The 93,310-nt window shown below is 64.0% G+C and carries 78 protein-coding genes and 3 tRNA genes; 27 read left to right on the top strand and 54 right to left on the bottom strand.

Annotated elements, in window-relative coordinates:
- Positions 1–139: 139 nt before the first annotated feature.
- The 3 genes from AWB74_RS27100 to AWB74_RS27090 all read right to left on the bottom strand — a co-directional run bounded on the left by AWB74_RS27100 (position 140) and on the right by AWB74_RS27090 (position 2,256).
- Entirely contained in the window at positions 140–1,441 is a 1,302-nt protein-coding gene (locus AWB74_RS27100) for an RNA polymerase sigma factor (RefSeq protein WP_061149742.1), read from the bottom strand.
- Complete coding sequence (locus AWB74_RS27095; protein WP_061149741.1) at positions 1,438–1,836, bottom strand: VOC family protein; 399 nt, start codon at positions 1,834–1,836, stop codon at positions 1,438–1,440. The genes AWB74_RS27100 and AWB74_RS27095 overlap by 4 nt, the downstream gene beginning before the upstream one ends.
- Before the next feature lie 66 nt (positions 1,837–1,902).
- Positions 1,903–2,256: a YciI family protein gene (locus AWB74_RS27090; RefSeq protein WP_061149740.1), complete on the bottom strand. Its 354-nt coding sequence runs from the start codon at positions 2,254–2,256 to the stop codon at positions 1,903–1,905.
- A gap of 279 nt (positions 2,257–2,535) precedes the next feature.
- Here AWB74_RS27090 and AWB74_RS27085 point away from each other — a divergent pair, with 279 nt between their 5' ends.
- A complete protein-coding gene (locus AWB74_RS27085; RefSeq protein WP_061149739.1) occupies positions 2,536–2,934 on the top strand; it encodes a DUF2917 domain-containing protein in 399 nt (132 codons plus the stop codon).
- A gap of 11 nt (positions 2,935–2,945) precedes the next feature.
- On the opposite strand, the gene AWB74_RS27080 is transcribed toward AWB74_RS27085, so the two are convergent.
- Together AWB74_RS27080 and AWB74_RS27075 are read right to left on the bottom strand one after the other, a co-directional pair.
- The gene (locus AWB74_RS27080) at positions 2,946–4,604 is read right to left on the bottom strand and encodes a tannase/feruloyl esterase family alpha/beta hydrolase (RefSeq protein WP_061149738.1); all 1,659 of its coding nucleotides are present in this window, start codon (positions 4,602–4,604) and stop codon (positions 2,946–2,948) included.
- Between the two features lie 116 nt (positions 4,605–4,720).
- A complete protein-coding gene (locus tag AWB74_RS27075; RefSeq protein WP_061149737.1) occupies positions 4,721–5,581 on the bottom strand; it encodes a LysR family transcriptional regulator in 861 nt (286 codons plus the stop codon).
- A 118-nt stretch (positions 5,582–5,699) separates the two neighbouring features.
- Between AWB74_RS27075 and AWB74_RS27070 the strand changes: the two genes are divergently transcribed.
- Positions 5,700–7,124: a DHA2 family efflux MFS transporter permease subunit gene (locus tag AWB74_RS27070; protein ID WP_268811206.1), complete on the top strand. Its 1,425-nt coding sequence runs from the start codon at positions 5,700–5,702 to the stop codon at positions 7,122–7,124.
- Between the two features lie 40 nt (positions 7,125–7,164).
- Complete coding sequence (locus tag AWB74_RS27065; RefSeq protein ID WP_061149735.1) at positions 7,165–8,160, top strand: aldo/keto reductase; 996 nt, start codon at positions 7,165–7,167, stop codon at positions 8,158–8,160.
- 31 nt (positions 8,161–8,191) lie between these two features.
- Here the strand turns inward: AWB74_RS27065 and rarD are convergent, their stop codons facing one another.
- A complete protein-coding gene (rarD, locus tag AWB74_RS27060) occupies positions 8,192–9,067 on the bottom strand; it encodes an EamA family transporter RarD (protein WP_061149734.1) in 876 nt (291 codons plus the stop codon).
- A gap of 285 nt (positions 9,068–9,352) precedes the next feature.
- On the opposite strand from rarD, the gene AWB74_RS27055 reads away from it, so the two are divergent.
- Positions 9,353–10,414 (top strand): AI-2E family transporter, encoded by a 1,062-nt coding sequence (locus tag AWB74_RS27055; RefSeq protein WP_061149733.1) that lies wholly within the window; start codon positions 9,353–9,355, stop codon positions 10,412–10,414.
- Positions 10,415–10,478: 64 nt separating this feature from the next.
- Here AWB74_RS27055 and AWB74_RS27050 read toward each other — a convergent pair whose 3' ends face one another.
- From AWB74_RS27050 to AWB74_RS27000, 11 genes are all read right to left on the bottom strand, one after another.
- A complete protein-coding gene (locus AWB74_RS27050) occupies positions 10,479–12,155 on the bottom strand; it encodes a SpoVR family protein (protein WP_061149732.1) in 1,677 nt (558 codons plus the stop codon).
- Positions 12,152–13,417, bottom strand: a complete 1,266-nt coding sequence (locus AWB74_RS27045; protein WP_061149731.1) for a YeaH/YhbH family protein — start codon at positions 13,415–13,417, stop codon at positions 12,152–12,154. The genes AWB74_RS27050 and AWB74_RS27045 overlap by 4 nt, the downstream gene beginning before the upstream one ends.
- A gap of 195 nt (positions 13,418–13,612) precedes the next feature.
- Positions 13,613–15,535 carry a PrkA family serine protein kinase gene (locus AWB74_RS27040; RefSeq protein WP_014191328.1) on the bottom strand — a complete coding sequence of 641 codons (1,923 nt, stop codon included), beginning with the start codon at positions 15,533–15,535 and terminating at the stop codon, positions 13,613–13,615.
- A gap of 379 nt (positions 15,536–15,914) precedes the next feature.
- Complete coding sequence (locus AWB74_RS27035) at positions 15,915–16,676, bottom strand: hydratase (protein WP_061149730.1); 762 nt, start codon at positions 16,674–16,676, stop codon at positions 15,915–15,917.
- 131 nt (positions 16,677–16,807) lie between these two features.
- A complete protein-coding gene (locus AWB74_RS27030) occupies positions 16,808–18,535 on the bottom strand; it encodes a methyl-accepting chemotaxis protein (protein ID WP_061149729.1) in 1,728 nt (575 codons plus the stop codon).
- A 250-nt stretch (positions 18,536–18,785) separates the two neighbouring features.
- Complete coding sequence (gene rbsK, locus AWB74_RS27025) at positions 18,786–19,718, bottom strand: ribokinase (RefSeq protein ID WP_061149728.1); 933 nt, start codon at positions 19,716–19,718, stop codon at positions 18,786–18,788.
- A gap of 51 nt (positions 19,719–19,769) precedes the next feature.
- Entirely contained in the window at positions 19,770–20,795 is a 1,026-nt protein-coding gene (locus AWB74_RS27020) for a LacI family DNA-binding transcriptional regulator (protein WP_061149727.1), read from the bottom strand.
- A gap of 166 nt (positions 20,796–20,961) precedes the next feature.
- The gene (locus AWB74_RS27015) at positions 20,962–21,951 is read right to left on the bottom strand and encodes an ABC transporter permease (RefSeq protein WP_061149726.1); all 990 of its coding nucleotides are present in this window, start codon (positions 21,949–21,951) and stop codon (positions 20,962–20,964) included.
- Entirely contained in the window at positions 21,952–23,541 is a 1,590-nt protein-coding gene (locus AWB74_RS27010) for a sugar ABC transporter ATP-binding protein (RefSeq protein WP_061149749.1), read from the bottom strand.
- Positions 23,542–23,751: 210 nt separating this feature from the next.
- Entirely contained in the window at positions 23,752–24,714 is a 963-nt protein-coding gene (locus AWB74_RS27005) for a sugar ABC transporter substrate-binding protein (RefSeq protein ID WP_061149725.1), read from the bottom strand.
- A gap of 289 nt (positions 24,715–25,003) precedes the next feature.
- The gene (locus tag AWB74_RS27000) at positions 25,004–25,285 is read right to left on the bottom strand and encodes a hypothetical protein (RefSeq protein WP_061149724.1); all 282 of its coding nucleotides are present in this window, start codon (positions 25,283–25,285) and stop codon (positions 25,004–25,006) included.
- Positions 25,286–25,515: 230 nt separating this feature from the next.
- Between AWB74_RS27000 and AWB74_RS26995 the strand changes: the two genes are divergently transcribed.
- The 3 genes from AWB74_RS26995 to AWB74_RS26985 all read left to right on the top strand — a co-directional run bounded on the left by AWB74_RS26995 (position 25,516) and on the right by AWB74_RS26985 (position 27,529).
- Positions 25,516–25,812, top strand: coding sequence for a PsiF family protein (locus AWB74_RS26995; protein WP_061149723.1), 297 nt, complete (start codon positions 25,516–25,518; stop codon positions 25,810–25,812).
- A gap of 233 nt (positions 25,813–26,045) precedes the next feature.
- Entirely contained in the window at positions 26,046–26,540 is a 495-nt protein-coding gene (locus AWB74_RS26990) for a hypothetical protein (RefSeq protein ID WP_061149722.1), read from the top strand.
- A 398-nt stretch (positions 26,541–26,938) separates the two neighbouring features.
- The gene (locus AWB74_RS26985) at positions 26,939–27,529 is read left to right on the top strand and encodes a BPSL1445 family SYLF domain-containing lipoprotein (RefSeq protein WP_061149748.1); all 591 of its coding nucleotides are present in this window, start codon (positions 26,939–26,941) and stop codon (positions 27,527–27,529) included.
- 107 nt (positions 27,530–27,636) lie between these two features.
- On the opposite strand, the gene AWB74_RS26980 is transcribed toward AWB74_RS26985, so the two are convergent.
- From AWB74_RS26980 to mltG, 9 genes are all read right to left on the bottom strand, one after another.
- Positions 27,637–28,707: a glycosyltransferase family 4 protein gene (locus AWB74_RS26980; protein WP_061149747.1), complete on the bottom strand. Its 1,071-nt coding sequence runs from the start codon at positions 28,705–28,707 to the stop codon at positions 27,637–27,639.
- A 271-nt stretch (positions 28,708–28,978) separates the two neighbouring features.
- Positions 28,979–30,364, bottom strand: a complete 1,386-nt coding sequence (gene otsA, locus AWB74_RS26975; RefSeq protein WP_061149721.1) for an alpha,alpha-trehalose-phosphate synthase (UDP-forming) — start codon at positions 30,362–30,364, stop codon at positions 28,979–28,981.
- 78 nt (positions 30,365–30,442) lie between these two features.
- The gene (locus AWB74_RS26970) at positions 30,443–31,666 is read right to left on the bottom strand and encodes a mechanosensitive ion channel family protein (RefSeq protein ID WP_061149720.1); all 1,224 of its coding nucleotides are present in this window, start codon (positions 31,664–31,666) and stop codon (positions 30,443–30,445) included.
- A gap of 191 nt (positions 31,667–31,857) precedes the next feature.
- Positions 31,858–32,214 (bottom strand): Rap1a/Tai family immunity protein, encoded by a 357-nt coding sequence (locus AWB74_RS26965; RefSeq protein WP_061149719.1) that lies wholly within the window; start codon positions 32,212–32,214, stop codon positions 31,858–31,860.
- Between the two features lie 106 nt (positions 32,215–32,320).
- A complete protein-coding gene (locus AWB74_RS26960) occupies positions 32,321–33,079 on the bottom strand; it encodes an ankyrin repeat domain-containing protein (RefSeq protein WP_061149718.1) in 759 nt (252 codons plus the stop codon).
- A gap of 79 nt (positions 33,080–33,158) precedes the next feature.
- Positions 33,159–33,944 carry a TatD family hydrolase gene (locus AWB74_RS26955; RefSeq protein WP_061149717.1) on the bottom strand — a complete coding sequence of 262 codons (786 nt, stop codon included), beginning with the start codon at positions 33,942–33,944 and terminating at the stop codon, positions 33,159–33,161.
- 43 nt (positions 33,945–33,987) lie between these two features.
- Positions 33,988–35,025, bottom strand: a complete 1,038-nt coding sequence (locus AWB74_RS26950) for a DNA polymerase III subunit delta' (protein WP_061149716.1) — start codon at positions 35,023–35,025, stop codon at positions 33,988–33,990.
- Between the two features lie 20 nt (positions 35,026–35,045).
- Positions 35,046–35,666 carry a dTMP kinase gene (gene tmk / locus AWB74_RS26945; protein ID WP_061149715.1) on the bottom strand — a complete coding sequence of 207 codons (621 nt, stop codon included), beginning with the start codon at positions 35,664–35,666 and terminating at the stop codon, positions 35,046–35,048.
- Entirely contained in the window at positions 35,667–36,677 is a 1,011-nt protein-coding gene (mltG, locus tag AWB74_RS26940) for an endolytic transglycosylase MltG (RefSeq protein ID WP_061149714.1), read from the bottom strand.
- Between the two features lie 127 nt (positions 36,678–36,804).
- Between mltG and ygfZ the strand changes: the two genes are divergently transcribed.
- Positions 36,805–37,791 carry a CAF17-like 4Fe-4S cluster assembly/insertion protein YgfZ gene (gene ygfZ, locus AWB74_RS26935; RefSeq protein WP_061149713.1) on the top strand — a complete coding sequence of 329 codons (987 nt, stop codon included), beginning with the start codon at positions 36,805–36,807 and terminating at the stop codon, positions 37,789–37,791.
- Positions 37,792–37,803: 12 nt separating this feature from the next.
- Positions 37,804–38,622, top strand: a complete 819-nt coding sequence (locus tag AWB74_RS26930) for an NRDE family protein (RefSeq protein ID WP_061149712.1) — start codon at positions 37,804–37,806, stop codon at positions 38,620–38,622.
- A 4-nt stretch (positions 38,623–38,626) separates the two neighbouring features.
- On the opposite strand, the gene AWB74_RS26925 is transcribed toward AWB74_RS26930, so the two are convergent.
- The 9 genes from AWB74_RS26925 to AWB74_RS26885 all read right to left on the bottom strand — a co-directional run bounded on the left by AWB74_RS26925 (position 38,627) and on the right by AWB74_RS26885 (position 48,143).
- Positions 38,627–39,586, bottom strand: coding sequence for an alpha/beta hydrolase (locus AWB74_RS26925; RefSeq protein ID WP_061149746.1), 960 nt, complete (start codon positions 39,584–39,586; stop codon positions 38,627–38,629).
- 59 nt (positions 39,587–39,645) lie between these two features.
- The gene (locus tag AWB74_RS26920) at positions 39,646–40,506 is read right to left on the bottom strand and encodes an SDR family oxidoreductase (RefSeq protein WP_061149711.1); all 861 of its coding nucleotides are present in this window, start codon (positions 40,504–40,506) and stop codon (positions 39,646–39,648) included.
- Between the two features lie 17 nt (positions 40,507–40,523).
- On the bottom strand, positions 40,524–41,528 hold the full coding sequence (locus AWB74_RS26915) for an NADP-dependent oxidoreductase (RefSeq protein WP_061149710.1): 1,005 nt from the start codon (positions 41,526–41,528) through the stop codon (positions 40,524–40,526).
- A 28-nt stretch (positions 41,529–41,556) separates the two neighbouring features.
- A complete protein-coding gene (locus AWB74_RS26910) occupies positions 41,557–42,036 on the bottom strand; it encodes a PaaI family thioesterase (protein WP_061149745.1) in 480 nt (159 codons plus the stop codon).
- 5 nt (positions 42,037–42,041) lie between these two features.
- Positions 42,042–42,344: a Dabb family protein gene (locus AWB74_RS26905; protein WP_061149709.1), complete on the bottom strand. Its 303-nt coding sequence runs from the start codon at positions 42,342–42,344 to the stop codon at positions 42,042–42,044.
- Positions 42,345–42,404: 60 nt separating this feature from the next.
- Positions 42,405–43,583 carry an acetyl-CoA C-acyltransferase gene (locus AWB74_RS26900; protein WP_061149708.1) on the bottom strand — a complete coding sequence of 393 codons (1,179 nt, stop codon included), beginning with the start codon at positions 43,581–43,583 and terminating at the stop codon, positions 42,405–42,407.
- A complete protein-coding gene (gene pncA / locus AWB74_RS26895; RefSeq protein ID WP_061149707.1) occupies positions 43,580–44,221 on the bottom strand; it encodes a bifunctional nicotinamidase/pyrazinamidase in 642 nt (213 codons plus the stop codon). The genes AWB74_RS26900 and pncA overlap by 4 nt, the downstream gene beginning before the upstream one ends.
- 1 nt (position 44,222) lies before the next feature.
- Complete coding sequence (locus AWB74_RS26890) at positions 44,223–46,307, bottom strand: 3-hydroxyacyl-CoA dehydrogenase NAD-binding domain-containing protein (RefSeq protein WP_061149706.1); 2,085 nt, start codon at positions 46,305–46,307, stop codon at positions 44,223–44,225.
- A gap of 174 nt (positions 46,308–46,481) precedes the next feature.
- The gene (locus AWB74_RS26885) at positions 46,482–48,143 is read right to left on the bottom strand and encodes a 3-(methylthio)propionyl-CoA ligase (RefSeq protein ID WP_061149705.1); all 1,662 of its coding nucleotides are present in this window, start codon (positions 48,141–48,143) and stop codon (positions 46,482–46,484) included.
- Positions 48,144–48,248: 105 nt separating this feature from the next.
- Between AWB74_RS26885 and AWB74_RS26880 the strand changes: the two genes are divergently transcribed.
- The 5 genes from AWB74_RS26880 (at position 48,249) to AWB74_RS26860 (ending at position 52,151) form a co-directional block, all read left to right on the top strand.
- Positions 48,249–49,841 carry a protein adenylyltransferase SelO gene (locus tag AWB74_RS26880; protein ID WP_061149704.1) on the top strand — a complete coding sequence of 531 codons (1,593 nt, stop codon included), beginning with the start codon at positions 48,249–48,251 and terminating at the stop codon, positions 49,839–49,841.
- 49 nt (positions 49,842–49,890) lie between these two features.
- Complete coding sequence (gene msrB, locus AWB74_RS26875; protein WP_061149703.1) at positions 49,891–50,307, top strand: peptide-methionine (R)-S-oxide reductase MsrB; 417 nt, start codon at positions 49,891–49,893, stop codon at positions 50,305–50,307.
- A gap of 102 nt (positions 50,308–50,409) precedes the next feature.
- The gene (locus AWB74_RS26870) at positions 50,410–50,946 is read left to right on the top strand and encodes a septation protein A (RefSeq protein WP_061126469.1); all 537 of its coding nucleotides are present in this window, start codon (positions 50,410–50,412) and stop codon (positions 50,944–50,946) included.
- Positions 50,943–51,260: a BolA family protein gene (locus AWB74_RS26865; RefSeq protein ID WP_061149702.1), complete on the top strand. Its 318-nt coding sequence runs from the start codon at positions 50,943–50,945 to the stop codon at positions 51,258–51,260. Before AWB74_RS26870 ends, AWB74_RS26865 begins: the two co-directional genes overlap by 4 nt.
- A gap of 108 nt (positions 51,261–51,368) precedes the next feature.
- Positions 51,369–52,151 (top strand): peptidylprolyl isomerase, encoded by a 783-nt coding sequence (locus AWB74_RS26860; RefSeq protein WP_061149701.1) that lies wholly within the window; start codon positions 51,369–51,371, stop codon positions 52,149–52,151.
- Positions 52,152–52,215: 64 nt separating this feature from the next.
- Here the strand turns inward: AWB74_RS26860 and AWB74_RS26855 are convergent, their stop codons facing one another.
- Both AWB74_RS26855 and purL read right to left on the bottom strand, forming a co-directional pair.
- Complete coding sequence (locus AWB74_RS26855) at positions 52,216–54,717, bottom strand: family 20 glycosylhydrolase (RefSeq protein WP_061149700.1); 2,502 nt, start codon at positions 54,715–54,717, stop codon at positions 52,216–52,218.
- 179 nt (positions 54,718–54,896) lie between these two features.
- Positions 54,897–58,928: a phosphoribosylformylglycinamidine synthase gene (gene purL, locus AWB74_RS26850; protein WP_061149699.1), complete on the bottom strand. Its 4,032-nt coding sequence runs from the start codon at positions 58,926–58,928 to the stop codon at positions 54,897–54,899.
- 466 nt (positions 58,929–59,394) lie between these two features.
- On the opposite strand from purL, the gene AWB74_RS26845 reads away from it, so the two are divergent.
- The 3 genes from AWB74_RS26845 (at position 59,395) to pgi (ending at position 64,169) form a co-directional block, all read left to right on the top strand.
- Entirely contained in the window at positions 59,395–60,687 is a 1,293-nt protein-coding gene (locus AWB74_RS26845) for an FAD-dependent oxidoreductase (protein WP_061149698.1), read from the top strand.
- A gap of 76 nt (positions 60,688–60,763) precedes the next feature.
- On the top strand, positions 60,764–62,326 hold the full coding sequence (locus tag AWB74_RS26840) for an NAD(P)H-hydrate dehydratase (protein WP_061149697.1): 1,563 nt from the start codon (positions 60,764–60,766) through the stop codon (positions 62,324–62,326).
- A 208-nt stretch (positions 62,327–62,534) separates the two neighbouring features.
- Positions 62,535–64,169 (top strand): glucose-6-phosphate isomerase, encoded by a 1,635-nt coding sequence (gene pgi, locus AWB74_RS26835; RefSeq protein ID WP_061149696.1) that lies wholly within the window; start codon positions 62,535–62,537, stop codon positions 64,167–64,169.
- Between the two features lie 49 nt (positions 64,170–64,218).
- Here the strand turns inward: pgi and AWB74_RS26830 are convergent, their stop codons facing one another.
- Positions 64,219–64,920 (bottom strand): ABC transporter ATP-binding protein, encoded by a 702-nt coding sequence (locus AWB74_RS26830; protein WP_061149695.1) that lies wholly within the window; start codon positions 64,918–64,920, stop codon positions 64,219–64,221.
- Here AWB74_RS26830 and AWB74_RS26825 point away from each other — a divergent pair.
- Together AWB74_RS26825 and AWB74_RS26820 are read left to right on the top strand one after the other, a co-directional pair.
- Complete coding sequence (locus tag AWB74_RS26825; RefSeq protein ID WP_061149694.1) at positions 64,919–65,590, top strand: arylesterase; 672 nt, start codon at positions 64,919–64,921, stop codon at positions 65,588–65,590. The genes AWB74_RS26830 and AWB74_RS26825 overlap by 2 nt on opposite strands.
- Positions 65,591–65,714: 124 nt before the next feature.
- Positions 65,715–66,056 carry a hypothetical protein gene (locus AWB74_RS26820; RefSeq protein WP_061149693.1) on the top strand — a complete coding sequence of 114 codons (342 nt, stop codon included), beginning with the start codon at positions 65,715–65,717 and terminating at the stop codon, positions 66,054–66,056.
- Between the two features lie 80 nt (positions 66,057–66,136).
- On the opposite strand, the gene AWB74_RS26815 is transcribed toward AWB74_RS26820, so the two are convergent.
- The 8 genes from AWB74_RS26815 to tig form a co-directional block, all read right to left on the bottom strand.
- Positions 66,137–68,059 carry a SurA N-terminal domain-containing protein gene (locus AWB74_RS26815; RefSeq protein WP_061149692.1) on the bottom strand — a complete coding sequence of 641 codons (1,923 nt, stop codon included), beginning with the start codon at positions 68,057–68,059 and terminating at the stop codon, positions 66,137–66,139.
- 295 nt (positions 68,060–68,354) lie between these two features.
- Positions 68,355–68,431, bottom strand: a tRNA-Asp gene (locus AWB74_RS26810).
- Between the two features lie 26 nt (positions 68,432–68,457).
- Positions 68,458–68,533, bottom strand: a tRNA-Val gene (locus tag AWB74_RS26805).
- Between the two features lie 76 nt (positions 68,534–68,609).
- Positions 68,610–69,134, bottom strand: a complete 525-nt coding sequence (locus AWB74_RS49040; protein WP_456061757.1) for an HU family DNA-binding protein — start codon at positions 69,132–69,134, stop codon at positions 68,610–68,612.
- Positions 69,135–69,176: 42 nt separating this feature from the next.
- Positions 69,177–71,600, bottom strand: coding sequence for an endopeptidase La (gene lon / locus AWB74_RS26795; RefSeq protein ID WP_061149690.1), 2,424 nt, complete (start codon positions 71,598–71,600; stop codon positions 69,177–69,179).
- 185 nt (positions 71,601–71,785) lie between these two features.
- Positions 71,786–73,057, bottom strand: coding sequence for an ATP-dependent Clp protease ATP-binding subunit ClpX (clpX, locus tag AWB74_RS26790; protein WP_061149689.1), 1,272 nt, complete (start codon positions 73,055–73,057; stop codon positions 71,786–71,788).
- Positions 73,058–73,228: 171 nt separating this feature from the next.
- The gene (clpP, locus tag AWB74_RS26785; RefSeq protein WP_035498698.1) at positions 73,229–73,882 is read right to left on the bottom strand and encodes an ATP-dependent Clp endopeptidase proteolytic subunit ClpP; all 654 of its coding nucleotides are present in this window, start codon (positions 73,880–73,882) and stop codon (positions 73,229–73,231) included.
- Between the two features lie 139 nt (positions 73,883–74,021).
- Positions 74,022–75,368: a trigger factor gene (gene tig, locus AWB74_RS26780; protein WP_061149688.1), complete on the bottom strand. Its 1,347-nt coding sequence runs from the start codon at positions 75,366–75,368 to the stop codon at positions 74,022–74,024.
- 528 nt (positions 75,369–75,896) lie between these two features.
- Between tig and AWB74_RS26775 the strand changes: the two genes are divergently transcribed.
- A complete protein-coding gene (locus tag AWB74_RS26775; protein WP_061149687.1) occupies positions 75,897–77,054 on the top strand; it encodes a glycerate kinase in 1,158 nt (385 codons plus the stop codon).
- Positions 77,055–77,065: 11 nt separating this feature from the next.
- Here AWB74_RS26775 and AWB74_RS26770 read toward each other — a convergent pair whose 3' ends face one another.
- The 3 genes from AWB74_RS26770 to AWB74_RS26760 form a co-directional block, all read right to left on the bottom strand.
- Positions 77,066–78,502: a PepSY-associated TM helix domain-containing protein gene (locus AWB74_RS26770; protein ID WP_061149686.1), complete on the bottom strand. Its 1,437-nt coding sequence runs from the start codon at positions 78,500–78,502 to the stop codon at positions 77,066–77,068.
- 37 nt (positions 78,503–78,539) lie between these two features.
- Positions 78,540–80,897 (bottom strand): TonB-dependent receptor, encoded by a 2,358-nt coding sequence (locus AWB74_RS26765; protein ID WP_061149685.1) that lies wholly within the window; start codon positions 80,895–80,897, stop codon positions 78,540–78,542.
- Positions 80,898–80,990: 93 nt separating this feature from the next.
- Complete coding sequence (locus tag AWB74_RS26760; RefSeq protein WP_061149684.1) at positions 80,991–81,410, bottom strand: DUF2946 domain-containing protein; 420 nt, start codon at positions 81,408–81,410, stop codon at positions 80,991–80,993.
- A 215-nt stretch (positions 81,411–81,625) separates the two neighbouring features.
- Between AWB74_RS26760 and AWB74_RS26755 the strand changes: the two genes are divergently transcribed.
- A tRNA-Leu gene (locus AWB74_RS26755) sits at positions 81,626–81,712 on the top strand.
- A 48-nt stretch (positions 81,713–81,760) separates the two neighbouring features.
- Here the strand turns inward: AWB74_RS26755 and AWB74_RS26750 are convergent.
- Positions 81,761–82,147 carry a DUF5594 family protein gene (locus tag AWB74_RS26750; protein ID WP_061149683.1) on the bottom strand — a complete coding sequence of 129 codons (387 nt, stop codon included), beginning with the start codon at positions 82,145–82,147 and terminating at the stop codon, positions 81,761–81,763.
- Positions 82,148–82,375: 228 nt separating this feature from the next.
- Between AWB74_RS26750 and AWB74_RS26745 the strand changes: the two genes are divergently transcribed.
- On the top strand, positions 82,376–83,218 hold the full coding sequence (locus AWB74_RS26745; protein WP_061149682.1) for a squalene/phytoene synthase family protein: 843 nt from the start codon (positions 82,376–82,378) through the stop codon (positions 83,216–83,218).
- Here the strand turns inward: AWB74_RS26745 and AWB74_RS26740 are convergent.
- The gene (locus AWB74_RS26740) at positions 83,215–84,078 is read right to left on the bottom strand and encodes a DUF1501 domain-containing protein (RefSeq protein ID WP_061149681.1); all 864 of its coding nucleotides are present in this window, start codon (positions 84,076–84,078) and stop codon (positions 83,215–83,217) included. The two genes, AWB74_RS26745 and AWB74_RS26740, sit on opposite strands and share 4 nt — an antisense overlap.
- Before the next feature lie 15 nt (positions 84,079–84,093).
- Positions 84,094–84,486 (bottom strand): hypothetical protein, encoded by a 393-nt coding sequence (locus tag AWB74_RS26735; RefSeq protein WP_087039210.1) that lies wholly within the window; start codon positions 84,484–84,486, stop codon positions 84,094–84,096.
- 245 nt (positions 84,487–84,731) lie between these two features.
- On the opposite strand from AWB74_RS26735, the gene ompR reads away from it, so the two are divergent.
- The 4 genes from ompR to AWB74_RS26715 all read left to right on the top strand — a co-directional run bounded on the left by ompR (position 84,732) and on the right by AWB74_RS26715 (position 88,192).
- Positions 84,732–85,457 carry an osmolarity response regulator transcription factor OmpR gene (gene ompR, locus AWB74_RS26730; RefSeq protein WP_008349770.1) on the top strand — a complete coding sequence of 242 codons (726 nt, stop codon included), beginning with the start codon at positions 84,732–84,734 and terminating at the stop codon, positions 85,455–85,457.
- Between the two features lie 60 nt (positions 85,458–85,517).
- Complete coding sequence (locus AWB74_RS26725) at positions 85,518–86,882, top strand: ATP-binding protein (protein WP_061149680.1); 1,365 nt, start codon at positions 85,518–85,520, stop codon at positions 86,880–86,882.
- A 148-nt stretch (positions 86,883–87,030) separates the two neighbouring features.
- Positions 87,031–87,579, top strand: coding sequence for a peroxiredoxin (locus tag AWB74_RS26720; RefSeq protein ID WP_014191267.1), 549 nt, complete (start codon positions 87,031–87,033; stop codon positions 87,577–87,579).
- 88 nt (positions 87,580–87,667) lie between these two features.
- Positions 87,668–88,192, top strand: a complete 525-nt coding sequence (locus AWB74_RS26715) for a carboxymuconolactone decarboxylase family protein (RefSeq protein WP_061149679.1) — start codon at positions 87,668–87,670, stop codon at positions 88,190–88,192.
- Between the two features lie 37 nt (positions 88,193–88,229).
- Here AWB74_RS26715 and ispF read toward each other — a convergent pair whose 3' ends face one another.
- On the bottom strand, positions 88,230–88,721 hold the full coding sequence (ispF, locus tag AWB74_RS26710; protein ID WP_061149678.1) for a 2-C-methyl-D-erythritol 2,4-cyclodiphosphate synthase: 492 nt from the start codon (positions 88,719–88,721) through the stop codon (positions 88,230–88,232).
- A 30-nt stretch (positions 88,722–88,751) separates the two neighbouring features.
- The gene (gene ispD, locus AWB74_RS26705; RefSeq protein ID WP_061149743.1) at positions 88,752–89,474 is read right to left on the bottom strand and encodes a 2-C-methyl-D-erythritol 4-phosphate cytidylyltransferase; all 723 of its coding nucleotides are present in this window, start codon (positions 89,472–89,474) and stop codon (positions 88,752–88,754) included.
- A 126-nt stretch (positions 89,475–89,600) separates the two neighbouring features.
- Here ispD and mfd point away from each other — a divergent pair, with 126 nt between their 5' ends.
- Positions 89,601–93,074 carry a transcription-repair coupling factor gene (gene mfd / locus AWB74_RS26700; RefSeq protein WP_061149677.1) on the top strand — a complete coding sequence of 1,158 codons (3,474 nt, stop codon included), beginning with the start codon at positions 89,601–89,603 and terminating at the stop codon, positions 93,072–93,074.
- Positions 93,075–93,310 lie beyond the last annotated feature (236 nt).

The raw sequence follows: 93,310 nt of genomic DNA, 5'->3' as shown, positions 1-93,310 counted from the left end.
TCGTCTGGCCACGAACCTACGTCAAAACACGACATTTCTATCTGGCAGAAACACGACATTTCTATCTGGGACCTACACACAGAAATGCGCTAATTTATCTTATGTAAAGTCAAGAATTCGACCGTACGACACCAACCCCTCACCCCATCTCCCCAGCCCGCCTCATCAAAAACTCCCGCTCCCGCGCATTCTTCGCCAGCGACGCCGCGCGCTCGAACTCTACACGCGCCTCATCCTTGCGCCCCAGCTTCGCAAGCAGATCCGCCCGCACGCTCGGCAGCCAGTGATAGTTCCTGAGCGCTGCCGCGTCGGCGAGCGCATCCACGATCGGCAGCGCCGTCTCCGCGCCATACGCCATGCTCACCGCGACCGCGCGGTTCAGCTCGACGACCGGCGTCGGCGCCGTCTGCATCAGCGCGTCGTAGAGCGCGACGATCATCGGCCAGTCGGTGTCGGCGGCACGCGCCGCGCGCGCGTGACATGCCGCGAGCGCCGCCTGCAGCGCGTACACGCCACGCGCACCGCCCAAGTCTTCAGAGCGCTTCAGCGCTGCCAGCCCGCGCCGGATCAGCAGCGGGTCCCATCGACTGCGATCCTGATCCGGCAACAGCACCGGCCGTCCTTCCCGGTCGACGCGCGCCTTCATCCGCGACGCCTGAATCTCCATCAGCGCGACGAGCCCGTGAACCTCGCTTTCATCCGGCGTCAGTTCGGCCAGGATGCGCCCGAGCCGCAGCGCGTCCTCGCACAGCGCCGGACGCATCCAGTCATCGCCGGCGGTCGCCGAATAGCCCTCGTTGAAAATCAGATAGAGCACTTCCAGCACCGAGCCGAGCCGCGCCGCGCGCGCGTCGGCCTTCGGCACCTCGAACGGCACGTGCGCCGCCGACAGCGTGCGCTTTGCCCGCACGATGCGCTGCGCGATCGTCGGCTCTGGCACGAGGAACGCGCGCGCGATCTCGTCGGTAGTGAGCCCGCCGATCAGGCGCAACGTCAGCGCGGCGCGCGCATCGACGGACAGCACCGGATGACACGCCGTGAAGATGAGACGCAGCAGATCGTCGCCGATGTCGTCCTCACGCGCGGCGTCGAGCGCATCGACGAAATCGGGCGTGATATGCGCCTCCTGCGCGTCGAGATCGCGTCCGTACTCCTCGTGCTTCCTCGCATGCAGCGCGTGCTGCCGCAGCCGGTCGAGCGCCTTGTTCTTCGCTGTCGTCATGAGCCACGCTCCCGGCTTGTCGGGCACGCCCACGCCCGGTTGGCTCCAGTGTTCCAGCGCCGCGACGAACGCATCCTGCGCCAGTTCCTCGGCGAGCGCGACATCGCGCACGACGCGCGCCACGCTCGCGATCACCTTCGCCGACTCGATGCGCCAGACCGCGTCGATGGCCCGCCGTGCCGCATCGTCAGCGTCACTCTGCTTCGATCGCCCGCTCACGCCGCTTCCGGATTCATGTGCACGAGTGCCCAGATATGACCGTCGAGATCCTCGAAACCGTGGCCATACATGAAGCCATGATCCTGCGGCTCGCGCGGCGCGCGTCCACCCGCGGCGACGGCCTTCGCGACCAGATCGTCCACTTCCGCCCTGCTCTCGCACGACAGGCACACGAGCGTTTCGGTGCTCGCGTGCGCATCGGCGATCGGCTTTTCGGTGAAGGTCTGGAAGAACCGCTCGACGAGCAGCATCGCGTAAATGTTTTCGCCGATGACGAGGCACGCGGCGTCATCGTTCGTGAACGCGGGGTCGAAGCTCAGTCCCAGTTCCTTGAAAAAGGTCATCGAGCGCTTGAGGTCGCGAACCGGCAGGTTCACGAAAATCTGTTTGTGCATGACGGTGGTCTCCTGGGTTTTCAATACCACGACGAACGACTCACAGAAAAATCGACACGCGCCCGTCTAGGCGTAACACGGCCCGACTTTGCGGACTTCGATCGTGCACCACTTCGCCGCCGGACATTGCGCCGCGATCTCGACCGCTTCCGCACGCGTTTCGCAATCGATGAGAAAAAAGCCGCCGATCATCTCCTTGGCCTCGGCAAACGGCCCGTCGATGATCCGCGCATCGCCATTGCTGGCCGTGACGCGCGACGCATCCTTCAGCGACGTCAGCGATTCGACCGCGCGCAAGATCCCGCGCGCGTTCAGTCCATCGGCGAATCGCACCATCTGGTCATACACCTCGCGCCCCTCTTCCTCCGTGCGCTGGCCACGTTGTTCAACCGGTTCCACGACGAGCAGCAGATAAGCCACGACAAGCCTCCGTACTTTTTTTTGATGCGCTCAAGTCTATCTCGATATTGACAAACACAGATGCGCCCATCGATACTGCGACACATGCACGCAGCCATCCTTTTCTCCATCGCCGCGATTAAAAACCGTATGAACGCCATGTGTGGCGGGTCATCGGAAGAGCGTGTGCGCTAGCGAAACAGGCAAGCAAATCGATTCCGAAGGCCCCGCCGCAAGACGGGGCCTTCTTGTTTTTGCGTGCAAGGTTTCCGTCTTCGGCTCACATCATGGAGAGCAGAGATGGAAGAGGTATCGCAAGTTTTCGTGCGTCATGGCGTCGGCCACGGCGTCGCATCGGGGCGTCTGCGCACGTCGGGAGCGCGCGTCGTGGTCTATGTCGATGTGCATCCGCATCAGATGGTGTCGTGGCGGCTCACGCGCGATGCCGAACTGCGCATCGGCGATGCGTCCGCAGGCTCGCTTTGGCTCACACGCCATCGCGATTCCTACGACTACTGGATGAAGCCCGGTGATGTCGTGCGTCTGTCGCGCGGCGAGCGCGTATGGCTCACGTCGGAAAGCGATGAGGCGATCGAGGTGTCGCTCACGTCTCATCGCGTCGAGCGGCGCGGCGTGATCGCGCGTTGGGTTGCGCGGTATTGGCCGCGCATCGCCGACGGGCATGCGAACGCGCTGTAGCGCTCGGCGTGTCACGGCTCCACGCAGCGAAAGCTCGCGGCAGCATTGACGCTGCCCTTGCCGACATAGCGCGGATAGTTCGGATAACGGCATATCGGTCGCGTGCGTCCGTTGGTGGCGGGCGCGATGTCGCTGCCGATGAGCGTCTCCGGCGCCATGCCGTTGCTCACCCAGTCGTCGAGCGCGCCGAGCTCGTCCCACGCGGGAATGAACACGCCGTTGCCGTGCTGGAAACCCGGCACCATGTAGAGCCGCATGAACGAATCGACGGTGTCCTGCCCGTATCGGTCGATGAGTCCGCGATAGAACGCGATCGTCTGGTTCGGGCTGATGACTTCGTCGGCGAGCCCGTGCATCGCAATGAGCTTGCCACCGCGCGCGATGAACGCGGAGAAATCCGGGTTCATCGCGCCGACGGTGTACGCGAGCGTCGTCAGCCGCTGTTTGAAGCGGCCGGGATTGTCGAGGTCGAACGTGAGCGAGCTGAAGCCGGGATCGCGCGCAACGAAGTGCCGCATATACGCGTCGCCTTGTGCGAAGAGATAGCCGTTCGCGGCGAAGGTCGGCGGGTTCAGGAGCGTCGGCGAGTCGCCGAGACCGAGCGCGCCGGAAAAGTCCACGCCCTGAAACACGTTGTAGCCGGGATACGTGTCGACGCCGTATGCAAGCGGATACGGCAGGCTCACGCCGTCGCGCAAGGTCTCGAGCGTGTCGATCTGCGCATCGGACAGACAACTGTCGCGCAAGGAAGGACGCTGGCCGTTCGCGCAACGCAGCGACGCGATGATCTGCGGCTCCAGTTTCCTGCACGCTTCCACATTGCCGACGATGCCATCCGCCACGCCGTCGAGCTTGTCGCATTCGTGCACGACGGTCTCGAACACGCGCCGCTGCTGCGCAATCCCGACGAAGCCGCCAGGCTTCGCATACGACGCCTGCCCGATCTTTACGCCCATCAGCCGGACGCCCGAGAAGTTGATCGCCGGCGCGTTGGCGATCACGCCGTCGTAGTCGTTCGGAAAACGCTCGATCACGGTGAAGCCTTCGCGCCCGCCCGTTGAGCCGCCCGCGAAATAGGTCTTGTCAGGCGCGCGCCCGTAGCCCATCTGGATCAGCGCGAGCGCGACATCGCGCGTTTTCTTGAGATGCCCGAAGCCGAAGTTGACGATGGCTTCATCGTTGCCCGCGAAATCCGCGCGCCCCGAATTGCCGACGTGGCCCGAATCCGAGCCGAACGTCGCATAGCCGCGCGCGAGCGGCGTCGAATCGGGCGCGAAAGGCATCGGATCGGTGCCGGAAACGATCGTGCCGTTGTAGCCGCCGCCGCCCATCTGCAGCGCGCGGCCGTTCCAGCGGCTCGGCAGATTCACTTCGAAGCGGATGTCGGGCGTCGTGTCCTGCAGCGCCTTGATGAACCCGGTGATGCGGCAATACTCGCCGTTGCGATTGCCCGGCGCGGCCGCTTTCACGACCCACGCCGAGACGATCGTCGCGCCGCGCGTCGGCAGGCCGATGATCGATGCGGGCACGATCTTGCCTTCGAGGTCGTCGCAATGCTTCGTCACGTAAGCGGCGGCCTGCGCGTGCGAACACGCCACGAGCGCCATCGCGACGAAAAACGCCGGAAAGCGGAACAGATCGGACGATAGATGGCGGAGGAAACGGGACACGTCTTGGAAGTGGCTACTTCAATCGCCGCACAATATATAAGAACAGTTTTGAGATAGCCATTCGGAACGCCCGGCCGTTGCAGCGGCACAACCGGCTTCCCTGCCCTCGCCCGCGCTCATTCGCCCGTCCATTCGCCGCGCAGGTCGCTATTCTCGAGAAGCTGTAGCAAGGTTTCGGCCGGACGGCTCAGATGTTTCGCGCCGAACGCGATGAACTCGACTTCCGGCAATTCCGGCAAATCCGCGCGATTCACGGGCGGCGCCAATCCGCGTGCGGCCAGGAAATGCGAGCGCACCGTCAGCCCGAGCCCGCCGCGCGCCGCGGCGATGCAGCCCGCGTGGCTGCTGCTGGTGCAGACCATCTGCCAGCTTGCGCCCGTCATCGCGAGCGAATCGAGCACGACGGCACGCGTGACGCTCGGCTCCGACACGAGGATGAGCGGCAGCGGCTCGCCCGTATCGACGACGGTGCCGGGCTTCGCGAGCCATTCGAGCCGGCCGGAAAATAGCCGCGTGCCGCGCGCATCGCCGAGACGCCGTTTGCCGACCGCGAGGTCGAGCTCGCCCGCATCGACCATCTGGTAAAGCCTTCCCGTCATGCCGATGGTGATTTCCAGCTCGACATCCGGATGCGTGTCGCGAAACGCGGCGAGCACGCTCGGCAGCGGCCCGAGCGCGATATCGTCCGACGAACCGAGCCGCACGCGCCCGCGCAGGCGCGGCGAACTGAACTGCGACTGCGCGTGCGCCATCGCTTCGAGAATCACGCGGGCGTGGACGAGCATGGCTTCGCCGTCGGCGGTGAGCGCGAGCGAATGCGTGTCGCGCACGAAAAGCCGCCGCCCGACGCTCTCCTCCAGCCGACGGATATGCTCGGAGACGCTCGACTGTCGCAGCCCGAGCTGGCGGCCGGCATCGGTGAAGCTGTGCGACGCGGCCACCGTCGCGAAGGTGTTCAGCCAGACTGGATTGAGCATAGGCCATTGTCATCGGCAATACCGATGACAGTCAATGCGGTTAGCGGGCTTCCCGATGACGCCGCAAGTCATTAATATTTCATGAATCGCGCAATGCGTTTGTTTTCAAACGGCTTTCCTGTCGGCGCGACCACCGCACCCCTCGTTCCCCATGACCAAAAGTTCTTCGCACACGGCATTGCTCTGGATCGTCGCCGTGGGCTTTTTCATGCAGGCGCTCGACACGACGATCGTCAACACGGCGCTGCCATCGATTGCGCGCAGCCTGAACGCCGCGCCGCTCGCGATGCAGTCGATCGTCGTCGCCTACACGCTCACGATGGCGCTCTTTACGCCCGCGTCCGGCTGGCTTGCCGACCGCTTCGGCACGCGCCGCGTCTATCTCGTTTCCATTTCGCTGTTCGTGATCGGCTCGCTCGCCTGCGCGGGCGCGCATTCGCTGAACCAGCTCGTGATCGCGCGCGTGCTGCAGGGCATCGGCGGCTCGATGCTGCTGCCGATCGGCCGGCTCGCCGTGCTGCGCGCCGTCTCGGGCGAAGCCTATGTCTCGGCGCTCGCGATGATTTCCGTCGCCGGTCAGGTCGGCCCGATTCTCGGCCCGACGCTCGGCGGCTGGTTCGTCGAATCGTTTTCGTGGCACTGGATCTTCCTGATCAACGTGCCGATCGGCGCGGTCGGGCTTTATGCGGTGCAGCGCTTCCTCCCGAACGACACGCTCCACGATGCGCCGCCCTTCGATTTCGTCGGCTGCGGATTGCTGTCGATGTGCATGGTGTCGTTCTCGCTCGCGCTCGATTCACCGGTCGAGACGCATCGCGGCGCGGTGTCGGCGGCGCTGTTCGCGCTGGCGGCGGTATCGGCGTTCGCGTATGTCCCGTACGCGCGGCGCAAGCGCAACCCCATCTTTCATCTCGCGCTGTTTCACGAGCCGAACTTCAGCGTCGGACTCGTCGGCAATCTGCTGTGCCGGATCGGATCGAGCGCGGTGCCGTTCCTGCTGCCGCTCATGATGCAGCTCGAACTCGGCTACAGCCCGCTGCATTCGGGGCTGATGATGCTGCCGATCGCCATCGCCGGGACCATCAGCAAGCGCTGGATCGCGCAACTTGTGAAGCGCTACGGCTACGACACGTTCCTGCTCGTGAACACGGCGCTCGTCGGCGCGTCGATCGTCGCGTTCGCGCTGTTTTCGCCGACGCTGCCGCTCGGCATCGAAATCGCGATCCTGGCCGTGTTCGGCGCGAGCAATTCGATGCAGTTCGCCGCCATGAACAGCGTCACGTTGAAAGGCTTGTCGAGCAAGGACGCGGGGAGCGGCAACAGCCTCTTTTCGATGGTGCAGATGCTCGCGATCGGCCTGGGCGTGTCGATCGGCGGCTCGCTCGTGCAGTTGTTCCAGGGACCGTTTTCGACATCGACGGGCTTCAGGTTGAGCTTCGTCTGCATGGGCGTGGTGACGCTTTTCTCGGGCGCCGTGTTCCGCCGGCTCGATTCCGCGCCGCAAAACGCGACGCCTGCCAGCGTCGGCAAGCGCGTCGCTTAACGATTATCCTGTCGGTCCAACCGATTTCTGGAGCGCAACCGTGCAATACCGCAAATTCGGCAATACCGGTCTCATCGTTTCGCGTCTCACGCTCGGCACGATGACGTTCGGCCTGCAGACCGACGAAGACGTGTCGCGCAGCATCATGGACCGCGCGGCGGACGCAGGCGTGAATTTCATCGATACGGCGAACGTCTACCCGCTCGGCAGCGGGCACGATCTCACGGGCCGCACGGAAGAAATCGTCGGGCGCTGGCTGAAGGGCCGTCGCGATGACTTCATCCTCGCGACCAAGGCGGCGCATGAAATGGGGCCGCTCGCGTGGCACAAGGGCGCATCGCGCAAGCATCTGCTCGACGCGATCGACGCTTCGCTCAAGCGGCTCGACACCGATTACGTCGATCTGTACCAGCTCCACAACGACGATCACGACACCCCGCTCGACGAGACGCTCGAAGCGCTCGACATCATCGTGCGGCAAGGCAAGGCGCGTTATATCGGCGTGTCGAATTTTCTGGCGTACCGGCTCGCGCGTGCGCTCGGCCGCGCGGATGTCTTGCGCAGCGCGCGCTTCGTCTCGGTGCAGCCGCGCTACAACCTGCTGTTCAGGCAGATCGAGCGCGAACTGCTGCCGCTCGCGACCGAGGAAGGCCTCGCGGTCATTCCGTACAACCCGCTCGCGGGCGGGCTTCTGACCGGCAAGCACAAATTCGATGCCGCGCCGGGCGAAGGCCGCTTCACCGGCGCCGTTGGCAAGGCGGGTGCGATGTACACGCAGCGCTACTGGCACGAGCGCGAGTTTCACACCATCGAGGCGATCAACGGGATCGTCGCGCCGACCGGGCGCTCGCTCGCGAGCACGGCGCTCGCGTGGGTGCTGGCGAATCCGGTGGTGACATCGGCGATCATCGGCGCGAGCCGGCCCGATCAGTTGAACGAGACGCTCGCCGCCGTCGATCAGCCGATCGATCCGGAGATCAAGACGAAGCTCGACGAAGCGACGGTCGAGTATCGTTTCGGCGACGCATTGCGCTGATCGTCGCGCTGATCGTCGACACGGCCCGCGCTCAGACGCGGGCTGCGCGCGCCCGGTAGAACCCTTCGAGCGAATAGATGGCGAGCGCCGCCCAGATCGCGCCGTAGCCGATCAGCTGATCGTGGCCGAAGAATTCCTGATAGATGACGACGCCGATCAGCAATTGCAGCGTCGGCGTGATGTACTGGATCAGCCCGAGCATCGAAAGCGGAATGCGCCGGCCGCCCGCGGCGAAGAGCAGGAGCGGCACGGCGGTGACCGGTCCGGCTGCGGCGAGCAGCAGCTTCACGCCGACCGATGCGTGTGCGAAGCCGCTGCCGCCGTGCGAGCTCAGGAAGAACAGATAAAGCAGCGCGATAGGACACAGCAGCATGGTTTCGAGCGTGAGCCCTTCGAGCGCGCCGAGCGACGCGGTCTTGCGCAGCAGGCCGTAGCCGCCGAAAGTCAGCGCGAGCGCGAAGCTGATCCACGGCGGCGCGCCGTTCACCCATGTCAGCCAGACGACGCCGAGCGCGGCGATGGTCACCGCGATCCACTGCACGGGCCGCAGCCGTTCGTGCAGGAACGCCATGCCGAACAGCACGTTGACGAGCGGATTGATGAAGTAGCCGAGACTCGCCTCGACGATGCGCCCGTCGTTGACCGCCCAGATATAAATCCCCCAGTTCGCCGACAGCAGCACGGCGCTCGCCGCGAAGCGCGCGAGCAGGCGTTTGTCGCGCAGCACCGGCCCGAGCCACGCCCACTGACGGCGCGCGGTCATCACGATCAGCAGGAAGACCATCGACCAGGCCATGCGATGCGCGAGCATCTCGACCGCACCGATCGAATGCAAGGCCTTGAAGTAAATCGGAAAAAGGCCCCAGATGGCAAAGGCCGAGAATGCGTAGACGACGCCTGGATTCATTGTTCGATGCGTTGAGCGGAAGTGACCGCGCACGAACGATCGGCTCGCTCGCCCGCGTTGCCTGGCCGTCCGACGGACAAGCGATCCGCAAGGATTGGAAGCCGGATTTTAGTCGACGCGCGGGGTCTGGCTCCAGCGGCGTGCGAACCCTTGGACGAATTCCTGCTCGAACCTAGGCGCAAACCGAGCGCGAAAGCCGTCCGAAGGGCCGTGATAGCATGGCCCGGCCTCGCGCTTGCTATAAGCCCTGCCGGCCGCCCTGGCCGCTCGCCCTCTCGTTCACTCATGAATAATCCCAACGTCCATCAGAATTTCTTCCATATCTTGCTGTTTGTCGTAACGATCGCGCTCGGGTGGGTGTTGCTGCCTTTCTTCGGCGCGATCTTCTGGGGCGCGATTCTCGCGATCCTGTTCCAGCCGATGCAGCGATATCTCGCCGCGCGCTTCGGCAAGCGCCGCAATCTCGCCGCGCTGACGACGCTGGCCGCCGCGATTCTGATCGTCATCATTCCGCTGGCGGTCGTCGCGGCGACGCTCGTGCAGGAAATCGCCCTCGTCTATTCGCGCATCAAGAGCGGGGAGCTGAATTTCGGGCTGTACTTCCAGCATGTGCTGCATGCGCTGCCTGCGTCGGTGCAACAACTGCTCGGTCGTTACGGTCTCGACGATATCGTCGGCGTGCAGCGCAAGCTGATGGAAGGCGCCGCGCAGATCAGCCAGTTCGCGGCGACGCAGGCGCTGTCGATCGGGCAGAACACGTTCCAGTTCGTCGTGAGCTTCGGCGTGATGCTCTATCTCGTGTTCTTTTTGCTGCGCGACGGCGGCGAAATCGGCCGGCGCATCCGGCGCGCGATTCCGCTCGATCCGGAGCCGAAGCAGCATCTGATCGCGAAGTTCACCACGGTGGTGCGCGCGACGGTCAAGGGCAATATCGCGGTCGCGGCGGTGCAGGGATTGCTCGGCGGGCTGATCTTCTGGATTCTGGGCATCGGCGGATCGCTGCTGTGGGGCGTGCTGATGGCATTTCTTTCGCTGTTACCTGCGGTCGGCGCGGCGATCGTCTGGGTGCCAGCGGCGCTCTACTTCTTCATGACGGGCGCGATTCTCAAGGGCGTGATTCTCGTCGTGTTCTGCGCGGTGGTGATCGGGCTCGTCGATAACGTGCTGCGGCCGATTCTCGTCGGCAAGGACACGAAGATGCCCGACTGGGTGGTGCTCATTTCGACGCTCGGCGGAATGGCGCTGTTCGGGATCAACGGGTTCGTGATCGGGCCGCTCGTCGCGGCGCTGTTCATGGCGAGCTGGGATTTGTTTTCGCAGGATAGCGAGTGGAACCGGCGGGAGTGATCGAGCCGGGCCAATAAAAAACCGGCTCACGAAGAGCCGGCTTTGTCTGCCTTCGAAGCGAGAGCTACCGCGAAGTCGGCGCCGTATACCGGCACTCGAACCGCTTCCTCACCGTCCCGTTCTCATCGACGCTCTCGAGATAAACATCGAACTGCCACAAGCGCGCCATGTGCTTGAGCACTTCGTCGCTGTCATTCGAGAGATGGCGGTTGTCCGTCATGAAGTGACGCAGCGTCAGACTGCGATCGCCCCGCGTGTTCACCGAATAAACCTGAATATTCGGCTCGCGATGATGAATATCGTACTGCCGCGACAACGCCTGCCGCACATAGCGATACCCGCTGTCGTCATGAATTGCGGAGACTTCGAGCGCGTCGCGCATGTCGTCGTCGAGAATCGAGAACAGGCGCATATCCCGGATCAGTTGCGGCGACAAATATTGCGCGATGAAGCTCTCGTCCTTGAAATTGCGCATCGCGTAATGCAGCGATTCCAGCCAGTCGCTGCCCGCAAGCTCCGGGAACCACTCGCGATCTTCGTCCGTCGGGTTTTCGCAGATGCGGCGGATGTCGCTCATCATCGAAAAACCGAGCGCGTACGGATTGATGCCGCTGTAATACGGCTTCGTCACCGGCGGCTGATACACGACGTTCGAATGCGAGTGCAGGAACTCCATCATGAAGCCGTCTTCCAGGCGGCCTTCGTTGTAGAGCGTATTGAGCAGCGTGTAATGCCAGAACGTCGCCCAGCCTTCGTTCATGACCTGAGTCTGCCGCTGCGGATAAAAATACTGGCCGATCTTGCGCACGATGCGGATGACTTCCCGTTCCCACGGCTCCAGCAACGGCGCATTTTTCTCCGCGAAATACAGCAGATTTTCCTGCGGTTCCGGCGGATAACGGCTTTCAGTTTCCTCCTGCGAATGCTCCTTTCCCTTCGGCAGCGTGCGCCACAATTCGTTGACCTGCGACTGCAGATAAGCCTCGCGCTCGCGCCGCATCGCCGCTTCCTTCGCGAGCGACAACTTCTGCGGACGCTTGTACCGGTCGACGCCGTAATTCATCAGCGCGTGGCATGAATCGAGCAGTTCCTCGACGCGATCGAGCCCGAAACGCTCCTCGCACTCCGCGATGTAATTCTTCGCGTACACGAGGTAATCGATGATCGCGTGCGCGTCCGTCCACAGACGGAACAGATAGTTGCCCTTGAAGAACGAGTTATGCCCGTACGCCGCATGGGCGATCACGAGCGCCTGCATTGTCATGGTGTTTTCTTCCATGAGATACGCGATGCAGGGATTCGAGTTGATGACGATCTCGTACGCAAGGCCCATCTGCCCACGCCGATAGCCTTTCTCGGTCGAGAGAAAGTGCTTGCCGAACGACCAGTGCCGATAGTTCACCGGCATGCCGACGGACGCATACGCATCCATCATCTGCTCGGAGCTGATGATTTCGAGTTGAATGGGATAGGTGTCGAGCCCGTAACGGTTCGCGACGCGCGAAATCTCGGCGTCGTATTCCTCGATCAGCTCGACGCTCCAGTCCGACGGGCACGGCAGTGGCCGCTTTCTCTCTGCAACATTCATTCTGCCTTCCTCGTGCGCCTCGGTCGTCTTCACGGACGCATTGCATTGCTCTGCTTCAGGCCCGAGCTCGGTAGCGACACGATCGGAAACCCGATCGTGCGCGCCTTCCAGCTGATACCCGCGCGTCTCGTTCTGCTCATGCCGCGTCGTCATGCGGCCGCCTGTTGCTTTTCGAAAAGTTCGCGGAACACCGGATAGATGTCAGCGGCCGAATCGACTTTTTTCATGGCCAGTTCGGGCGCGCCCATCGCCAGCTGAGCATACTCCAACCAGAGATTTTGCTCCTCCGGCGCAACTTGAATATAGGCAAAATACCGGACCTTCGGCAGGATGTCGTCCGACAGCAGCTTGCGGCACTTCGGCGAATCGTCCGTCCAGTTGTCGCCGTCCGATGCCTGCGCGCCGTAAATGTTCCATTCAGTCGGAGAATAACGCTCGTCCATGATCTTCTTCATGAGCTCGAGCGCGCTCGACACCACCGTGCCGCCGCTTTCGGTCGAATGGAAGAACGTGTCTTCGTCCACTTCCTCGGCGCGCGTATGGTGCCGGATGAACACGACTTCGATCTTCTCGTAGTTCCGTTGCAGGAACAGGTACAGGAGGATGAAGAAGCGCTTGGACAGATCCTTGCGCTGCTCGTCCATCGAGCCGGAGACGTCCATCAGGCAGAACATCACGGCCTTGCTCGATGGAGTGGGCTGCTTCACGCGATTGATATAGCGCAGGTCGAACGGATCGATGAACGGAATGCGCGTGATGCGCCCCTGCATGATGACGATATCCGCTTCCAGCCGCGCGATTTCTTCCGCGTCGCCGTTCTCGTCCTTCAGTTGTTCGAGCTGCCGCTCCATCTCGCGCAACTGCGACGCGAGCGGCCAGCCGAGCGCGATGCGTCGTCCGAGCGCGGAGCGCAGCGATCTCACCACATCGATATTGTTCGGCGTGCCTTCCGCCGCCCAGCCCGCGCGCACGTTCTTCCATGTCGGCACGGCGAGCAACTGGGTCTTGACGAGACGCGGCAGTTCGAGATCGTCGAAGAAGTACTGCATGAATTCTTCGCGCGACAGTTCGAAGACGAAATCGTCCTGCCCTTCGCCTTCGTTGCTGGCGCTCTTGCCGCCGCCGCCCGAGCCGCCCGGCGGACGCGGAATCTTGTCGCCGCGAATGTAATCGGAGTTGCCAGGATGGACGAACTCGCGCTTGCCGCCCGGCCCGTGACGGAACGATGGCTCGGAGATGTCCTTCTTCGGAATGGTGATGCTCTGCGTGCTTTGAATGTCTTTGATGCTGCGATCGCGCACCGCGTCGGACACCGCGCGGCGAATATAACTCTTGACGCGTCGCAGGAAGCGCTCGCGGTTCGCGATGCTCTTGTTCTTGCCGGCTAACCTGCGGTCGATGATTTGGTGCAGCACATCCAGTCTCCCGCGTTATTGGCGAGGAAGCGAGGCGCTGCCTGCGTCGTGCATCTGTCGCAGCGTCTCTCTCTCGCAATTTGCCCACTGTGCCGCGAGCGCAATCCACGCGCCCGCACGACCAGGGACAGCCAAACTCCCGCGCTGCGCGGGACCGGAACCGCGCGTGCAACGCAGTTCCGGCCGATCACACCATCACGACGACTTGCGCACGCGCAGATACCAGTCGCAAAGGAGTCGCACCTGCTTCGGCGTATAGCCCTTCGCGACCATGCGATTGACGAAGTCCTCGTGCTTGCGTTGCTCTTCGGCCGATCCTTTCGCATTGAACGAAATCACCGGCAGAAGTTCTTCGGTGTTGGAGAACATCTTCTTCTCGATCACCACGCGCAGCTTTTCATAGCTGATCCACGCCGGATTCTTGCCGCCGTTCGCCGCCCGCGCGCGCAACACGAAATTCACGATCTCGTTGCGGAAGTCCTTCGGATTACTGATGCCCGCGGGCTTCTCGATCTTCTCCAGCTCGGCGTTGAGCGACGCCCGGTCGAAGCTCTCGCCCGTGTCGTGATCGCGGAACTCCTGATCCTGAATCCAGAAGTCGGCGTAGGTCACATAGCGGTCGAAGATGTTTTGTCCATACTCCGAATACGACTCCAGATAGGCAGTCTGAATCTCCTTCCCGATGAACTCGGCATAGCGCGAAGCCAGCACGTCCTTGATGAACGACAGGTACTTCTGCTCTGTTTCCGGCGGGAACTGCTCGCGCTCGATCTGCTGTTCGAGCACGTACATCAGATGCACCGGGTTCGCGGCGACCTCGCTCGAATCGAAGTTGAACACGCGCGACAGGATCTTGAACGCGAAGCGCGTGGAGACACCCGTCATGCCTTCGTCGACACCCGCGTAATCGCGATACTCCTGATATGACTTCGCCTTCGGGTCGGTGTCCTTCAGGTTCTCGCCGTCGTAGACCTGCATCTTCGAGAAGAGGCTCGAGTTCTCCGGCTCGTGCAGACGCGTGAGCACCGCCATCTGCGCCATCATCTTGAGCGTGCCGGGCGCGCACACCGCCTCGGCGAGCGACGAGTTGCGCAAGAGCTTCTCGTAGATCTTGATCTCTTCGCCATAGCGCAGGCAGTACGGCACCTTCACGACGAAGATACGATCGAGCAGTGCTTCATTGTTCTTGTTGTTGCGGAACGCCTTCCACTCCGACTCGTTCGAGTGCGCGAGGATGACGCCGTCGAACGGAATCGCGCCGAAGCCTTCCGTGCCCTTGAAGTTGCCTTCCTGGGTCGCGGTGAGCAGCGGATGCAGCACCTTGATCGGCGCCTTGAACATTTCGACGAATTCGAGCAAGCCCTGATTCGCGAGACACAGGCCGCCGGAATAGCTGTACGCGTCGGCGTCGTCCTGCGAATAGGTTTCGAGCTTGCGGATATCCACCTTGCCGACGAGCGACGAGATGTCCTGATTATTCTCGTCGCCCGGTTCCGTCTTCGCGATGCCGATCTGGCGAAGGATGGACGGATAGCGACGCACGACGCGGAACTTGCGGATGTCGCCGTTGTACTCGTGCAGGCGCTTCACGGCCCACGGCGAAAGAATGTTCCGCAGATAGCGGCGCGGAATGCCGTATTGCTCTTCGAGCACCGGACCGTCTTCGTCGTAATCGAAGAGGCCGAGCGGCGATTCGTTGACGGGCGAGCCCTTCAGCGAATAGAACGGAACGCGCTCCATGAGCTGCTTCAGTCGTTCGGCGATTGACGACTTGCCGCCGCCCACCGGACCCAGCAGATACAGGATCTGCTTCTTCTCTTCCAGACCCTGTGCCGCGTGCCGGAAATACGACACCACGTTCTCGATCACTTCCTCCATTCCGTAGAACTCGCGGAATGCGGGATACACCTTGATGACCTTGTTTGCAAACACACGCGAAAGCCGCGGGTCGAGTCGCGTATCGACATGCTCCGGCTCCCCGATGGCCGTCAACATGCGTTCGCCCGCTGTTGCATATGTGGCAGGATCTTCTTTGCAGAGCGCGAGGTACTCTTCGAGCGAGAATTCCTCCTCTCGAGTTTTTTCGAAGCGGGTCGCGAAACTGCTGTAGATATCCATGCTACCTCCTCGCCGAAGTCAGAAAGCTATGCCGTGCGCAACGCGCGTAATCGAAACGACATCGCTTGAAATCATCCTAAACCCTTTCGAATTTTTTTTCACGCACTTGCGTTGTTCATTTGCTTCGCAGAATTACTAGCTTGGTGCGTTATTTTCGTTCACCTACAATATGCATCCCGATGTCCTGATGACTGTATCGTCTTGCTCGACCTCGGTCCTGCCTGTTCGTTTCCCCGCGCTCGCCGCTACTTATCTACTGCTCTTGTCCGCCAATGCGGCGTGGCTCACGCTCGCGTCCGCTTCGTGTCCGTTACATGCAATACCGCGATGTCCGTGCAACGTTATCAATAACCGTTCCCGACGTATGGTGTTTTCGTCCTCATGCGAGCACCAGTTCGAGTTCGCCGATGCGATCGATCGCGCCATGCAGCATCGCCGGTCCATCGATACGGACAGCTCCTGTATAAGAGCCCGTGGTGATCGTCCAGAACGGCTCGACCGTCAAACCCATGCGGGAACAATGGTTGACGAGCCACGGCAGCAGCTCGCGCGGATCGCCCGCCGGATTGCCGAGCGCGGCCGGCGCGATCGACTCGCCATCCAAAGTGAATTCGAGGCGCGGCGTGAGAAAGTCGAAGCCCGGCGCGACGACGTCGTAAGGCTCCATGCCCGACACGACGAGCGCGCCGTTGTTCTGTGAATCCGCGAGCTGTGCGAGCGGGTCGAGATTGGGCCATTGCGCGAAACGGCTGTCGACCACTTCGAGCGCGACCGCGATGCCGCCGATCGCATCGAATACTTCCTCGCGCGTGTAAGGATCGCTGCGCGCGGGCAGCGCATAGGCGAAGCGGAACGCGATCTCCAGCTCCACCAGCACGCGAAAGAAGGATTGAAAAGGCAGGCGCGCGGGCGAAACATAGACGAGCCCGTCGTCGATGGGCGCGCCCGCGGCGAGCGCGTCGGGCGCGCGCGCGCCGATCTTCCAGGCGCCGATGCGCCCCTCCGACGCTTTCAGCATCTCGTGCTGGATCGCGTAGGCGGTCGGCGCGTCGGCCGGAATGTCGGCGGGCTCGAGCGCTTCGATCAGCTGATGCCGGCGGCGGGCGTCCGCGAGTTTCGCGGCGAGTGTCGATCCGGTCATATCGATATCCTCGTGTGAACGATGACGCACACCTCTCAGTGTACGGGTTACGTGACCGGATCGGCGCTGATCGCCGCGCATGATTTCGCGCGCGATCAAGCCCCGTTGGCGCTACGCGCCGCCTGCCGAGCTCAGAACGTCTCCCAGTCGCCGCCTGCGTCGGCAGTCGCCCTGCTTGCGGATGCCTTGGGCGCAGCAATCGGGGCGGCGCGTTTCGCCGTCGCGGCCGGAGCCGTTTTTGGTGCGACACGCATGGCAACCGTTGCACGCGCTGCAATGGTCGTCGCCGCTCCGGCCTTGACAGCAGCAAGCGGCGAGCCGTCCGCGACCTGGAACACCGCGACCGCCTGCCGCAGGCGCCCCGCCTGATCTTCGAGCGACTGCGCGGCCGCCGCCGCTTCCTCGACGAGCGCCGCGTTTTGCTGCGTCACCTCGTCCATCTGCGTGACGGCGCGCGACACCTGCTCGATACCGCTCGACTGTTCCTCCGACGCCGCCGCGATCTCGCCCATGATGTCCGTCACGCGCTGCACCGCGCCGATGATGTCGTTCATCGTGCGGCCGGCTTCGTCGACGAGCGTCGTGCCCGTCTGCACGCGCGCCACGGACGTGTCGATCAGCTCCTTGATTTCCTTCGCCGCCGCCGACGAGCGCTGCGCGAGGCTGCGCACTTCGCCCGCGACGACCGCGAAGCCGCGCCCCTCTTCGCCCGCGCGGGCCGCTTCGACGGCTGCGTTGAGCGCAAGGATATTGGTCTGGAACGCGATGCCCTCGATGATCGTGATGATGTCGGCGATCTTCGACGAGCTCTGATTGATCTCGCCCATCGTCGTCACGACCTGCGTGACGACCGCGCTGCCCTTGCCCGCGATCTCCGACGCGTTCGCCGCGAGCGCGCTCGCCTGCCGCGCGTTGTCGGCGTTCTGCTTCACGGTGCCGGTCAGCTCTTCCATGCTCGACGCGGTTTCCTGCAGCGCGGACGCCTGCTCCTCGGTGCGCGACGACAGATCGGTATTGCCGGCCGCGATCTGCTGCGTCGCCGACGCGATCGATTCGCTGCCCGAGCGCACAGTTCGAACCGTCGTCAACAGGCTGGCGCGCATGTTGGCGAGACCGTGCAGCAATTGCCCCATTTCGTCGCGGGACGTGACGACGACCTCGCGGCGCAGATCGCCGGCGGCGATCGCATCGAAATGGCCGAGCGCGGCTTCGAGCGGCCGCGCGATCGCGCGACGGAGCGATCCCCACGCGAACGCGGCCGCCGCGAGCCCGAGGGCGATCGCGCACAGGCTCAGCGCGCGGAACCACAGGAAGCGGCTTTGCGTCGCCTCGTAGCTCTGCTTCGCCGCTTCGGTCAGAAACTTGCGCAGCGCGTCGTTGGCGTTGGCGAGATCGTTGTAGGTGACCTGCATCGCCTTCGCGTTCGCGATGATCGCGTCGTGATCGTTCGCCAGGATCGAAGCGATGCCCTTGTCGACGATGCCCTGCAGCGCGACGCGCTTCGCCTGCGCGGCGTCGGCGAGACGCTTCTCTTCCGGCGATTGCGCCAGCGCCATGTATTCCTTCCAGTAGCCATCGGCGCGATCGCGCATCAGGCGCGAGCGCTCGACGGTCGCGGCCACTTCCGGTGTGCCGGCGAGCAGCGCCGCGCGGTCGAACACGAGCCGCTCGCGCGCCGCGTACATTTCCGCGTTGCCGACCGCGATCGCGGCGGGCATCTGCACCGAATACGTGTTGAGGAACGCGCCGTTCGAGTGGCTCATGCCGGTGAGCCCCAGCGCGCCGATCGCGATGAGCAGCGCACCCAGAAACGCCATCGAGATACCGAGGCGCGCCTTGATCGTCAAAGCCTTTTTCATGAAGTTTTCCCTGATGCCGCTTTGCAAGCGGGTCTCCCGGCCGGTTGACGGCCAGCGCGCCGGGCCGGCGCACCGATGACGTCCGCGCGGCCGATGCGCGCCGTCCTTTCCGTCGAAGCGCGGACAAGCGAAATTTCGCGCGTCCGCTATCGACGTAAACGGCGTGCAAGGCTCGACACTTGAGGGAAATATTTCGTATGAAGAGAAAACGGCGCGTCGAAACGCGCCGTTTTCAACGAGCATTGAAAAGTTATGCGGATATTTCGCTGCGGTGCGGAATCGACGGCTGTGCGCCTTCGCGTGTCACCGCGACCGCGGCCGCGCGCTGGCCGAAGGCGATCGCGTCGAGCGCGGCGGCGCCGCGCGCGAGCTCGGCCGCAAAACCGCCGATGAACGTATCGCCGGCGGCGGTCGTATCGACGGCTTCGACTTGCGGCGACGGCACATGCACGCCTTCTTCACCGGCGCCGTCGAGGAGCGCGAGCACGCCCTGCGCGCCGAGCGTCACGATGACATTGCGCGCGCCCTTCGCCTTCAGCGCCTGCGCGGCGCGGCGCGCGTCGTCGGGCGTCTCGATCGCGACGCCCGACAGCGTCGCGGCTTCGATCTCGTTCGGGATCAGATAATCGACGAGCGGAAACCAGTCCGGCGGCAGCTTGCGCGCGGCGGGCGCGGGATTAAGGATCGTCGTGCGTTGCAGGCGCCGGCCGGCGGCGAGCGCGGCGCGCACGGTTTCCACCGGCGTTTCGAGCTGGCACACGATGACGTCGGCTTGCGCGATGAGCGCCTGCTGTTCCTCGATGCGCGCGGGTGTCACTTCGGCGTTGCTGCCCGCGACGATGACGATCGCGTTCTGGCTCGCGTCATCGACGACGATCAGCGCCACGCCGGTGGGCGCGCTCGTGCTCGTCGCGAGCGCGCTGCAGTCGATGCCTTCGGCTTCGAGACTGCCCTTGAGCGTCGCGCCGTTAGAGTCGTTGCCGACGCAGCCGATCATCGCGACCTGCGCGCCCAGGCGCGCCGCGGCGACCGCCTGATTGCCGCCCTTGCCGCCCGGCACCTGCGCGAACGCGTGTCCGGCGAGCGTCTCGCCCGGCCGCGGCAAGCGCGGCGCGCGCGCGACGAGATCCATATTGAGGCTGCCGACCACGGTGACGCGGCCGATCGCTGCGTTCTCGTCCATCCTCGTTGGTTTCCTTCTTCGTTGCTGTCTTCTTCGTTGCTGTCTTCTTCGTTAGGCCCGTTCGACGCGACGCGCTTGGTGCACCACCGCGGTCGATTCACGCAGCACCAGGCGCGGCGCCACCACGCGGCGGCGCGTCGTCCCCGTGAGCTTGCCGGTGATGCGGTCGATCAGCGTCTGCGCGGCCATTTCGCCCAGCGCGCGCACCGACTGCCCGACCGTCGACAGCGCCGGATACGTGTAGCGCGACAGCTCGACATCGTCGAAACCGATGATCGAGCAATCGGTCGGCACGTCGATGTGACGCTCGGCCGCTGCCCGCAGCGCGCCGATGCCCATCATGTCGTTACACGCGAAGATCGCGGTCGGCTTCATGTTGTCGAGCAATTGCGAGGCCGCGGCATAACCGCCCGTCGCGGAGAAATCGCTCTGCTGAATCGCGTTCGGCGCAATCTCGATGCCGCGCTCGGCCATCGCGCGGATGAAGCCGTGCAGGCGCATCGCGGAAACCGCCGTCGCGACCGGCCCGGTGATGCAGCCGATCTGCGAATGCCCGAGTTGCAACAGATGCCGCGTCGCGAGATACGCGCCCTTCTCGTGATCGATCTGCACGAGGTCCGATTGCAGCCCCTCGATATTCCGGTCGACGATCATGAGCGGCTCGCGCGCGCCCGCGAGACATTGCGCGAGCACCGAATCCTCGCCCGCCGACGCGATCACGAGCCCGTCGATGCGCTTTTCCTGCAGCACGCGCAGATAGCTGCGCTGCTTCGCGGGATCGTCGTCGGAGTTGCAGAAGAACACGCAATAGCCGTTCTTCGCGCAGCCGTCCTCGACGCCGCGTGCGAGCTCCGCGAAATACGGATTCGTCGCGTTCGGCACCAGCAGGCCGATCGTCGCGGTGGAGCGCGCCTTCAGCGAGCGCGCCACCGCCGACGGCACGTAGTCGAGCTCGCGGATCGCCCGCTCGACTTTCGCCCGCACGTCGGCCGACACCGGCCGCGAATTGTTCACTACGTGGGATACCGTCGTAAACGACACCCCGGCAATGGCTGCCACGTCTTTGATCGTCGCCATACATCGTCCTTCGCTATCTTTGGTCCAACTGCTCTTATTGGTCGTAAGGCGTCCGGCGCCTCGCTGCCACGCGCCGTTATGTTGCTTTCCCCGCGCCCTGCTTGCTGCTTTCGCTGCTTCGTTCATCGTCGCCGGCCGCGTTTTTGCGCCTTGCGACGTCCCTCGATCAGACACGTTTTCTTCTGCTGCGGTATGTATCCAATACCACGGCCACCACGATCACCGCGCCGGTAATGATGCGCTTGGTCGGCTCGTTCGCGCCGATCTGCGCCAGTCCCGCCGCCAGCACGGAGATGATCAACACGCCGAAAAACGTGCTGATGACCGAGCCGCGCCCGCCCATCAGGCTCGTGCCGCCGATCACCACCGCCGCGATCACCTGCAGCTCCAGCCCCGCGCCCGCGTTGGGATCGGCCGCTTCCAGACGGGAAATCTGAAACAGCGCGGCGAGTCCGGACAGCGCGCCCATCAGCGCGAAAACGATTACCTTGTAGGGCCGCGGATTCACGCCCGCGAGCCGCACGGCTTCCTCGTTCGTGCCTATTCCTACCAGATATCGGCCGAAAACCGTCCGAGTCAAGACCAGATGCGCAACTATCATCACCGCGACCGCGATCAGGAACGCGGGCGAGATGCCGAACGCGATCGGATTCGACAGGAAATCGAACGCGTCGCCGATATACGCCGTGCGCGAGTTCGTCATCTGATACGCGAGCCCGCGCGCGCCTTCCAGCACGCCGAGCGACACGATGAACGACGGAATCCGCCACGCCACCGTCACGAGACCGGTCACGGTGCCCGTCAGCGCGGCGGCCGCGAGGCCGATCAGCGCGGCGGGAAACGCCGGCCAGTGCCACTGGAGCGCAGCCACGCTCACCACCGACGCGCCGAGCGCCAGCACCGATCCGACCGACAAGTCGATGCTCGCGATGATCAGCACGAACGTCATGCCGACCGACATCACGACGAGATCCGGAATCTGGTTCGCGATCGTGCTGAACGTGTCGTACGTCAGAAAGTGCGAGCTCAGCACGGAAAACAGCGCGATCATCGCGGCGAGCGCGCCCGCGAGACCCAGGTAATTCGAAATGCCGAGCCGCGTGCCGACGCCTTTGGTGCTCTTCGGCGCATCGGCGGGCAGGTTCGCTTCGCTCATTCAATGCTCCACGTTGTCTTCGGGCGCCTTCGCATCGGGCACGATCGGCTCGTGCAGGATCGCGTCGCGCTTCGCGTAACCCGAGAACGCCGCCGCGAGCAGCGCGTCCTGCGTCCAGCCCGCGCGTTCGAACACGCCCGTCATGCGTCCGGCCGACATCACACCGATACGATCGCAGATCAGCATCAATTCGCGCAGATCGCTCGATACGACGACAAGCGCGCGTCCTTCGCGGGCCAGTGCGCCCATCAGCCCGTAGATGTCGAATTTCGCGCCCACGTCGATGCCGCGCGTCGGTTCGTCGAACAGCAGCACGGCGCAGTCGCGCGCGAGCCAGCGGCCGATCACGACCTTTTGCTGATTGCCGCCCGACAACTCCGACACTGCCTGCGCCGGCCCCGACGTGCGGATGCGCATCGCGTCGATCTGGCGTTGCGCGAGCGCGGCTTCGCGGCGCGCATCGACGACGCCATGCCGCGCCACCGCGTTCAGATTGCCGAGTGAAACGTTCGCGGCGATGGGCAGGCTGAGCAGCAGGCCTTCGCCCTTGCGATCCTCCGTGATGAGCGCGATGCCTTCATCGACGGCATCCGAAGGCGATTGCACCTTCACGCGCCGCAGCGCCTGTCCAATACGCGCGACCGACACGCTGCCCGCGTCCGCGCGATCCGCGCCGTAAATGAGCCGCATGAGCTCGGTGCGGCCCGCGCCGATCAGCCCGCTCACGCCGAAAATTTCGCCCGCGCGCACCTCGAACGACACGTCGCGCACCGCGGGCAGCCGCGTCATGCCTTCCACTTTCAGCGCGACGCCGCCGATCCTGCGTTCGCCCAGATCGATGCGCTCGCCGATCTCGCGTCCGACCATCAGCGTGACAAGCCGGTCGCTCGTCAACTCGTCCATCGGGCCGATATGCACGAGGCGCCCGTCGCGCAGCACGGCCGCGCGCTCGGCGATGCGCCGCAATTCTTCCAGCCGGTGCGAGATGTACACGAGCGCGACGCCGCGCGCCTTCAACCGTTCGACCTGTTCGAACAGCAAGTCGACTTCGCGGGCGGTGAGCATCGCGGTGGGCTCGTCGAGGATCAGCACACGGCAGTCGCCGATCAGATTGCGCGCGATTTCCACCATCTGCTGATGCCCGATGCCCAGACCGCCGACGAGCGTTTCCGGATCGATCGCGTCGAGGCCGACTTGCGCCATCGCGTGGCGCGCGTCCTGCGCGAGCCGTTTTTGATCGATCCATCCGAGGCCTTTCCTCGGCAAGCGGTTCAGAAACAGATTCTCCGCCACCGACAAGGTCGGCAGCAGGTTCAGCTCCTGCATCACCATGCGCACGCCGAGCGCCTCGGCATCCGAACGGCTTTTCGGCGCGTAGGGCTGGCCCGCGAGCGTCATCGTGCCCGTGGTCGGGTCCGTGAGCCCGCCGATGATCTTCGACAGCGTGCTCTTGCCCGCGCCGTTTTCGCCAGTCAGCGCGAGCACCTGGCCCGGCGCGAGTTCGAGCGACACGTCCGCCAGCACCGGTTCGACATAGGTCTTGCCGATGCCCGTCACCGTCAGCACGTTCGCTTCATTCGATCCGGTCATGGGGCGCTTCACGCTTTCGCTGTGCATCCTCGCTCGGTGTCCCCGCTGGTGGTCCCGCGTGGCTTCGTCATGCGGCTTCGAAGCCATCGCGCGAACGTTTTCCCAAGGTCTGTCTTTCGCGCTCGTCAGCATCTTATCGGCACGTCGGAGGCGAACTTGAGGGTTGGTTTGCGCGAGACGGCTCCCGAAGTCGCCGTCTCGCACCGCGCTTTACTTCGTCACGAGATCGACAGGTGTTTCGACCACCTGCGACAGCTCCGACTGCTTCTTGTGGGCCGCGATCGCCTTCAGCGCCACGTCGATGCCGAACACCGCCTGCTTCGCCGCGTACTGGTCGGCGGTCGCGAGCACGCGGCCGTCCTTCAGCATCGGCTTGATCGCGCCGATGTTGTCGAAGCCGACGACCTGCACCTTGCCCGCCTTGCCCGCCGCGCGAATCGCCGACACGGCGCCGATCGCCATGTTGTCGTTGTCGCACAGAAGCGCCTTCACGTTCGGATTCGCGTTCAGGATCTGCGACGCGACCGCGTTGCCCTTGTCGATTTCCCATTCGCCCGACTGCAGCGCCACGACCTTCATGCCGGCGGCGTCCATCGCTTCCTTGAAGCCCGCGCTGCGAGCCTGCGAGTTCGTCGTGGTCGTCACACCTTCGATGATCGCGACTTCATCGCCTTTCTTCAGACGCGGCGCGAGATAGTCGCCCACCTTGCGCGCGCCCTTCTTGTTGTCCGGCCCGACGAACGGCACGTTCAGATCCTTGGACTTGAGCACGTCGGTGTCGAGCCGGTTGTCGATGTTCACGACGATGATGCCCGCGTCCGCCGCCTTCTTGATCACCGGCACGAGCGCCTTCGAATCGGCCGGCGCGATGATGAGCGCGTCGACCTTCGAGACGATCATCTGCTCGACGATGCGGATCTGCGCGGCCGTATCGGTCTCGTCCTTGATGCCGTTGGTGATCAGGTCGAACTGACCGGGATTGTGTTTTTGATAATCCTTCGCGCCGTTTTCCATCGTCAGGAAGAACTCGTTGGCGAGCGACTTCATGACGAGCGCGACTTTCGGCTTGGCCGGCGTCTGCGCGAAAGCGGATGACGAGGCGAGCGGCAGTGCGGCGCAAACGGCGAGCGCGACGGCGGCCGAAAGGACGCGTCGGCGAATGGTTCGATTCATGCGGATCTCCGATGCTTTGTTCTGGTTTGTGTGGTCATGCGAGATGCAGCGAACGCGAGCAACGTATCGAGTCGCGCCGGGCGCCCGAGGGAAGCGAAAAGCGGAACGCCTGTCACGCCCGCACGCTTCGCCTGGGTCACGCGCCATAAGCCTTCGATCGCCCGTTCGGGCGCGATTTGAACGTTTGCCCGCCGTCGATTCTCAATGGAGCGGCGCGCAAGGTCAATCGGGCTAACGTGTAGGTCAGGCGCCGGTCACCTGCGAAGGCGCAGGCAAAGTGTCTGCTGAATCAGAGGTCTTCGACCGACTGCCCTTCCACCTTGTTGTCGATGATGTCGCGCGCGTAGTCGATGCCCGCGCGCGTCGCATCGATCGGGCTTTCAAAGGGTTCCTGATCGGGCACGCCGAACATGACCGGGCGGCCGCTCTCGCCATGCGCGCTTCTCACGATCGTCACAACGATGTCGAAGTGACGCGGACCGTCTTCCGGCTTGTCGCGTTCCTTCGCGCGCCGCAACGCCTGCACCTTGATTTCGAAGCCTTTGTAATGGTCGGACAGCGGCGTGGACATGAACCGTCTCCTTTGCGTTGGACGTGCATCGCACGATCATACGTCGGCGGCCTGCATCGTGCGGATCGCCGGGCGATGAAAGCTTACTGCAAGCATCGTTCCCGCCGCCTCCCGATTTCACCCTATGCGGCACACCGTTCATATTGGGTTTGCCATAATGCGCGGGCGGCATGCCGCAGCGGACACGCGCCGTCGAAAAAACAACCGCCATTGAAATCAGGGAGCGTCACATGACCATTCGAGCCACCGCCCTCATCGCCGTGCTGAGCCTGTCGCTCGGCGCGAACGCAGCCTTCGCCGCCAACAGCCAGCAAAGCAAGATGACCGACTGCAACAAGCAGGCGGGCGACAAGAAAGGCGACGACCGCAAGGCGTTCATGAAAAGCTGTCTCTCCGCCTCGCCCGCAGCCGCGTCCGCGCCGATGACGCAGCAGCAGAAGATGACCGCGTGCAACCAGCAGGCAACCGACAAGAAAGGCGACGACCGCAAGGCGTTCATGAAGAGCTGTCTCAGCAACAAGGGCTGATTGCGCATCGCACTGGCGCGTTCCAGCTGTCACGCCGCGCCGTTCGCGCGCGGCGTCCCTGTCGTATTTACGCGGTCTGCCGGCGTTTATTGCACTGCACCCAAGCAATTGATTCGCACCGTCGTCTTTTTCTCATAAGATGGCGCGAAGGCGGCCCCTCATCAATACAAGTCAATTCGCCATCGGCCGCCGTTGTTTCGAGCGAGGCCATACGCCACGCATGGAGGCAGTGGATGGCATGGAGACATAAGAACCGCTGGTTCAGGCGGTGGCTCATGGTAATCACGTTCTGGTTCGTGCCGGTGCTGATTATCGCGGTGAACGAAGTGCGCGTGGAGATGGCGTACAACAAGGCCGATCTGCAGAAGTCGCTCTCGAACTGGGAGATGACCGACGCACAGCGCGAGGCCGGCGCCGTCGCGCGTTGCCACGGCACGCCCGACGAAGCCCGTGCAGCGGGTTGCCCCGAGGACGTCCTGGCCGCCACTGAGATCAAGCACCAGGAAGCGCAGAACGAATACGCGCATCGCAAGGCGACGCTCGCGGATTATCTGTGGCATGCGTTCGTCGGTTACTGGATCGTGCCCGCCGCGTTCCTGCTCGTGCTCGGCATGCTGATCGGCGGCGTCAGGCGCGCGCTGCGGCGCTCGCCGGCCGGGGCGTCCACCGCGTCGTCGCCGGCGCCGTCCTCTCCTCCCACGAAAGTAAAAACGACGACTCATCCATGAGCGATGGCCGGGTACGGTCGTTGCTACTTCCTGTTGCGGTTTTCGCGATCGTTCGACATCGACGTTACGAAAATTGTGCTTACCTTCGGATTACGCTTCGGACGAAAACGCCGATTCCGTTTCGGTTTGGCGAAGCTTCGTCTACCCTGATAGGGAGTCGAGGCCTCGGTCGAAAGTTTTGTGTAATTTACCGTCTCACCCGGAGTGATGGGGCCGGATTCGGAGTAAGCTGAACGGACTTTGATCGCACCCGAAATGTTGCAGAGCCTGAAAACTCAAGCGTGACAAGGCTTCGGGCGTCAGGGCGGGGCTCGCATTTCATGTTGCTGTGCTATAACTTTGCGTGCCTCACCCTCCCGCTCTATGGGGTTTCCTAAATTCCACGATGGAGAACAATGATGCAAAGACGAAACTTCATGCTCAAGTCGACCGCCGTTCTGGCGCTGGGAGGCCTCGCGCTTGCCGGCTGCACGGCAAACAAGAACACCGGCGCCGAAGCAGCGGCCGGCGCGGCAGATGACCGCCGCGCCATCGACGCCGACGTCGACAGCACCATCCAGCGTCTCTACGCCACCGTGGGCGGCTCGCGCGAGCTGGTCGCGAAATCGCGCGGCGTGCTGGTGTTCCCGTCGGTCATTCAGGCAGGGTTCATCGTCGGTGCGCAATACGGCAAGGGCGCGCTGCGCGTCGGCGGCAGCTCCGTCGGCTATTACAGCACCACCTCCGGCTCGTTCGGACTGCAGGCGGGCGCGCAGTCGAAGTCGCTGATCTTCCTGTTCATGACGCAGGACGCACTCGACAAATTCCGCAACTCCGACGGCTGGTCGGCAGGCGCCGACGCATCGGTGGCGCTCGTGAAGATGGGCGCGAACGGCGTGATCGACACGACCACGGCGACGAAGCCGGTCGAAGCCATCGTGCTGACCAACGCCGGCCTGATGGCCGACGTCTCGCTGCAAGGCACGAAGGTGTCGCGCATCAAGTACTGAGCGCGCGTCTTTCGATTCCACGGCAACGCGGCAGCAACGCATGACCGCCGTGTGACGCGACCTTCGGGCCGCGTCACACGGCGGTTTTTTTCTGGTTTTTCGCGAGCTCAGGTCGACGACGCTCGATCGATCAGCTTGAAGCGCGCACGCTTTTGCGCGCGCACCACGGCCTGATAGGCCTCGAGATACTGCCGCGCCATGCGATGCGACGTGAAGCGTTCCTCGAAGCGCTTCCTCACGCGCTCGCGAGACAGCGTGTGCAGACGATTCACGGCGGCCACCGCGCCGATCTCATCCTCGACGATGAAGCCCGACACGCCCTCGTCCACCACTTCCGGCACCGAGCCGCGATTGAACGCGATCACGGGCGTGCCGCACGCCATCGCTTCGATCATCACGAGGCCGAAGGGCTCCGGCCAGTCGATCGGGAAAATGAGCGCATGCGCGCCCGACAGAAATTCGGCCTTCTGACTGTCGTTGATTTCGCCGACATACTCGACATACGGCAGTTCGAGCAGCGGCGCGATTTCGCGCTCGAAGTATTCGTGATCGGCGAAATCGACCTTGGCTGCGATCTTGATCGGCAGACCGCAGCGGCCCGCGATGCGAATCGCCGTATCCACACGTTTTTCCGGCGAGATGCGCCCGAGGAACGCGAGATACTTCTGCTCCACGGGCTGCGGCGTGTAGAGCGCTTCCGGCAGCCCGTGATACACCGTGCTGACCCACTTCGCCTGCGGCAGCGGATGCCGTTGCGAATCCGAAATCGAAACGACGGGTGCAGTGTTGAAGGTATCGAAGACAGGCTGCTGTTCGGGAAGATCGAGGCGTCCGTGCATCGTCGTGATGAACGGCGTGTCCTGGCGCTTGAAGAGCGAGAACGAGTAGTAGTCCATGTGAAAATGCAGGACGTCGAACTCCTCCGCGCGGCGCCGCACGAGTTCCATCAGCAGCATGTGCGGGGCGATGCGGTCGCGGATGGCCGGGTCGAGGCGCAGCGCGCGCGGCCAGACGGCTTCCAGGTTGGCGCTGGTTTGCGAATCGCCGGTTGCGAAGAGCGTGACCTCATGGCCGAGCTCGACGAGCGCTTCGGTGAGGTACGACACGACGCGTTCGGTGCCGCCATAGAGCTTCGGCGGTACGGATTCCGTCAGCGGAGCAATCTGGGCAATTCTCATCGGTCTCGTCTCCATGCGTATATCGACGGGCGGCGCGGACCTGGCGTCCGCGCCGCGGCGCAGCATCCGAGTATGACAGCGGGCCGTAAGGTCGGCCAACGAGGTTTGCCCTTACGCGTTATTCCCTCTCGCGCTCACCGCCAATGACTGCCGTGCGCCGCGAAATCGTCAGCGCGGTCAGCGCATTATCGAGTGCCCACGCAGCCGATACAGCGGCTTTTGCACTTCCATCGCTCTGTTACAAAGGCGAAACATTCGTTTCGCGACACGGTTACGCTTTGGAATCGCCGCGCAGATCGGCGAGGAAATCATCGCGCCACACGCCCAGATCGTGCTTGCGCAGCGCAATCATGTTGGTCTCGTAGCGCTCCTTGCGCTCGGCGAGCGGCATCGCGAGCGCGCGTCCGATCGCCTCGCTGGTGCCAACGATATCGTGAGGATTGACCATCACCGCGCCGGTCATTTCGTCGGCGGCGCCCGCGAACTGCGAGAGCACGAGCACACCGGGATCGCCCGGATTCTGCGCAGCGACATATTCCTTCGCGACGAGATTCATGCCGTCGCGCAGCGGCGTGACGAGACCGATCTGCGATTCGCGAAAGAGCGACATCAGCTTCCATCGGTCGTAGCGCTGGTTGAGATAGCGGATCGGCGTGTAGTCGAGGCCCGAATAACGCCCGTTGATGCGCCCCGCTTCGTATTCCAGGTTCTGGCGGATCTGCTGATAGGTTTCGACATCCGAGCGCGTCGGCGGCGCGATCTGCACGAGCGTGACGTTGCCGCGCCACTCCGGCGACTTCTCCAGGAAATGCTCGAACGCGCGAAAGCGCTCGACGAGCCCCTTCGAATAATCGAGCCGGTCCACGCTCATGATGAGCTTGCGGCCCTCCAAGCTCTGCTTCAGGTCCATCACGTCCTGACGCGCTTCGCCGCGCTCGGCCTGTTCGGCGATCTCATCCGGAAACACGCCGATCCGGTACACGTTCGTCCTGAGCTTTCTGCCGAACGCTTCGACATGCCCGTCGGGCGTGGCCGTGCCGTGCGCGTGACGAATGATGTAATCGTGAAACGCGACGCGGTCTCTTTCCGTCTGAAATCCCACGACGTCGTAACAGCACAGCGACTTGACCAGTTCTTCGTGCGGCGGAATGTTCAAGAGAATCTGCGGCGACGGAAACGGAATATGCAGAAAAAAACCGATGCGATTGCCGATGCCCGCGCTGCGCAAGGCCTCGGCGAACGGAATCATGTGATAGTCGTGCACCCAGATGATGTCGCCCGGTTCGAGCAGCTTGATGAGCTTGTGGGCGAGCCACGCGTTGACGCGCCGGTAGCCGGCGTATTCGTCGCGATCGTAGACGGCGAGATCGTTGCGATAGTGGAAGACCGGCCACAGCATCGCGTTGGAGAAGCCGCGGTAATACTGGTCGTAATCCTTCTTCGGCAGGCCGACGGTCGCGAAGGTCACCGCGCCATCCTGTTCGAGCTTCGGCCCCTGATTCGCGACGGTCTCGCTGACGACGTCCCCGCTCCAGCCGAACCAGACGCCGCCGCTGTCCTTCAGCGCGCCGAAGACGCCGACGGCAAGCCCGCCCGCGGAGCCCTTGGTTTCGGTCGGCGTGGCGACCCGGTTGGATACGACGACGAGACGGCTCATGGGCTTTCCTTTTCCTCTTCGAACATTAAGTTTTAAGAATAATCCGGAAAGTTTCGACCTGAAACCATTGCGCGGGTTTCACGTTCTTCCGGTCGATGCCGCCGCATGCGCGCGCGGGTCCGGCCCGCCCGGCTCGCCGCGGCTCGCGACGGGGTCGGCGGGCGTGTTCGCCGTGCTCGCGGGTTGCGATGTGCCCGCTCGTTCGAGCGGCGGCGCGAAATCGACGTGGCGGTTCTCTTCGGTGGACAAATCCGCGCGCGCACGCGGCAGGTAATGCGGATACGCGGCCTGCACGAAGTTCACGAGCCCTTCGCGCACACGGCAGCGCAAATCCCAGTTGAGCGCCGAATCGAAGGAACTGACGAGCACCCGAAGCTGCACGGCGCGATCGGTGGCGTCGGTGACTTGCAGCACCTGCACGCGGCCGTCCCATTCGGGCGCGTGTTCGAGAATGCGCTCCAGTTCTTCGCGCAGCGGCGCGATCGGCATACGGTAATCGACATACAGAAACACCGTGCCGATGATCTGCGAGCTGTTGCGCGTCCAGTTGGTGAACGGATTCTCGATGAACCACTGCAACGGCACGATGAGCCGCCGCTGATCCCAGATGCGGATCGACACATACGTGCCGGTGATTTCCTCGACGCGCCCCCATTCGCCCTGAATGACGACGACATCATCCAAGCGAATCGGCTGCGACAGCGCGATCTGCAGGCCAGCGATGAGATTGCCGAGCACCGGCCGCGCCGCGATACCGGCGACCAGTCCCGCGACGCCCGCCGAAGCCAGCAGGCTCGCGCCAATCTGCCGCACGCTCGGAAACGCCATGAGCATTCCGCCCAAGCCGATGATGACGATCACCACCATCACCGAGCGCGCGAGCACGCGCGCCTGCGTGTGGATGCGGCGCGCGTTGAGATTGTCGTCGGTGTCGAGCGGATGCGCCTGCACGATCGCCTCGCCCACCGCGCCCGCCGAGCGCACCGCGAGGAACGTGAGCGCGCCGATCAGCGCGACGGTTTCGACATCGCGCAGCACGCCGATGAACGGCAGCGCATCGGGCGCCTCGAAAATCATGAAGCCGATCCCGAGGATGACGAGCAGGATGAGCGCGGGCGTGTCGATGTAGCGCAGAACGACGCTCATCAGCGGATACGGCCGCGCGATGCGCGTCAGGATGCGCGCGCCGATGCGATGCACGCCGAGCGCGAACGCCACCGCGATGATCGCGACGACGAACGCGCCGGGCCAGGTGCCGAGCGGCCGTTCTGCCAGGGTCAGGAAATGATCGAGTGAAAGCATGAGCGTCGCGGGATCGGCCTCGTGAAGGAATGAAGCGTCGAGGTGGATACGGCGGTCGCATCGCACGGATGCGGATGCAGCCAGCGCTGCGGCAATGGCCGTCCGGGCGCGGTCATCGTCATCTTTGTGTCAGCCAGGCGTGACGCCAGGGCGCGGCGGCGCCCCGAGGCAATGACGCGCTCAGCGCGCGTTCAGCGTTCCGCCTTGCAGGGAAACGCCTTGCCGAGGCCGAGCGAGACCATCGTGGTCGCGTTGAAATCGGCCTTGTCGGGATTATTGGCGATGTACTTGCGCACCGCGTCCGTGAGCTGCTGCGGCTTCACATCCGCGGGCAGGCAGAAGTACTGGCCGATCTGCGGCCCGGAGGTTCCGCCGATCGCCTCGATCGTGTTGTAGATGCCGTCCGCCGCGCCTTCGATATAGGCCGCGCAGGCGGTCCGTGAGTTCGGGTCCGTTTTGGTGCAGAGCTTGTTCAGGTCGTTGCCGGTAAACGCGAACGCGCACACGGGCGTCGCGAGAGCACAGGCGATGACGATTTCCCGCAGCATGATCTTCCTTTTATGTTGAGCGGCGGCTTAATTTGAGCGCACGCGTGCGGGTCGAGCAGCGGTCGCGCCTGACCGCCCTCGTCCCGCGCCTCAAAATCGCGCTGCGCTATTTTGCACCGTTTGAGCCGCTTTGCGGTGCGCTGCCGCCGCTTGGCATCGAATCCAGACGCGCCTGGAGACCTTCGGCGACATCTCTCGCTTCGTACTTGCGGGCGAAATCCACCGCCGTCATGCCGAGCTGGTTCTTCACGCGCAGATCCGCGCCTTCGTCGAGCAGCAGCTTGCAGGTCGAAAGATGATTGCCGCGCGCGGCCATCATCAGCGGCGTGGTGCCGTTCGGCGAGCCCGCGTCGATATAGGCCGAATGGTCGACCAGAATCTTCACGATATCGTCATGGCCGTTGGTCGCCGCGTAGTGCAGCGGCGTCCAGCCCTTCTTGTTCACTTCGGCATCCTTCGCGATCAACAGATTCACGAACGTGGCGTCGCCATTGAGCGCGGCGAGCATCATCGCGTTTTCGCCGGCGGCATCGGTCTTTTCGAGATCGGTCTTCGGATTGTCGGCGAGCAGCTGGCCGACCTTGTCGGACTTCTCGCGCGCCGCGATCACGATGATCGGCGTGCCGGTGTTATCGACGGTATTCGGGTCCGCGCCCTGCGCGAGCTGCTTCTTGACTGCCGATATGTCGTCGAACTTGACCGCCTTGATGAGCGAGTCCACCGACGCCGCCCAGACCGGCTGCGCGATCGCGCACGCCGCGAGCAGCGCGCCGGCGACGAAGCCGCGCACGGCCTTTCTTGCAGGATGTGCATCATGCGCACGTGAAACGTTTGGCGCGCTCGCCACGGACAGAGTGGAAACCATCGGGGAATTGTTCATAAGTGACCTTCGGATTGCCTTGAAACAGTTTTCTCGTGAGCGGGCCGGCCGCCCGGGACGAACATCACGCCGGCCGCGCGATCTTGAAAAGCCGGAAAAAATTCTCGGTGGTCGCCTCGGCGACGGCCTCCTCCGGCTCTTCGCGCAACTGCGCGATGAAACGTCCGACATAGCTGACGTAAGCAGGTTCATTCGGCTTGCCGCGATACGGCACCGGCGCGAGATACGGCGAATCGGTTTCGATGAGCAGCCGCCCGATCGGCACGCGGCGCGCGACCTCGTGCACATCCTTCGCATTCTTGAACGTGACGATACCCGACAGCGAGATATGAAAGTTCTGCGCCAGCGCCTTCTCCGCGACGTCCCACGGCTCCGTGAAGCAGTGCATCACGCCGCCCGGCACGCCCGCGCGCTCCTCCTCCATGATGCGCAGCGTGTCTTCCGACGAAGAGCGCGTGTGGACGATGAGCGGTTTGCCAGCGATGTGCGCGGCGCGGATGTGCGTGCGAAAGCGTTCGCGTTGCCATTCCATGTCGGCGATGCTGCGCCCTTCCAGACGATAGTAGTCGAGCCCGGTTTCACCGATCGCGCACACCTTCGGATGCTTCGCCAGCTCGACGAGTTCCGCGACGCTCGGCTCACGCATGTCCTCGTGATCCGGATGCACGCCGACCGACGCATACACGTTCTCGTGCTTTTCTGCGATTTCGAGCACCGAGGGCAGCGTTTCCAGATCGACGGACACGCACAGCGCATGCGTGACCGCGTGCGCGCGCATGTTCTCGAGCACGTCGGGCAGACGGTCGGCGAGCCCTTCGAAGTTGATATGACAGTGTGAATCGACGAACATCCGGTGCTCCTTAATGCATGTCTTGCGGCGCGGTTCGCGGCGGTTAGGCGGAATAAATCCCGCGATAGCCGATGAACAGTTCCTCGAACACGAGGCGCGCATTCAGCGGATGGTTCTCCACCGCGCGCTGCCGCGTGACCGTTTTCATGTAGCGCGCGAGCGCCGCGGGGTCCGCGCTCTGCGCGCACCGGGCCAGCGACTTCGCCGCGCCGGGAAAATACCGCGGACGGCCCGCCGTTCGCTGCGCGAGCACATCGTAGAGCCAGCGCTGCAGCCAGCCGAGCACGAGCGGCACCGGCAGTTTCTGGAGATTCTCGCCGCACGCGAAGGCGTCGCAGTTCGGGCCGGCGGCGAGCTGCGCGAGCGTGAAATCGCGCAGCGCCCGGTTCTCGTCGTTCGCCAGCGCGAGTGCAGCAAGCGGCGCACCGCCCGCCTGCGCGAGCAGCCCCGCCGGATCGTCGACACCTTGCGACGCCAGCCACGCGCTCGCGTCTTCTGTCTGCGGCACGCTCATCGGCCATTGACGGCAGCGGCTGATGATCGTCGGCAATAACCGGTCGATGCGCGCCGACACCAGCAGGAACACGACGCCCGCGGGCGGCTCCTCCAGCGTCTTCAGAAGCGCATTGGCCGCCGCGATATTCAGCGCCTCGGCCGGATACAGCAGCACGACGCGCATCCCACCACGATGCGAGCCGACGCCGCAAAAATCCAGCAGCCCGCGCACCTGCTCGATCTTGATTTCCTTGCTGGGCGTGCGGGTCTTCTTGCTTTCGTCGCCGTCGGCTTTTTCGGCGGATGAATCGGCGTCAGCGCTGGCGGCGGCGAGGCCGGCGAGCGCTTCGGGCAGCACGGCGCGGTAATCGGGATGATTGCCCTGCGAAAACCATAGGCACGCCGCACAGGCGCCGCACGGCTCGCCGTTGGCAGCGGGCGTCTCGCACAGCAGTCCCTGCGCCAGATGCTGGGCGAACTGGAGCTTGCCGATGCCGGCTTCTCCGTGCAGCAACAGCGCATGCGGCCAGTGCGCGCGCAATTGCTGGAGACGCTGCCAGTCGTCGGTTTGCCAGGAATAGATCATCGGTTAGTTTCTAAATGAAATCAGAGGCTTGCAACCAGTTCCGCGAGCTTTTTGCGGATATCGTCGATGGGCCGTGTCGAATCGACGATGAAAAAGCGCTGCGGCGATTCCTCGGCGCGGCGCAAATATTCGCTGCGCGTGCGCTCGAAAAACGCTTCCGATTCGCTTTCGAACTTGTCCGGCGCGCGCGCCGCCGAGCGGCGTTCGCTCGCGGTGTCGGTCGGCACGTCGAAAAGCACGGTGAGATCCGGCTGAAAACCGCCCTGCACCCAGCGTTCCAGCGCTTCCAGCTTGTCGCGCGGCAGACCGCGGCCGCCGCCCTGATACGCGAAAGTCGCGTCCGTGAAACGGTCCGACAGCACCCAGTCGCCGCGCGAAAGCGCCGGTTCGATCACCTGCGCCAGATGCTCGCGGCGCGCGGCGAACATCAGCAGCGCTTCGGTTTCGAGATCCATCGGCTGATTCAGCAGGATGCCGCGCAGCGTTTCGCCGAGCGGCGTGCCGCCCGGTTCGCGCGTCGTCACGACGTCGTGTCCGGCCGGTTCGAGCTTTGCCGCGAGTTGCTGGCGGAACCAGTCGAGATGCGTGGTCTTGCCCGCGCCGTCGATGCCTTCGAACGTGATGAACTTGCCGCGCGCCATTCATTGACCCCGGATGTATTTGTCGACGGCCTTGTTGTGGTCGCCCAGATTGTCGGAAAAGATGCTGCTGCCGTCGCCGCGCGACACGAAATACAGCGCGTTGCTCGCGGCAGGATTGAGCGTGGCGTTCAATGCGGCCACGCCGGGCAGCGCGATCGGCGTCGGCGGCAGGCCCATGCGCGTGTAGGTATTGTACGGAGTGTCCGTCTGCAGGTCCTTTTTCTTCAGGCGACCGCCATAGGCCGGGCCGAGCCCGTAGATCACGGTCGGGTCGGTCTGAAGCGGCATGCCGATGCGCAGCCGGTTCGCGAACACCGCCGCGACGAGCGGCCGGTCCTGCGGACGCCCGGTCTCCTTCTCGACGATCGACGCCATGATGAGCGCCTCATAAGGCGTCTTGTAAGGCAGATTTTGCGCGCGCGTGTTCCACGCTTCGGTGAGCCGCGCCTGCATCAGCCGGTACGCACGCTTGTAGACGGTGAGATCGCTCGTGCCTTTGTCGAAGAGATAAGTGTCGGGGAAAAACAGGCCCTCGGCCGATGCCTTCTCCACTTCCGCCGCGCCGATTGCGCGCAGCAGGTCGATGTCGGTCATGCCCACGGTGTCGTGTTTGAGCGCGGGATTGCTGTCGAGCTCGCTGCGCATTTTCTGCAGCGTCCAGCCTTCGATGACGGTCGCGACGTACTCGTTCACGTCGCCGCGCGCGATTTTTTGCAGCACTTCGTAAGGTGTGACGCCGCTCTTGAAAGCGTAGTTGCCCGACTTCAACTGGGCGGAGAGGCCGAGCACGCGCGTCATCAGCACGAAAAGCTCCGGCTCGACGGGCACGCCGCCGCGGTTCAACTGGGCGCTCACGCTGCGCAGGCTGCTGTGAGGCTTGATGGTGACGTCGAGTTCGGGCGCCGGCAGTTGCATCGGGCGGTTGGCCCACCACCAGACGCCGCCCGCGACGGCCGCCGCGAGCATCGCGACGAACACCGCCGCCACGACGCATTTCTTCAGAAAGGACATGCGAAACACGCTTGAGATAAGACCAATATAATAACTTGCCGCCCGCGCCAGAGCCGCATTCCCCGGCCGGGGCCCACACGCCAGCATCGACAGCCGGATGACAGCCGGATTGACAACAGCCCACCTCATGAATTCCCAGACTACCGCCCTCGCCGCCTCAGACTTCGAATCCGTCAAGACCGCCGGCGCGTACATGCCGCTCACGCAGTTCGGCGTGATCGACGTGAAGGGCGAGGACGCCGCCGCCTTCCTGCACACGCAAATCACGAACGATGTCCAGCACCTGGATGCGTCGACGGCGCGTCTCGCAGGCTACTGCTCGCCGAAGGGCCGGCTGCTCGGCTCGTTCCTCATGTGGCGCACCGCCGACACCGTGCGTCTTCTGATCGCGCAGGACGTGCAGGCGGCCGTGCAAAAGCGTCTGTCGATGTTCGTGCTGCGCTCGAAGGCGAAGCTCAGCGACGCGACGCCCGAGATCGCTGCGGTCGGCTTCGCGGGCGACGTGCGCGCGGCGCTGTCCGGCATTTTCGATGCGCTGCCCGACGGCGTGCACGTGAAAGTCGAAGGCCCGCACGGCGCGCTGATTCGCGTGCCGGACGCGGCGCATCGGCCGCGCTTCCTGTGGGTCGGCCCGAAAGCCGATGTCGAAACGCAGCTCGCGAAGCTCGAAGGCAAGCTCGCGCGCGTGCCCGAGGCGATGTGGGACTGGCTCGACATTCACGCCGGCGAGCCTCGCATCACGCAAGCAACGGTCGAGCAGTTCGTTCCGCAAATGGTGAACTTCGACGTGCTCGGCGCCGTGAACTTCAAGAAGGGCTGCTATCCGGGTCAGGAGATCGTCGCGCGCAGCCAGTATCGCGGCACGATCAAGCGGCGCACGGCGCTCGCGCATGCCGATTCCGCGACGGCCGGCGCCGAGCTCTTCCATTCCGACGACCCCGGCCAGCCGTGCGGGCTCGTCGTCAACGTGGCGCCGGGCGAAGGCGGCGGCGTTGACTGTCTCGTGGAGGTCAAGCTCGCGGCGCTCGACAACGGCACGGTGCACGTCGGTTCCGCCGAGGGGCCTGCGCTCACTTTCGTGCCGCTGCCCTACGCTTTTCCCGCGGACGCTTGAGGATTTGCGCGCATGTGCCTGATCGTCTTCGACTGGCAGCCCGCGGCTTCGCAAGAGAACGGCCGCGCGTTGCTGACCCTGTCGGCCAATCGCGATGAATTCTTTCGCCGCGATGCCGAGCCGATGCACTGGTGGACCGATGCGCCCGGCGTCCTCGCGGGCCGCGATCTGACGGGCGGCGGGACGTGGCTCGGCGTCTCGCGCGATGGCCGCTTTGCGGCGTTGACGAACTATCGCGCACCGAGCGAGATGCGTCCGAACGCGCCGACGCGCGGCACGCTCGTGAGCGCGTTTCTCGCGGACGCACGCGTTGCGCCGATGGACTATCTGCGCGGCGTAGCGCGCGAAGGTCATCGTTATAACGGGTTCAACCTGCTGTGCGGCGATTTCACGCGGCGCGAACTCGGGTGGTACGGCAATCGCGCCGATACGCCGCCCGTTTTGCTCGATGCGGGCGTGCACGGCTTGTCCAACAGTTTGCTGAATACGCCGTGGCCGAAGCTCGTCGCGCAGCGCGAGGCCTTATGCGATCTGATTCACGCCGATGAACGGCCGTCGCTCGATGCGCTCATCGAAACGTTGCGCGATCCGAGCATCGCGAACGACGAGCATCTTCCTTCGACGGGCATCTCGATTGAGCGGGAACGCGTGCTGTCGGCGGCGTTCATCGAAACCACCGAATACGGAACGCGCAGTACCACGGCTTTGCGCGTGATGCCGGTGGCGGGCGGCTTGTCGCTGGAGATCAAGGAACGCAGCGACGACGATGGTTCGCATCGCATCGTGCGGCCGGGGGCGTTCGAGCGGGCGTTTGGGTTTGAGATCTGCTGATTCGCTACGCCGTCCCTAGTGCCTTCCGCAGTGTCCTCACCGCATCCTCATGCGCCTGCGCGACTTCCGGCACGAACCCGCCCATCTTGAAGAACTCGTGAATCATGCCTTCATAGCGCATGAGCGTGACCGGCACGCCCGCCTTCTCGAGCACTGAAGCAAACGCGATGTCCTCGTCGAAAAGCGGATCGTGGTCCGCCGCCGCGATCCACGCGGGTGCGATGTTCGCGAAGTCGGGCACTCCGCCCGCCGCATCGAGCGGTGCGAAGCGCCAGTCGTCGCGGTCGCGATCATCGCGCAGATATTGTTCGAAGAACCATTGAATCGTCTCGCCGGACAGCAGATATCCGTCCGCGAGCCGCGCGTGCGACGCGCTCTTCTGCCATGCGCTCGTGCCCGGATAGATCAGCAGCTGCAGCCGCAAGCCGATACCCGCGTCGCGCGCGAGCACCGCGCACACGATCGCGAGCGTGCCGCCCGCACTGTCGCCGCCGATGGCCAACCGCGCCGGATCGATGCCGAACGTCGGCGCTTCGCGCGTGAGCCAGACGAGCGCGTCGAACGCGTCGTGGACCGCGACGGGAAACTTGTGTTCCGGCGCCAGCCGGTAATCGACCGATACGACCGCGCAGCCCGCATCGTGCGCGAGCTTGCGGCACAGCGCGTCATGCGTCGAGACGCTGCCTACCGTAAAGCCGCCACCGTGAAAATAGAGCAGTCCCGCGGAAGGCTCGGCCCAGCCCGGCTCGACCGGATGATAAATACGAACGCCGATCGTTTCGCCATCGCGCGCGGGGATGCGCAGGTCTTCGACGCTGAACATCGGCAGCGGCGCGATATCGAGAATCTGCGCGCTCATCGCATACGCGGCGCGCGCCTGCTGTGGCGTGAGCGTGTGATACGGCGGGCGATTGGCGCGCGCGACCATCTCCAGAATTTGCGCGATCTTGGGATTGAGCGGCATCGGCGGAAAAAGCGTCAAAAGGGTCACGATGATGCCATGAACGGCGCCACGTCAGTCCTTCAGCCCGGACGTTTTAGCGACATCGGATCGGTGGGCGTGCGCAGTTGCGCGATGTCGTCGAGCCGCAGTTGCACCGATGACATGATGTGCGGATGCGTGATGACGTAGAAACGCCCTTCGCGCACCGCATCGAATGTGGCTTCGGCGATGTCGCGCGCCGCGAGCTTGCCGCCCTCCACCGCTCGCGTCAGCTGCCGCGCCGCGAGCTTTTGCGACGCGGTGTAAGGCGTATCGTTGGCGAGCGCCTCGGGCCGCGAGCGTTCGGCATCCGCAATGCCCGTCGGCACGAACGCGGGGCACAGCAGCGATACCCCGATGAACGACGCGCCCGCGAGCCGCAAGTCGTGATGAAGCGTTTCGGTCATCGCGACGACCGCGTGTTTCGACGCGTTGTAGACGCCCATCGCGGGCGCCGCGAGCAGGCCCGCCACCGACGCCGTATTGACGATATGCGCCGGCTCCTTCTGATCGAGCATGATCGGCACGAATGCGCGCAAACCGTTCGCGACGCCCATCACGTTTACGCCGAACACCCATTGCCAGTCGTTCGCGCTGTTTTCCCAGACGAAGCCGCCCGCGCCGACGCCCGCGTTGTTGAAGAGCAGATGCACGCCGCCGAACGTATCGAGCGTGGCGCGAGCGAGCGCGTCGACTTGTGCGCTATCGGACACGTCGGTCGTGACGCCGATTGCATCGCCGCCCGCCGCGCGCACCGCGCCGACGGTCGCGGCGAGCGCGGCGGTATCGAGATCGGCGAGCACGAGCTTCATGCCGAGCGCCGCGCCCTCTTTCGCGAACTCGCGCCCGAACCCGCTGCCCGCGCCCGTGATGACGGCGACCTTGTCTTCAAAGCGATCCACGTTCGGTCCCTTGCGAATTAAACGAGCTTCACTAGCTGCTTGCCGAAGTTCTTCCCGCGCAACAGGCCGAGAAATGCTTCGGGCGCGTTTTCGAGCCCTTCCGTGATGCTCTCGCGAAAATGAAGCTTCTTCGTCGCGATGCGCTCGCCGAGTTCCTTCAGCGCCCGCGGCCATATATCGAGATGCTCGTAGACGATGAAGCCCTGCAGCTTGAGCCGCTGCGTCAGGATGAGCCGGGGCGCGTCCATCGGCAAGGGCTTGCCGTCGTAGCCGGAGATCATCCCGCACACCGCGACGCGCCCGAACGCGTTCATGCGCGCGAGCACGGCATTCAGCACTTCGCCGCCGACGTTCTCGAAATAACCGTCGACGCCATCGGGTGTCGCGGCTTTCAAGTCTTCGTAGAGCTTGCCCGCCTTGTAGTCGACGCACGCATCGAAGCCGAGCGTCTCGACGACATAGCGGCACTTCTCCGCGCCGCCCGCGATGCCCACCGCACGGCAGCCCGCCGCCTTCGCCAGTTGCCCGACGACGCTGCCCACCGCACCGCTCGCCGCCGACACGACGACCGTCTCGCCCGCCTTAGGCTCGATGATGCCGTTGAGCCCGTACCACGCCGTGACGCCCGGCATGCCGACCGCGCCGAGATACGCGGAAAGCGGCGCGCGCGACGTGTCGACCTTGTTCAGCCCTTTGCCATCGGAGGTGCCGAACTCCTGCCAGCCGGACATCCCGACGACGTTATCGCCCGCCTTGAACGCCGCATTGCGCGACTCGCTCACGACGCCCGCGGTGCCGCCAATCATCACTTCATCGAGCGGCTGCGGCGCGGCGTACGACTTGGCGTCGTCCATGCGGCCGCGCATGTACGGATCGAGCGACAGATAGTGATTGCGCACGCGCACTTCGCCATCCTGAAGCGGCGCGAGCGGCGTCTCGACGAGCTTGAAATTAGATACCGACGCCTCGCCTTGCGGTCGCGAGACGAGCAAAATCTGACGGTTGATCTGTGCGTCTGCCATGCGGATTCTCCTTGGAGACAATGCGGAATCAGGCGTCGCTCGGTCCGGGCGTCGCCTTCGGATCGGAACGCATCTTCTGTTTGACGATGTCGCGCCCAACCGCGAGGCGCTTCATGTACTTGAACGTGCCGAGCGCCTTCGCGACGAAATGGCCTTCGCTGTCGCGAATCTCGCCTTCGCAATAGGCCATCGTCGTCGAGCGATGCAGCACGCGGCCTAAACCGCGCAGCTCGCCGCGCCCCGGCTGCATGAAGTTCACTTTCATTTCGACGGTGACGACGCCGATGCCATCGCCCGCGATACTGCGCGCGGCGAGCGCGAGCGCGCTGTCGAGCAGTGTCATCGTGACGCCGCCGTGCGCGATGCCCCACGTGTTCATGTGCTCGTCGCGAAGCGGCATGCGCACTTCGCTTTCGCCGTCTTTCGCCTTGACGAGCTCGACGCCGAGCGCATCGATGAACGGGCTTTCGATGGACACGCCGCCTGCCGACGATTCGGAAGAGGACATCGCGCTCACACTTCGTAATCGACGCACTGACGTTCTTCGCGGATCGCCGCGACGAAGTCCTTCAGCGCCTGATGTTTCGGATGGACCTGATACGCGTCGAGCGCGGCTTTGTCATCGAAATCGGAGACGAGCACGACGTCATACGTGCAGTCGAAACCCGGTTGCGCGGTGCCGACTTCGAAATGCCCCTGACCCTTCACGATGCTGCGGCAGGTTTCGAGCTTCGCCTTGAGCTTCTGCGCGTTTTCCGCACGGCTCGCGCCCTCGGCGTTGTCCTTCAGCTTCCACATGACGATGTGACGTAGCACAGCGACTCCTTCATTGCGATGAATCCCGAAGGTTAGCAAAAATCATCGGGCAGCAAATGCTCACACGATTTCGAACAGTCCCGCCGCGCCCTGCCCGCCGCCGATGCACATCGTGACCACGACGAACTTCGCGCCGCGCCGCTTGCCTTCGATGAGCGCATGTCCCGTCAGACGCGCGCCCGACACCCCGTACGGATGCCCGACCGCGATCGCGCCGCCGTTCACGTTGAGCTTGTCGTCGGGAATGCCCAGCTTGTCGCGGCAATAGAGCACCTGCACGGCGAAAGCCTCGTTCAGTTCCCACAGGTCGATATCGTCGACGCGCAGGCCTGCGCGCCGCAACAGCTTCGGCACAGCGAACACCGGACCGATGCCCATCTCGTCCGGCTGGCAGCCCGCGACCGCGAAGCCGCGGAAGATGCCGAGCGGCTGCAGGCCTTCCTTCTCGGCGAGCGTCGCGTTCATCACGACGCACGCCGACGCGCCATCGGAGAACTGGCTCGCGTTGCCCGCCGTGACGACGCCGCCCGGCGGCGCGGTGCGAATCTTCGACACGCCTTCGAGCGTCGTGTCGGCGCGGATGCCTTCGTCGGCGGCGAGCGTGACTTCCTGCGTGAACATGCGTCCCGTCGACTTGTCGGCGAGACCGGCCAGCACGGTGATCGGCACGATTTCATCGTCGAACTTGCCCGCGGCCTGTGCTGCCGCCGCGCGCTGTTGCGAGCGCACGCCGTAGGCGTCCTGCCGTTCCTTCGATATCTCGTAGCGCCGCGCGACGTTCTCCGCCGTCTGCAGCATCGACCAGTAGATCGAAGGCTTGTGCTGCTTCAGCCAGCCCTCGGTGAGCATATGGCGATTCATCTCGTTCTGCACGCACGAGATCGATTCGACGCCGCCCGCGACGAACACATCGCCCTCGCCCGTCATCACGCGCTGCGCGGCAAGCGCGATCGTCTGCAGACCCGACGAGCAGAAGCGGTTCACCGTCATGCCGGGCACGGAGACCGGCAAGCCGGCGCGCAAGGCGATCTGCCGCGCGATGTTCATGCCCGTCGCGCCTTCAGGATTCGCGCAGCCCATGATGACGTCCTCGACGCGCGCCGGATCGAGTCCCGCGCGCTCGACGACGGCTTTCGTCACATGGCCGCCGAGCGTCGCGCCGTGCGTCATGTTCAGCGCGCCGCGCCAGGACTTGGCGAGCGCGGTGCGCGCCGTCGATACGATGACTGCATCGGTCATGTCGTCTCCCTTTCCTTCAGTATGTCTTCCGACTTCACGCGCTTCACGCCCGCGGCCTGCATGTCTCGCCAGGCCTGATCGAGCGAGCCGTTCAGGTCGATCGCGCGGCACGCGTCTTCGATCACGTTGACTTCGAAGCCCGCGGCGCGCGCATCGAGCGCGGACCAGGCGACGCAATAATCGGTCGCGAGTCCCGCGAGCCATACACGCGTTGCGCCGACATCGCGCAGATAACCTCCGAGGCCGGTCGGCGTCGCGCGATCGGCTTCGAGAAACGCCGAATAACTGTCGACGCGCTCGTGATGGCCCTTGCGCACGACGAGCCGCGCATGCGGCACATGCAGCTTGCGATGCAGCGCCGAGCCTTCGGTGTCCTGCACGCAATGCACCGGCCACAACACCTGTTCGCCGTAAGGCAGCGTCATCGTCTCGAACGGCTTGCGGCCTGCGTGATTCGCGGCGAACGACACATGCGAGCGCGGATGCCAGTCCTGCGTCAACACGACATGCGAGAACGCCCGCGCCAGGCGATTGATGACGGGCACGATCTCATTGCCACGCGCGACGGCGAGCGCCCCGCCCGGCATGAAGTCGTTCTGCACATCGACGACGAGGAGTACATCTTCGACAGGTTTCATCTCAGTCATTGAAGCGCCCATTCGATTTCGCCAGTTCGGTCACGCGCGCGGACAACTGCCACGCGTCGCCGTTGGCCTGCTTCGCGTACTTGCGGATCGCGCGTTCGACGTTGTAGAGGCCGATGCTGTCCGCATAGAGCATCGGCCCGCCGCGCCAGAGCGGAAAGCCGTAGCCCGTCAGATAGACCATGTCGATATCCGACGCCTTCGCGGCGATGCCTTCATCGAGAATCTTCGCGCCTTCGTTTACGAGCGACAGCACGAGACGCGCGACGATTTCGTCATCGTCGATCCTGCGCCGCTCGATGCCACTCTCCTTCGAATACGCGACGATCATCGCGTCGACGCTTTGCGATGGCAGCGCGTCGCGCTTGCCTGTCTGATAGTCGTACCAGCCCGCACCGGTCTTCTGCCCGAAGCGGCCCGTCTCGCACAGACGATCCGCGATGCGCGAATAGTGCAGCTCGGGCTGCTCGCGATAACGGCGCTTGCGAATCGCCCAGCCGATATCGTTGCCCGCGAGATCGCTCATGCGGAACGGGCCCATCGCGAAGCCGAATTTTTCGATCGCGCGATCGATCTGCGCGGGCAGCGCACCTTCTTCGAGCATGAAAAGCGCCTGGCGAATGTACTGCTCGATCATCCGGTTGCCGATGAAGCCGTCGCACACGCCCGACACCACGGCTGTCTTGCGGATCTTTTTCGCGAGCTGCATGACGGTCGCGAGGACGTCCTTTTCGGTCTTCTCGCCGCGCACGACTTCGAGCAGCTTCATCACGTTGGCGGGACTGAAGAAGTGCATGCCGATGACGTCGCCCGGGCGCAACGTGTACGACGCGATTTTGTTCAAGTCGAGCGTCGATGTATTGGATGCGAGGATCGCGCCGGGTTTGGCGATTTCATCGAGACGGCGGAACACCTGTTCCTTTACGCTCAGATCCTCGAACACGGCTTCGATGATGAGGTCGGCTTGTGCGAGCGCATCGTAGCTGAGCGTGGGCTGAATCAGCGCCATGCGCTCTTCCACTTTCTCCTGCGTGAGCTTGCCCTTTCTGACCTGTGCTTCGTAGTTGGCGCGCATCGTGGCGAGGCCGCGGTCAAGCGCCTCCTGCTTCGTTTCGAGCAGCGTGACGGGCAGGCCCGCGTTGAGGAAGTTCATCGCGATGCCGCCGCCCATCGTGCCCGCGCCGACGACGCCCACGCGCTCGATCTTTCTGACCGGCGTGCCGGACGGCACATCGGCGATCTTGCCCGCCGCGCGTTCGCCGAAAAACGCATGACGCAGCGCGCGGCTTTCCGGTGTCTGCACGAGCGAGAGAAAGCATTCGCGCTCGAACGCGAGGCCGCGCTCGAAACCTTCCTTCACGCCCTTTTCGATCGCATCGATACATTTATGCGGCGCCGGAAAATGCTTCGCCACAGCCGCGACGCCGTTCCTCGCGAACTGAATGAAGCCTTCGGGGTTCGGATGTTCGATGGCGCGATCGCGGACCTTCGGATGCGCGCCGCCGCGGTCGGCGGCCTGGCTGGCGAGCGACAGCGCGGCTTCGAGCAGATCGCCTTGCGCGAGTTCGTCGAAAAGCCCGGTATGCGCGAGCTTCTCCGACGGCACGGGCGTGCCCGACACGATCATGTTCAGCGCCGCTTCCAGTCCGACCACGCGTGGCAGGCGTTGCGTGCCGCCCGCGCCGGGCAAAAGACCGAGCTTCACTTCCGGCAGCGCGATCTGCGCGCCGGGCGCGGCGATCCGGTAATGCGCGCCGAGCGCGAGCTCCAGACCGCCGCCCATCGCGACGGCGTGGATCGCCGCGACGATCGGCTTCGCGCTGGCTTCGAGCGTCTTGATCACGGTGGTGAGCGTGGGCTCCTGCGTGGCCTTCGGCGTGTTGAATTCGGTGATGTCCGCGCCGCCCGAAAATGCCTTGCCCGCGCCGATGATGACGATGGCGCGCACGCTCGCATCGTCGTTCGCGCGCTCGATGCCTTCGACGATGCCGAGGCGCGTCGAATACCCGAGCCCGTTGACGGGCGGATTGTCGAGCGTGATGACGGCGACGCCGCCGCGGATCGTGTAGTCCACTGCCATGAACGTGTCTCCTGTCGACCGGATAACGGATCGATTGTGGGCGATCGGTCCAGAATACACAAAAAAGAACGATCGTTCAATTAAGATGATTGCGCGGCGAGAATGGCCAAAAGAGCGCGAAAGCCCCGGCTCCGCGCGCGCGGACCGGGGCTTTTCTGAGGCGGCAGAACCAGCCTAAACGGAATTTTCGGCCGCGCCCGGCAGCACATACTCCCTATATTGCTCGCGCAGCCGCACTTTCTGCAGCTTGCCCGTCGCGGTATGCGGCAACTCGTCGGCGAACACGACATCGTCGGGAATCCACCACTTCGCGACCTTGCCTTCGAAATGCGCAAGCAGTTCCTCGCGCGTGAGCGTCGCGTCCGGCTTCAGAACCGCGACGATCAACGGCCGCTCCGTCCACTTCGGATGCGCGCACGCGATGCACGCCGCTTCCGCCACTTGCGGATGCGACACCGCGATGTTCTCCAGATCGATCGAGCTGATCCATTCGCCGCCGGACTTGATCACGTCCTTGCTGCGATCGGTGATCTGCATGAAGCCGTCCTGATCGATGGTCGCGACATCGCCCGTCGGGAACCAGCCGTCGACGAGCGGCGAGTCGTCGCGACGGAAATAGCGGTCGATGACCCACGGGCCGCGCACATACAGATCGCCGAAAGACTTGCCGTCCCAGGGCAGCTCGCGGCCGTCGTCGCCGACCACTTTCATGTCGACGCCGAAGATCGCATGGCCCTGCTTTTCGAGCGAGTGACGCTGCGCGTCGAGCGGACGCTGCTTCTGCCTGAAAGAGAGACGCGACAGCGTGCCGAGCGGCGACATCTCCGTCATGCCCCACGCGTGGATCACCTGCACGCCGTAGTCTTCCTCGAAAATGCGCAGCATCGCGGGCGGGCACGCGGAGCCGCCGATCACCGTGCGCTTCAACGTCGAAAAGCGCGCGTCGTGCTGCTTCATGTGGTTGAGCAGGCCCATCCAGACGGTCGGCACGCCCGCCGAATACGTGACGCCCTCAGTTTCCATCAACTCGTAGAGCGACTTGCCGTCGAGGTCCTTGCCCGGAAACACGAGCTTCGCGCCGACGAGCGGCGCCGCGTGCGGAATGCCCCACGCATTGACATGGAACATCGGCACGACGGGCAGGATCGCATCGCTCGATGACGCGCCCATCGCATCGGGCAGCGCCGCACCGTACGCGTGCAGCACCGTCGAGCGATGCGAGTACAGCGCGCCCTTCGGATTGCCCGTCGTCCCGGACGTGTAACAGAGAAACGAGGCCTGACGCTCGTCGAGCATCGGCCATTCATAATCGCCGTCGTGCGCGCCGATGAGCGTCTCGTAGCTCATCATCGGCACGCTCGTGTTGGACGACAACTGCTCTTCGATGCACGCGGCATCGCCGAGCGCGATCCAGCCTTTCACGTTCGGGCATTGCGGCGCGACGATCTCGACGAGCGGACCGAAAGTCATGTCGAAGAAGACGTAGGCGTCGTCGGCGTGATCGATGATGAACGCGATCTGATCGGGAAAGAGCCGTGGGTTGATCGTGTGGCACACGGCGCCCATGCCGGAGATGCCGTAATAGCACTCCAGATGCCGGTAGCCGTTCCACGCGAGCGTGGCGATGCGCTCGCCCTGTTCCACGCCGAGCGCGCTCAAAGCCTGCGCAAGCTGCTTCGCGCGCTTCTCGCAATCGCGATAGGTATAACGGTGGATATCGCCTTCGATACGGCGCGAAACGATTTCGTTGTCGCCGAAGTGGCGCGAAGCATGGGACAGCAGGGACGACGCGAGCAGCGGTACTTCCATCATCTGGCCGTAGAGCGGCGACGTCATAGGCAATGTCCTCGGATGGGTCTGTAGCTTGCAATCGATGCGAGCCGGGCTCTGCAGGCCCGCGGACGCGGAATTACAATATCGTTTAACTCAGAGGCGCTCAACATGTCGTTTTCCCCAAGCAATGCCGTGCGCGCGGCGCGCGACGAGACGCCCGCCGACGCGCGTTCCGTCAACGAAATCGCCAGCGCGATCCGCGTCGGTCTGCCCGGTTCGTTCGCCGCGCTCGGCACCGCTTTCCTGACCCGTCTGCCCGCCGCGCCCGTCGCCGATCCCTATCTCGTCGGGCTTTCGCGCGAGATGGCCGAATCGCTCGGCTTCGATCCCGACATCGCCACGGGCCCCGAAAAGAACGCATTCGCCGCGTACTTCGCGGGCAATCCGACGCGCGACTGGCCGAGCGATGCGCTGCCCTATGCCGCCGTGTATTCGGGGCACCAGTTCGGCGTATGGGCGGGCCAACTGGGCGACGGCCGCGCGCTCACGCTCGGCGAGGCAGAGCGCGATGGCGCGCGCCTCGAAGTGCAACTGAAGGGCGCGGGACGCACGCCCTATTCGCGCATGGGCGACGGCCGCGCGGTGTTGCGTTCGTCGATTCGCGAGTTTCTCTGCTCGGAGGCGATGCACCATCTGGGCATCCCGACGACGCGCGCGCTCGCCGTCATCGGCGCGGATATGCCGGTGCGTCGCGAGACCATCGAAACGGCCGCGATCGTCACGCGGGTCGCGCCGAGCTTCGTGCGCTTCGGGCACTTCGAGCATTTCTATTCGAACGATCGCGTCGACGATTTGCGGAAGCTCGCCGATCACGTGATCGACCGCTTTTATCCGCATTGCAAAGAGGCCGACGATCCGTATCTGGCGCTGCTCGATGAAGCCGTGCGCTCGACTGCCGACCTGATGGCGCAGTGGCAAGGCGTCGGCTTTTGCCACGGCGTGATGAACACCGACAACATGTCGATCCTCGGTCTCACGATCGACTACGGCCCGTTCGGCTTCATGGACGCGTTCAACGCCCATCACGTCTGCAATCACTCGGATACGCAGGGACGGTATTCCTACGGCCGCCAGCCGCAGGTCGCCTACTGGAACCTCTTCTGTCTCGCGCAGGCGCTCGTGCCGCTCTTCGGCGGCAATCTCCCGGAAGAAGGCCGCGCCGAGCGCATTGTCGAAGAAGCGCAGAAGGTCCTCGAACGCTATAAGGACCGGTTCGGCCCCGCGCTCGTCGCGACGATGCGCGCGAAGCTCGGCCTGGATATCGAGCGCGAAGGCGACGACAAGCTCGCCAACGGGCTCTTCGAAATCATGCACGCGAATCGCGCGGACTTCACGCTCACGTTCCGGAAGCTGTCGAAGCTCTCGAAATCCGACGCGAGCCGCGATGCGCCCGTGCGCGATCTCTTCCTCGACCGCGCCGCATTCGATGCGTGGGCCGTGCAGTATCGCGAACGTCTCGCGCACGAACCGCGCGACGACGCCGCACGCGCCGCGGCGATGAATCGCGTGAATCCGAAATACGTGCTGCGCAATCATCTGGCGGAACAGGCGATCCGCCGGGCGAACGAGAAGGATTTTTCGGAAGTGGCGCGTCTTCTCGACGTGCTGCGCCGCCCTTATGACGAGCAGCCGGAAAACGAGGCGTATGCCGGTCTGCCGCCCGACTGGGCGGGCGAACTCGAAGTGAGTTGTTCTTCGTAGCATCGCCCTCATATACAAGGCCTTCCCGGCCAGACCCAAGGAACGACTGATGAGCACAGACGACACCCCGAAGAGCTACCCGCTGCAAAAAGACGACGCTTCGTATCGCCGTGAGCTCGACGACATGCAGTATCAGGTCACGCGCCACGCCGTGACCGAGCGCCCGTTCACCGGCAAATACTGGGATCACAAGGAGCTCGGCGTCTACGAGTGCGTGTGTTGCGGCACGCCGCTTTTCGAGTCGGACACCAAATTCGACGCCGGCTGCGGCTGGCCGAGCTATTTCAAGCCGATCAACGGCGAAGTGATCCAGGAAAAGACCGACCGGTCGCACGGCATGTTGCGCATCGAAGTGCTGTGCAACAACTGCGGCGCGCACCTCGGCCACGTTTTCGAGGACGGCCCCGCCCCGACCGGGTTGCGGTATTGCATCAACTCGGCTGCGCTACAATTCGAATCCAAGTAAGCGCGAGCCGTGCATTTCGTCGTACCGGCGCCCGCCGCTTCTCGCGGGCGCTTTTCTTCGCGCGCCTCGCCTTCATCCGATGCCCATCTCGTCCGGACGCCAATGAAATTTCTGTTCGATCTGTTTCCGATCATTCTCTTTTTCGTCGCATTCAAGGTCTGGGGCATTTACACCGCGACGGCCGTCGCGATCGCGGCGACGCTCGTGCAGATCGCCTGGGTCGCGTTCCGGCATCGCAAGGTCGATCCGATGCTGTGGGTGAGTCTCGGCGTGGTCGTCGTGTTCGGCGGCGCGACGCTCGTGCTGCACAACGACACCTTCATCAAATGGAAGCCGACCGCGCTCTACTGGCTCTTCGCGTTCGCGCTGATCGTCGCGCATCTCGGCTTCAGAAAGAATCTGATCGAAGCGATGATGGGCAAGCAGATCGTGCTGCCGCATCGCGTGTGGGGACAACTGAACGTTGCGTGGGCGGTGTTCTTCGCGCTGCTCGGCATCGTGAATCTTTTCGTCGCGTATAACTTCACGACGGATCAGTGGGTCAACTTCAAGCTGTTCGGCGCGACGGGCTGTCTCGTCCTGTTCATTGTCGCGCAGAGCTTCTGGCTTGCAAAATACATGAAGGAGGACGGGCAATGAGCGGATCATCCTTCGATTTCATGAGCGCATCGGCGGCGGACAAGATCGCGCATCTCGAGGCGCGACTGAACGCGGCGCTCAAACCCCATTCCGTGCATATCGACGACGACAGCGCCGCGCACGCGGGCCATGCGGGCGCGGCATCGGGCAGCCATTACACGGTGACGATCGTCGCCGATTGCTTTGCCGGCAAGGCGCGCGTAGGGCGGCATCGACTGGTGTATGATGCGCTGGCCGAGGAAATGCAGCGCGGCGTGCACGCGCTCGCGATCCGGGCTTACACGCCGCAGGAGTTCGCAGAACAATTCGAATAAACGCGCGGCTCGTGTTTCATCCCGTGTTAAGTCCCGCGTTTTCGTCCATTATCTTGCCTCTTGAATCTCGCCTGAGAAGGCGTCAGTTTGCTCAGTTAGGAACCTCCGATGACTTTGAAAAAAACCCGCGTCTGGGTGTTGCTGGCTGCATTCGCGGCTGCGCCCGCATTTGCGCAAAACATCGCCGTCGTGAACGGCACGCCGATTCCGACGTCACGCGCCGATGCGCTCGTGAAGCAGCTCGTGGCGCAAGGTCAGCAGGATTCGCCGCAGCTTCAGCAAGCGGTGCGCGAGGAACTCATCAACCGCGAAATCCTGATGCAGGAAGCCGCGCGTGAAGGCATCGCGACGCGTCCCGACGTGAAGGCGCAGATCGCGGTGGCGCAGCAGACCGTCGTGCTGCGCGCGCTGATCGAAGACTTCGTGAAGAAGAACACGCCGACCGACGCCGAAATCAAGGCGCGCTATGACCAGCTCGTGAAGCAGAACGGCGGCGGCAAGGAACTGCATCTGCATCACATCCTCGTCGACAACGAAGCGCAGGCGAAGGATCTGATCGCGAAGATCAAGGGCGGCGCGAGCTTCGAAGATCTCGCCAAGCAATATTCGAAGGACCCGGGATCGGGCAAGAACGGCGGCGATCTGGACTGGTCGTCGCCTTCGGCTTATGTGCCGGAGTTCGGCGCGGCCGCCGAGAAGCTCAAGAAGGGTGAAGTGACGCCCGAGCCGGTGAAGACGCAGTTCGGCTATCACGTCATCCGCATGGACGATTCGCGCGAGATCGCCCCGCCGCCGTTCGATCAGGTGAAGGCGCAGATCGCGCAGCAGATTCAGCAGGAGAAGCTGCAGACGTTCGAGGAAGGGTTGCGCAGCAAGGCAGTGATCAAGTAACTTTTCGCTGCTACCGGAGTTCAGGCAAAGCCGCCCTCGGGCGGCTTTGCCTTTTAATGCGCGCTCAACTGCCCGCGCCCTCACGCATCACGGCTCCCGCGCGCTTGAGCTTCGCCGACTCGCGGTTCTGCACGACGCTCGTGAACTGCGCCCAGTCCTGCGCGAGCGCGGCTTTATCGACCTTATCGGTATCGCCGAGCTTGTAGCGCTCGCCTTCCCGATAAGGCCGCTCCCACGCCGCCCTATGCCATGCGCGTTCCGCGAGCGCCAAAAGACGCGGATACACCATGTATTCGAACTGCTGGTCCGTGCGCATGACCTCCGCCCAGGCCTGTCCCTGAATGCCTTCGATATGCGGCGCCGGACCCGCGCTCGTCACCTCGAACGGCTTGCCGTCGCGATCGGCCATGATCTCCGCGTTCTGCGGCAGGTTGTCCGGTGCGAGCGAGAAGGTCTTGAAGCTGTCCGTGCCATGCGAGCCCCAGTAATAGCCACGTTCGTGCTGATCGAACGAATACGGGAAGTCGAAGTACAGATAGTCCGGCAGCGCGAGCACCGTCTTGTAGCCCTGACTGCTCAACGTCTGCACGGTGTCCGACGCGCCCCAGAAAATCGTGTCCCACATCGTCACCATCGTGCTCGACGTCGCGAAATCCTGCGGCCCGCTCGCGTGCTTGATGCCGTCCTGCCACGCGGCCATCGTGCCGATGCCGTTGTTGCGCACGATCTGACTCACCTGGCGCGCGAACATCGACGGCAATTCGTCGACGGAAGCCGCCTTGCCCGATGCAATCAGCGCCGCGCATTGCGGCGAGCGGCCCCACGGCTTGTCCTGCGCCGCGAGATTGACGTGACCCTTGCCGGCGTCCGTGCCGTCGAGCGGCTGAAAGCCCGCGCCGAGCAGGATGTTCTTCGCTTCGTCGCCGCCGAAGTGCCACACGGAGAGCGGTGCGCCGGCGTCGCGATGCATCGCCGCGATCTCGCCGATGACCTTCGACGCGAAGCGCTGCGCGCCGTCCGCGCACGGATTGATGAAGCTGCGGCGATCGTAGAACTGAACCGTGGTCGCATTCGACGTATCGGCCGGATCGAGCAGACGGTACGCGTTCGCGGCCGCCTTGTCGCCCTGCGCAATCAGACGTTGATAACGCGCTTCCATCGATACGACCGCGGCGCGCGCATGTCCGGGCATGTCGATCTCCGGAACGATCTCAACGAAGCGATCCGCCGCATAGCGCGCCAGCGCGACATAATCGGCGCGGCTCAGATAGCCGCCTCCCGAGCGATTGTCCGGCCCCGAGCCGAGCTGCGGCACGAGGCACCGCGTTTCGGTGAGATCGTGGCAACGTTTCGCGCCGATATCGGTGAGCTCCGGCAAGCCGGGAATCTCGATACGCCAGCCTTCGTCGTCCGAAAGATGCAGATGCAAGCGGTTCAGCTTGTACGCGCCCATCTGGTCGATCAGACTGCGCAGCGTCGCGGGCTGGCGGAAGTTGCGCGCGACATCGACGTGCATGCCGCGATGCGTATAGCGCGGCGCGTCTTCGATGGTCATCGCGGGCACGCTGCCGCCGCCTGCTGGCGCGAGCGACAGGAGCGTCTGCACGCCGTAGAAAAGCCCTGCGGCATCGAAGGCGTCGATGTTGACGCCGTCTTGCGCGATCGTCAGCCGATAGCCACCGGAGCGCGCGATATCCGCCGGCAGCGCTCCTCCTGTGATCCGCCCGTTCACGCGCACGGCCGCGCCGCCGAGCCCGAGCGTCGCCGCGCGCGATGCCAGCGCCGCGATCTGCGACGACGTCAATCCGGACAACGACAGGTCGATGCCCCCGACCTGCACCGCGCCCTCGCCCGCCGACGAGCGCAGCACGGCTGGCAACGCGCGTGCCGCAGTCTGTTGCGCCGACGGCAACGCGGCCTCCGCGCGGGCGCGCTGCACTTGCGCGGGCGTCGCGGCGAATGCGGCTGCGTCGTCCGCGATCGGCGGAATACGGTCGACGTAGCGGGTTTCGTCGTCGGTGTCGTTGTGTTTGAGAATCGCGGGTGTCGCGTTGCCATCGGCGACGACATAGGAACGCGGTAACAGATCGCTGTAGCGCTGATACCAGTACTCGCCGACGAACGGCACCTCGACGCGCTCGCCTGCTCCCAGCGTGAACGCGCCAGCGCGCGGTGTGAGCGCATAAAGATCGCCCGTGATGTGTTTCCACGCGAACGCCGGATGCTCGACCATCAGGATGCGCCGGATGCTGTGCACATACAGCGTCCAGCCGCCGGCGGCGAGCGCGCGTGAGCCGGCGTTCTCCAGAATCAGCTTGCCGCGTGCGCAACTGGCCCAGTCTGCACCGAGGTCCGCGCAGTTCGTGCCGGATTTCGCGGCATCGTTGGCGTCGATCACGACGCGCACCATCAGGTTATCGCCGAGCGCGGCCGCACGCGCCGCTGGCGACAGATTGGCCGAGCCCGAATCCGAGCTATCGCCGCACGCCACCAGAAAACTCGACGTCGCGACAATCATCGTCGATAAAGTTAGCTTGACTAAGTAATTTGACAACAGTTGCTTCATGTCTCCTCCGGATACTGCCGCGGATCGCGGCGTGCCGTCGACTATACCCGCAACTTACAGCTGCATTATTTTGGGATACTTGCCATTCAACAACATCGAAATGGCCTGCGCAAAACAAGACGCCCCGAAGTTTTCACTTCGGGGCGTCCGCATGGCGCGATCAACCGCGATGAGCGCGATCAGCCGAGGAAACGTCGCGCGTTCTGGAATACGCGCAGCCACGGGCTGCCGTCTGTGGTCCAGTCGTCGGGCGTCCAACTCATCTGCACGTTGCGATGCACGCGCTCCATGTGCGGCATCAGCACCGTGAAGCGGCCATCGGGCGTGGTCACCGACGTGATGCCTTGCGGCGAGCCGTTCGGATTGAACGGATACTGCTCCGTCGCATTGCCGCGATGATCGACGTAGCGCATCGCAACGAGCGCCTTCGCCTGATCGCCCTGTTGCGAGAAGTCCGCGAAGCCTTCGCCGTGCGCGACCGCGACCGGAATGCGCGAGCCTTCCATGCCGGCGAAGAAGATCGACGGCGAGCTCTGCACCTCGACGAGCGAGAAGCGCGCCTCGAACTGCTCGGACTTGTTGCGCGTGAACTTCGGCCAGTTTTCCGCGCCGGGAATGATCGACGCCAGGCTCGACAGCATCTGGCAGCCGTTGCAGATGCCGAGCGCGAAGGTGTCGGCGCGTCCGAAGAAGGCGGCGAACATGTCGGCGAGTTGCGCGTTGAAGCGGATGGTCTTGGCCCAGCCTTCGCCCGCGCCCAGCACGTCGCCATACGAGAAGCCGCCGCACGCGACCGCACCCGCGAAATCGGCGAGCGTCGCGCGGCCTTCGAGCAGGTCGCTCATGTGGACATCGTGCGCGTCGAAGCCGGCGCGGTCGAACGCGTAAGCCGTTTCCAGATGCGAATTCACGCCCTGTTCACGCAGGATCGCGACGCGCGGACGCTGGTTCGTCGCAATGAACGGCGCGGCGACGTCTTCGGCTGGATCGAACGTCAGCACGGGCGAAATGCCGGGATCGGCCGCGTCGAGCAGCGCGTCGTATTCGGCATCCGCGCATGCGGGGTTGTCGCGCAGACGCGCGATGCGCCAGCTCACCTCGCTCCAGGCGCGATGCAGATCGACGCGCGGCGCATCGAAAATCTTCTTCGCGTCGCGATAAATCTCGATCGCGCCGCTCTCGTTCGTCTTGCCGATCACATGCGAGCACGCCGACAGGCCGTGTTCGCGCAGCGCGCCCAGCACCGCATCGCGGTCCGCGGCGCGCACCTGAACCACCGCGCCGAGTTCTTCGGAGAACAGCGCGCGCATCGTGCGGTCCTCGCGACGGCCGCTGGTCTGCTTCGCCCAGTCCTTCGCGTCGCCGTAATCGGATTCGTGCTCGGCGTCGAGCGTCAGCATGTCGACGTTCAGCGACACGCCCACGTGACCCGCGAACGCCATTTCGCACACGGTCGCCCAGAGGCCGCCGTCGGAGCGGTCGTGGTACGCGAGCAGCTTGCCATCGGCGTTGAGCGATTGAATCGCGGCGAAGAAGCGCTTCAGGTCTTCGGGATCGTCGACGTCGGGCACCGCGTCGCCGACCTGCTGCGTCACTTGCGCGAGGATGCTGCCGCCCATGCGATTGCGTCCGCGGCCGAGATCGATCGCGATCAGCACCGTGTTCGTGTCATGGGCCAGTTGCGGCGTCAGATGACGGCGCACGTCCTCGACCGGCGCGAACGCGCTGATGATGAGCGACACCGGCGACACGACTTCCTTCGCGACACCGTCCTGCCACTTGGTGCGCATCGACAGCGAATCCTTGCCGACCGGAATGCTGATGCCGAGCGCCGGGCACAGCTCCATGCCGATCGCCTGCACCGTGTCATACAGCGCGGCATCTTCGCCCGCGCTGCCGCACGCGGCCATCCAGTTCGCCGAGAGCTTCAGCTTGTTCAACGATTCGATCGGCGCGGACGCGATGTTCGTCACCGCTTCGCCCACCGCCATGCGGCCGGACGCCGGCGCATCGATGACGGCGAGCGGCGTGCGCTCGGCCATCGTCATCGCTTCGCCGCGGAATCCGGCGTAATCCATCGTCGTCACCGCGCAATCCGCGACGGGCACTTGCCACGGCCCGACGAACTGGTCGCGCGCAGTCGTGCCGCCGACCGAACGGTCGCCGATCGTGATGAGGAAGGACTTGCTCGCGACCGTCGGATGCTTCAGCACATCGACGGCGACTTCGGACAGCGCCAGGCCCGTCACGTCGACGGCTTCGAAGCGCGCTGCTTCGCGCTTCACGTCGCGATGCATCTTGGGCGGCTTGCCGAGCAGCACGTCCATCGGCATGTCGACAGGTTCCTGGCCTTCGTTGGCTTCGTCGATCAGCTTCAGCTGGCGTTCTTCGGTCGCGACGCCAACCACGGCGACCGGGCAGCGCTCGCGCTCGCAGATCGCCTGGAACGCGGGCAGATCAGCGGGCGAAATCGCCAGCACGTAACGCTCTTGCGCTTCGTTCGACCAGATCTCGCGCGGCGACAGACCGCTCTCTTCGAGCTGCACCTTGCGTAGTTCGAAGCGCGCGCCCTTGCCCGCACCGTCGACGAGTTCCGGGAACGCGTTCGAAATGCCGCCCGCGCCGACGTCGTGAATCGACAGGATCGGATTGTCCTCGCCCATCTGCCAGCACGTATTGATGACTTCCTGCGCGCGGCGCTGGATTTCCGGATTGCCGCGCTGAACCGAATCGAAGTCGAGTTCGGCGGTGTTCGCGCCGGTCGCCATCGACGACGCCGCGCCACCGCCCATGCCGATGCGCATGCCCGGCCCGCCGATCTGGATCAGCAGCGTGCCCGCGGGCAGATCGAGCTTGTGCGTGTGCTGATCCGAAATATTGCCGATACCGCCCGCGATCATGATCGGCTTGTGATAGCCGCGCACGCGCCCCGCGACGTTCTGCTCGAAGGTGCGGAAATAGCCGCCGAGGTTCGGGCGGCCGAATTCGTTGTTGAAGGCTGCCGCGCCGATCGGCCCGTCGATCATGATCTGCAGCGGCGATGCGATGCGCTCCGGGCGTCCGTACGGCTCGTGCTTGTCGGCCGGATTGCGCGACGCGAGCGGCACGGCGGAATCGCGTGCGTTTTCCCATTTCTCGCGCGCATCCGGCAGATCGAGGTTCGACACCGTGAAGCCCGCGAGACCGGCCTTCGGACGCGCGCCGCGGCCCGTCGCGCCTTCGTCGCGGATTTCGCCGCCGGAGCCGGTCGCCGCGCCCGCAAACGGCGCAATCGCGGTCGGGTGATTGTGCGTTTCGACCTTCATCAGCGTGTGCGTGAGTTCCACCCGACGCTGATACTGCTCGTCCGTGCCGCGCGGGAACCAGCGCTCGGCGACGCCGCCCTGCATGATCGCCGAATTATCCGAATACGCGACGATCGTGCCCGCGTGATTCAGCTTTTCCGTATTGCGGATCATTGCAAACAGCGACATGTCCTGCTTTTCGCCGTCGATGGTCCATTCGCCGTTGAAAATCTTGTGGCGGCAGTGCTCGCTGTTCGCCTGCGCGAACATCATCAATTCGACGTCGGTCGGGTTGCGCTTCAGGCTTTCGAACGCGTTCACCAGATAGTCGATCTCGTCATCCGCGAGCGCGAGGCCGAGCTCCGTGTTCGCCGCTTCGAGCGCCTTGCGGCCCACGCCGATGATATCGACGGTCTGCAAGGGTTTCGCGGGCAGTTCATCGAAGAGATGCAGCGCAGAATCGCGCGATGCCGCGACGCTTTCGGTCATGCGGTCGTGCAAGGCCTCCGCGACGGCCGCGCGCGCTTCGTCCGACAGCGCCTTCTTGCCGCCCAGAAAACCGCTTTTCATGACGACCGAATACTCGACGCCGCGCTCGATGCGCCGCACTTTCCCGAGCCCGCAGTGATGCGCGATATCGGTCGCCTTGCTCGCCCACGGCGAGATGGTGCCGAAGCGCGGCACGACCATGAAGGTCTCGACATGACCGCGCTCTTTCGATTCCTCGAACGGCGCGCCGTAGTGCATCAGCGCGTCGATGCGGCTCGTGTCGTCGTCCGTGAGCGGTTCGGTCGCGTTGACGAAATGCAGGAACTGGCCGCGCACGCCGACGATATTCGCGTCGATGCGGGCGAGCTTTTCGAGAAGGCGGGTCTGACGGAAATCGGAGAGGGCCGAAGCGCCGGGGAAACACGAGAAGTGGGCCATTGTGACGGTGCGTCGATGACGTCTGTGTGCCGCTCGCGCGACGCTCGGTCGCTTTGCAAATCCAAAATTCGCAAATTCGGATTCGAGCACGCAATGCGGCGTGAGGCGAAAGGAAGACCGCGATTATAACCCGGATGCGCGTCTCGAAATCGGGCCGGGCGCTCCGCCCGGGCGCGGCGCGGCGGCAGCCGTGCGCCGCGCGACACGCCGTCGCGCATCCCGAAATAGCGCCGGGCAAGGCCGGCCGTGCGGACCTGGGCGGGTGGCGGGCCGCGCGCGCCGCGCGGTCTGCGGTCCCCCGCAAACGATTTTGGCGCTATCATGGCGCGCTTTCTTCGGGTAAGGCGCCTGGCCGTGGGGCCGGCATACCCGTCGTTTCATCGTATTGGCGCGCGGCACCGGGCGCTTCCACCCGCGCGTCACGCCGCGCAGCACTGCAATCTCGCGCCTTCGGGCACAAAAAGTCATGGATGTCATCGTCATCGGCGGAGGAATCGCCGGCATCGCCACCGCCTATCAGCTGCATGCGGCAGGCCACCGTGTTTGCGTGGTCGAGCGCCACGCGACCGTCGCGCAAGGCGCCACCTATGGGCAAGGCGGCGCGCTGCTGCCCTCGCCGCTCGATGTCTGGTTCGGTCCGACCTTCATGGCGTCGAGCCGCGCGAAGCAAAGCGGCATGGTGTCGAAGACCGGCTTCGACTCCGCCGCGCGGGACTTCCTCAAGCAACACGCGACGCTGCGCGATCCCGAAGCGTTCACCGCGCAGTACGCGCGCCTGCAGCCGCTCGTCGACCTGTCGCGCGGCGTGCTCGCCGGGATCGAAAGCCGTCTCGAACTCGATTTCGAGCAGCGCCGCGGCGTGCTGCACGTGTTCCGCCTGCCGCGCGAGCTCGATGAAGCGCAGCCGGCCATCGGCTTGCTCAAGGCCTGCGGCGTGCCGCATCGTGTGCTCACCCCCGAGGAATGCGTCGAGGTCGAGCCGTCGGTGCCGGACTATCCCGAATTCGCAGGCGCCGTGCTGCTGCCCGAGGAACGCACCGCGAACTGTCCGCTTTTCACCAAGCAACTCAAGCAGGCGCTCGAAGACGACGGCGTGCAGTTCCGCATGCATCGCGAGGTCGCGGCGCTGCGTCTCGACGGCGCGCGCGCGGCGGTCGAACTCGCCGTTGCGAACGAAGGCAAGAAGCGCAGCGCCGATGTCGAGCTGATCGCCGCCGATGCGATCGTCGTCGCCGCGGGCAGCGGCACGCCGGCGCTCGTCGGTGGGAACAAGGCGGCGGCGTCGCTGTTCCCGTTGCGCGTGCACACGCTCACCGCGCCCGTTGCCTATGAGGAGCGCGCGCCGCATCTCACCGTTGTCGATTCGATCAAGCGCATCACGATGACGCGCGTGGGGCAGCGGCTGCGCGTCGGCGGCGCGGGCGTGTTTCAGAGCGCCGCCAAGGCCGACAAGCCGCTCGACGCCACGCTCTCGCGCCGCGCGCTGGACCTGCTCGGTCAGGGCACGCACGACTGGATTCCAGGCGCGGCGCGCGTCTCGGCTGCGCGCGCGTGGGACGGCGTGCGGCTCATGACCGCCGACGGATTGCCGATCGTCGGCGCGACGCAGCATCCACGGCTTTTCGTGAACGCGGCGCACGGCCCGGCGGGCTGGGGCCTCGCGTGCGGGTCTGCTAAAGTGATCGCGGACCTCATCTCCGGCGTCACGCCCGATCTTCCCGCCAATACCCTCTCCGCGCTGAGCCCCGAACGCTTCTAGCGGATCGCGGCGACGGGCACGATATGCGGGCGCCGGTTTTTCGAACGAATCGCCTTTCGAAACGCCTGCCGCCGCCATGACCGCTGCCCGCTCCCCCTACTTCACGCCCAAAGACGATCACCTCGCGCTCCTGACGCTCGCCGAGCTGCGCACGCTCGAAGCGCGCGCGGCCGCCGCGCTGCCGCCGCACACGTTGATGGCGCGCGCGGGCGCCGCCGCCGCGCAGTGTCTGATCGACGCCTTGGAGCACGATCCCGATTCGCGTGCGCTGCCGGTCTTGCTCGCCGCGGGCCCCGGCAATAACGGCGGCGATGCGCTCGTGATGGCCGAGCGCCTGCATCGCGCGGGCGTCGCGGTGCGGGTGTGCATGCCGGTCGAAGTGAAGCCCGACGATGCGCGCTGGGCGCTCGACGGGGCGCGCGCGGCGGGCGTGCCGATCGACGGCGAGCCGCCCGCCTCCTTCGATGATTTCGGCTGGCTCGTCGACGGCATGTTCGGCATCGGCCTCACGCGGCCGCTCGAAGGCGTGTTCGCGGATATGGCCGCACGCATGACGCGCCGCTCACAGGCGTCGGGCCGCGTCCTCGCGCTCGATGTGCCAAGCGGTCTGAATAGCGACACCGGTACGCCCGTGAATGGCGGCGAGGCCGTGCGCGCGACGGACACCATCACGTTCATCGGTGCGAAACCGGGTCACTTCACGTCGCTCGGCCGCGATCTGACTGGCCGGCTGTTCGTCGCGACGCTCGATGTCGACGGGAGCACGGCGCCGTCGATCGTCCTCAACGTGCCAGCGCTGTTCGGCGCGTGCATGCCGCCGCGCGACAACGCGACCAACAAGGGCACGTTCGGCTCGATCGCGGTCATCGGCGGCGATACGGGCATGTGCGGCGCGCCGATCCTCGCCGCGCGCATGGCGCTCTTCGGCGGTGCGGGCAAGGTGCATGTCGCATTCGTCGGCGAGGGTTTTCCGCCTTACGATTCCCCGCATCCGGAGCTGATGCTGCATCGTGCCGACGGCTTCGCGCCCGACAAGATGGACGCGCTGTCGATCGGCTGCGGCATGGGCACGAGCGACCACGCGAAACAGGTGCTCGCCGGCATGCTGAAGCTCGATATCCCGAAGTTGCTCGATGCCGATGCGCTCAATCTCGTCGCACAGGACGACGCGCTCGCCGCTGAAGTCGCGGCGCGCGGCACGCAGGGCGATCCGTGCATCCTGACGCCGCATCCGCTCGAAGCGGCGCGGCTATTGCAAACCGATGCGAAAGCGGTCCAGGCCGATCGCATCGCCGCCGCCCGCCAGCTGGCCGCGCGCTATGCCGCCGTCGCCGTGCTAAAGGGATCGGGCACGGTGATCGCCTCGCCCGATGGCCGCGTCGCGGTGAATCCGACCGGCAATGCCGGACTCGCGACAGGCGGCACCGGCGACGTGCTCGGCGGATTGATCGGAGCATTGCTCGCGCAGAAGCTGCCAGCTTACGAGGCCGCGCTCGCAGGCGTCTGGCTGCACGGGCTCGCCGCGCAAACCCTCACCGACGCCGGCATCGGCCCCGCGGGACTGACGGCGGGCGAGCTCGCGCCCGCGGTGCGCGGTCTCATCAACCGCCGCTTTTACGCGGAGCACGCGCGAAGCTGACGCATTCTCCGCGCGCGGCGCGTCACGAATCCTTCGTGACGCTTTGCAAGCATCCGTTCACGCATCGTCGCTATACTCTTTTTGATTCGGGCAACCGCGGCCGCTCAGTTGTTGTTTAGTCGCGTTCACCAGACACGACACGCACAGGCAAGCGAGCTGCAATCGCACGAACGTATTCCTCTGTCACTTTCAGACTATCGGACCGCTCATGACCCAACACTCGATGCTCAACTCGCTTCCTGCCTGGTCGGCGCTCCAGTCGCATTACGATGCCATCTCCGGCGAGCGCCTCCGCGACTGGTTCGCGCCGGAAAACGACACCGCGCCCACGCGCGCCGAGCGCCTGACCTTCGAAGGCGGCGGCCTCGCAATCGACTTCTCCAAGAACCGCGTCAAGGACGAAACGCTCAAGCTGCTCATCGAGGTCGCGCAGCAGGCCAAAGTCACCGAGCGCCGCGACGCGATGTTCCGCGGCGACATCGTCAATATCACGGAGCATCGCGCGGTGCTCCATACCGCGCTGCGCGCGCAATCGCCCGACGCGCCGTTCTACGAGCAGGTGCAGAAAGAAAAAGCCAGGATGGCCGCTTTCTCCGATAAGGTCCGCGACGGCGCGTGGACCGGTTACACCGGCAAGCGCATTCGTCATGTGGTGAATATCGGCATCGGCGGGTCGGATCTCGGGCCGAAGATGGTCGTTCACGCGCTGCATCATCTCGCATCGAAGGAACTCGATACGCACTTCGTATCGAACGTCGACGGCGCGGATCTCTGGAACGTGCTGCAGCAGGTCGACGCCGAAGAGACGCTCGCGATCGTCGTCTCCAAGACCTTCACGACGCTCGAGACGATGACCAACGCGCACTCGATGCGCGACTGGTTCCTCAAATCGGGCTGTCCCGAAGATCAACTGGCGAAGCATTTCGTCGGCGTGTCGGCGAATCCGGCCGAAGTCGTCAAGTTCGGCATCGCGAAAGAAAACGTGTTCGAAATGTGGGACTGGGTCGGTGGCCGCTACTCGCTGTGGTCGGCGGTCGGTCTGTCGATCATGCTGTCGGTCGGTCCGAAGAATTTCGACGCGCTGTTGCAAGGCGCCGCCGCGATGGACGAGCATTTCCGCACCGCGCCGCTCGACAAGAACCTGCCGGTGCTGATGGGCATGATCGGCATCTGGTATCGCAATTTCTTCGGCTCGCAGAGCGACCTGGTCGCGCCGTATTCGCAGGCGCTCAGTCTCCTGTCTTCGTATCTCCAGCAACTGGAGATGGAAAGCAACGGCAAGTCCGCGCGCCTCGACGGCAAGATGGTCGATTATCCGACCGCCGCGGTGATCTGGGGCGAGCCGGGCACGAACGGCCAGCACGCGTTCTTCCAGATGCTGCATCAGGGCCCGACGATCATTCCGATCGACTTCATCGCCGTGCTGACGCCGGAACATCCGCTCGTCGATCATCATGCGAAGCTGCTCGCCAACTGCTTCGCGCAGAGCGAGGCGCTGATGCTCGGCCGCACGCTCGAAGAAGCGAAGAAGGTCGCGGGTCCGGGCAAGGAAGAACTCGCGACGCATCTGAGCTTCCCTGGCAATCGCCCGACCACGACGATCATGCTCGATGCGCTCACGCCGCAGACCCTCGGCGCGCTCATCGCGCTCTACGAGCACAAGGTGCTGGTTCAAGGCACGGTGTGGGACATCAACTCGTTCGATCAGTGGGGCGTGGAGCTCGGCAAGATTCTCGGCAAGGTCGTCGAGGCCGATATCACCGCCGCAACCGCCGATCCGAAGAAGCACGATTCGTCGACGTCGACGTTGATCGCGCGTGCGCGCAAGGCGTTGAAGCGCTGACGCGGTTGCGTCATGCAAGGCCCGCAACGTGTTGCACGTTGCGGGCTTTTTACACGCTCAGACCGTTGACGAGCCGCCCGGCTTCGATGGTCACGGTGGCGTCGCAACGCTCGGCGAGTTCGGCATCATGCGTGACGAGCACGAGCGTCGCGCCATTGCGGCGGTTCATCTCGAACATCAGGTCGATGATCGCGTAGCCCGTTGCGGCATCGAGGCTGCCGGTGGGTTCGTCGGCGAAGAGCACGGCCGGATGCGTGACGAAAGCACGCGCGAGCGCGACGCGTTGCTGCTCGCCGCCGGACAGCAGCTTCGGATAGTGGCTCGTGCGCTGCGAAAGACCGACCTGAACGAGCAGCGAGCGCGCACGCGCGGCGATCTCGCCATGCGGCATCTCGGCGCGCAGCTCGAGCGGCAGCATCACGTTCTCGAGCGCGGTGAGATGCGGCATCAACTGGAACGACTGAAACACGAAGCCGACGGCGCCGCTGCGCAACGCGGCGCGCTCGTCTTCGTTCAGGCTCGACAGTTCCTTGCCCAACAGACGAACCGAGCCCTCGCTCGCGCTGTCCAATCCGGCAAGCAGGCCGAGCAAAGTCGACTTGCCCGAGCCCGACGCGCCGACGATCGCCACGCTGCTGCCCTTCGCGATCGACAGATCGATCTGATCGAGAATCGTGAGCTCGCCTGTTGCGTCCTTCACCCGCTTGCTTAATCCCCGTACTTCAATGACCGGTTCGATATTGTTTTGCATGGACACTTTGAAAAAGAACTTGCGCGGCTTCGTGCCCGCCATCGCATTGACGGCGGCGGGCATCACGACCGCACATGCTGCGGAGGCCCAGGCGGCAACCCAGACGAAGCCCGCGATCGTCGTGCTGGGCGACAGCCTCTCGGCCGAATACGGTCTGCCGCGCGATACCGGCTGGGTGAATCTGTTGCGCGAGCGGCTGGTGAAGGAGCGCTTCGATTATAGCGTCGCCAATTCGAGCATCAGCGGCGACACCACGAGCGGCGGGCGCGCGCGGCTGACCGCGGTCCTCTCACGTATCAAGCCCGCCGTGGTGATCGTCGAGCTCGGCGCAAACGATGCGCTGCGTGGCGTGCCGCTCGCGACGACGGAGACCAATCTGCGTGGCATCGTCGATGCATCGCAGGCCGCGCATGCGAAGGTTTTACTCGTCGGCATGTACGTTCCACCCAATTACGGCCCCGACTATACGCAAAAGTTCCATGCGGTCTACGAGCGCATCGCGAAGGACAAGAACGTCCCGCTCGTGCCTTTCCTGCTCGCTGGCATTGCTGACAAGCCTGCCATGTTCCAGGCCGATCAGATCCATCCGACGGTGCAGGCCCAGCCTTTGCTGCTCGATAACGTCTGGCCAACCTTGAAACCTTTGCTGGGAGCCGCCGCGGTGCATTGACAGCGACGCCGGCCGCGACAGCTTTCATATCGACGCGGAACACGGCCACGATTCAGACATCTGAGACTTTCGCGTAACTCTTATAACCCCGCTCGTCCTTTGAGCGACTCTACAAGGAGGTCACGTGAAATACTTCCCTCTTCTCGCCCTGACCGTTGCGATTTCGGCCTGCGCCGCGCAGCCGCCTGCCGGCGTGCAGCAAGTCGGCACGAGCCAGAAGGCCCCGAACGTGGTTGCGCAATGCGTCGCCCAGAAGTGGGCCGATAAATCGCAGCAGCAAGTGGTGTCGCAGGACACGCTTGCGGGCGACAAGGCCGTCGACGTGTACGTGCCCGGCCAGCAGCCGCCCAACGGCGCGGCGGCGGTCGTGCGTCCGGCGTGGTCCGGTCCTGGAACGTGGGTCGGCTTCCGCGCGTCGGGCGCGGCAGGCAGTCAGGCGACCGGCGACATTCAGGCGTGCCTGTAAGCGAAGCTCGCCTGCATTTCAGACAAAAGCCCCGCGACTTTTCGGACGCGGGGCTTTTTCGTTGCGGTATTGCGGACGGATCAGTTCGATGTCGGCGGCGGCGACTGGCTCAGCTTGACCTTCGAACGCGCCTTCAACGAGTCGATATACGCTTCCATTTCGGCTTGCGCATAGACCTGCGCAACCTGCTGTTGCGCGCCCGCGAGACGATCGGCCGCGACCGGCGCGGCCTTGTCGATTCCGTTCACGCGATAGATCGCGTAGCCGTCCGCACCGAGGTCCACGCCGACATACGCCGGCAGCTTCGACGCGTCCGCCTTGAAGACCGCGGATAGCGCGGCGGGCGGCAAGCCTTGCGCGTCGTTGCGCGAAACCGTGACGGGCGACGTGAAGCCATCAGTCGACTTCGACTTTTGCAGTTCCGCGAGCTTCGTCTCGCCTTCCTTCTTCGCCATCGCAGCGGCCATTTCGGCGACGACCTTCTTGCGCACGTCGTCCTTCACCACGTCGAACGCGGGAACGCTCGACGCCTTGTAATCCGTCACGCGTGCGGCGATGAGCGTGTTGTTGCCGACATCGATCGCCTGCGTGTTATTGCGGTCCTTCGCGGCATCGGGTGCGAAGACGGCTGCGAGGAACTTCGGATTGTTGAGCGGGTTGTCCTGCGGCAACTGCGGATTCGGCTTCGGGCCGACCGTCGCAGCCTGGATCGTCAGCTTGTATTTGTCGGCCGCCGGTTGAAGCGACTTCGCCTTCTCGTAGACGAGATCGGTGAAGCCTTGCGCGTCGTCGGCGAAACCCTTCGTGCCTTGCTGCGCCGCGTAGTCCTTTGCGATCGAATCCTTCACTTCATCGAACGGCTTCGTGACGGAAGGTTTCACGTCGGTCGCCTCGATGATGTGATAGCCGAAGTCCGACTCGACGATATTGCTCACTTCGCCCTTCTTCAGGCTGAATGCGGCGTCGTCGAAGGCCTTGCCGCCCGCGATCTGACCGTGTGCGAAGTAGCCGAGGTCGCCGCCCTTGCTCGCGGAGCCCGGATCGTCCGAGTTCTTCTGCGCGATTTGCGCGAACTGGTCCGGATGCGCCTTGACTTGCGCGAGCAGTTCTTCGGCTTTCTGCTTCGCCTTCGCCTTGTCGGCCGCGCTCGCGTCCTTCGGCGCGTTCACGAGAATGTGGCTCGCGCGCACTTCCGCTTCCGTGCGATAGCGCTGGATGTTGTCGTCGTAATACTTCTTCAGATCGGCGTCGCTCGGTTTCGATGCCCCCGCGATCGTCGACGGCGACAGCACGAGATACTGAATCGTCGCGGTTTCGGGCGTCGCGAAGTCATTGCGATGCGCTTCGTAGTAAGCCGTGAGTTGCGCGTCGGTCGGCTGGACCTTCGCGGCGTAGTCGGCCGTGCGCAGCGACAGGCCCTGCACGGAGCGCTTCTGCTCGGCGAGCTCCGTCAGGCTCTGCGCGAGCGACTTCGACGTGAACGACGATCCTTGAATGCTGCCGGGAATCTGCTCGGTCGCAAGCGTGTAGCGCATGCGCTCGTCGTATTGCGCGGGCGTCATGCCCTGCATGGCGAGCAGTTGCTTGTAGCGTTCGAGGTCGATGCTGCCGTCGGCGTTTTTCAGCGACGAGATCACCGGGTCGGACATCAGCGCGCGACGCACCGCGTCATCCGATGCTGTCAGGTGCAGGCGCTGCGTTTCGTCGGCCATCGCGCGCTGCTGCACGAGGCTGTCGACCATCGCGGCGCGCGTCTCGGGCGTGTCGAACATCTTGGCGTCGAACTGGGCGCCGAGCATGGAACGCGCGCGGTCCACTTGCTGCCGGAAGGCGCTGTCGAATTCGGCGCGCGTGATCTTGTGACCGTTGACGCTGGCGACGTAAGAACTCTCGTCGAAGTAATTGCTGAAACCCTGAATCCCGACCATGCCCAAGCCGGGCACGATGATGAGGATCAGCAAGGCCATCATCAGGCGCTGGTGATTTCGGAAGAAGTCGAGCATGCGTAGCGCTGCGTTGTCAGAACAAAACGCTCGATATTACAACAGTGGCGGGGGAAAAGGCGAAAGGTGGCCGTTGATCGAGTTCGCCGAGCGACTGCACGTACAGGGCGCGATCTGTCGCGGAAGGGAGATTGTTTTATTTATCAACCGTTTAAGGCGCGATCGAATCAATTTGAGCAATCCGCATTTCACGTAGCATATCGATGATTAGCACTCTTGAGCGACGGCGCGGCTGCGCGATCCAAAACAAAAAATCCCGCACGCTTCACAGCGTGCGGGATTCTCTGAGTGATTCTGGCGGAGCGGACGGGACTCGAACCCGCGACCCCCGGCGTGACAGGCCGGTATTCTAACCAACTGAACTACCGCTCCTGGGTAGCGCGCAATGAACCGAGACCTGGTGGGTGCTGAGAGGCTCGAACTCCCGACCTACGCCTTGTAAGGGCGCCGCTCTACCAACTGAGCTAAGCACCCGGTCCGCAAATTCATCTGGTTTGCGCTGCGCCGAATTCCGCGTCCTGTTTTGAGGGCACCGCATCCAGCGAGTCCGCTAGTTTAGCGCATCCTTCAGCGCTTTGCCAGGGCGAAATTTCGGGACCTTCGCGGCCTTGATCTTGATCGCGTCGCCTGTGCGCGGATTGCGTCCGGTGCGCGCGGTGCGCTTGCCTACAGCGAACGTGCCGAAGCCGACGAGCGTCACCGTGCCGCCCTTCTTCAGCGTCGCGCGCACGCCGTCGATCGCCGCTTCGAGCGCACGGCCGGCCGCGGCCTTGGAGATATCGGCTTGCTGCGCGATATGGTCGATCAGTTCCGTCTTGTTCATTGTGATCCCCGAATCAGTATTGGCACGTTGTAATCGATCTGGTCGAGCATCGACGCCAACATCGATGCCTGCGTCGATACGACAAGCATCTCGATAAGTCTGGATGCGGCGCTCATTTAACTTAGCCGAAAGAACCGTGTCAACGAGGGTTGAGCCTGATCGGACTCGCTTTGCGGGCAGATTAGACGACCTCTTCGAAATGCCGCGCAGAAATAGAAAAGCCCGCGGAATGAATCCGCGGGCTTTTAGCAACGATCACACAACACGGCGATGAAACCGTGCTGCCCGAAACGTTTAGTGCTTCACGACTTCACCCGAAGCCGGCGCGTCTTTCTGCGTTTCGGCAGCGACCGGCGTCGTTTTCGCCTCGTCTTCAGGCAGCGACTCCGGCGTGCGCTCCAGCGCCAGTTCCAGCACGCGATCGATCCAGCGAACCGGCACGATCTCGATGGCGTTCTTCACGTTGTCGGGGATGTCGGCCAGATCCTTCGTGTTTTCCTCGGGGATCAGCACGAGCTTGATGCCGCCGCGATGCGCCGCCAGCAGCTTCTCCTTCAACCCGCCGATCGGCAGCACTTCGCCGCGCAGCGTGATTTCGCCCGTCATCGCGACATCCGCGCGAACCGGAATACCGGTCAGCACCGACACCAGCGCCGTGGTCATCGCGATACCGGCAGACGGACCGTCCTTCGGCGTCGCGCCTTCCGGCACGTGGATGTGGATGTCCTTCTTCTCGAACGACTCATCCGTGATGCCGAGTCGACGCGAACGCGAGCGCACGACCGAACGCGCCGCTTCGACGGATTCCTTCATCACGTCGCCGAGCGAACCCGTGCGGATGACGCTGCCCTTGCCGGGCATCACCGCCGCTTCGATCGTCAGCAGATCGCCGCCGACTTCCGTCCACGCAAGACCCGTGACCTGACCGATCTGGTTGTCCTTCGCTGCCAGACCGAAGTCGTACTTGCGCACGCCGAGGAAGGTATCGAGGTTGGAGCCGTCGACCGTGACGGCGCCTTCGGCCTTCTTCAACAGAAGCATCTTCACGACCTTGCGGCAGATCTTCGAGATCTCACGCTCGAGCGAACGCACGCCCGCTTCACGCGTGTAGTAGCGAATGATGTCGCGGATCGCCTGCTCCGTGACTTCGATCTCGCCGTCCTTCAGGCCGTTATTGCGCTTCTGCTTCGGCAACAAATAACGTTGCGCGATGCTGACCTTTTCGTCTTCGGTGTAACCCGACAAGCGGATGACTTCCATCCGGTCGAGCAGCGGCGGCGGAATGTTCAGCGAGTTCGACGTCGCGACGAACATCACGTCCGACAGGTCGAAGTCCACTTCGATGTAGTGGTCCGCGAACGTGTGATTCTGTTCCGGATCGAGCACTTCGAGCAGCGCGGAAGCCGGATCGCCGCGGAAATCCATGCCCATCTTGTCGACTTCGTCGAGCAGGAAGAGCGGATTGCGCACAGCGACTTTCGCGAGGCTTTGCAGAATCTTGCCGGGCATCGAACCGATATACGTGCGACGGTGACCGCGAATCTCGGATTCATCGTGCACGCCGCCGAGCGCCATGCGCACGAACTTGCGATTCGTCGCACGCGCGATCGACTGACCGAGCGACGTCTTGCCGACGCCGGGAGGCCCGACGAGGCAGAGAATCGGCGCCTTCACCTTCTCGACGCGTTGCTGAACCGCGAGATACTCGAGAATGCGTTCCTTGACCTTTTCGAGGCCGAAGTGGTCTTCATCGAGCACGCGCTCGGCGTTCGAGAGGTCGTTGTTGACCTTGCTCTTCTTGCGCCACGGCAAGCCGATCAGCGTATCGATGTAGTTGCGCACGACCGTCGCTTCAGCCGACATCGGCGACATCAGCTTGAGCTTCTTGAGCTCGGCGTCGGCCTTCTTCTTGGCTTCCTTCGGCATGCGCGCAGCGGTGATGCGCTTCTCGAGTTCTTCGAGATCCGCGCCCTCTTCGCCTTCGCCCAGTTCCTTCTGGATCGCCTTGACCTGCTCGTTCAGGTAGTACTCGCGCTGGCTCTTTTCCATCTGACGCTTCACGCGGCCGCGAATGCGCTTCTCGACCTGAAGAATGTCGATTTCGGCTTCGAGTTGGGCGAGCAGATGTTCGAGACGCTCGATCACAGGGAACATCTCGAGGATGTGCTGTTTCTGATCGAGCTTGAGCGGCAGATGCGCGGCAATGGTGTCGGCAAGACGACCCGCTTCATCGATGCCCGACAGCGACGTCAGGATCTCCGGCGGAATCTTCTTGTTGAGCTTCACGTACTGATCGAACTGCGAGACGATCGCGCGGCGCAGCGCTTCGGTTTCAGCGCTGTCGGCGTGATCGGGCTCGAGCGGCATCACGTCGCACGAGAATTGCGTTTCCTGCTCTTCGATCGAAAGCGTTTTCGCGCGCTGCAAGCCTTCGACGAGCACTTTCACCGTGCCGTCGGGCAGCTTCAGCATTTGCAGGATGTTGGCGACACATCCTACTTCGTACATGTCCTTTTCGGTCGGCTCGTCCTTCGCCGCCGTTTTCTGGGCGACGAGCATGATGTGCTTGCCGCCTTCCATCGCGGCTTCGAGGGCCTTGATCGACTTGGGCCGCCCCACGAAGAGCGGAATCACCATATGCGGGAAAACGACTACGTCGCGCAGCGGGAGCAGCGGCAGCGTAATGCGTTCCTGCGGGAGGAGTTGGGTTCCTGACATTTCATTTCCCCATTAATGGAATCAGTTCAGTCGTAAGTAAGGCCGTTCAGAGCTATTGCAAGCCTTTATCGGAAGGGAAAAGTCGTTAGTCAAAGATCGCGTCAGTAACATCCACAAGATAACCGGAAAAAATAAAAGGCCGTTCACGTTGCCATGAACGGCCTTTCGCCGACACACAGCCTGCTTCAGTTCGAACCCGCTACTTTCGGTGCGTCTTCGTAGATGAGCAGCGGCTTGCCGTCGCCGTCGATGGTGTTGTCGTCGACGATCACCTTCGAAACGCCCTTCATGGTCGGCAGTTCGTACATCACGTCGAGCAACGCTTGTTCCAGAATCGAACGCAGCCCGCGCGCGCCGGTTTTGCGGCGAATCGCTTTCTGCGCGATGGCCTGCAACGCCGCCGGACGGATCTCCAGTTCGACGCGCTCCATCGCGAAGAGCTTGTGATACTGCTTCACGAGCGCGTTCTTCGGCTCGATCAGGATTTTCACGAGCGCAGCTTCGTCGAGCTTGCCGAGCGTCGCCACGACGGGCAGACGGCCGATCAGCTCGGGAATCAGACCGAACTTGATCAGATCTTCCGGTTCGACTTCACGAAGCACTTCGCCCGCGTCGCGGTCCTGCTTGCTCTTCACGCTCGCGCCGAAACCGATTCCGGTTTTCTCGGTGCGATCGGTGATGACTTTTTCGAGCCCGTCGAACGCACCGCCACAGACGAACAGGATGTTGGTCGTATCGACCTGGATGAAGTCCTGATTCGGGTGCTTGCGTCCACCTTGCGGCGGCACCGACGCCATCGTGCCTTCGATCAGCTTCAGCAGCGCCTGCTGCACGCCCTCGCCCGACACGTCGCGCGTGATGGACGGGTTGTCCGACTTGCGGCTGATCTTGTCGATTTCGTCGATGTAAACGATTCCGCGCTGCGCCTTGTCGACTTCGTAATTGCAGTTCTGCAGCAGCTTCTGAATGATGTTCTCGACGTCCTCGCCGACATAGCCGGCTTCGGTCAGCGTCGTGGCATCGGCGATCACGAACGGCACATTGAGCATGCGCGCAAGCGTCTGCGCGAGCAGCGTCTTGCCCGAGCCGGTCGGCCCGATCAAGAGAATGTTGCTCTTCGACAGCTCGATTTCGTCCTTCTTGTCGAGGTGCTTGAGCCGCTTGTAATGGTTGTACACGGCCACCGCGAGAATTTTCTTCGCGCGTTCCTGGCCGATCACGTACTGATTGAGGATATCGCTGATTTCCTGCGGGCTCGGCAGGTCGGACTTGCTCAGCCCGGCCTCCTCTGCTGCACCGGCCGCCTCGTCGCGAATGATCTCGTTGCACAAGTCGATACATTCATCGCAGATGAATACCGACGGCCCAGCGATGAGCTTCTTCACCTCATGCTGGCTTTTTCCGCAGAACGAGCAATACAGCAGCTTTTCGCTGCTGGAACCTTTTTTGTCCGCCATAAATGTGTAAGCCTCCGGACACTCTTGTTACATGATACGCGCTTCGATATCCGTACGCAGAATCACACCTGCGAGGGTGAACGAAGCGCGTCTGGCGTTGCGCCACACGCGCGACTTCGTTATTGTGCCGGCTCGTCTCCGAACGCCGGCGCGGCGCCGCTCCGGACGCCTTCAGGGACGCTTGTGAAGCACCTGGTCGACGAGGCCGTAAGCCTGCGCGTCGTCGCCCGACATGAAGTTGTCGCGATCCGTGTCGCGCGCAATGCGCTCGACGGGCTGACCCGTGTGATGCGACAGCAACTGATTCAGACGCTCCTTCAGGTACAGGATTTCCCGCGCCTGAATTTCGATGTCCGACGCCTGGCCGCGCGCGCCGCCGAGCGGCTGGTGAATCATCACGCGTGCGTTGGGCAGCGCGACGCGCTTGCCCTTCGCGCCCGCTGCGAGCAGGAACGCGCCCATGCTCGCGGCGAGGCCCATGCACAGCGTGGACACGTCCGGCTTCACGAACTGCATGGTGTCGTAAATCGCCATGCCGGCGGAAACCGACCCGCCCGGGCTGTTGATGTACAGGCTGATGTCCTTGTCGGGATTCTCGCTTTCGAGGAACAACAACTGCGCGACGACCAGATTCGCCGACTGGTCGTTCACTTCACCGACGAGAAACACCACGCGCTCCTTGAGGAGACGCGAGTAGATGTCATAGGCACGCTCGCCGCGGCCGCTCGTTTCCACGACCATCGGAACGAGGCCGAGCGCCTGGGCTTCGAAGTCCCGCGATGCGTGGGACGCCAACGTGTCGAGCAATTCAGCGCGAAAGGTCATGCAATTTCCTTGTTCGGAATAAGGGTACTGAACGACAAAGGAACATCGACTAGAACGGCATGCGAACGCCCAAACTTTAATGCAAAAAAGGCGTGCGAGCCGTCAGTCCGACGACTCCGCACGCCCCCTGCCTAACGCGTCAGGCTTGCGCCGTTGCGCTGGCCAGTTCCTCGAAGCTGACTTCCTTGTCGGTCACCTTGGCCTTGCCCAGGACGAAATCGACGACGTTGCTTTCCACGACGTACGCTTCCATCTCGGCGAGGCGCTGCTGGTTCGAATAATACCAGCGGACGACTTCCTTCGGGTCTTCGTAGCTCTTGGCGAATTCGTCCACTTCAGCGCGGATCTGCTCGGGCTTCGCCTGCAGTTCGTTCGCCTTCACCAGCTCGGCCAGCACGAGGCCCAGCTTCACGCGACGCTCGGCCTGCTCGGCGAACATTTCGGCCGGGATCGGCGCGTCGGCTGCGTTCGGCACGCCGCGCTGCTGCAGATCCTGACGCGCCATTTCGACGAGGCGCTGCTGATCCTGCTCGATCAGCGCCTTCGGCACGTCCAGTTCGGAAATCTTGAGCAGCGCGTCCATGACCTGGTTCTTCACGATCTGCTGCGTGCGGCGCTTGGCTTCGCGCTCCAGATTGTCCTTGATCTCGGTGCGCATCTTCGTGAGATCGCCGTCTTCGATGCCGAGCGACTTCGCGAAATCCGCGTCGATTTCCGGCAGGTGCGGCCATTCGATCTTCTTGATGGTGATCGTGAATTGCGCCGTCTTGCCCGCGACATCCTTGCCGTGATAGTCCTCGGGAAACTTGAGGTCGAACTCGCGCGTTTCGCCGACCTTCAGGCCGGTTGCAGCCTGCTCGAATTCGGGCAGCATGCGGCCTTCGCCCAGCACGAACGCGAAATCGTCGGCGCTGCCGCCTTCGAACGCGACGCCGTCGATCTTGCCGACAAAGTCGAGCGTCACGCGGTCGCCGTCCTTGGCCGCGAGATCCGCGCCGCCGTCGCCGTGCTCGCCGGCTTCGCCGCGGGCGTGGAAGTGCACGCGCTGCTTGCGCAGGATGTCCAGCGTGCGGTCGACTTCGGCTTCGGAGATGGTCGTGACCGTGCGTTCGATTTCAGCGGTCGCCACATCGCCCAGTTGCACTTCGGGATAGACCTCGAAGGTCGCGTCGAACGCATAGGCGTCAGCGACGGCTTCCGACTTCGGCGCGAAGCTCGGCTGACCCGCAACGCGCAGGTTTTCGGCGCGCGTGACGTCGAAGAATTCCTTGCCCACCTTGTCGCTCAGCACTTCGGCTTCGACCTGGCCGGCGTACTGCTGCGTCACCATCTTGAGCGGCACCTTGCCCGGGCGGAAACCCGGCATGCGCACGTTCTTGGCCAACTGGCGGATACGCGAATCGACTTCCTTCTGCACCGAATCCTTCGGCAGGGAAATGGTCACGCGGCGTTCGAGCTTGCCGAGGTTTTCAACAACGTTAGCCATGGCTGAAATCGTCCTAGAGTAAATCGTAAATTCGGTGTTCGGTTCTTCCGCGGTTCTTAAGGCGCGGGTCCGGATGCGGGCTCTGCACGAGCCGCGCCGAAATCGACGCCTGGCGCCGGGAGACGCACGTAAAACGCGCCTGCCGGGAGTGCCGGATCGTCGTCCGACACGGTGTCAGTCAACAGAGCCAAGTATTCTAGCAAACAAATCCGGCGCGGCCCGGACACGGAAACGCGAACAAGCCGTTTTGGCACGATTTCGCCAAAAAAGTGCCTTTTTTCCGTCGGATTTCGGCGTAAATCCGCGTTTTACCGGCAAGCCTGCGCGCGCACAATTCCCGTTATCGGCACGCCGCTATTTTGCGGCGCGGGCCGCGCTGATAAGCTTGCCGGCGCATGATTCACGCGACGAAGCCGCCTGCCGCGCGATGCATTGCCGCAACGCATGAAGCGCATGCATCGACGGCATAGATAGCGCCTCGCCGCGGCTTTTCAATCGTTCCTTCCACAACAGAACATTCGAGACACCATGCCTAACGCCACGTCTGCCACGCCTGCTGCTCCCATCGTCGTCATCGCTCCCGATTCCTTCAAGGGCTCGCTTTCCGCCGAAGGCGTCGCGAACGCCATCGCGGAAGGCATCAGGCGCGCGCGGCCGGACGCCGACATCCGTATCCGTCCGATGGCCGACGGCGGCGAAGGCACGCTCGACGCGATGTTGTCGGCGGGCGGCGAGCGCCGCATGCTCAATGTGCGCGGCGCAGCAGCCGCGCGCCGCGACGCCGCGACGGGCCTGCTCGCCGATGGCGGCGCGATCGTCGAAACGGCGGAAGTCGTCGGCATCACCGATCCGGACGGCATGGCCGTACCCGTTACCGAGCGCAGCACGCTCGGCATGGGCGAAGCGATCCGCGCGCTGCTCGATTCCGGCGCACGCACGTTTTACGTCGCGCTCGGCGGCAGCAGCACGAACGACGGCGGCGCGGGCTTGCTCGTCGGCCTCGGGCTCAAGCTCTTCGACGCGAGCGGCAACGAACTGGAGCCGGTGCCGTCGGCGCTCGCGCGGATTGCGCGCATCGATGCATCGGGGCTCGATCCGCGTGTGAAGGATGCGGAATTCGTCGGCATGTCCGACGTCGACAATCCGCTGACGGGCGATCACGGCGCGACCGCGATCTTCGGCCCGCAAAAAGGCGTGACTCTGGAGCAAGTCGCGACGATCGACGCCGCGCTGACCCATTTCGCCGATCTGCTCGAACCCGCGATGGGCGTCAAAAAACGCAACGAACCCGGCGCGGGTGCGGCGGGCGGGCTCGGTTTCGCGCTGCACATGCTCGGCGCGCGCTTCGAGACGGGCGCGGAAGTCGTCGCGCGCGAAATCGGGCTCGATGCCGCGCTCGAAGGCGCCAACTGGCTCATCACGGGCGAAGGTCGCTCGGATGTGCAGACGCTGCACGGCAAGGCGCCGTTCATCGCCTGCAAGCACGCGCGCGATCACGGCGTGCCGGCCTCGCTGCTCTCGGGCGCGGTCGATTCGGCGGCGCTGCCGCGTCTTTCCGAATTCTTCAGCGGCTGCTTCTCGCCCGCGCCCGGCCCGATCACGCTCGAGACGGCTATTCGCGACGCCGCGCGGCTGCTCGCGAATGAAGCCGAGCAGCTCACGCGACTGCGCTTCGGGTCGGTCTGATCAAGCGATGATCACGCGGCCGCCCGCTTCGCTCCGAACGCGAGGCGGTCGACGCACCAGACCGCGAGCATCGTCGCGCCCATCAGCGGGAAAATCATGCCGAGCACGGTCAGGCCGCCGCGCCATGCGCGCATCGGCGCTCGCCTGACCGGCCGCGCCGGTGCGCCGAGCTCGCGTGCGGGCCGACGCTTCATCCACATGATGAAGCCCGTCACGGCGAGTGCGGCGAGCCCGAGCGAGATCGCCGAGCACGCGATCTGGTTCGCGAGCCCGAAGTAGCGTCCCATGTGCAGCGACGTGCCGTAAGAGATCCATTGCGCGACGCGTCCATAGCTCTGGTAGCCGATGTCCGACAGCACGCGCCCGCTGTATTGATCGATGTGCAGCGTGCGTTCCGCGCGCGGATCGGCGGGGAAATACGACACGGTGTAGACGCCCGTCGGCTTGGTCGGCAGCGCGATGCCGTAGTCGTCGGTGACGCCGTTTTTTGCGGCGAGCGCGGCCACGTCATCGATCGATACGCGCGCTGCCTGCTTCGATGCGCTGTCCGGCACATCCGTCGCACCGACGGCCCACGGCGTCTGATGCAGCGGCAGATCGTCCATCTTCATGTGCATGCCGTGCATCGCGTGTTCATCCGCGTCTTTCGATGCCGATGCCGCCGGTGCGGTCGAATGCACATGCGCTTCGCCCCACGCGCCCTCTGGATAACCGAGCGACGCCGATGTCGCCAGCGCCTTGAACTCCTTGCCCCACGATCCCGACCACGGCAGCCCGGAGAGCACGAAGAACAGCGCGCCGATCGCGAGCCAGACGCCGCCGACCGCATGCAGATCGCGCCACCACGCGCGCCCTTGCAGCGACAGTCGCGGCAACCACACGCCGCCCTTTGCCCCGTTCGAACGGCTCGGCCACCAGAGTGCGATGCCCGTGCCGATCATCACGAGCGTCCAGCAGCCGGCGAGCTCCATCACGAGTTCGCCGGTCTTGCCGAGCATCAGACCGCGATGCAGATTGCGCACCTGCTTCATCAGCCGATGCTCGACGGAGAGCGTGCCGAGCACCGCGCCATCGTAGGGATTCACGTACACGCTTTCGCTTTCGCCCGACGGCAGACGAAACACGAATTCGGCACTGCGCGTGCGGTCGGCTTCGATCTGCACGAGCGTCGGCACCGCACCGCGCGGCTCGCTCGCGAGAGCTTTCGCGAGCAGCACATCGCGCGAAAGCTGCGGGCCGTGCGTATCCGCGACGACCATTCTGTCGCGATACAAAAGCGGCTCGATCTGCGGCTGAAAGCAATAGATCGTGCCGGTGATCGCGAGCACGATGAGCAGCGGCATCACGAAGAGCCCCGCATAGAAGTGCCAGCGCCAGAGCGTGCGGCGATGCGCGATGTTTTCCGCATCCGGCGTGGCGGCTGCCGTGTTCAGATTGGGTGCGAGCATGGCAATTCCCGTTCAAGAAGTGTTGAGTCGAAGCGCATCAGATGCCGATGCGCCCTTCGAGATAGAACGTGCGCCCCGCATACGGATGGAACACGTAGTAGCGCTTGTCGAACAGGTTGTCGACGCCGACGCCCAGTTCCGTGCGCTTCGTCGGCTTCCAGGTGAACTTGGCGTCGACGACCGCGTACGTGCTCGTGCCGCCGTAGGTGTCGGGATTGACGTCCGTGTTCGTCAGCGTGTTGTACTGCCGCCCCGAGTAACGTACCGCGAGCGTCGTCGCGGTATTCCCGGGCGTGTGATACGTCGCCGCCACGTTCGCGCGCCACAATGGAATGCGATAGAAGTACTTCCCCACCGACGCCGGATTGTTGGCGTTCGCGAGAATCTTCGACTGCGTGTACGCCGCGTTCGCGATGAGATCGAGCCCGCGCAACAGCACGTCCTGCCCTTCATAGGCGAATTCGACGCCGCGCGAACGCACCTTGTCGATGTTCTGGAAGTTCGTGACGTTCGGAATGACGGTCGTGTTGGTCTGACTCAGGATCGTGTTCTTCACGTCGTCCTGAAACAGCGTGAATCGATACAAGCCATTGCCGCGCACCCATTCCGCCGTCAGTTCCTTCGACAGATCGTCTTCGGGTTTCAGATTCGGATTGCTGTTGACGATGGAGATGCCGTTGATCTGCCCTTGAAACAGCTCACCGACGGTCGGAAACCGGTATGCGCGCCCGATCGATGCACGCAAGGTCAGATCCTGCGTGACATCGAACGACAGCGACGCTTTCGGCGACCAGTGGCTTTCGCTCGCCTCCGGATAGCCCAGCGCGGTCACACCGACGGCGCGCGTGCCGTCGTATGCGTTCCAGTTCTCGTAGCGCACGCCGTAGACGAACGCCCAGCGTGGCAGGAAGCGCCAGGCGTCCTGCGCATAGACCGCCTGCGTGCGCGTGCGTCCGCCGAACGAATTGGCAAAGGACACGCCGCCGCCATCGCGCCAGGCGGCCGTGTTCGAAGTCACGTTGTCGAGAAAGTAGTTGTCGTAGTGATAGCCGAACGACAACGCGTGCGCGGTGAGACCCGAGCGCGCGGTGGGCGTCCAGCTCGTGCGCAGATCGAGCGATTTCCAGCCCGAGCCGCTGCCATCGGTGAGGGTGCCGGGACCATCGCCGGGCACACCGGAGCTCGCCGTGCGCGCGATGCTCTGCGTGATGTCGAAGTACGACGCGATCGCCTCGGCGTTCCAGCCCGTGTCGTTGTGCGTGCGCAGCGACAGGCCGTAGAGGAAGTTTTCGCTCGATCCCATGCTCGGCGCGAACGTCGCCGCGGGAATGTTGTATTCGAGCCCGCCGATGTTCACGCGGCCGCTATACACCGGATTGCCGGCTGCATCGCGCAGGAAGGTCTGCGTATCGCTGTTGTACTTCTGATGCCAGTAGCCGAGCGTGAAACCCGCCTGCAGCGTGCTCGTCAGATCGTAGGCGAGCTTCACGCGCAACTGATCCTGAAACGTGCGCTCGATCGCCTCGCTCGACGTGCCGAGCACCGCGGTGCGCGCGTTGAACTGGTCGTTGTAGAAGTACGCGCCGGTAACGGGCCTGTCTGCGGCGGTCGCGGGCGTCGTCGATTGCGCGAACGTCGCGAACTGCAGCGGCTGCCCCGTGTTCTCGAGATGATCGACGCCGATCAAAAACGAAAACTTGCCGATCTTGTCGCCGATGGTCGCCGTCGTGTTCGTGCCGTTGAAATTGCGGTTCACGCCGAAGAGATCGAAGTGCTGCGTGAAGCCCTGCACTTTCGCGTCGGCCTCGAACTGCGTCGGCATGCGCGTCGTGATCGCGACCGTCGCGCCGATCGAATTGCCCGGATAAAGCGCGGAATACGGGCCGTAGATGACGTCGGTGCGTTCGATGTCGTCGGCGAATACCATCGACCAGCGCGGCGCGAAGGTGAACGTGTTGCCGAGGAAGTTGCTCAGCAGAAGACCATCGGCATAGACGAGGCCGCGCGCGGTCTGCGCGTTGCTCGTGCCGCGCACGGCGATGGTCGCGTTCGGGTCGCCGATGAAGCGCTTGCGCACCGCCATGTTCGGCGCGTACTTGAGCACGTCTTCGGGCGTCGTCACGTTCCAGTACTGGAACTGATCCGCGGTGACGGTATCGACGCTCGCGGGCAGATTCGGATCGAGCGACGACGCGCGCGGTGCCGCCTGCGCGGTGACGACGACCGGAGCGAGCGCCGCATCGTTCTGATTGGTGGGCGCGTTGTTATCGACTTCTGCATTGGCCGCCGCGGACAAAGCCGCATGCGCCATCAGCGACAGCGGCAGCCAGGCGCGGGAACGCGCGACGGCGCGATGGCGCGAACGCCGTCGCGCTCGCGTTGAGAGCGTGAACATCGTGAAATCCTGAAAAGAACTGACGAGCGATCGCGCCCGTTCGCCGCACTCATGCGCGCAGCGAACGTTGAAGCGATCGGACGGAGGACGATTTCAGGAAAGAGCGGGAGGCGCGCGCGGACTCGCGGCGTTGAAGGACTTCGAAACGACAGTGTCGATATCGGCGAATGTCGACGCGCGCGTGACGCGTTCGATACGCACGATGTCATGCGTAAGCCCGATAGCGAGCGGCAGATTGTGCGCGAGCAGTCCGCAGTACGAGCAGGCGTCGAAATGACTGGCGGCGTCGTGATGACCCGCGTGCGCGGTATCGTCCTGCGCGACGGCGTGATGACCTTCGTGCCCTTCGTGCTCATACGCTTCGGTCGCGTCGACGGCGCAGAGGACCGTTTCCGGATCGCTCGCGGCAGCGCGTGCGGCGAGCGTCTGACTGATGACCGGCGCGACAATGGCGAGCCACATGGCGGCGATGCCGAGCCATGCGACGAAGCGATTGCGCGCGTTGCGAGTCATAAGGGAAGGTGTGCGTGCCGAAGCGGGAGGATTGAACGAGATTGTAGGCAGGCATCGGACAAGCCGCAATCTTGCGATGCGTATGGTCGGCATCGAAAGCCATTCACGCCGTGCCCAACCGTTCCGGGCGCGAAGTGCCGCGACGCAATTTCGCAGACATCGACAGACGAATCGGTTAGAATTTCGGGCTTGGCACAGCGGACCGGTGCCTTGCTGCGAGGATGGCGAAATTGGTAGACGCACCAGGTTTAGGTCCTGACGCCCGCAAGGGTGTGGGGGTTCGAGTCCCCCTCCTCGCACCACACGAAACACGAAACCCCTTTCATCGGCAAAGGGGTTTTTTGTTTGCGTCAGACGTCGATTTCGCCCATTTCGACCATCATCACTTCGCCCTTCGCCTGCGAGCGACCCGCGAAGTCCACACCCGACTGATCCATCAGGCGCCTGATCTCCTCGGGCATGCGCTCGCTTGCGCGCGCGGCAGCCACCGGCCGGTCGACGTGCGACAGAAACCGTCGCGCGCATGACGGCTGCCAGTACACGAAGACATTGAGCGGAAACGAGAGCTTCGCGTCGGCGCGGCGATGCGCGGTGATATGCAGCCCGATCGTCGGCGAGACGTGCATCTGACGCGGACACACGCGAAAATCGAAGCCGAAATTCGTTGCCACGCTTCTCACGAGGTACGGCAGGCATTTGTCGCCGAATTGCTTGTTCTCGGATTTGCTCAAGCCCATGCGTGCCTCCCGTCGATTCTGCCAATGTGGCGCACGTGAGCATCGGGCGTCGGTGGTTCGGCGCACAATCGCGCGCAGCATTTTCCGCGATGGTCAGCGAAGCCGCGCCCCGCCGGATAAAATGAGCGGCCGTGCGTCACCCGGCGCCTTGCGCGCGGCGCGAGACGAGAACAACCGCCACCAGCCGGCCGCGACGCTCATCCTTCGAACTCCCCACAAGCCCCGTTCGTGAATTTCGACGACTATTGCCAGCAAAAGGCCGCGCCCGAAGGCTCCGGCACGTACTACGCGCTGCGCCGCGCGGCGGCGTCGAGCCAGCCGCTCCTGACCGCGCTGTACGCGCTCTATCGCGAGATCGAAGAGACCGTGAAGGAGACCAGCGATCCGACCATCGGCCGCACCAAGCATGCGTGGTGGCAAAACGAGCTCGCCCGGCTCGACGGCGGCGAGCCGACGCATCCGGTCACCAAAGCGTTGAAGGCGCATGCGGGCGACGCCGCGCATCCCGTTCTCGACGATGCCGGGCGCGCGTCGCTTGCTGAAGTCGTCGACGGCTTCGGCATGGATCTGGATCAGGCGCGCTATCTCGACTGGCCCGGCTTCAGGCGCTATCTCGAGCAGACGGGCGGCGCATTCGCGACGGCCGTCGCACGCGGGAGCGCGCGCGATCCGCAGCGCGCCGCGGAATGGGCCGCGCCGCTCGGCTCGGCGCTGCTGCTCGCCGAGCGCGTTCAGGCGATCGGCGACGATGCCAGGAACGGCCGCATCTACATTCCCATCGACGAGTTGCAGCGCTTCGGCGTGACCGCGGCGGACATCATCAATCGCAAGTACAGCGATGCGTTTTCGGATCTCATGCGCTTTCAGACCGAGCGCGCCCGGCGCTCGCTCGACGATGCGCTCACGGCGATTCCCCATTCCGAACGCGCGACGCAACGCGTGCTGCGCGCCCAGGCCGCGCTGTCGCTTGCGTTATTCGACGAAATCGAGCGGGAGCACTTTCAGGTGCTGCATCAGCGCATCTCGCTCACGCCGATTCGCAAGCTGTGGATCACGTGGAAGACGCGCTAGGCACGCAGCAGCGGCAGCGGTTCGATGCCCGCAGCGCCGAGCACGGTTGCATAGAGTCTTCTGAAGTCGATGTCGACGGGCACGCCGCCGTCCGCATCGAGCCGATCGAGCCGCGGCGGCATGCCGAAGAGTCCGCCGCGCACGTTTCCGCCCATCAGAAAATGCGGCGCCGCCGCCCCGTGGTCCGTGCCGCCCGCGGCGTTTTCACGCGCGGCGCGTCCGAATTCCGAACGCGTCATCACGAGCGTGCGATGCCATGCGCCGGACGCGATCAACGTCGCGCGCAGCGATGCCAGTCCTTCCGCGAATCGTGAGAGGAGCATCGCATGCCGATGCGCCTGATTCTCGTGTGTGTCGAAGCCGTGCAGCTTGACATGGATCGCGTTAAGGCCGCCTTGCGTGCGATGCGTCGCGAGGCAGCGCGCGGCGGCGTCGAAAGAAGCGACGCTCGTACGCGCAAGCCAATCGTCGTGACGATACTCATCCGCATGCGACGCCGTGTCCCAGATCTGCCATGAGCGAAAGTGCGAGCGGTTCGGCGCGTCGTAGCCGACGCCCTGCACGATCGCCAGTTCGTTCGCGCGCCACGCGCTCATCAACGGCAGCAGCGACGGATGCAAGGCCGTGCGTTCATTCAGCGGAATGACTTGCTCGCGAGACAGCGCGAGGTTTGGGCGCAACGCGCGATAACGAGGATCGGCATAAGGGATGACCGTGTTGAGGCCGTCGTTGCCACCGTCGAGATCGACGAGCACGAGCGTATCGACGGAATAGGAACGATCGAAGGCGCACGTCTCGCCGATGCCGCCCGCCCATCCCGCGAACGCGCCGGCAATCGAGAGGAATTGACGTCGGTTCATCGCGGTTCGCGCCGCTTACCGCTTGTAGAGATCGCGCACCGCTTCTTCGATGTGCTGACGCAAGAGACGCCGCTCATCGGCGGTCATCACGGTGTGGCGCGGCGGCCGTGCGGGCGGTGTCTGATCGGCCTGCTGCACGGGCTGCATCGCGGAGGTCCGGGGGTCGCGATCGCGGGTGGAAGAAACCGCGCTCTTGCTCACGCGCTGCTGCGCGCGAATCATCCGGCCATCGAAGCGATTCGGCGGGTTCGTGATGCTGCGATCGAAGGTATTGCCGTCGCGCGTGAAACCGGTGGATTGCGCATAGGCATGAGGGGTGCTCAGTACTGCATATAGCGCACTGGCGATGAGAGTTTTCCTGAGAATGCGCTCGGTGCGCACGGGTCCGCGCTGTCGCGCTCCCTTCATGTTGTTCCCTTCGTTGCTCGACAACCGGACAGCCTCATTCTTTTCATGCACGTCTTCAGAAGGGCTTGGTCGGGCCGCAAGACGCGCTGGTCTAATGGAGTATCTACCGAATGGCGGGCTCAGGTAAAGCAGTGTACGCAGCAAACCCTTAGGCCGTGCCACAGCCTCCGTAAATTTTGTAACCAACTGTTACACTCGCTTTTGTTACAAACTCGGCGTTTGATCAAACGCGCTAAGATGCCCTCATGGAAACCAAGAACCCCTCAAAAATTCTCGTAGTCGACGACGATCCGCGCCTGCGCGATCTGCTGCGGCGCTACCTCGGTGAACAGGGCTTCAACGTGTACGTCGCGGAAAACGCGCCGTCGATGAACAAGCTCTGGGTGCGCGAGCGTTTCGATCTGCTCGTGCTCGATCTGATGCTGCCCGGCGAAGATGGTCTTTCCATCTGCCGGCGTCTGCGCGGCAGCAACGATCGCACGCCGATCATCATGCTCACCGCGAAGGGCGAAGATGTCGACCGCATCGTCGGTCTCGAAATGGGCGCCGACGACTATCTGCCGAAGCCGTTCAATCCGCGCGAGCTCGTCGCGCGCATTCACGCGGTGCTGCGTCGTCAGACGCCGTCCGAATTGCCGGGCGCGCCGTCCGAGACCACCGAAGTGTTCGAGTTCGGCGAGTTCGCATTGAATCTCGCGACGCGCACGCTCACGAAGAACGGCCAGGAAATTCCGCTGACGACCGGCGAGTTTTCGGTGCTGAAGGTGTTCGCGCGCCATCCGCGTCAGCCGCTCTCGCGCGAAAAGCTGATGGAGCTGGCACGCGGCCGTGAGTACGAAGTTTTCGATCGCAGTCTCGACGTGCAGATTTCGCGTCTGCGCAAGCTGATCGAGCCCGATCCCAGCAGTCCGCGCTTCATCCAGACCGTCTGGGGCCTGGGCTACGTCTTCATTCCCGACGGCGCTGCCTGATTCACTTGAGCGAGTCTCACCACGCTTTATCCCCTTCACAGAGCTGAGCCCGACAGACCCATGCGCATCGACAGGCGGCTACTGGCGCTCGCGTTCGGCGGCCTGTTCTGGCGAACCTTCGCGCTGATCGCGCTGCTCATCGCCGTCAGTCTGACGGCGTGGTTTCAGAGCTTTCGCGTGATCGAGCGCGAGCCCCGCGCGCAACGCGTGGCGCTGCAGCTCGTCGCCGTGGTCAAGCTCACGCGCACCGCCCTGCTCTATTCCGATCCCGATCTGCGCCGCGCGCTGCTTCAGGATCTGGAGAGCAACGAGGGCGTGCGCGTGTATCCGCGCGAAACCAGCGACAAATACAAGCTGCAGCCCGACGAATCGCTCAACCGGCTCATCGAACGCGACGTGCGCGGGCGGCTCGGCAACGAGACGATCATCGCGCAGTCGGTGAACGAGATTCCCGGCGTGTGGATCAGCTTCAAGATCGACGACGACGATTACTGGGTCGCCCTCGACCGCGATCAGCTCGACACCGTCACCGGCCTGCAATGGGCCGGCTGGGGCGTCTTCGCGCTGGCGCTCTCGCTGTTCGGCGCGGCGTTCATCACGAGTCTCGTGAACCGGCCGTTCGCGCGGCTGGCGCTCGCGGCGCGCAAGCTTGGTTCGGGACAATCGCCCGAGCGTCTGCCCGAGCGCGGCATGGGCGTTGCGGCGGAAACCAATCGAAGCTTCAACCAGATGGTGCAGGATCTCGAACAGCTCGAAGCGGATCGCGCGCTGATGCTCGCGGGCATTTCGCACGATCTGCGCACGCCGCTCGCGCGCCTGCGTCTCGAAACCGAAATGAGCCCGTCGGACGAAGCGACCAAGCTCGCGATGATCGACGACATCGAGCAGATGGACATGATCATCGGACGCTTTCTGGATTACGCGCGGCCGATGCAGCGCATGCCCGAAGCCGTCGATCTTTCGATGATCGCGAGCGAGCTCGCCGTGCGCTTCCAGGCCGACGACGGCGTCGTGATGCGCACCGATCTCGCGCAGGGCGCCGTGATCGAAGGCGATCCGACGGACGCGCGCCGCGTCGTCGGCAACTTGCTGGAAAACGCGCGCAAGTACGGGCGCAGCGAACACGACGACATCGCGCGCATCACGCTGCAGACGCGCGTGGCGCACGGCAAGGTCGAGCTCTCGGTGATGGACGAAGGCCGCGGCATCCCCGACGATCAGGTGGCGCTCATCACGCGCCCGTTCTATCGCGTCGATACGGCGCGCACGCAGGCGAACGGCACGGGTCTTGGCATGGCGATCGTGCAGCGGCTCGTCACGCGGCAACGCGGCACGCTGCGGCTGCGCAATCGCACGCCCCTGCCCGGTTTCGAGGTCACGATCGATTTCCCGCCGATGAAAGGCGGCGCGCGCTTCGAAGGCTAGAACGCCGTTTGAGGCGATCGCTTAAATCGGTTTAAGATGAGTCGGGCTCACGTGCAGCAGGCCTCGGCACGAAAGTGTCACGCGCGCGTTACGGCGATCCGGTAGTTTGATTGGAGCGCGTCCTTTCAACGATTCCAGGAGTTCCTGAATGAAGACCGTTGGCGATAAAGTCGAAGCATTCACCGTCACCGCTGCGAAGCCGGGTTTCAACCATCACGAAGAGAACGGCCAGTCCGCTTTCGAGGAAGTCACCGAGCAGTCCTTTCCCGGCAAGTGGAAGATCATCTACTTCTATCCGAAGGACTTCACGTTCGTGTGCCCGACGGAAATCGTCGAGTTCGCGAAGCTGGCGAAGGATTTCGAGGACCGCGACGCGGTTCTGCTCGGCGGCAGCGTCGACAACGAGTTCGTCAAGCTGGCCTGGCGCCGCGAGCACAAGGATCTGAACAAGCTGAACCACTACGCGTTCGGCGACGTGAAAGGCGAACTCATCGACCAGCTCGGCGTGCGCGACAAGGAAGCCGGCGTGGCGCTGCGCGCGACGTTCATCATCGATCCGGACAACGTGATTCAGCACGTGTCGGTCAACAACCTGAACGTGGGCCGCAGCCCGGAGGAAGTCCTGCGTATTCTCGACGGCTTGCAGACGGACGAACTGTGCCCGTGCAACCGCGCGGTCGGCGGCGCGACGCTCTAAGCGTTCCTAGTGCCGTAAAGCCCGCCATCCGGCCGAGCCATGCTCGGCGCTGGCGGGCTTTTTAACGCCATCGAATAGGAGAAGAACAATGGAATTCCTGTCTGCGATCAAGGAACTCGTGCCCGACTACGCGAAGGACATTCGCCTGAACGTCGACGGCACGATCGCCCGCTCGTCGCTCGAAGGCGATGACGCAGTCGGCGTCGCGCTGGCCGCCGCGTTCGCCGCGAAGGCGACGAAGCTCGTCGGCATCATTCGCAATGCGGGCGTGCTCTCGCCGGAAGAGACGAATGCCGCGCTCACCGCAGCCGCCCTGATGGGCATGAACAACGTCTGGTATCCGTATCTGGAGATGGCCGACAACGCCGATCTCAAGACCCAGCCCGCGGGCCTGCGCATGAACGCGTACGCGTCGCACGGCGGCGTCGACAAGCGGCGCTTCGAGATGTACGCGCTGGCGGCATCGATCATCGGCAAGTGCCATTTCTGCGTGAAATCGCACTACGAAAATCTCGTGACCGAAGGCATGTCGACGACGCAACTGCGCGACGTCGGCCGCATCGCGGCGGTGATCAATGCGGTCGCGCTGACGATCGAAGCGGAAGGGAAATAAGCGCTTCGAAACGCCGCAGACGCCGCAGACGCCGCGCTCAATGGTCGATCGACGTGCGGCGCAAGAGCACCGCGGCTTGCGCCTCGATGCCCTCTTTCCGGCCGAGATAACCGAGTTTCTCGTTGGTCTTGGCCTTCACGTTCACGCGATCGATCGAAAGATCGAGATCGGCGGCGATGTTCGCGCGCATCGCGTCGATGTGCGGCGCGAGTTTCGGCGCCTGCGCGATGATCGTGCTGTCCACGTTCGCGATCGCAAAACCCGCTTCCGTCACGCGCTTCACGGCTTCGCGCAGCAACACGCGGCTGTCCGCGCCCGCAAATTCGGTCGCCGTGTCCGGAAAGTGCCGCCCGATGTCGCCGAGCGATGCCGCGCCGAAGAGCGCGTCGGTGATTGCGTGCAGCAGCACGTCGGCGTCGGAATGGCCGAGCAGCCCGCGTTCATAAGGGATCGTCACGCCGCCGATGATGAGCGGGCGGCCTTCCACGAGTTGGTGGACGTCGTACCCTTGTCCGATTCTGAAATCCATCGATCGAAACCTTGCAGTAAAAGTAAGCGTTTAGGGCTTCACGGAAAGAATCGCGCCCGCCAGCGCGAAATCTTCCGGATAAGTCACCTTGAAGTTGCGCAAGCTGCCCTGAACCAGCTTCGGCGAGTGCCCGAGCCATTCGATGGCGCTCGCTTCGTCCGTCAGGTCGTGGCCGTCGTGACGCGCACGCTCGATCGCTTCGCGCAGCATGCCGAGCCGGAACATCTGCGGCGTCTGCGCCTGCCAGAGACCGTCGCGCGATTCCGTCCGGGCGATGCGCGTGTGGCTGCCCGGCGCATCGGGCATGTTCGGTGCGACGCGTTTCAAGGTATCCGCGACCGGCAGCGCGAGAATGCCGCCGACCGCATCATCGCGCAGTTCCGCGACAAGCTTGCGGATCAGCGCCGGCGTGATGCCGGGGCGCGCGGCGTCGTGCACGAGCACCCAGTCGTCGTCGCGCGCGCCGAAGTTCGTGAGCGCGACGAGCCCGTTGTACACCGACGCCTGCCGCGAGGCGCCGCCGCAGCGCTCCACCGCGAAGCGCAGCCCGGCGAAGCGGCGGGCGTCGAAATGATGGTCGTCCGGTGCGAGCACGACGAGCGTCTGCGAGAATTCGGAGCACGCGTCGAACGCCGCGAGCGTGTACGCGAGCATCGGGCGGCCCGCGACCGTCTGGTATTGCTTGGGCATCGGCGCGCCGGACCGGCTGCCGGTTCCGGCGCAGGGAATCAGTGAAAACAGGCGGGAGGTCACGGGCAAATGAGCGGGTAAATGAGGTGACAAGTCAAAGTTGAAGCCCGGATTTTATAATACGTCTTTCGCGACCACGTCCGGCGCACCGTTTCCGGTGTCGCGCACGGACGGTTCACTGCACACCCTATGTCCTCCAAAGCCGTCAAAGCGCAGTCCAGTTCTCCCATCGCGCTCGTGAAGGCGGGCCAGCGCTTCGCCTTCGACGGCGCGTCGGGCTCCTCCGATGCGCTCGCCATCGCGCGCTATCACGCCGCCCATCGGGAAAGCGTGCCGCTCCTGACGGTCGTCACCGCGAGCGCCGTCGATGCGCAGCGCCTCGCCGCCGAAATCCCCTACTTCGCGCCGGACGCGCGCGTGCGCCTCCTGCCCGACTGGGAGACGCTGCCTTACGACACGTTCTCGCCGCATCAGGATCTCGTGTCCGAGCGTCTCGCGACCCTGCACGATCTCGGCGAAGGACGCTGCGACATTCTCATCGTGCCCGCAACGACGGCGCTTTACCGTATGCCGCCGGCATCGTTTCTCGCGGCCTACACGTTTTCGTTCACGCAAGGCGAACGCCTCGACGAAGCGAAGCTCAAGGCGCAACTGACGCTGGCGGGCTACGAGCACGTGAGCCAGGTCGTGCGGCCGGGCGAGTATTGCGTACGCGGCTCGCTGATCGATCTTTATCCGATGGGCTCGCCGCTGCCCTATCGCATCGACTTGTTCGACGATCAGGTCGATTCGATCCGCGCCTTCGATCCCGACACGCAGCGCAGCCTCTACCCGGTGCGCGACGTGCGCCTGCTGCCGGGCCGAGAGTTCCCGTTCGACGAAGCCGCACGCACGGCCTTTCGCAGCCGCTGGCGCGAAACGTTCGAAGGCGATCCGAGCCGCTCGCAGATTTACAAGGACATGGGCAACGGCGTGCCGTCGGCGGGCATCGAATATTATTTGCCCCTTTTCTTCGATGAAACCGCGACGCTCTTCCACTATCTGCCCGAAGGCTCGCAGCTTGCGTTCATCGGCGACATGGACGCTGCGATCAAGCGCTTCACGCACGACACGAAGCAGCGCTTCGACTTCCTTTCGCACGATCGCGAGCGCCCGCTGCTCGAACCGCGCCGGCTTTTCCTGTCCGACGACGATTTCTTCACGTTCGCAAAGCCTTTCGCGCAGCTCAAATTCCCGGCGACGCCCGAAGGCGGCTGGGCTTTGCCGCTGCCCGGACTCGCGATCGACCGTCACGCCGACGAACCGCTGCTCGCGCTGCGCCATTATCTGGAGCAGACGGAGAACCGCGTGATGCTCGTCGCGGAATCTGCGGGACGGCGCGAGACGATTCAGCAATTGCTCGCCGAAAACGGCCTGCGCGGCGAGTCACACGACACGTTCCAGGAATGGCTCACGAGCGACGGCAAGTTCACGCTCGGCATCGCGCCGCTTTCGACCGGCTTCGTGTTGACGTCGGAGAAGCTCGCGATCGTCACCGAAACCGAGTTGTACGGGCCGCTCGCGCGCCGCGCCGGACGACGCCGGCAGGAACAGGCGAGCAACGTCGATTCGATGGTGCGCGACTTAGCCGAGCTGAAAATCGGCGATCCAGTCGTGCATGCGCAGCATGGCATCGGCCGATACATGGGCCTCGTGTCGATGGATCTCGGCGAAGGCGAAACCGAATTCCTGCACCTCGAATATCAGAACGAGGCGAAGCTGTACGTGCCGGTCGCGCAGTTGCACGTCATCTCGCGCTATAGCGGCGCGGACCCGGACAGCGCGCCCTTGCATCAGCTCGGCTCCGGCCAGTGGGAGAAGGCGAAGCGCAAGGCCGCGCAGCAGATCCGCGATACCGCCGCCGAACTGCTGAACCTGTATGCACGCCGCGCATCGCGCGAAGGTTATGCGTTCAAGCTCGAACCGCGCGACTACACGAAGTTCGCGGAGAGCTTCGGCTTCGAAGAGACGCCCGATCAGGCCGCGGCGATCGCATCGGTCATCGGCGACATGACGAGCGGCAAGCCGATGGACCGCCTCGTGTGCGGCGACGTCGGTTTCGGCAAGACGGAAGTCGCGTTGCGCGCCGCGTTCATCGCGGTGATGGCGGGCAAACAGGTCGCGATTCTTTCGCCTACGACGCTGCTCGCCGAGCAGCACACGCAGACCTTCACCGACCGCTTCGCCGACTGGCCCGTGCGCATCGCGGAGCTGTCGCGCTTCAAGACCGGCAAGGAAGTATCGACCGCGATACAGCAAATCAACGAAGGCAGTATCGATATCGTCATCGGCACGCACAAGCTCTTGTCGAGCGATGTGAAGTTCAAGCGGCTCGGGCTCGTGATCATCGACGAGGAGCATCGCTTCGGCGTGCGGCAGAAGGAGGCGCTCAAGGCGTTGCGCGCCGAGGTCGACGTGCTCACGCTCACCGCGACGCCGATTCCGCGCACGCTCGGCATGGCGCTCGAAGGCCTGCGCGACTTCTCGGTGATCGCGACCGCGCCGCAGAAGCGCCTCGCGATCAAGACCTTCGTGCGCCGCGAGGAAGACGGCGTGATCCGCGAGGCGATGCTACGTGAGCTCAAGCGCGGCGGCCAGGTGTACTTCCTGCACAACGAAGTCGAGACGATCGAGAACCGTCGCACGATGCTCGAAGCGCTCGTGCCCGAGGCGCGCATCGCGGTGGCGCATGGACAGATGCACGAGCGCGAACTCGAACGCGTGATGCGCGATTTCGTCGGGCAGCGCGCGAACGTGCTGTTGTGCACGACGATCATCGAGACCGGCATCGACGTGCCGAGCGCGAACACGATCCTCATGCATCGCTCGGACAAGTTCGGGCTCGCGCAGCTGCATCAGTTGCGCGGGCGTGTCGGGCGCTCGCATCACCAGGCGTACGCGTATTTGCTCGTGCACGATCCGCAGTCGCTGACGAAGCAGGCGCAGCGCCGGCTTGAGGCGATCCAGCAGATGGAGGAACTCGGCTCGGGCTTCTATCTCGCGATGCACGACCTCGAAATTCGCGGCACGGGCGAAGTGCTCGGCGACAAGCAGTCGGGCGAAATTCAGGAGATCGGCTTCCAGCTTTACACCGACATGCTGAACGATGCCGTGCGCGCGTTGAAGGAAGGACGCGAGCCGGATCTGAACGCGCCGCTCGCGGCGACGACGGAGATCAACCTGCACGCGCCCGCGATCCTGCCCGCCGATTACTGCGGCGATGTGCAGGAACGTCTGTCGCTGTACAAGCGTCTTGCGAACTGCGAATCGAGCGATGCGATCGATGGCATTCTCGAAGAGCTCGTCGACAGGTTTGGCAAGCTGCCGCCGCAGGCGCATGCGTTGGTCGAGACGCATCGGTTGAGGCTGGCGGCGAAGCCGCTCGGCATTTCCAAGATCGATGCGGGAGAGCAGTCCATCTCGCTGCAGTTCATTCCGAATCCGCCTGTCGATGGGATGAAGATCATCGAGATGGTGCAGAAGCATAAGCACATCAAGCTGGCTGGTCAGGACAAGTTGCGGATCGAAGCGCGGAGTCTGGATCTTGCGGTGAGGATTTCTACTGTTAAGGAGACGCTGCGGGCGTTGGGGGGGCCGGTGAGGCAGGCGGTTGCCGCCAGGTGAGGTTTGTTTTGGTTTTGGCTGCCGTGAAATCCTGATTTCGTATCGGTTTATTAGCACTGCCCCTCCCCGGGGCGGGGGTAACTTTCTTTGCTGCTGCAAAGAAAGTCACCAAAGAAAGCAGCTTTTCCTAGCCTGAGCACTTCATGCCGGCCGCGGCACGGGACTGTCCAAATTTTTGTGTGCAAGGCGGATGAAGCTTCCAGTCAGGACACTCATCGTGATCCTAGAAGCTGGGC

It is taken from the genome of Caballeronia arvi, assembly GCF_001544695.2.
Lineage (GTDB): Bacteria > Pseudomonadota > Gammaproteobacteria > Burkholderiales > Burkholderiaceae > Caballeronia > Caballeronia arvi.
The sequence above is the reverse complement of the archived record's forward strand: the minus strand, read 5'-3'. Positions and strand labels throughout refer to the sequence as shown.

Bases quoted from the DNA above. Each gene is read 5' to 3' on its own strand.
- AWB74_RS27095 (WP_061149741.1), bottom strand. From the start codon at position 1,836: ATGCACAAACAGATTTTCGTGAACCTGCCGGTTCGCGACCTCAAGCGC.
- AWB74_RS27085 (WP_061149739.1), top strand. From the start codon at position 2,536: ATGGAAGAGGTATCGCAAGTTTTCGTGCGTCATGGCGTCGGCCACGGC.
- AWB74_RS27075 (WP_061149737.1), bottom strand. From the start codon at position 5,581: ATGCTCAATCCAGTCTGGCTGAACACCTTCGCGACGGTGGCCGCGTCG.
- rarD (WP_061149734.1), bottom strand. From the start codon at position 9,067: ATGAATCCAGGCGTCGTCTACGCATTCTCGGCCTTTGCCATCTGGGGC.
- AWB74_RS27055 (WP_061149733.1), top strand. From the start codon at position 9,353: ATGAATAATCCCAACGTCCATCAGAATTTCTTCCATATCTTGCTGTTT.
- AWB74_RS27050 (WP_061149732.1), bottom strand. From the start codon at position 12,155: ATGACGACGCGGCATGAGCAGAACGAGACGCGCGGGTATCAGCTGGAA.
- AWB74_RS27040 (WP_014191328.1), bottom strand. From the start codon at position 15,535: ATGGATATCTACAGCAGTTTCGCGACCCGCTTCGAAAAAACTCGAGAG.
- AWB74_RS27035 (WP_061149730.1), bottom strand. From the start codon at position 16,676: ATGACCGGATCGACACTCGCCGCGAAACTCGCGGACGCCCGCCGCCGG.
- AWB74_RS27030 (WP_061149729.1), bottom strand. From the start codon at position 18,535: ATGAAAAAGGCTTTGACGATCAAGGCGCGCCTCGGTATCTCGATGGCG.
- rbsK (WP_061149728.1), bottom strand. From the start codon at position 19,718: ATGGACGAGAACGCAGCGATCGGCCGCGTCACCGTGGTCGGCAGCCTC.
- AWB74_RS27020 (WP_061149727.1), bottom strand. From the start codon at position 20,795: ATGGCGACGATCAAAGACGTGGCAGCCATTGCCGGGGTGTCGTTTACG.
- AWB74_RS27015 (WP_061149726.1), bottom strand. From the start codon at position 21,951: ATGAGCGAAGCGAACCTGCCCGCCGATGCGCCGAAGAGCACCAAAGGC.
- AWB74_RS27010 (WP_061149749.1), bottom strand. From the start codon at position 23,541: ATGACCGGATCGAATGAAGCGAACGTGCTGACGGTGACGGGCATCGGC.
- AWB74_RS27005 (WP_061149725.1), bottom strand. From the start codon at position 24,714: ATGAATCGAACCATTCGCCGACGCGTCCTTTCGGCCGCCGTCGCGCTC.
- AWB74_RS27000 (WP_061149724.1), bottom strand. From the start codon at position 25,285: ATGTCCACGCCGCTGTCCGACCATTACAAAGGCTTCGAAATCAAGGTG.
- AWB74_RS26995 (WP_061149723.1), top strand. From the start codon at position 25,516: ATGACCATTCGAGCCACCGCCCTCATCGCCGTGCTGAGCCTGTCGCTC.
- AWB74_RS26990 (WP_061149722.1), top strand. From the start codon at position 26,046: ATGGCATGGAGACATAAGAACCGCTGGTTCAGGCGGTGGCTCATGGTA.
- AWB74_RS26985 (WP_061149748.1), top strand. From the start codon at position 26,939: ATGCAAAGACGAAACTTCATGCTCAAGTCGACCGCCGTTCTGGCGCTG.
- AWB74_RS26980 (WP_061149747.1), bottom strand. From the start codon at position 28,707: ATGAGAATTGCCCAGATTGCTCCGCTGACGGAATCCGTACCGCCGAAG.
- otsA (WP_061149721.1), bottom strand. From the start codon at position 30,364: ATGAGCCGTCTCGTCGTCGTATCCAACCGGGTCGCCACGCCGACCGAA.
- AWB74_RS26970 (WP_061149720.1), bottom strand. From the start codon at position 31,666: ATGCTTTCACTCGATCATTTCCTGACCCTGGCAGAACGGCCGCTCGGC.
- AWB74_RS26965 (WP_061149719.1), bottom strand. From the start codon at position 32,214: ATGCTGCGGGAAATCGTCATCGCCTGTGCTCTCGCGACGCCCGTGTGC.
- AWB74_RS26960 (WP_061149718.1), bottom strand. From the start codon at position 33,079: ATGGTTTCCACTCTGTCCGTGGCGAGCGCGCCAAACGTTTCACGTGCG.
- AWB74_RS26955 (WP_061149717.1), bottom strand. From the start codon at position 33,944: ATGTTCGTCGATTCACACTGTCATATCAACTTCGAAGGGCTCGCCGAC.
- AWB74_RS26950 (WP_061149716.1), bottom strand. From the start codon at position 35,025: ATGATCTATTCCTGGCAAACCGACGACTGGCAGCGTCTCCAGCAATTG.
- tmk (WP_061149715.1), bottom strand. From the start codon at position 35,666: ATGGCGCGCGGCAAGTTCATCACGTTCGAAGGCATCGACGGCGCGGGC.
- mltG (WP_061149714.1), bottom strand. From the start codon at position 36,677: ATGTCCTTTCTGAAGAAATGCGTCGTGGCGGCGGTGTTCGTCGCGATG.
- ygfZ (WP_061149713.1), top strand. From the start codon at position 36,805: ATGAATTCCCAGACTACCGCCCTCGCCGCCTCAGACTTCGAATCCGTC.
- AWB74_RS26930 (WP_061149712.1), top strand. From the start codon at position 37,804: ATGTGCCTGATCGTCTTCGACTGGCAGCCCGCGGCTTCGCAAGAGAAC.
- AWB74_RS26925 (WP_061149746.1), bottom strand. From the start codon at position 39,586: ATGCCGCTCAATCCCAAGATCGCGCAAATTCTGGAGATGGTCGCGCGC.
- AWB74_RS26915 (WP_061149710.1), bottom strand. From the start codon at position 41,528: ATGGCAGACGCACAGATCAACCGTCAGATTTTGCTCGTCTCGCGACCG.
- AWB74_RS26910 (WP_061149745.1), bottom strand. From the start codon at position 42,036: ATGTCCTCTTCCGAATCGTCGGCAGGCGGCGTGTCCATCGAAAGCCCG.
- AWB74_RS26900 (WP_061149708.1), bottom strand. From the start codon at position 43,583: ATGACCGATGCAGTCATCGTATCGACGGCGCGCACCGCGCTCGCCAAG.
- pncA (WP_061149707.1), bottom strand. From the start codon at position 44,221: ATGAAACCTGTCGAAGATGTACTCCTCGTCGTCGATGTGCAGAACGAC.
- AWB74_RS26890 (WP_061149706.1), bottom strand. From the start codon at position 46,307: ATGGCAGTGGACTACACGATCCGCGGCGGCGTCGCCGTCATCACGCTC.
- AWB74_RS26885 (WP_061149705.1), bottom strand. From the start codon at position 48,143: ATGACGTCGCCGCTCTACGGCCAGATGATGGAAGTACCGCTGCTCGCG.
- AWB74_RS26880 (WP_061149704.1), top strand. From the start codon at position 48,249: ATGTCGTTTTCCCCAAGCAATGCCGTGCGCGCGGCGCGCGACGAGACG.
- msrB (WP_061149703.1), top strand. From the start codon at position 49,891: ATGAGCACAGACGACACCCCGAAGAGCTACCCGCTGCAAAAAGACGAC.
- AWB74_RS26870 (WP_061126469.1), top strand. From the start codon at position 50,410: ATGAAATTTCTGTTCGATCTGTTTCCGATCATTCTCTTTTTCGTCGCA.
- AWB74_RS26865 (WP_061149702.1), top strand. From the start codon at position 50,943: ATGAGCGGATCATCCTTCGATTTCATGAGCGCATCGGCGGCGGACAAG.
- AWB74_RS26860 (WP_061149701.1), top strand. From the start codon at position 51,369: ATGACTTTGAAAAAAACCCGCGTCTGGGTGTTGCTGGCTGCATTCGCG.
- AWB74_RS26855 (WP_061149700.1), bottom strand. From the start codon at position 54,717: ATGAAGCAACTGTTGTCAAATTACTTAGTCAAGCTAACTTTATCGACG.
- purL (WP_061149699.1), bottom strand. From the start codon at position 58,928: ATGGCCCACTTCTCGTGTTTCCCCGGCGCTTCGGCCCTCTCCGATTTC.
- AWB74_RS26845 (WP_061149698.1), top strand. From the start codon at position 59,395: ATGGATGTCATCGTCATCGGCGGAGGAATCGCCGGCATCGCCACCGCC.
- AWB74_RS26840 (WP_061149697.1), top strand. From the start codon at position 60,764: ATGACCGCTGCCCGCTCCCCCTACTTCACGCCCAAAGACGATCACCTC.
- pgi (WP_061149696.1), top strand. From the start codon at position 62,535: ATGACCCAACACTCGATGCTCAACTCGCTTCCTGCCTGGTCGGCGCTC.
- AWB74_RS26825 (WP_061149694.1), top strand. From the start codon at position 64,919: ATGGACACTTTGAAAAAGAACTTGCGCGGCTTCGTGCCCGCCATCGCA.
- AWB74_RS26830 (WP_061149695.1), bottom strand. From the start codon at position 64,920: ATGCAAAACAATATCGAACCGGTCATTGAAGTACGGGGATTAAGCAAG.
- AWB74_RS26815 (WP_061149692.1), bottom strand. From the start codon at position 68,059: ATGCTCGACTTCTTCCGAAATCACCAGCGCCTGATGATGGCCTTGCTG.
- lon (WP_061149690.1), bottom strand. From the start codon at position 71,600: ATGTCAGGAACCCAACTCCTCCCGCAGGAACGCATTACGCTGCCGCTG.
- clpX (WP_061149689.1), bottom strand. From the start codon at position 73,057: ATGGCGGACAAAAAAGGTTCCAGCAGCGAAAAGCTGCTGTATTGCTCG.
- clpP (WP_035498698.1), bottom strand. From the start codon at position 73,882: ATGACCTTTCGCGCTGAATTGCTCGACACGTTGGCGTCCCACGCATCG.
- tig (WP_061149688.1), bottom strand. From the start codon at position 75,368: ATGGCTAACGTTGTTGAAAACCTCGGCAAGCTCGAACGCCGCGTGACC.
- AWB74_RS26775 (WP_061149687.1), top strand. From the start codon at position 75,897: ATGCCTAACGCCACGTCTGCCACGCCTGCTGCTCCCATCGTCGTCATC.
- AWB74_RS26770 (WP_061149686.1), bottom strand. From the start codon at position 78,502: ATGCTCGCACCCAATCTGAACACGGCAGCCGCCACGCCGGATGCGGAA.
- AWB74_RS26765 (WP_061149685.1), bottom strand. From the start codon at position 80,897: ATGTTCACGCTCTCAACGCGAGCGCGACGGCGTTCGCGCCATCGCGCC.
- AWB74_RS26760 (WP_061149684.1), bottom strand. From the start codon at position 81,410: ATGACTCGCAACGCGCGCAATCGCTTCGTCGCATGGCTCGGCATCGCC.
- AWB74_RS26750 (WP_061149683.1), bottom strand. From the start codon at position 82,147: ATGGGCTTGAGCAAATCCGAGAACAAGCAATTCGGCGACAAATGCCTG.
- AWB74_RS26740 (WP_061149681.1), bottom strand. From the start codon at position 84,078: ATGAACCGACGTCAATTCCTCTCGATTGCCGGCGCGTTCGCGGGATGG.
- AWB74_RS26735 (WP_087039210.1), bottom strand. From the start codon at position 84,486: ATGAAGGGAGCGCGACAGCGCGGACCCGTGCGCACCGAGCGCATTCTC.
- ompR (WP_008349770.1), top strand. From the start codon at position 84,732: ATGGAAACCAAGAACCCCTCAAAAATTCTCGTAGTCGACGACGATCCG.
- AWB74_RS26725 (WP_061149680.1), top strand. From the start codon at position 85,518: ATGCGCATCGACAGGCGGCTACTGGCGCTCGCGTTCGGCGGCCTGTTC.
- AWB74_RS26720 (WP_014191267.1), top strand. From the start codon at position 87,031: ATGAAGACCGTTGGCGATAAAGTCGAAGCATTCACCGTCACCGCTGCG.
- AWB74_RS26715 (WP_061149679.1), top strand. From the start codon at position 87,668: ATGGAATTCCTGTCTGCGATCAAGGAACTCGTGCCCGACTACGCGAAG.
- ispF (WP_061149678.1), bottom strand. From the start codon at position 88,721: ATGGATTTCAGAATCGGACAAGGGTACGACGTCCACCAACTCGTGGAA.
- mfd (WP_061149677.1), top strand. From the start codon at position 89,601: ATGTCCTCCAAAGCCGTCAAAGCGCAGTCCAGTTCTCCCATCGCGCTC.